The sequence below is a fragment of the Micromonospora sp. NBRC 101691 genome (genome assembly GCF_030269285.1).
Taxonomy (GTDB): Bacteria; Actinomycetota; Actinomycetes; order Mycobacteriales; family Micromonosporaceae; genus Micromonospora; species Micromonospora echinospora.
The window spans coordinates 167,152-279,893 of the sequence record NZ_BSTB01000005.1 but is presented as its reverse complement, the minus strand read 5'-3'; the positions used below and the strand labels follow the sequence as shown (position 1 = coordinate 279,893).

Here is a 112,742-nt window from a genome sequence, read left to right as displayed (position 1 = left end):
GGCCCGGGTTCCCATGCCGGACCTGGTGGGGCGGCCCCGGTCGGTGGCCGAGGCCACGCTGGACCGGTTGGGACTGGGGTACCGGTCGGAGTTGCGCCGATCGGACCGGCCGTCCGGGACGGTGATCGGGACCGAGCCGCGGGCGGGCGAACGCGTGCCGGTCGGTACGGACGTCACCCTGGTCGTCTCCGAGGGGGGCGGGCCGTCCCGTCCGTCGGGTGCCTCGCCGACGCCGGACCGGACGCCGACTCCCACACCGAGGGCCAGCCGCACTCCGACCGCCGGCGCGACCGGCCGGGCGGTCACCACATCCGGCGGCGCGACCCCACCATGACCAGGCCGGTCAGCGAGATGGTCAGCCCGAGCAGACCGGAGAGGACCAGGGAGCGGTGGAGGGTCTCCGCCGCGTCGCCCGGCGCGCCCGGTCCGGCGTCCCGTGCCCGAGCCAGGGGGCTGGGCCCGGTGGCCGGGCCGTCCGGCGGCTCCGAGCCGACGGCCGGGAAGGAGGCGTCCATCCGTTGCCCCCCACCCGTCCCGGGCCGACTGCCCTTCGGGTCGAGGTGTCCGCCGTCGACCGCCGGGGGTACGCCGTACGCGGACGGAACCGGCGGGGCGGTCGGTCGGGTGGTGGAGTGGGCCGGGACCCGGACCACGACCACGAGCGCGGTCACGGTGCCGATCAGGACGAGCAGGCCGACGGTGTAGCTGACGTGGGACAGGGAACGTCGACGGACAGCGGTGCGGTTCAGCATGGTCATCCCAGGGTCAGGGTCCGGGACGTGCGGGGTTCCACCTGCCGGGGTGGGCCCGTCCAGTCTATCGGCGCTGCCCATCCCGTACCCCGGAAACGCGCAGCTCAGCCCACCCGGACCGGGGTCCGGGCCGCTGGCCGTCGGGCGGTCCGGACGGTGTGCGGCCGGGGGTCGGGCGCGGCCTGCACCCGCACCAGGCCGGCGCGCTGCACGAAGATCGACCTTCGGCTGACCGCGTCCCCCGCCGCGTTCAGTTCGTAGCCGTCGAGCCAGAGCCAGCCGTCGAAGGCGGGCCAGTCCAACACACGGATCACGCGGAACAGAATCGACCGGCGAAACTGCACACTCGCCGCACGAGTCACGTGCAGTACGTCACCAGAGCGGGGAAGCACATCGGCTCCTGTGAGGGATCGGCCGGCGAACGGGCCGGCGGGGAGGCATGAACGGGAGGCCGGCCCGGACGCGGTGGTGCCGCTGGGGCGGACCGGCATGGTGAGGTGGGCTGGTCGGGCCGATTCGCGGTGGCGACTCGCGCCCGACCAACACCCGGGTGCTTCCGGTTACCGCTCCCGCCGCCGAAGCCGACAGGCGTCCAGCGGCGAGGTCCTAACCCCGGAGGCGGTTCTGTTTGTCCTGGTCGGGTGGGATCCGTCTCGTCCGTCCGCGACGCATCGACCGCGCTGCGGAGCCAGATCGAAACGGTGAGTAACCCGAGCCATGCGGACAGACTGCACCAGTGGCCGGAGACATGCAAGTTGCACGTCGACTTTTGCCAATACCTGAACGCTCGGACCGCCGGGGCGCCCTCGATCGTCGACGCTTGATGCCGTGGTCAGGGAACCGGCACACTGGACGCCGGTTTTTTGCCGCCGCGGCCGGCTGATGACCGCAACCATCCCCTGCCGCGAACGATCGCCCGCCGGTCGACGGTCGCGCCCTCGGCGGGCGAGCCAGTGCGGGCGCGATCGACCGGAGGTACCCCGGTGAGCGCGAGAAGTGCTTGCGAGCCCCGACGCCGTACGACGTGGACCGGGACACCGCGTCGACGGAGCGAGTCGGCGGGGCGTACGGCAGTGGGAGAGGGGGCGACCCGGTGAGTGAGCGCCGGAGTCCCACGATCCGGCGTCGGCGGCTCGGCGCGGAACTGCGCCGGTTGCGGGAGGGTGCGGGGATCACCATCGAGGCGGTGGCCGACCGGTTGGAGTGCTCGGCGTCGAAGGTCTCGCGCATCGAGACCGGCCACACCTCGGTCACCCCACGCGACGTGCGGGACATGCTCGCGATCTACGGGGTGTCGGAGGCCGAGAGCGAGGAACTGGTGCAGATCGCCCGGGAGGCGCGCCAGCGGGGCTGGTGGCACCCGTACAGTTCGGTGCTCTCCGGGGCGTACGTCGGGCTGGAGGACGCCGCCGGGTCCATGCGGGCGTACGAGCAGCAGGTGGTGCCGGGGCTGCTCCAGACCGCCGACTACGCCAAAGCCATGATCGAACTCGCCCGCCCGGACATGCCCGCCGAAGAGGTGGACCAACGGGTGCGTGTCCGTTCCAACCGCCAGTCGTTACTGACCCAGGACGTTCCGATCGATCTTTGGGTGGTGCTCGATGAGGCGGTGGTGAGCCGGCCGGTGGGCAGTGACGAGGTGATGCGTGCGCAGATGGCCCGGCTGGTGGAACTGGCCGAGCTGCCGAACGTCACCATCCAGGTGCTGCCCTTCCACGTCGGGGCTCATGCGGCCATGGACGGCTCGTTCACGATCCTCGACTTCCCCGAGCCCGGTGATCCGGATGTGGTGTACGCGGAGAACGCCACGGGCGGGCTCTTCCTCGAGAAGAGCGACGAGCTTCAGCGCTACAACTACATCTTCGACCAGATTCGAACCCAGGCCATGCGACCGGAGGCGTCCATCGCACACATCGCAGAACTGGCAGAGGAGCCGTTGTGGAAATGGCGACCAAGAGGGTCCTCGCGGACCTGACGCACGCATCGTGGTTCAAGAGCTCGCGCAGCGGGCCGAACTGCGACAACTGCGTGGAGGTGGCGTTCGTGACCGGGGCGGTCGGGGTCCGCGACTCGAAGGATCCGACCGGGCCTGCCCTGGTGTTCGCCCCCGGTGACTGGCTCGCCTTCGTCGGCGGCACCAGGCGTGAGGCGTTCGACCGCGGCTGAACGGCCTGGCGTGGCGGCGGTGGAGGACCGGCTCCGGTCGAGTCTCCACCGCCGCCCGGTGTGACAGTGCGGCGCGGTTCCCCGCACCGGCGACCGGCCGGGACGGGGGCCGCGCCCTCGTCATGTCCGCAGTGGATCCGGGTCCCGCGACGGTGTCCCGGAACCCGTCGCCACTTCCGTCCCACCTCGTTGTACCTCTCGTCATCGGCCGGCCGAGTGGTCGGCCAGGGCGGATCCGCAACCGAGCGAGGCAGGTGGACGGATGACGACGATCGGATCAGAGAACCTCACCAACGGGCCGGGCAAGCCGGAACGGTTCGGCGGCAAGTACCGTGGCGCCCGCCGGGACACCGTCCTGACCGAGGTGGTCTCCACCGAGCCCGACCTGGGGAGCCGGGAGAGCGGCAGCGCCGTCCCACCCGACCAGGCCGGGCCGCTGTCCCTGCCGTCGTTGGACACCAACCCGCTCACCGAGCCGTCGTTCCCGCCGACCGGGTGGCCGGTCGAGCCCAGCGAGGCGCTGGCGGATCACCCGCTCCTGCGCGGCCTGCTGCTGGAACTTCCGCCCCGGGGCAGCGTGCCGCCGCCCGGCTGGTTGGACCGCTGGTTCGAGGCGACCCGGGCGATCCTGGAGCTGCTATACGTGCAGGGTGGCGGTCGCGGGCGCTGAACCCGTAGCGGCCGGTGTGGCCGGTCCGCCGGTGCCGGGCAACGCCCGGGTGGCGAGTCGACTGTGCCGCAGCGCGTGCCGTACCCCGATCACCGCGATGCCGAGCAGGCCCAGGGCGAGGACCGGACCGGCGAGGGTGCCGGCGTCCGGTCCGGCACCGCCGGTGGCGACCACGGCCGGCACCATCGCCAGACCGGTGACCTGGAGGGGGAGCCCGACCAGTGGATGGGCCGCGTGGGCCCGCAGGCGGGGCGGCACGGGCACCCGGGGAGCGGTGGCGAACGCGCCGGCACCGGCCCGGAGCCGGTGCAGCCGGCGTACGGTGCTGCCGGCGACGACCAGCGCGGGCAGCACCGCCAGCGTGAGCCCGGCGGCGGCCCGGTCGGCCCGGGTGGGGCCGGCGGTGCCCAGGCCGACGAGCGCGACCGATGCCATCAGGCCGAGGCCGGACAGGCTCAGGACGATCAGCCACCCGGTACGCCGACGGAGGGTGTGGACCCGGTCCAGCCGGGGCAGCCCGTCGGCGACCAGGCCGGCGGCGACCCAGACCGCCGCGACGGGCAGGAGGGCGACGAGGTGGCTGTCCATACCGGACAGCCTTTCCCGTTCCGCGGTCCGCCGAATCCGGTTCGCCCCGGGTTTCGTCAGAAGGATTACCCGTAGGGGTCATCCGGTCACGGTATGGATACTTCGATATGTTTCATTGGGCGAGGGTGGCGGCCTAGCCTCAGCTTGATCGGCGATCTTCTATCTCCCCGAATGGGGGGACGGTGTGCCGATCGGAGGGGAGGTAGGGAGATGCGTCTCCCACGCAGGTCGATTCTGGTCGGGGTGGCTGCCGTGTCGATGGCGGCGACCGCCACGCCGGCCCTGGCAGCCGAGCCGGTCGGCAACATCCTGAAGGCCGGCGGGGCCACCGCCGTGGCCGACAGCTACATCGTCGTGTTCAAGGATGCGATGGTCGCGCAGACCACGGTGCGTGACACCGCCACGCGGCTGGTCGGCAAGCACGGCGGTCAGGTCGCCCGGACCTACAGCGCCGCGCTGCGCGGCTTCGAGGTCCGGGTCGACGCGAAGACCGCGGCGCGGATCGCGGCGGACCCCGCCGTCGCGTACGTCGAGCAGAACCACACGGTCAGCATCGCCGCCACCCAGGCGCCGACGCCGTCCTGGGGCCTGGACCGGTCCGACCAGCGGGCGCTGCCGCTGGACAACTCGTACACGTACCCCGGCACGGCGGACAACGTCACGGCGTACATCATCGACACCGGCATCCGGACCACCCACAGTGACTTCGGCGGCCGGGCGACCTGGGGCACCAACACGGTCGACAGCAACAACACCGACTGCAACGGGCACGGCACGCACGTCGCCGGCACCGTCGGCGGCACGGCGTACGGCATCGCCAAGGGTGTCGACCTGGTCGCCGTCAAGGTGCTCAACTGCCAGGGCAGCGGCACCAACGCCGGGGTCATCGGCGGCGTGGACTGGGTGACCGCGAACGCGCAGAAGCCGGCCGTGGCGAACATGAGCCTCGGTGGCGGCGCGAACGCGACGCTCGACACCGCGGTCCGCAACTCGATCGCCTCGGGCGTGACCTACGGTCTGGCCGCCGGCAACAGCAACAACGACGCCTGCACCGGCTCGCCGGGCCGTACCGCCGAGGGCATCACGGTCGGCTCGACGACCAACACCGACGCCCGGTCGTCGTTCTCGAGCTTCGGCACCTGCCTGGACATCTTCGCGCCGGGCTCGTCGATCGTCTCGGCCTGGAACACCAGCGACACCGCCACCAACAACATCAGCGGCACCTCGATGGCGACCCCGCACGTGGTCGGCGCGGCGGCCCTGGTGGTCGGGGCCAACCCGACCTGGAGCCCGCAGCAGGTCCGGGACAAGCTGGTCAACGACGCCACCAACGGCGTGGTGACCAACCCGGGCGCCGGCTCCCCGAACAAGCTGCTCTACGTCGGTGAGGGTGGCGGCGGCCCCGTCGACCCGCCCACCGGCTGCACCGTCACCAACGACACCGACGTGGCCATCCCGGACCCGGGCACGGCGACCAGCTCGATCACCATCGCCGGCTGCGACCGGGCCGCCTCGGCCAGCTCGACCGTCGCGGTGAACATCGCGCACACCTTCCGGGGTGACCTGATCATCGACCTGATCGCTCCGGACGGCACCGCGTACCGGCTGAAGAACAGCAGCTTCTTCGACGGGGCGGACAACGTCGTCGCCACCTACACCACGAACCTGTCGAGCGAGGCGGCGAACGGCACCTGGAAGCTCCAGGTGCGGGACGCCTTCCGCAACGACAGCGGCACCATCAACACCTGGACGCTGACCGTCTAGGCGTCACCACCGCAGGGGCCCCTCCGACCGGAGGGGCCCCTCGCGTGTGCGTCGGTCAGACCGCGAAGCTCGACGGGCGTTCGTTGGCCGGTGCCGGCGGCCGGGCCTTCCACAGGCCGGTCTTCTGGGCCGCGAGCCGACCCAGGTAGGCGGGGTTGAGGATGACGTACCGCTTCCAGAGCCGCTTCGGCTCCAGCCCCAGCCGCCAGAACCACTCCAGCCCGGCCCGCTGCATCCACGGCGGCGGCGTGCGCAGCAGCCCGGCGTGGTAGTCGAAGGCCGCGCCGACCGCCATCATCGGCATGTCCAGCAGCGGACGCATGGCGTACGTGAAGATCTCCTGACGCGGGCAGCCCAGCCCGACCAGGACGAGCCGGGCCCCGCTGGCCCGGATCCGGTCGGCGATCTCGACGTCCTCGCCCGGCTGCACCTGACGGAACTTCGACGGTTCCACCCCGGCGAGCTTCAGGTCGGGGAACATCCGTTCCAGCGCCGGGATGAGGCGGCCGAGGGTCTCCTCGGTCGAGCCGTACAGGTAGACCGGCAGCCCCTCGGCCGCGAAGCGGGCCAGCACGTGCAGGGTGAGCTGCGGGCCGTAGACCCGGTCGGTGAGGCCCGCGGAGTGCAGCAGGTTGAGCGCCCAGCGCACCGGCTGGCCGTCCGGGGTGACCACGTCGAAGGAGTTCAGCCGGGCGTTGTGCGCCGGGTCGAGGACGCCGGTCATCACGCCGTGCACGGCCAGCGCGGTGAGCGCCAGCGGCCGCCGCTCGTGGGCGGCCCGGACCACCTCCTCGGTGGCGGCGGCGTAGTCGGTGGCGTCCACCAGGACGCCGAGCACGTTGCGCTTGCGCGAGGTCATGACTGCGGCACCCACTTCTCGACGTTGGCCTCGTGGATCTCGCGGAGGATCATCGGTACGTCGTAGACCTGCTTCCAGTCCGGGTAGTCCCGCTGGAACGCCTCGTTCGACCCGATCCACCACTTGTGGTCGCCGACCCGGTTCTCCTCGACGTACTCGGTGATCATCTCCTGGCCGGTGATCTGCTCGGCCAGCGCGAACGCCTCCAGGTGCGAGGTGTTCGAGTGCCGGCCGCCGCCGAGGTTGTACACCGCCGCCGAGCGGGGGGCGCGGAAGAACGCCTCGAACGCCGAGACCACGTCCGAGCTGTGGATGGCGTCGCGCACCATCTTGCCCTGGTAGCCGAAGATCTTGTACGTCCGGCGTTCCATGTTGCAGCGCATCACGTACGCCAGGAAGCCGTGCAGCTCGGTGGCGGAGTGCGCCGGGCCGGTCAGCGTGCCGCCTCGGAAGCAGGCGGTCCTCATGTCGAAGTAGCGGCCGTACTCCTGCACCATCACGTCGGCGGCGACCTTGGACGCGCCGAAGATCGAGTGCAGGCAGGCGTCGATCGACATGTCCTCCCGGATGCCCTGCTCGTACGGGTGGCCCGGCTCGATCTCCCAGCGCGTCTCCCGCTCGACCAGGGGCAGGCTGTTCGGCCGGTCGCCGTAGACCTTGTTGGTCGAGCAGTGGATCACCGGGGCGTCGATGCAGTGTTCCCGGACGTTCTGCAGCACGTTGAGCGTGCCCGCCGCGTTGACGTCGAAGTCGGTGAACGGATCACGCACCGCCCAGTCGTGCGAGGGCTGCGCGGCGGTGTGGATCACCACGGCCACGTCGCGGCCGTACCGGCGGAACAGCGCCGCCAGCGCGTCCCGGTCCCGGATGTCGATGCCGTGGTGCGAGTACGCCGCGCCCAGCTCGTCGGCGAGCCGGCGGACGTTCCACGCGGTGGACGCCTCGGCGCCGAAGAACTCCTGCCGCATGTCGTTGTCGATGCCGACGACGTCGAGGCCGAGACCGGCGAAGTGCCGAACCGCCTCCGAGCCGATCAGACCGCCCGAACCGGTCACCACCGCGACACTCACACGCCACTCCACGGGTCATAAGGGGGCAGACAAACCACCGGAGCATAACGTGACAGTCTGTGCCGCCCCGTAGACGCGGCGAGGGCCCCGCTGCTGCGGAGCCCTCGACTTATGGTGGGGAAGGAGGGAGTTGAACCCTCACGCCCTTTCGGGCACACGGACCTGAACCGTGCGCGTCTGCCATTCCGCCACTTCCCCGTGGCATGACCCGGATCACTGTAATGCGTGCCGCCCTCGTTGTTGCCAGTGGGGGTGGCGCGAACATCGTACGTGCTCCCGGCCGTTGCCGCGATCGGTTACCGTTCGTGGCGGGAAGAAGAGTAGCACGACGATCAGGGCCCGTTCGAACGGGCCGACAGCAGGCGGCCGAGCGGCGTGTGAGCTGCGCGAGCGACGGCCGGATACCATCATGTCCTCGGGACCCGAGGAGGAGCCGGTGAGCGTGCTGCAACGCTTCGAGAAGCGTCTGGAAGGCCTGGTCGAGGGAGCCTTTGCCAAGGTCTTCAAGGGTGTAGTCCACCCCGTGGAGATCCTCAACGCCATGCAGCGGGAAGCTGAGGCGCACAAGGCGATCCTGGCTGGTGGGCGCACCCTGGTGCCCAACCGCTACGTGATCGATCTCTCGCCGTACGACCACAGCCGGCTGGCGCCGTACGCCGCCGCGCTCGCCCAGGAGTTGGCCCAGTCGCAGGCCGAGTTCATCGGTGAGCAGGCGTGGACGGTCTACGGCGACGTCATCGTCGAGATCGAGCGCGGCGAAGGGCTGGACACGGGGATGTTCCGGGTCACCGCCGAGGTGTACACCGGTGGCGAGGTGGCCCCGGTGTCGGCGCCCGGCTACGACGCCGGTCCGCCCGGATACCCGGCGTACGACCAGGGCGGCGGCTACGGCCCGCCCCCCGGCCACGGTGGCGCGCGCAACGTCCGGCTGGTCTCCGGCGACGGCCGCACCTACCCGCTCCAGATGGGCTCGACGGTGATCGGCCGGGGCGACCAGGCCAACCTGCGCCTGCCCGACGTCGGCATCTCCCGCCGGCACGCCCGGCTGGACTTCGACGGCGGCCAGGTCGTGCTCACCGACCTCGGCTCGACGAACGGCACGATGGTCAACGGCCAGCGGGTCTCCGCCGTCGCGCTGAACCCGGGCGACATGATCCAGCTCGGTACCACCACCCTGACCTTCCGCGTGGACGGCTGACCCGCCTTGCCCGAGCTCGTCATCACCGTCGCCCGGTTCGGGTTCCTCATCCTTCTGTGGATCTTCGTGTTCACGGTCGTGGGGGTGATCCGGCGGGACCTCTTCGCGGGTGCCCGCTCCGGCCGGCTGGTGGCCGCGCCCCGTGCGGTCGGCGCCGCCACCAACCAGGCAGCGGCGAAGCCGGCGAAGGTCAAGCGGGGGCGGGCCGCCCACCAGCTCGTGGTCACCGCCGGTCAACTCGCCGGCACCCGGATCACCCTGGGCGAAGCGCCGATCACCATCGGCCGGGCGGAGGACTCCACCCTGGTCATCACCGACGACTACGCCTCCGCACGCCACGCGCGGCTGCTGCCCCGCGACGGGCAGTGGTTCGTGGAGGACCTCGGCTCGACTAACGGCACCTATCTGGATCGCGCTAAGGTCACCGGACCAACCCCCGTCCCCCTCGGCGTGCCGATCCGGATCGGCCGCACTTCTCTCGAATTACGGCCATGACTCTGACCCTGCGCTATGCGGCCCACAGTGACCGCGGTCTGATCCGAGACGGTAACCAGGACTCCGTCTACGCCGGACCGCGGCTTCTCGCCGTCGCCGACGGCATGGGCGGCATGGCCGCCGGTGACGTCGCCAGCAACATCGTCATCGGTGCCATGGCACCGCTCGACGAGGACGTCCCCGGGGACGCGCTCGTCGACGCGCTGCGACAGGCCGTGGACACCGCCAACCAGCAGCTCCGCGACACCGTGGACGCCAATCCCCAGCTAGAGGGGATGGGCACGACACTCACCGCCATCCTCTTCTCCGGCACCAAGCTCGGCATGGTGCACATCGGTGACTCCCGGGCCTACCTCCTCCGTAACAACGAGTTCGCCCAGGTCACCAAGGACGACACCTACGTCCAGATGCTCGTCGACGAGGGTCGGATCAGCGCCGAGGAGGCGAGCAGCCACCCCCAGCGCTCGCTGCTCACCCGGGCCCTGGACGGCCGGGACATCGACCCGGAGTACAGCGTCCGGCAGGTCCTTCCCGGCGACCGGTACCTCATCTGCAGCGACGGCCTCTCCGGCGTGGTCAGCGCGGAGACCATCGCGGACACCATGCGCGAGTACACCGACCCGCAGCAGTGCGTCGAGCGGCTGGTGCAGTTGGCGCTCCGCGGCGGCGGGCCGGACAACATCACCGTGATCATCGCCGACGCCACCGACCACGACATCGTCGAGGCCAGCCCGATCGTCGGCGGTGCGGCGGCCCGCGACCGGGGCATGGCCACCTCGGCCGACGTCTCCACCCCGGCGGCCCGTGCCTCGGCCCTGAACGCGCCCCGACCGTCGGCTCCCGAGGAGCCCCCGGCGAACCGCGACGACGAGCCGGAGCGCCGCCGGCACCGGCCGGTACGTACGGCCCTGCTGCTGGTCGTCCTGCTCGCCATCCTCGGTGGCGGCCTCTTCGCCAGTTGGAGCTACACCCAGCGGCAGTACTACGTCGGCGCCACGGACAACGGGCAGCTCGCCGTCTTCCAGGGCGTGCCGGGGCAGATCGCCGGTCTGGACCTCTCCAACGTCCACCGCACCAGTGCCGCCGACCTGGAGGACCTCACCCCCGCCGCCCAGGAGCGGGTCAAGCAGGGCATCCAGGCCAAGAGCGAGTCGGACGCCACCCGGCGGTTGGCCGAGCTGACCGACGACGACCCGGCCAACCCGAACCTGAAGCCGATCTGTCCGCCGAGCCCCACCGCGACCCCCGGCCTGACCACGCCGGCACCCACGCCGACCCAGGCCAGCCCGGCGGCCGGCACCCAGGTCACCCCGACGCCCTCGGCCGTGCCGAGCGCCACCCCGACTCCGACCCCGGACGCCCTGCCCACCGATACGGTTCCGTCGGTCCCCGAACCGGCGGGATGTCGGTCGCCCGAGTGAGCGCCGGCCCGACCCCGAGGATCCGACCGTGACCGCCCAGGCCACCCCGGCAGTCTCGCCCGGCACGACGGGCGAGCAGCCCGGCGTACGCCTGGCCCGTGCCCGGCGTAACGCTGAGCTGTCCCTGCTCGCGGTGGCCATGGTGCTGGTCGCCGCGTACGGGGCCATGGTCGAGGCGAACGTGCTCGACGAGGTCACCGGCGACTTCTGGATCCCGGCGGTCGCGCTCAGCGTGGTCTTCCTCGGGCTGCACGTGGTCATCCGCTACCTCGCGCCCTTCGCCGACCCGGCCCTGCTGCCCGCCGTGGCCCTGCTCAACGGCCTCGGCGTGGGCTTCCTGCGCCGGCTGGACCTGGCCGACGCGCCGGCCGCCGAACGGGCCGACCTGGCGATCTTCGCCGGCACCGGCGGACGGCAGCTGGCCTGGACGCTCGTCTCGGTGATCCTCGCGGCGGCGCTGCTGGCGCTCATGCGCGACCACCGTTCGGTCTCCCGGTACGCGTACACGCTGGGGCTCGCCGGCATCGTGCTGGTGATGATCCCGGCCCTGCTGCCCGGCCGGTTCTCCGAGATCAACGGTGCCAAGCTCTGGATCCGGATCGGCAGCTTCTCCATCCAGCCCGGTGAGTTCGCCAAGCTCGCCCTGCTGGTCTTCTTCGCCTACTACCTGGTGCGCAAGCGGGAGGTCCTCTCGCTGGCCAGCCGGCGGTTCCTCGGCATCGACTTCCCCCGGGGACGGGACCTCGGCCCGGTGGTCGTGGTCTGGCTGATCAGCCTCCTCGTGCTCATCTTCGAGAAGGACCTGGGCACCTCGCTGCTCTACTTCGGCATGTTCGTGGTGACGCTCTACATCGCCACCGAACGGGTGAGCTGGCTGCTCATCGGCCTGCTGCTCTTCTTCGGCGGGGCGTACCTCGCCTACTTCCTGGGCAGCACGGTCGGTGGGCCGTTCGCCAACTTCTACCTTCGGGCCGAGATCTGGCTGGACCCGTTCGCCGACCCGCTCAACGACGGTTACCAACTGGTGCAGGGGCTGCTCGCCCTCGGCACCGGCGGCCTGTTCGGGGCCGGGCCGGGCGGCGGTGCCCCGGACGTGCTGCCCGAGGTGCAGAACGACTTCATCTTCGCCGGCATCGGTGAGGAGATCGGGCTCTTCGGCCTCTCCGCCCTGCTGGTCGTCTACCTGCTGATCGTCCAGCGCGGGCTGCGGGCCGCGCTCACCGTCCGGGACTCGTTCGGCAAGCTGCTCGCCGGCGGTCTCGCCTTCACCCTCGGCCTCCAGGTCTTCGTGATCCTCGGCGGGATCAGCGGGCTCATCCCGCTCACCGGCCAGACCACGCCGTTCCTCTCCGCCGGTGGTTCCTCGCTGATGGCGAACTGGCTTCTGATCGCCACCCTGTTGCGGATCTCGGACGCCGGTCGGCGTCCGGTCTCCGGTGGAGGGCCGGCCGCCCGACCGGGCAGCGGCAATCCGCCCGAGCAGCTCCACGGTGCCCCTACGGAGGTGATCCGCCCGTGAACGCACCACTCCGTCGGGTCGGCGTGGTCGTCATGATCCTGTTCGGTCTGCTCTTCCTCAACCTGAACTGGATCCAGGCGTACAAGGCCGACGAGTACCGCACCAGCGACTACAACGGCCGGGTCCAGGTCGCCGAGTACGACCGCAAGCGGGGCAACATCGAGGCCGGCGGCACCCCGGTGGCCACCAGCAAGGAGACCAACGGCAGCCTGAAGTACCTGCGCACCTACCCGGGCGGGGAGCAGTACGCGCACGTGCTCGGCTACAAGCCGGTCAACCTCGGGGACACCGGTATCGAGCGGGCCGAGGACGACTTCCTCGCCGGCACCAGCGACCAGCTCTTCGCCGACCGGTTCCGGGACATGCTCCGGATCACCGGCGAACCGTCCGGCGGCGGCAACGTGCTGCTCTCCGTCTCCAAGCGGGCGCAGGACACTGCGTTCACCCAACTGGCCGACAACCGGGTGGGCGCGACCAAGGGGGCGGCGATCGCGCTGGACCCGCGTACCGGCGCGGTCCAGGCCCTGGTCTCCATGCCGAGCTTCGACCCGAACCCGCTGGCCAGCCACAACGGTGGCGAGGCGTCGGCGGCGTACAACAAACTGGAAGGCGACCCGAACGGGCCGCTGAAGAACCGGGCGCTGGGCGAGACGTTGCCGCCCGGGTCGACCTTCAAGATCGTGGTGGCCGCCGCCGCGCTGGAGAACGGCGTCACCAAGGAGACCGCCATCCCGGCCGGCCCCAGCTACACCGCCCCGACCTCCGGTACGCCGATCCGCAACGCCGCCCCGTCGATCTGCCCCGAGGACGAGGTGACCCTGATGAACGCGGTCACCGAGTCGTGCAACACCGGCTTCGCCAAGCTCGGCGTCCGGCTCGGGGCCGACACGATCAAGGAGAAGGCCCGGCAGTTCGGGTTCGAGCAGGAGGACCTGACCATCGGCCACCTCGACGAGGCCGGACTGCCGGTCGCGGCCAGCCGCACCGGGGACATGAAGAACCCGGACGGCGGTGACGACCCGGCCGGGCTGGCGCAGTCGTCGATCGGTCAGTTCGACGTCCGGATGACCCCGTTGCAGGGTGCCCTGATCGCCGCCACGGTCGCGAACAACGGCAGCCAGATGCGGCCGTACCTGGTCCAGCAGCTGCTCGGCCCGGACCGGACGACCAACTACTACACCGCCGACCCGAAGCAGCTCCGGCAGCCGGTCAGCGGTCAGGTCGCCAACGACCTGCGGGACATGATGGTCAACGTGGTGCGCGAGGGCACCGGCCGCAACGCCCGGATCGACGGATACACCGTCGGTGGTAAGACCGGCACCGCGCAGGCCGGGGAGAACACCGACGACCACGGTTGGTTCATCGGCTTCGCCCTGGACAAGGACGGCAAGCCGGTGTCCGCCGTATGCGTCATGCTGGAGTCGGCGGGCGAGGGCGGCAGCGCCGAGGCGGCCCGGATCGCCGGCCAGATCATGCGGGCGGCCATCGCGGACCCCGGAGGGCGGTGACACATGCTCAGCCCCGGCGTCCAGCTCGGCAACCGCTACCGTCTCGACGAGCGGATCGCCAGCGGTGGCATGGGTGACGTCTGGCGCGGCACCGACCAGGTGCTCGGCCGGGTCGTCGCGGTCAAGAGCCTGCTTCCGGCGTTGCTGGACGAGCCGGGGTTCGCCGAGCGGTTCCGTGGCGAGGCGCGCACCATGGCGACCATCAACCACCCCGGCGTGGTCGACATCTACGACTTCGGCAGCGACCAGCAGATCGCCTTCCTGATCATGGAGTACGTCGAGGGGGACGCCCTCTCGGCGACCCTCAACCGGGTCGGTCGGCTCACCCCGGCCCGGACGATGGCGCTGGTGGCCCAGGCGGCGGACGCCCTGCACGCCGCACACGGCAAGGGCATCGTGCACCGCGACGTGAAGCCCGGCAACCTGCTGGTCCGGCCGAACGGCACGCTGGTGCTGACCGACTTCGGCATCGCCCGTTCCGAACTGGTCGGCCAGCTCACCGCCGCCGGGTCGGTGCTCGGCACCGCCTCGTACATCTCCCCGGAGCAGGCGGCGGGCGCGGTGGCCACCCCGGCCTCCGACGTCTACGCCCTCGGGGTGGTCGCCTACCAGTGCCTCGCCGGTCGCCGGCCGTTCGAGGGGGACAACCCCCTGGAGATCGCGATGCGGCACGTCCGGGAGACCCCGCGTCCGCTCCCGGCGGACATCCCCCCGTCGGTCCGCGCGCTCGTCGACCGGGCCATGGCCAAGGACCCGACGGCCCGCTGGCCGAGCGCCGCCGCCCTGGCCGGCGCGGCCCGGCAGGTCAAGGCCGCCCTCGCCCACCAGAACCGACCCGGCGGTCGGGCCCGGCCGGTCTCGGTGGCCCCCTCCTCGCCGGCCATCCCGCCGGGCACCCCGCCGGCCCGGGCGCAGGTCCCGCCGCCACAGCGGCAGCACCCCCGCCCGCCGGTCGCGCCGCCGCCGCAGGCCCGGCCGCCGGCAGCTGCTCGTCCGGCCGCCTCGGTGCCGGTGTCCCCGCCCCGCCCGGCGCCGCAGGTGGTGCACCGCCCGGTCGCCCCGCCGCCGGCCACCCCGTCGCATCCGTCGATGGCGCCTCCCGGCTATCCCCGGGGCGCGGCCCCCGTCCCGTCGGCTCCGCCGCGACCGGTCGGGTACGCCTACCAGCCCGGCCCACCCGTGACGGACAGCGGGCCGCGTGCCCGGACCGTCCTGGTGGTCATCGCGCTCGCCGTGCTGGTGCTGATCTGTTCCGGCGTGATCTCCTACCGGTTGCAGGCCGACGATTCGACGGCCAGCTCGGCCGGCCTGCTCCGGTCACCGAGCGTGATGTCCGAGGTGCCGACGGCCAGCGGAGATGACGACGGTGTCCCGTCGTCGTACCGTCGGATGGGACTGCCCGTGCCGGGTGGCGACGGGACGACGACGAGCGAAGGACGACAGACGCGATGACTGCGCAGGCCCGCCTGCTGGGTGGCAGGTACCAGGTCGGCGAGCTTCTCGGCTACGGCGGCATGGCCGAGGTGCACCGCGGTCGTGACCTGCGGCTCGGCCGGGATGTCGCGATCAAGATGCTCCGGGCCGACCTGGCCCGCGACGCGACCTTCCAGATGCGGTTCCGCCGCGAGGCGCAGAACGCGGCCTCGCTCAACCACCCCGCCATCGTCGCCGTCTACGACACCGGCGAGGAGACCGCCCCGACCGGCGAGACCCTGCCCTTCATCGTCATGGAGTTCGTCAACGGGCGCACCCTGAAGGAGGTGCTGGGCGCGGAGGGCCGTCTCCAGCCCCGCCGGGCCCTGGAGATCACCGCCGACATGTGCGCGGCGCTGGAGTTCAGCCACCGGCACGGCATCATCCACCGGGACATCAAGCCCGGCAACGTGATGCTCACCCTGACCGGCCAGGTCAAGGTGATGGACTTCGGCATCGCCCGGGCGCTGGCCAGCGGCGCGACCACGATGACGCAGACCAGCGCCGTGATCGGCACCGCCCAGTACCTCTCCCCCGAGCAGGCCCGGGGTGAGGCGGTGGACGCCCGGTCGGACGTCTACGCCGCTGGTTGTGTCCTGTTCGAGCTGCTCTGCGGCCATCCGCCGTTCGTCGGGGACAGCCCGGTCAGCGTCGCGTACCAGCACGTCCGGGAAGCACCGCCGACGCCGAGCGACATCAACCCGGACGTCACGCCGCCGCTCGACGCGATCGTGCTGAAGGCGCTGTCGAAGAACCCGCTCAACCGGTACCAGAGCGCCGGGGAGATGCGGGCCGACCTCCTCCGTGCCGCCGCCGGACGTCCGGTGGCCGCCACGCCGGTGCTCCGCGAGGACGAGACGGCGGCGATGGGACCGGCACCTGCGGCGGCTGCCTTCCCGGCTGCGGCGACCGCCGCGCAGACCCGGCAGATCCCCGCCCGGGTGGGCGACCCGCGTCGACGCCGCGCCTCGTCCTGGGTGATCGCCACGCTCGCCGGCCTCGGCGTGCTCGCGGTGATCGCACTGGTCGCCGGCCTGCTCCTGCTCCAGAACCGGGAGACCAGCGTTCCGGTGCCCGACCTGGCCGGCAAGACCCGGGAAGTGGCGACCGCCGACCTGGCCGGCGCCAAGTTGCGGGCCCAAATCGGCGAGCCGGTGCTCAGCAGCGACTGCAAGAAGGACACCGTCGTCCGGCAGGAGCCGCCGGCCGGCGAGGAGGTCGGCGAGAACCAGACGGTCACGCTGCACTTCTGCGGCGGCAAGCCGGTGGTCACCATCCCGGCCAACCTGATCGGTTCGAAGTTCGAGAACGTCGAGGCGCAGCTCAAGGCGCTGAAGCTCACCGTGGAACGCAAGGACGTCAACAGCGACGAGCCCGAGGGCCTGGTCGTCAAGCTGACCCCGACGTCCGGGAAGACCGTCGAGGAGGGCGGCAAGGTAGTCGTCGAGGTCTCCCGGGGCAACGTCCGCGAGGTGCCGAACGTGGTCGGCGAGAGCGAGGAGGACGCCCGGGAGGAGCTGGAGGACGCCGGCTACCGGGTGAGCGTCCGCAACGGCGCGGAGGTGCCGGAGGACGAGGCGGGCAAGGTCACCGGCCAGAACCCGCGCGGCGGGACCTCGCTGGCCCGGGGGCAGACGGTGACCATCACGGTCAGCCGGCCGGAGCCCGAGCCGGACCCGAGTGGCACGCCCCCGGCGACGCCCAACCCGACGCCGACGCCGACCGACGGCGGTGGCGGTGGCGGTGGCCTGCCGTTCCCGACCATGCCGCCCCGCGACGAGGCCTCCCGCCGGAACTGACGCCGCGACGCCTCCCGGCAGAGTCGACGCCGACGATGCCGGGAAGCGGTGGCTTCGCCGCGATCGCGGCCTACCGGCGCTGCTCCGTGCCAGCCGACCGGCGCCTCGGTGAGGTGTCGCCGCCGCTGGCGACGGAGGGTGAGGGCGGGGTGCCTGTCAGGCGGTGGCGAAGGCGGCCAGGCGGCGGGCGTCGACCTCGGCGGCCAGCTCGGGAGCCCGCTCCCGGGCCGCCGTGAAACCGCAGGTGGCGAGCCAGTTGGCCAGCATCAGGTGGCCACCTTCGGTGAGCACGGACTCCGGGTGGAACTGGACCCCCTCGACCGGCAGGGTGCGGTGACGCATCGCCATCACCACCCCGGAGCCGGTCCAGCCGGTCACCTCCAGCTCGTCGGGCAGGGTCTCGGGCAGCACCGCCAGCGAGTGGTAACGGGTCGCGGTGAACGGGTCGGGCAGCCCGGCCAGGACCCCGGTGGAGGAGTGCCGCACCAGCGATGTCTTGCCGTGCAGCAGCTCCGGGGCACGCGCCACGGTGGCCCCGAACGCCTCACCGATCGCCTGGTGGCCGAGACAGACGCCGAAGATCGGCAGCTCGCCGGCGTACCGGTGGACGACGTCGAGACAGATACCGGCCCGGTCCGGGCTGCCCGGCCCCGGGGAAAGCAGGATCCCGGCGGCACCGACCCGGCCCACCTCGTCGACGTCGATCTCGTCGTTGCGGCGTACCTCGCAGTCCACGCCGAGCTGGCCGAGGTACTGCACCAGGTTGAAGACGAACGAGTCGTAGTTGTCGATCACCAGTACACGCATCGACTCACCTGTCCGGAGAGGGGGGCGGGGTGTTGTTCTGCTCCGTGTCGTACGGCAGGTCGTGGTCGTCGCCGGAGGGCTCGTCGCCGGTCACCCCGGAGTCCCCGCCGGCCGGGCCACCGGGCACCTCGGCGTCCTGGGTGACCTGCACGTCGTCGAAGGGGAGCAGCGGCTCGGCCCAGGGGAAGACGACGTACCAGAGCAGCGCGACCGTAGCCGAGGCGAGCAGCACCGAGCCGATCAGCTTGCCGGCCAGCCCGAACGGCAGCTTCCGCCAGATCCACCCGTACACGACCTCAGCCCTCCAGCTCGGTCGGGCGTCCCGCCGACTTGTCCTGTGAGCGTTCCATCTTCGCGTGGATGATCAGCCGCTCGTAGTTGTCGAACTTCGGGTTGCACGTGGTGAGGGTCAGCATCCGCTCGGTCGGCTTGGCTCCGGGTCGGCCGGGAACCGGTGCGACCACCTCGACCTGCGAGGGCTTGACGATCCGCGACTGGGAGACGCGGTAGACGTACCACCTCTCCCTGGTCTCGACCACGATCGCGGCACCCTCGTCCAGCTCGTCCAGCCGCCAGAAGGTGGCTCGGTTGCGGTGTCCGGCGACGGAGAAGTTGCCCAGCTCACCGGGCATGGCGCTCGCCGGGTAGTGGCCCGGGGCGTACCGGATGTCCTTCTGGGTGACACCCTCGACCACGACCCAGTTCTTGTCGAGGCTGGGGATGTAGAGCCCGGCGATCGGCTTGCCGTTCACCGGCGGGGACGGCGTGGTGCGGGGACCCGGGGTCGCCGACGGCGCGACGGTCGGGTCGCCCTGCGGGCCCCACGCCTGTTCCAGTTGCTGGCTGAGGTCGCTCTGGTGGGCGCCGACGATGGCGGACTTGCCCCACACCTCGTACCCGGCGAAGAGGAGCACCACCAGGCCGAAGGTGATGAGGAGCTCGCCGCTGACCCGGACGCCGGTGCGCAGCCGGGACCAGACGGTGGGACGGGTCAGCTCGGAGTAGACGCTGCGGTAGCCCTCGTCGGTCTGCTCCGGGCGTAGCTGCACCACCCGCTCGCCCCGGCGGGGCTGGGGTGGTGGGCCGGCGGGCGCGGCGGCGGCCGGTTCGTCGTCCCGGGGCGGGAGGCGGGGGACGGCACCCATCAGGGCCGTCGTGTCGTGGGCCGGGGCGGGCGCGGTCGGCCGGACGGCCTGCAGGCCACCGGTCCCCGGTCCCCGGTCGGGCCGCCTCGGCGGGTTCCGGTCGTCGATCTGCCGGATGGGACCCCGCTCGGTGTCGTGCCGCGTCGTCGGCGGTACGGCCGGGATCTGCGCGGTGGGCTCCTCGCCACGCGGGCCGAGTGCCGCGACGACCACGGTCGGCCTCTCGGTCTCGCGGCCTGCCACCTGGCCGGCGACCGGTCCGGCGGGGCGGGTCGGCGGTGCCCACGGCGGGGGCACCGGCGCCGGTGCGGACCGGGGCGGGCCGGTCGGCGCAGCGGCGGCCGGAGGTGGCGGGCTGGGACGCGGTGGAACCGGGTCCGGCCAGCGCCGGGCGGCGGACTGTCGCGGCTCGCCCGAGCGGTCCACGCGGGGGATGACGGCGGTGGGTTCCTCCGGGGGACCGGCGTGGTGCCACCCCTGACCGTTCCCTCGGTGGTCCTCGGGCGTTCCGGTCACCGAGGCACCTTCGCCGAACGGAGCGCTGTCGAACCCTCGAACGCCGGCACGCCGACCGTGGAGACGGTCTCGCGGTAGCCGAGCTGGTAGTGGTCGACCGCGTCCTTGAACAACCGGACTCCCTCGGAGGCGGCGAGGGCCCGCTGGAGGGCAGCGGGGTCGCCGATCGCTACGATCTTGAACGGAGGGGAGTACACCCGGCCGTGCAGCAGCAGGGTGTTACCCACGCAGCGTACCGCGCTGGTGCTCAGGACGCGGACGTTCATGATTGACATGGCCTCCGCGCCCCCTGCCCAGAGCGCGTTCACGACCGCCTGGACGTCGCCCTGGTGAACGACCAGGTCGTCGTTGCTGGCCCCTTCGGGCAGGCTCTCGAGCCGTCGGGCGTCGTCGAGCTCGACGGTGACTCCCGAACCGGTGAGCGCGGTGAACCCGGCGGACTGTCGGCTGGCTGCCGCCCGGCCACGTTCCGCGGCGATCGGCTGGTCGGTGTCGGCGAGCGCCTCGGTCTGCTGCTCCACGTTCGCCCGGAGCCTCGCCGCCTCCGCCTCGCGCTCCGCCACCCGCTGCCGGGTGTCGTCGATGAGCTGGGTGAGCTGCGGCCGGCGGTCCTCGCGGAGGGCGGTGCCCCCGGCGGTGGTGGCGGTGGTGGTGAAGAGCAGGCCGGCTGCGGCGGCGATCAGTGGTACGCCGAGCGACCACCCCGGGCGTCGCTGACGCGGGCGTCGGGGCAGCAGTCCGGCTACTGCCCGCCGGAGCACCTTCTGCCAGGACGCCGCGCCGGATGTGTACTCCACCGAGCGCTCCTTTCCCTGGTGTCACCCGTCAGAACGGGCTCGGCACCCGATCAGTTCCGCTCTTTTCGGTCACTACCCGCATTCGATTGACCCCGTTCATGGCCTGAACGGGTCTCTCGGACTACGCTAGCTGTCGAAACATTATTGGCCATGGACCGTCGCCCTCGCGCCCGGTTGTCAGGCCGGACGAGGTCGTATCCCCTCTTGGAGAGCGTCGTGCCCAAGTCACAGGTCCGCAAGAAGAAGGTGTACACCCCGCCCACGGACGTGCGTCCGACGGCGACGGCGTCGACGCGCAAGCCCAGCCCGGTCTGGCTGCCGGTCCTGGCCGTGTCGTTGATCGTCTTCGGCATCGGCTGGCTGGTGGTCTACTACCTCTCCGAGCAGGCCTACCCGGTCGCCGCGTGGGGCTACTGGAACCTCGCCGTCGGCTTCGGGGCCATGGTCGCCTCGCTGGTCGTGCTCTCCCGCTGGCGCTGAGCGCCGGCAGCTGTCGTCGTCCCGGTCCGGCACGCCGTGCTGGCGTGGCCGGACTCCGGCATGCGCCGACCCGACGGTCGCCGCGGTGACCCGACCGATGGGCGTGTCGTGCCTGGGCGTCACCCGGCGGAACCCCTGATCGGCGCAGGTCGGCCCATCCTTCTAAGGTGTGCGCAGGGCGGCGTGGCCCGATGCGAGGTTCCTCACGTTACTACTGGGTAACCTTGCGCGTAGGCTGCACTGCATGACGGAGCGGAGCGACGTCATCGGCCGGTCAAGGTCAGGGATCGCGGTGGTCAGCCGGCGACGCGCCCCGACGCCGGTCGCCGAACCGCTCGCCAGGCAGTAGACCGGGGAGGCCAACGCTATGGGCAGCGTCCAGCTCGTCACAACGATCCTCGCCGCCGCCATCACCACACTGGCGGTGTGGCTGGCCGTGCAGGCGGTGCTGCGGATCGTCGCAGTCGTCCGGCTCGGACAGCCGGATCCGGCGCGGTTCGGCGACACGCTCACCCGGACCAGGACGATGCTGGCCGAGACGGCCGGGCACACCCGCATGCTGCGCTGGAGCGTGGTGGGTGCGGCCCACTGGTTCGTCATGGTCGCCTTCGTGGTGCTCTCGCTGCTGGTCCTTGAGGCGTACTTCGAGGTGGTCTCGCCCACCGGTGGCCTGCCGCTGATCGGGGGTTGGGCGGCCTACGGCCTGGTCACCGAGCTGATCGGCATCCTCGGGACGGTCGGCATCGTGGTGCTGATCGCCATCCGGATCCGCAACCGGCCCGGCCGGCCGGGCGGACGCTCCCGCTTCACCGGCTCGACCATGTGGCAGGGCTACTTCGTCGAGGCGGTGGTCCTCGCCGTTCTGGTCATGGGCTTCCTGATCCGGGGCTTCAAGGTCGCCACCGACCACTTCGAGTACCCGACCTGGGCCACCCCGGTCAGCCACGCGGTCGGCGCGGTGCTGCCGGACTGGGAGGCCGGGGTCAGTGTCGCCGCCCTCATCAAGATCATGATTTCGATGACCTGGCTCATCGTGATCGCGCTGAACGTGACCATGGGCGTGGCCTGGCACCGCTTCCTGGCCTTCTTCAACATCTACTTCAAGCGTGACCCGGGCCGGGCCGGCTCCGGTCTGGGCGCGCTCCGCCCGATGATGAGCAACGGCAAGCCGCTCGACTTCGAGGAGGCCGACCCGGAGTCCGACCAGTTCGGCGTCGCCCAGGTCGAGCAGTTCACCTGGAAGGGCCTGCTGGACTTCAGCACCTGCACCGAGTGCGGTCGCTGCCAGTCGCAGTGCCCGGCCTGGAACACCGGCAAGCCCCTCTCCCCGAAGCTGCTCGTGCTCAGCCTGCGCGACCACGCGTACGCGAAGGCCCCGTACCTGCTGGCCGGGGGCGGCAAGGACCTCACCGGCGAGGAGAAGGCCACCGCGGCCCAGCTCGCCCACGTGGACGTGCTCGCGCTCGCCGAGGCGGAGAAGCCGCTGATCGGTGGGGCCGAGGAAGGCGGGGTCATCGACCCGGACGTGCTCTGGTCCTGCACCACCTGCGGCGCCTGCGTCGAGCAGTGCCCGGTCGACATCGAGCACGTCGACCACATCGTCGACATGCGGCGCTACCAGGTGCTGATCGAGTCGAGCTTCCCCTCCGAGGCCGGCGTGATGCTGCGCAACCTGGAGAACAAGGGCAACCCGTGGGGCGCCCCGCAGAACACCCGGGAGGACTGGACCAAGGGCCTGGACTTCCAGGTGCCCCGGGTCGGTGAGGTGGAGGACTTCGAGTACCTCTTCTGGGTCGGCTGCGCCGGGGCGTTCGAGGACCGGGCCAAGAAGACCACCCGGGCCGTCGCCACGCTGCTGCACGAGGCCGGTGTGAGCTTCGCCATCCTCGGCGAGGGGGAGACCTGCACCGGTGACCCGGCCCGACGGATCGGCAACGAGTTCGTCTTCCAGATGCTCGCCCAGCAGAACGTGGAGACCCTGAACGAGGCGTTCGAGGGGCGGGAGAAGACCAAGCGCAAGATCGTCGCGACCTGCCCGCACTGCTTCAACACCCTGGGCAACGAGTACGGCCAGCTCGGCGGCGAGTTCGAGGTGGTCCACCATACGCAACTCCTGGCCCACCTGGTCTCGACCGGCAAGCTCACCCCGGTCCAGCCGGTCGACGGTGGGGTCACCTACCACGACCCCTGCTACCTGGGTCGGCACAACCGGATCTTCGCCCCGCCGCGCGAGGTGCTCGGCTCCTCCGTGCAGGAGGCCGTCACCGAGATGCCCCGCAACAGCGAGCGCTCCTTCTGCTGCGGCGCTGGCGGCGCCCGGATGTGGATGGAGGAGCGGATCGGCAAGCGGATCAACGTGGACCGCGTCGAGGAGGCGATGTCCACCGGCGCGAAGACCATCGCGGTCGGCTGCCCGTTCTGCTCGACGATGCTCAACGACGGGGTCAACGGCAAGGGCGCCGGCGAGCAGGTCGAGGTCGTCGACGTCGCCAGCGTGCTGCTCCGTTCGGTGAAGCCGGCGCAGGACCGCGACGGCCAGCCGGCCGAGCCGGTAACCGGCTGAGCCGACCCGCTCGGGCCCGTACCCGTCGGACCGGCTCGGGCGCGCGCCGGGGGACTCGCCCTTTCCGACGCTGTAGAGCTGCCCCGTCTGCGCTACCCGTGATCGCGGTGGCACGGACGGGGCAGCTCTACAAGCACGCCGTGATGCTCCCGGGACTCGCGGTGAGGTCCGACCGAGGTGCGTGGCGGCGATGCGCCGGCTCGGCGCGGGCGGAAGCTGCCGCCATCTCCGGCTGGGCCGGCACGGTGGGTGCCCACATGATTGCCGGAGCGTGATTTGAGGTCCCCTCGCCTTGATATCGTCCCGTTGCTTCCCTAATGTGGGGCACCGGCCGCTGTGGATCGTCTGCCCCGCCATCCTCTCCCTCGCGGGGCGCCCGGTGGTCTGGTCGCCAAAGGAGTTCGGTGCCGGTGGCAACCCTGCCCCCTCAGCGTCACGCACCGGATCGGCTCCCCACTCGTCCGGGTGGGTTGCGCCGGTTCGTTCGCACCCTCGTCACCCTGTCCGCCGCTGCCGTGGTCGGTGCCGGCCTGCTCGCTGCCCCCGCGTACGCCGCGCCCACTCCCGAGGAGATCGAGGCGCAGATCGACAAGCAGTGGGAGCAGTTGGAGCCCACGATCGAGAAGTACAACGAGGTCCGCAGCCAGCTCAAGGTCAACCAGAAGAAGTCGGCCGACCTGGAGAAGAAGATCGAGCCGCTCGCGTTGCAGAGCGACATGGCCATGAACCGGATCGGGGCCCTGGCCTCCCGGCACTACATGACCGGCCCGTCCCAGGAGATCGGCGCGCTGCTGGTCAGCGCCAAGCCGGGCACCCTGGCCGAGCAGATGGGCATGCTCGACCGACTCGCCGCCCACCAGCGCAAGGAACTCCAGGGGGTGGTGGAGATCCGGACCAAGTACGAGGTCGAGAAGCAGAAGCTGGACACCATCATCACCAGCCAGACCCAGCAGGAGAAGGACCTGGCGGCGAAGAAGACCACGATCGACGCCGAGATCAAGCGGCTGCGGGCATCCATGCCGAAGACCGCGGTCAGCGCCCCCGGCTGCCCGCTCATCAAGGGTGTGATCAGCAGCGCCGCCAACACCGCCATCAGGACGGCCTGCGCCCAGGTCGGTGACCCGTACGTCTGGGGCGCCACCGGGCCGAACTCCTTCGACTGCTCCGGGCTGACCCAGTACGCCTACAAGGCCGCAGGCATCCACCTGACCCACTTCACCGGCGCGCAGTGGCGCGAGACGAAGGTGATCAGCCGCGCCGAGGCCCGCCCCGGTGACCTGGTCTTCTTCTTCAGCGACCTGCACCACGTCGGGCTCTACCTGGGTAACGGCATCATGGTGCACGCCCCACGCGCCGGCAAGCCGGTGCAGGTGGCCAGCATCAGCCACATGCCGGTCGCAGGCTTCCGCCGCCCGTACTGACCGACTCTTCCGCGAAGGGCCCCGGCCATCGGCCGGGGCCCTTCGCGCTGGGCGAACGAACCGTGCCCACAGTGGTTACTGTCGGAAATCAGCAGGTGGCACTCCCGCGAACCGTGTTGCGGATCGACGACGGTCGTCTCTAACCTCGGCACTTGCCGAGCCGGTGACAGGTCCGCCAGTCCGAGGCGGCAACGGCTCGACACCGCCGAATCGCACGACGGCGGCCGTCTGCTGGAGAAGGAGCCGGCCGACCGGCACGTCGCCACAACGAGAAACGTCGCCACAGCACGAGCGAACCGGGGAACCACCAGCACCATCGGGGTGAATCCGTACCCAAGGTAGGGCGCTCCCTTCCCGCCCGAACCCGTCAGCTAACCCGGTAGGCGGTCAACGGAAGAAGGAGTCAGGAGCCCGGTGGCACACCATGCCCCGCGGCGATCGTCCGTCCGGACGGCCCCGGCTGCCCGGACGACGGCTGCGCCGCGTCCATGCTGGTCCCGCTTCACCACCGTCTTCACCGTCCTCGTCGGAGCCACCGTCCTCGTGACGGGCGGCACCGGCGTGGCCCACGCCGAACCCTCGGTCGCCGAGATCGAACGCCAGATCGACCGGGAGTGGAACGCCCTCGAACCGGTCATCGAACAGCACAACGCCACCCGCCAGGCGCTCACCGCCAAACGACGGGAGGCGGGGGCGCTCGCCGCCCGGATCGGGCCGCTGAGCCGTCAGGTCGACCAGGCGATGAGCAAGGTCGGCGGGCTCGCGGTACGGGCGTACAAGGGGGAGAACGCCTCCGCCCTCAACGCCATGCTGGCGGACCCGACACCGGCCACCGTCGTCCACCAACTCGAACTGCTCGACCAGTTCGCCCGTCGGCAGCAGGCCGACATCCGCCACGTGGTCGAACTGCGGGACCAGCTCGGCGCCCGCAAGGCTCCGCTGGACCGGCTGATCACACAGCTCAGCCAGGCCGAACGCCAGTTGGACGCGAAGCGGCGGCAGATCGACGCCGACATCGCCCGCCTTCAGAAGATGCGCCTGGCGGCGTACGGCAACGGCGCTGGCACCAGCCTGCGTCCCGCCCCCTGCCCGGCCGCCTACCCCGGCGGTGCCGCCGGAAAGGCCGTCACGTTCGCCTGCGCGCAGATCGGCAAGCCCTACGTCTGGGGCGCCGAGGGGCCGAACGCGTACGACTGCTCCGGGCTCACGCTCGCCGCCTGGGCCCGGGCCGGGGTCGCCCTGCCGCACAACGCCGCCCAGCAGCGACGGGTGACCGCCCGGGTGGGCCAAAGCGAGCTACGCCCCGGGGATCTCGTCTTCTACTACTCCGACCTGCACCACGTCGGCATGTACGTCGGCAACGGCTGGCTGGTGCACGCCTCCCGGGCCGGCGCGCCGGTGAAGATGAAGCGGGTCGACGACGGCCCGGTGCACAGTTACGGCCGCCCCGGCTGAGGTGGTAGCAGGGGTCCCCTGTTACCGCTTTTTGCGTAGCAGGGGACCCCTGCAGGCACCCGGCGAAGCCGCGCACACACCACCACCGGCACAACGACGGGTGTCGGGGCGGTGGGTGGCGGGACAGCGGTGGGGTCAGCGAGTGGGCCAGGTGCGCCAGTTCCGCCAGGCCCGACTCGGGGTGGGCCCGCGCTGCCCCTGGTAGCGGGAGCCGTAGACGGCGGAGCCGTACGGATGCTCGGCCGGCGAGGAGAGCCGGAAGATGCAGAGCTGGCCGATCTTCATACCGGGCCAGAGCGTGATCGGCAGGTTGGCCACGTTGGAGAGTTCCAACGTCACGTGCCCGGAGAAGCCAGGGTCGATGAAACCGGCGGTCGAGTGGGTGAGCAGGCCGAGCCGGCCCAGACTCGACTTGCCCTCCAGCCGGCCGGCGAGCTGGTCGCCCAGCGAGATGACCTCCAGCGTGGAGGCGAGCACGAACTCGCCGGGGTGCAGCACGAAGGGCTCCCCCTCGGGCACCTCCACCAACGAGGTGAGATCGTCCTGCTGCATCGCCGGGTCGATGTGCGTGTAGAGGTGGTTGTTGAAGACCCGGAAGAGCCGGTCCAGGCGTACGTCGATGCTGGAGGGCTGCACCAGACTCGCGTCGAACGGTTCCAGCGCCAGCGTGCCAGCCTTGATCTCGCTGACGAGGTCCCGGTCGGAGAGCAGCATCGCACCACCATATCCAGTGCCGTAGCCTCCCCGATCCGGCGGGTGACCAGCGCGTCGGACTGCTCTTTCGTACGCGTGTTCGATAGAATGTCGGTATGGCTTCCTGGTCCGAGTTCGCCACCGACGAGCCCCGCCTCGCCGACGCGATCCGCCTTCTCCTGCAGCAGTACGGCCCCGGCTTCGGCTACCTGGCCACGGTCCGGGCCGACGGTGGCCCCCGGGTCCACCCGGTCTCCCCGGTCATCACCGACGAGGGGCTCTTCTGCTTCGTCATCGACTCGCCGAAGCGCCGCGATCTGGAGCGCGACGGGCGGTACGCGCTGCACTCGTTCCCGCCGGAGGAGAGCGACGACGAGGCGTACGTGGCCGGGCACGCCCGGCCGGTCACCGACCAGGCCCGGGTGGCCCGGCTGGCGGAGTGTTTCCGGGCCGAGCCACGGGCGGACTGGCGGTTGTTCGAGTTCACCGTCGACGTGGCGATGCTCGCCCGGCGCGATCACGTCGGGCCGGAGGCTTCCGGCGTGGGGCAGGGCGGTCCGGCGGTTCAGGTCTGGCTGGACCCTCGGGCACGTGACTCACCGGGTGCCGGCCAGCCGTCGGCACCAGGACCACGGGTCGGGCGACGGCGGGCCGCGCATCGGGCCGCGGCCTGAGCCTGGACACGCCGATGCCGGCTCCGTCGGACGGAGCCGGCATCGGGCGGTACGTCAGCGCCGTCAGGCGGCGCGGTAGGCGTTCCACGCGGTCAGCATGCGGCTGGCCTGGCCTGCGGTGAACTGGTACATGCACGAGTCGTAGGTGTAGTCCATGAAGTTGGTGATCGGGTCCACGCCGGCAGTGGCGCAGGTGTCCCGACCGGTCGGGCACTCGAACGCCGGCGACGCCTCCGCCGGGGTGTCCGAGACGCCGTCGCCGGAGCCGGAGCAGCCGCCCTGGAAGGTGTGGTACAGGTTCAGCCAGTGGCCGACCTCGTGGGTGCCGGTGTCGCCCTGGTTGTAGTTGGTGGCGGTGCCGCCCGGCAGCGACTCGCTCAGCACGACGACGCCGTCCATGCTGTTGAGCCGGCGGGTCGGGAAGGTCGCCCAGCCGAGCAGGTCGTCGCTCAGTTCGCCGAGGTAGATGTTGAGCGTGCCCTTGCCGCCCTCACGCAGCGAGGTCTTCATCGAGCGCTCGGCCGAGGAACCCTGCACGATCGGGTACCACGCCGGGTTGGTGACCCGGTTGATCTTCTGAAGCTGGAAGGCGAACGCGGTGGCCGTGCCGCCGGTCGCACCGCTGAAGGACTGGTTCAGCACGCTGATCTGCGAATTGACCATCGAGTCCGGGATGTTGCCCCCGGCCCGGGTGCTGTCCCGCTGGATCACGTGCACCACGACCGGGATCGTGATCGAGGCGTTCGCCACCGGACCCTGCTTGAGGTCGGTCCGCTTGGCCCGAGCGGCCAGCACGGCGGCGAGGTCCGCCTCGCGCTCACGGACCTGCTGCGGGGTCAGCTCGTTCGGCTCGTGCTTGGCAATGCCGCCGACCTTGATCTTCGAGTGGGCATGGGTGTCGGCCGGCTCGACGCAGGCCTCGTCCGCGTGGTCCGCATGGGCCGCCGCAGGAGCGACACCGATTGCCGCCGTGCTGAGCAGCAGGGCGAGGGTCGTGGTGGCGACACCGGCCACACGCCGGGTCAACAGATTAGGACGAAGGCCCATGTGTCCACCTCTTTCTCTCGACGTGACAAGAGGCGTGTCACACCGAGGCTGAGAATCTTGGGGCAGAGGCTACATCTCATCGACACATTTGAAAATGGGCATGTGTTGCTGCGCTGTAACGGTTGGTCACGTCCGGGTCGACGAAGCTCGGGTGCTGTCTCCGGGGCCGCCCGTTCCGACCGGTCGAGGGCGGAGCACGGGTCTCCCCGGCGACGCGGGTCGCCGCAAAGGGGTACCTTGGTGCGGACGGCGAGCCGCTCAGGTACAGTGGTGCCGCCTGCGGGTGTAGTTCAATGGCAGAACATCAGCTTCCCAAGCTGACAGTGCGGGTTCGATTCCCGTCACCCGCTCCACCACGAAGGCCCTGGTCAGGACGCAAGTCCTGACCAGGGCCTTCGATGTTCCAAGGTCAACGATCACGCGGCGTGCTGTTGACGTGCCATTAGCTGTTGGCGCTTGTGGGCCTTACGCTGCTAGTAGGTCGGTCAGTGCTGCCATGTGGGCGACACGCTGGCGGTGTTGTCGGGCTTGTAGCACTAGGTTGGCGACGACCAGCGCGGGGTCAGAGTCGGCTATCTCAATCCGTAGGTTGTCGCGTACCCATGGAGCAACCTCGCTCCATCGGTAGAACACTGTGCCTTCCCGAGCGGGGTTGACGGGGGGTGGGAAGTTGCCTGGTCCTCGTTCGCCGCTCGCGTACCGTCGCACAGACTCTCGGCTCTGCCCGATACGCTCGGCGACATCAGCCAACGTAACAAGATCCTGATCGAGGATACGGAGCGCGACCAGGCCGACCTCGTCGAGGCTGTGTACAGCGGTAGCGATCGCGTCCGCCATGGTCTCCGCCTCCCGGTCGAACTCTGCGATCGGGAGATTGTTCTCAGTGCCGAAGGCTGCGTCGTCGCAGCCGGCAACGAACAGGGCGTCCAGCTCGGCATCGGTAGGCTGCCGATCGAGCACCACCGTAAAGATGTGTGTTGTCATGGCCTACCTCCTTCCAGCCTTACGTGGTGGCGGATGACCCCTCCGGCGGCAAGGGGTGGATGTGACTGCGCGTGAACCGTTCGATCTGTTTTGCATGGCTGCCCGCGTCGCGCGGCGTAGACCAGACGCCTCGGGTAGCGGAGCAACGTTCACAGATCACCTGTCCCCACCGATGGCCCCGGTGGATCTCATCAACGATGAGGCCAGCTTCAGCCGCCCGGCGAAGCGCATGCGCAATCTCCTTCTTGGGGTGGCGACCCGCCCTGACCATATTCCACTCCTAGGGGGATGGATGCCTTGATTTCGGACATGTTGGCTCCAAATCTGGTAGATCCTCCGCGCTCGGACTAATAGGGATGTTTTCCCAGCACGGAAGGGCCTGGTTGGGTGGCCAGCAGGAACGCGTGAAGGGGATGCAGGGCCTGCTGTCTGGTGCAATAGTACACCGCCCGGTGCAGTAGTGCACCAGGCTGGGTGTGCCTAGCCCACACCACACCGGGGCTGACCGCCTCAGCGCCGCCTACTCTGTCGCGGTGGGCGCGGGCAGGGTTTGGCGGCTGTACCACCGGGGCGAGCTGGTTGGCGAGATCGACGAGCAGAGTCACGACTTCCCGTGGACGTACGGCCGGTTCCGTCCGCTGTCGGGGTTCGAGCCGCTGCGTCCGCTCTTCGTCGCGTGGAACGCCGCCGTCGATGCCGAGGACGACGAGGCGATGGAGCGGGCCTACGACGCCGTGCGGGCCGCCGTCACGATGAGTCACCCGGACGGCCGCCAGGTGGCCGAGTTCCTGTTGAGCATCGAGGACGACGAGGCCGGGTTCCGGTGGCACGATGAGCCGTTCGAGGACGGGTAGGCCGGGCCATCCACGGGCCATAAGCCGGGGTAAAACCAGGCCAACCGAGGTCACCAGGGACCGTGCCGAACTGGGGAAACGCCGTACGACGGCCTGATCTTGTGCGATTCCCAGCTGACAGTGCGGGTTCGATTCCCGTCACCCGCTCCACTACAAAGGCCCTGTTCAGGACGCGAGTCCCGAGCCAGGGCCTTTGATGTCTCCGGTTCCCGTGATCCGATCGCGGGCACGCCCGAACACGTCAGATGCCGGCGGTTCCTCGCGTAGAGCGAACCATCACGGCTGTGGCCACTGCGGCTGCCGCATACGCCAACAGCACCGCCAGAGCCGTCCAGGCGATCCCCGCAGGTCGGACGCCGCAGCCCAGGACCGCACCAGCAGCTAGGCCGACGGCGGAAACGAGCCAAGGTCGCGGCAGCCGGCTCAGAAGCGCGACGACGAGGCCGGTCTGGTTGCAGAACGGCAGGCCACAGCCAAGGAGAACAATGCTCAGCACGCCGAGCGCGTCAGCGCTGTTGGTGTAGTTGCTGCTGTCCGCCCGCGCATACGCTTCGGCGAACCGGTACGCCAGATATGCCGCCGCCACAACAGCAGCACCAACGCCCGCCCCGCGGACCGCTAGGCCGAAGATCGCTCGGGTCGACATCCCGAGCATTGTCCCTCCCAGCCTGTCGCGCGTCTGCTTCAGTCGGACGGGTCATCCCGATTGTCGGCGGCTCACCGCTGATGCCGGACGCTGCCACCCCATGAGAGAACCGTTTGCCCTGCATCGCTCTGGCAACGGCGAGTGCCAACGCCCCGTGCGGCACCAGGCGCGTGAAGGTGAAGGACATCAGCGCTTCCCGTCAGCGACCGGCCGGTACGGCTGTCCCGTTCCGCCGCTGGTGGGTGACGTCGACGGCTCTGCTGCGCCTGTCCCGCACTCTTTCGTACTTTCGGAGGTGCCGGGCGGCGGATCGGCCGGAAATCCCAGGCCGTAGGGTGTGATCATGCGCATCGGCATCGTCATCCTCCCGGACCAGCGTTGGTCCGAGGCGCAGCGGCGCTGGCGGCAGACCGAGGAGTGGGGTTTCGACCACGCCTGGACCTATGACCACCTGGGCTGGCGCGACCTGGTCGACGGTCCCTGGTTCGATTCGATGTCGACGCTGACCGCCGCCGCGTTGGTGACCTCCCGGATCCGGCTCGGCACTCTGGTCGCCTCGCCCAACTTCCGGCACCCGGCGGCCTTCGCCCGACAGGTGACCACGCTGGACGACATCTCCGGCGGGCGGCTGCTGCTCGGCATCGGTGCGGGCGGCATCGGCTTCGACGCCACCGTGCTCGGCGGGGACACCCTGCCCCCGCGTCGCCGGGCGGACCGGTTCGGCGAGTTCACCGAACTGCTCGACCTGGTGCTCCGGCAGGACGGCGTGACCTGGCGTGGCGAGTGGTTCTCCGCGGTGGACGCCCGGAACAACCCGGGCTGTGTCCAGATGCCGAGGGTGCCCTTCGTGGTCGCCGCCAACGGGCCCCGCTCGATGCGGCTGGCCGCCCGCTTCGGTCAGGGCTGGGTCACCACCGGCACCGGCGGGAACGACCTGGAGGGCTGGTGGAAGTCGGTGGCGACGCTCGCCGCCCGGCTCGACGCCACTCTCGACGAGGCCGGTCGCGATCCGGCCACCCTCGACCGGTACCTGTTGCTGGATGCCGCCCCGGTCTTCTCGCTGACCAGCGCGGACTTCTTCGCCGACGCGGTCGCGCGCGCCGCGCGGCTCGGGTTCACCGACGTGGTGACCCACTGGCCACGGCTGAGCAGTTGGTACGCCGGGGACGAGAACGTGCTCTCCGAGGTCGCGGAGAACCTGCCCGAGCTGCGCCGCGTCTGAGCCGGTCGGCCGGAAGGCCGTCCGGTCCCTTGCCGTGCCGGTCCGGTCGGGGGCCGCTCAGGTGCCCAGGTCGCCGGTGGTGGTGCCACCCGCCCCGGCCGACTCGAGCCGCAGGCGGACACAGACGACGAGCGTGTCGTCGGTGACCGGGCTACCCTCGGTGGCCCAGAAGTTGCGGTGGCCGGTGCGCCACTCGTCGAGGTCCCGGTCGCCCTCTCCCTCAGAGCGGGCGAAGTCCCAGGTCACGTCCGCGAAGCGGACCACCTCGACGGCGGTGACCTCGACGACGCCGATCAGCGCGTCGTGGTCGTCGACCAGTGCCAGCCGTTCACCGACGTGCTCCAGCTCCTCGCCCTCCGTGGCGTACTCGCTGTGCAGTCCGGTCGTCGCGGTCTTCACCCCGGACAGCACGAGCGTGTTCAGCCGGTCCCGCATCGGGCCGGGCGTGCCGAGAGCGAGAGTGCGCAGGTCACCGATCCGTGGCCACATTCCGCCGAGGCTAACCGACCGGCTGCCCGACCGCCGCCGGATTTCGGGCCGGCTTGTGGGCGGGCCCGGCAGGCCTTGCGGGTGTCCGGCTGCGAAGGCGGGGCGGCGTCAGGGTTCGAGGCGGTCGGCCTGGAGCAGGGCGCGGACGCGCAGTTCGGCGCTGACCTGCGGTGGGCAGTCGGCGACCACCACGCTGGTTCCGACCGGCTCCGCGCCCCGAGCCGCGCAGAGCTGGTAGAGCGCCCGGACCTGCGCGCCGGTGGCGAGCCAGTCGTCGACCACCAGCACCCGGTCGCCCGGCCCGAGGTGCCGGTCCCGGACGCCGAGGGTGACGCGGCGGCCCCGGAAGTCGGGCGTGCTCTGCGCCCAGGTGGTCGGTCCGGGCGGCTGCCGTCCGTCTTCGGGTTTCTGCGCCGGGACGAAACCCACCCCCAGTGCGGTCGCAGCGAGCGGACCGAGGAGCAGACCGGTGACGGCGGGTGAGATCACAACGGTGGGCGCGGTGGCGCGGAACGGTGCCACCAGCGCCGGCCCGATCTCGGCCAGCACGTACGGGTCGCGCCACCAGCCGGAGACGTCGCTGACCAGATGGCTGCTCTCCGGGCCCGGATCCGACCAGCGGAACAACTCGACGAGGCGCTGACTCAGCTCGGTGGACACCACTCCATCCTGCCCGTCCGTTGCCAGGGCCCGGCGGTGTGACCCCGCCTCGGATGATCGGCTACACGTATGCCTGCAAATCACAACATATGACCATGATCAGGTTGACTTCCGAAGTGCTTCTCTCGTTACGGTCCGATCCGTTTTGCAGGTAACTGGAAGGACTGGTCGATGGCCGGCAGGCACGCTCGGAATCGAATGTTCTCCTCGCCCGCCGGGATCGCGGCCTCCGCTGCCGTCGCCGTCGCGGTGGCCGTCGGTGGCACGGTCGGTGCGGTGCACCTGACCTCGGCGGAACCGGAGGCCGTCCGGCCGGCGCCGGTGGTCCCGACGTCGGCTCCACCGTCGCTGGAGAGCCCGGTCCCGTCCCCGTCGACGGTCAGTCCCTCCCCGGAGGTCACCGGGTCGCCGAGCGCCACTCCGGCGCCCACCCGTTCGACGGCCGCCTCCCGGGGCAAGCCTCGGGCCCAGGTGACCTCGACGCCGTCGAAGCGGGCGACCACGAAGCCCGCCGCGCCGAAGCGGACCGCCCCGCCGGTGGTCGCGAGCGGCACCTGCGGTGCGTCCTTCTACGCCGAGGGACAGATGACCGCCAACGGCGAGACCTTCGACCCCTCGGCGATGACCGCCGCGCACCGGACGCTGCCGTTCGACACCCGGGTACGGGTGACCAACCCCGCCACCGGAGCCTCGGTGACCGTACGGATCAACGATCGGGGGCCGTTCATCGACGGTCGTTGCATCGACCTGTCCCGGGCGGCGTTCGGCGCGATCGCCTCGCTCGACCTCGGCCACCTCACCGTCTCCTACGAGGTGCTCGGCTGAGCCGGGTCGCGCGCATCGGCGGTTCAGGGAGGTCCGGCCGGTCAGAACCGGCTCGGACGACGGGTCAACGTCATGCGCTGATCAACCTTCATAGGGCATGCTGTGCTGCGTACGCACGCATCCCTTGCAGCGGTTCCGTAGTCCGCTGAGCCCCGGATCCCGCGCCGGTCTCGGCGCGGCCCTCGTCCTGCTCGGGTTCATCTCCGCAGTCGAGGCGGCCGACGGCAGTGGCGCCCACTACCTGGGCCTGATGGCCGCCGCGCCGGTGCTCGCCGCGGTCTTCGCCACCTGGCGGGTGGTGCTCGGGGTCGGTGCGGCGGCCACTTTCGCGGCGGTGGCGTTCGCGTTCTCCGAGCCGGGCGTCTCGCTGGACACCGCGGCCAGTGTCGCCGCGATCGTGGTGGTGACCGCGCTCGTGGCGGTGGTGGCCGGGGTGCGGCAGCGGCAGACCGAGCAGATCGCCGAGTTGTCGAAACTGGCGTCGGTCGCCCAGCAGGCGGTGCTGCGTCCGCTCGGCCCGCAGGTCGGGACGTTGGCGGTGGCGGCCCGCTACATCTCCTCCACGGCCACCGCCGAGATCGGCGGCGACCTGTACGAGGCCATCGACACCCCGTACGGCGTGCGAATGATCATCGGGGACGTGCGGGGTAAGGGCCTGGACGCCGTTCGGCTGGCCAGCATCGTGCTCGGCTCGTACCGGCACGTGGCCCACGAGCGGGCCGACCTGCGTGCCGTCGTGTCCGACCTGGACCGGGCGGTGGCGCGCAGCGTGGGCGACGAGGATTTCGTGACCGCCGCCGTGGTCGAGGAGCGGGGCGGGACGCTCACCATCGTGAACTGCGGACACCCGCCGCCGCTGCTGCTGCGCCGGGGTTGCGTGATCCCGCTCGAACCGCCCGCCCCCGCGCCCCCGCTCGGCTTCATGCCCGTGGTGCAGCCCCGGGTGGAACGGTTGGAACCGGGAGACCGGCTGCTGCTCTTCACCGACGGCCTGGGCGAAGCCCGCCGGGACGGTGAGTTCTTTCCCACCGCCGACCGGGCCTGGCGGCTGCTCGGCCACGGGACGGTGGCCGACGGCCTGGCCTCGCTGGAGACCGCCCTGGTCGAGTGGGTGTACGGCCGGCTCGACGACGACATCGCCCTGGTCCTGATGGAGTACGCGGGCCCGCGCAGCGACGCGACGGCGGCCGTACCGAGTTGGGAGGTCGGCGCCACCGAGGGCTGAATGCCCGGTGTGTGTCCGCTGTCACTTTCGTCAGTGGCTTGTCGCTGCCTACCCGCGAGTAATACAGTCGGGGTTACTGATCGGTAACACCTGTCCGGAAGCGGGGCCAGTGATCATGACCCACTACAAGAGCAACCTGCGGGACCTCGAGTTCAACCTGTTCGAGGTCTTCGGGGCGGACCAGGCGTTCAGCCAGGAGCCGTTCTCGGAACTCGACGTCGACACGGCGCGTGACATCCTCGCCGAGGTCGACCGTCTCGCCCGCGAGGATCTGGCCGCCAGCTACACCGACAGTGACCGCAACCCGCCGGTCTTCGACCCGGCCACCCACACCGCGCCCCTGCCCGAGTCGTTCAAGAAGTCGTACCAGGCGTTCATGGACTCCGAGTTCTGGCGGCTGGAGCTTCCGGCGGAACTGGACGGCAGCAACGCGCCCCGGGCGCTCGTGTGGTCCCTCGCCGAGCTGGTCCTCGGCGCCAACGCCGCCGTCTGGATGTACGCTTCCGGACCGTCCTTCGCGCACGTTCTGCACGTCGAGGGCACCGAGCAGCAGAAGAAGTGGGCCAAGCTCTTCGCCGACAAGCGGTGGGGCTCGACGATGGTGCTCACCGAGCCCGACGCCGGGTCGGACGTGGGCGCCGGTCGCGCCCGCGCCGTCCCGCAGCCGGACGGCTCCTGGCACATCGAGGGTGTCAAGCGCTTCATCACCTCGGCCGAACACGACCTGAGCGACAACATCATCCACTACGTGCTGGCCCGACCGGTCGGTGTCGAGGGTGTCGGCGGTCCGGGTACCAAGGGTCTCTCCCTCTTCGTGGTGCCCAACTACCACTTCGACGAGGAGACCGGTGAGCTGGGCGAGCGCAACGGCGTCTTCGCCACCAACGTCGAGCACAAGATGGGTCTGAAGGTCTCCAACACCTGCGAGGTGACCTTCGGCGAGCACGGCGTCCCGGCCAAGGGCTGGCTGCTGGGTGAGAAGCACGACGGCATCCGGCAGATGTTCATGATCATCGAGAACGCCCGGATGATGGTCGGCACCAAGGCCATCGCCACGCTCTCCACCGGTTACCTGAACGCCCTGGAGTACGCCAAGAGCCGGGTGCAGGGTGCCGACCTGCTCCAGATGGCCGACAAGACCGCCCCCCGGGTCACCATCACCCGGCACCCGGACGTCCGCCGTTCGCTGATGCTCCAGAAGGCGTACGCCGAGGGTCTGCGTGCCCTGGTCTGCTACACCGCCTCCTGGCAGGACAAGGTCGCGATCGCCGAGGCGGCCGGTGACGAGGCGGCGACCGAGATCGCGAAGCGGGTCAACGACCTGCTCCTGCCGCTGGTCAAGGGAGTCGGCTCGGAGCGGGCGTACGAACTGCTCGGGCACGAGTCGTTGCAGACCTTCGGCGGCTCCGGCTTCCTCCAGGACTACCCCCTGGAGCAGTACGTCCGGGACTCCAAGATCGACACCCTGTACGAGGGCACCACCGCCATCCAGAGCCTCGACCTCTTCTTCCGGAAGATCGTCCGGGACAACGGCAAGGCGCTGTTGACCGTCTCGGCCGAGATCCAGGAGTTCATCGCCAGCGAGGGCGGCAACGGTCAGCTCAAGGAGGAGCGTCTGGCTCTCGGCAAGGCGCTCGCCGAGGTGCAGAACATCCTCGGGGTGCTGACCGGGTGGCTGGGCGAGGCGCAGGCCGGTGAGCCCCGTGCCCTGTACAAGGTGGGTCTGAGCAGCCGACGGCTGTTGCTGGCGCTCGGCGACGTGGTGGTCGGCTGGCTGCTCCAGCGGCAGGCGGACGTGGCACTGCGCGCCCTGGGCGGTGAGGTCTCCGCCACCGACCAGGCGTTCTACACCGGCAAGGTGGCCGCGGCGAAGTTCTTCGCCCGTGAGGTGCTGCCCCGCATCGGGGCCGACCGGCGGATCATCGAGAACACCGACCTTGACCTGATGGACCTCCCGGAGGAGGCCTTCTGACCCCGATGTCCTGATTTCCCCCCCCCTCGACGGCCGGCGCGTCCCCCCGCGCCGGCCGTCGCCGCGCTCGGTCACGTCCCGCCGGGAGGTGACTCCCGCGAGAGCCGGTCAGCCACCACGGCCGCGCCCGGTGGGGTAGGGGCCGTCACGGTGGGTATGCGTGCCGGACCATCGTCGGAGGTACGCGGCGGTGTCCGGCAAGGCCCAGAGCCACCGCACGGGGGAGTGCAGCGCACATGGGCATTGGTAGCGGCATCTTTCTGATCACACTGGGGGCGATCCTGACGTTCGCCGTACGCGCCAACGTCTGGTGGGTCGACCTGCGTGCCGTCGGCTGGGTGTTCATCCTTGCCGGCCTGGCCGTCCTGCTCACCACACTCTGGTTCTGGCAGGACCGGCGGAAGCGGGCCCGGACCCTCATCGTGGAGGAGAACCGGTTGTCCCATCCGACCGCCATGATGCCCCCACCTCCCGACCCACCGCCGCCGACGGCCCCACCCTCGTGAGGTGACCGCCGGGTCCGGCGCTCAGAACCAGGCCGGGGGCCCGTCCTCACCGCGGGGCGGTTCCCCGGCGGTACGCATCGCCCGCGCTCAGGCGCGGGCGGTGTGTCGTGCGGCGACCGGTGCGGGCGCGGTGCCGAGGTCGGCCCAGTCCCCGGTCACCCGGTGCACCACGACACCGCTGGTCCGCAGTCCCTCCCGGTCGGCGCCGACCCGGTCGAGGACGATCGACACCAGGGAGATGCCCGGATTGTGGGCGACCAGCAGGACCGTGCCGGCGTCCGGGTCGGTGGCCCGGAGCAGGTCCAGCAGGTCGGCGGTCTCCGCCGCGTACACGGCTGGCTCGTAGCGGACCCGGGGCTTCGCCCCGTTCCCCGCCGTCCCGCTCTCGGCCGTCCCGCTCTCGGCCGTCCCGCTCTCGGCCGTCCCGCTCTCGGCCGTCCCGCTCTCGGCCGTCCCGCTCTCGGCCATTCCGCTCTCCGCCGCCTGCCAGGTCTGCCGGGTACGGCGCGCGGGTGAGCAGACCACCACGTCGGGCAGGAAACCGTGCCGGGCCAGCCACGTGCCGGCTGCGGCGGCGTCGGCGTGTCCGCGTTCCGTCAACGCCCGTTCCCGGTCGGCGATGCCCTCCGGGCGTTCCGCCTTCCCGTGCCGGAGCAGTACGAGCGTGCGTGCGGTGGCCCTACCGTCCGTCATGGTGTCAGCTTGCCTGATTGGCGATCTTCGCGCTCGGGTAAGTCGGTGTGTGCCGCAACCTCATCCAGTGGCCGCGGCGGTAACGGAACGCCAGCTGAACGCCAAGGAGGGCGACACGATGGGCATCGGCAGCAGTATCTTCCTCATCGCGCTGGGCGCGATCCTCGCATTCGCGGTCGACGCCAACCTGGGTTGGCTCAGCCTCAACACCGTCGGCTGGGTGCTGATGCTCGCCGGCCTGGTCGGTCTGATCATGACCGCCTACTTCTGGAACACCCGCCGTCGTACGGTCGTGGCCGAGCCGCGCGAGCGCGTCGTCCAGGAGCGGGTGGTGCCGGTGCGGGACGACCGCGTCGTCCAGGAGTACCGCGAGGTGCGCCACCCCGGTCGCCAGGTCTGACCTCCGCTCGATCGCCCGGGGCTCCGCGCCACGCCGTGGGGCCCCGGAAGCACGCCCGCCGGGGTGGTTGCGAGGTGGTTGCAGGGGACCCCTGCTCGGCAAAAAGCGGTAACAGGGGGCCCCTGCTACCACCTCAGGCGAACAGGGCGAAGTAGATCGCCACGTGGTGGCAGATCGCCGCGACGAGCGTGCAGGCGTGGAAGAACTCGTGGTGCCCGAAGACCGTCGGCCACGGGTTCGGTCGGCGCAGCGCGTAGAAGACCGCGCCGACGCTGTAGATCGCGCCGCCGACGGCCAGCAGCACCAGGGCGGCAACCCCGCCCCGGTGCAGGATGTCGGGCAGGATGGCCAGCGAGACCCAGCCGAGCGCCAGGTAGAGCGGGGCGGAGACCCAGCGCGGCGCGTGCGGCCAGACCACCTTCACCGCCACTCCGCCCAGGGCCCCGCCCCAGACCAGGGCGAGCATGGTCGTCGCCGCGCGGTCGTCGAGCAGCAGCAGGCAGAACGGCGTGTACGTGCCGGCGATGAACACGAAGATCATCGAGTGGTCCATCCGGCGCATGACCTGGAAACCCCGCTCCGACCAGACCCGCCGGTGGTAGAGCGCGCTGGTGCCGAAGAGCCCGCAGACGGTGAGGCTGTAGACCAGGCAGCTGACCAGCGGTGCCCATCCCGGCCGGGTGGCCGCGATCGAGCAGAGCACGATGCCGCAGACCAGTGCGACGAAGAAGGCGTACGTGTGCAACCAGCCGCGCATCCGCGGCTTGCCGATGTCGACCGGCCTGATCCGTACCTTGGTCGGGGTGGTCACGCACTCAGGTTACGGCACCGTAAGTTACTTGTAGGTAGTGCAATGCGTCACCCATGCGAGGACATTCCGCAGGGGCAGGGGCAGGGGCAGGGGCAGGGGCAGGGGCAGGGGCAGGGGCAGGCGGCGACGCGCGTCGGCTCGTGCGCGGTCGGCCTCGCGTCCGCCAGGATGGCGGCATGCGGATCCGTCCCGTCGGCGCGCACGCGTTGCTGATCGATTGCACCGAAGCCGAAGCCGAAGCCGAAGCCGAAGCCGAAGCCGGGGCCGAGGCCGGAGCCGGCTTCGACCCGGGCTCCGGCTCCACGGGGGTGGCGCGGTCGGGGGTGGACCCGGCCGGGCAGGTCGAGGCCTGGCGGGCGGAACTCTGGCGTCGCCGGGAGGCCGGTGAGCTGACCGCCGTCGAGATCGTGCCGGCCGCCACCACCGTGTTGCTCGACGGGGTGCCGGACCCGACGGCGACCGCCGCCCGGATCGCCACCTGGACCCCACGGGCGGCCGTCCGCAGCGGCAACGTCCGCACCGTCCGGGTTCCCGTCACCTACGACGGGGAGGACCTGCCCCGCGTCGCCGACCACTGGGGCGTGGACGTGCCCGAGGTGGTCCGCCGGCTCACCGGCACCGAGTTCCGGGTCGCCTTCTGCGGCTTCGCGCCCGGGTTCGCGTACCTCACCGGGCTGCCGGCGGAGTGGAACGTGCCCCGCCGGGACACCCCCCGTCCCCGGGTGCCCGCCGGATCGGTCGCCCTGGCCGGGCCGTACGCCGGGATCTACCCGACCGCCTCGCCCGGCGGGTGGCAACTGGTCGGCCGCACCGATCTTCCCCTGTTCGACGTGCGCGCCGACCCGCCCGCCACCCTCGTCCCGGGTAGCCGGGTCCGGCTGGAGGAACTGTGATCGAGATCCTCCGCGCCGGGGCGCTCACCACCGTTCAGGACCAGGGCCGACCCGGCTGGGCGCACCTCGGCGTACCCCGGTCGGGCGCCCTCGACGCAGTGGCGCTGCGCCTGGCCAACCGATTGGTCGGGAATCCGGAGTCCGCTGCCGGCCTGGAGATCACCCTCACCGGCTGTGTGCTGCGGTTGCATCGCGCCGCCACGGTCGCGGTCACCGGCGCGGAGGCCGACGTACGGGTCGGCCGGCGACCGGTGGACGCCGGCCGCCCGCTGTCGGTGCCTGCCTCGGCGGTGCTGACCATCGGCCCCGCCCGCCACGGGCTGCGTAGCTACCTCGCCGTCTCCGGCGGGATCGCGGTCGGACCGGTGCTCGGCAGCCGTGCCACCGACACTCTCTCCGGCCTCGGTCCGCCCCGGGTCCGGGACGGCGACCGGCTCCCCCTCGACCCGGATCCCGGCCCACCCGCACCGGTGGACTTCACCCCCACCCCGGCCCCGGCCACCGAACTTCGGCTGATGCTGCGCCCCGGCCCCCGGCACGACTGGTTCACCCCCGCCGCCCGAGACCGGCTGCTGCACACCCCGTACCAGGTCAGTCCGGTGAGCGACCGGATCGGCGCGCGACTGGTCGGCGCAGCCCTGCCCCGCGCGGTGGCCGGCGAGCTGCCCAGCGAGCCGATCGTGCTCGGGGCGGTGCAGGTGCCGGCCGACGGCCAGCCGTTGATCTTTCTCGCCGACCATCCCACCACCGGCGGATACCCCGTCATCGGAGTGGTGGACGACGTCACCCCGCTCGCACAGGCCCGTCCGGGGACTACCGTCAGGTTCCATGGACCTCAACGCTGACCTCGGGGAAGGCTTCGGTATCTGGCGGCTCGGCGACGACGAGGCGCTGTTGGAAGTGGTCACCTCCGCCAACGTGGCCTGCGGTTTCCACGGCGGCGACCCCTCCACCATGCGCCGCGTCTGCGCCGCCGCCGCCGAGCGCGGGGTCGCCGTCGGCGCGCAGGTCGGCTACCGGGACCTCGCCGGCTTCGGCCGCCGGCACATCGAGTACGCCTTCGACGAGCTACGCGACGACATCACGTACCAGCTCGGCGCGCTGGAGGCGTTCTGCCGGCCGTACCGGACCCGGGTCCGGTACCTCAAGCCGCACGGCGCGCTCTACCACGCCGCCGCCTGCCAGGAGTCGCAGGCCGCCGCGGTGGTCGCCGCGATCGGCGACCACGACCCGGACCTACCGGTCCTCTGTCCGCCCGGTTCGGTGCTCGCCCAACTCGCCACCGGAGCCGGGCTGCGGGTGGTCGCCGAGGGCTTCGCCGACCGGGGCTACCTCGCCAACGGGGCCCTGGTGCCCCGTTCCGCCCCCGGCGCCCTGGTCACCGACCCACAGGAGATCGCCGAGCGGGCCGTCCGGATGGCCACCGAGCGGACCGTGACCACCGTGGACGGCAGCGTCGTCCCCTGCCCGGTCGAGTCGATCTGCCTGCACGGCGACACCCCCGGCGCGGTGCACGCGGCGGCCCTGGTGCGCGCCGCCCTCATCGACGCCGGGGTGCCGCTGCGGCCGTTCACCGCGCCGTGACCGGCCGAGAAGCGCGACTGACCGGTCGGTGCCGGACGGATCCCGGTGAGCCGGAGGACCGTCGGCGCGCGACGGTTCAGTCGAGGCAGAACTCGTTGCCCTCAGGGTCGGCCATCACGATGTGACCGGTGCCGAGCGGTGGAGCGGGCTCGTGGCGGCTGAGCCGGGTGGCACCACGGGAGACGAGCCGCTCGGCTTCCGCCTCCAGGGCCGCCATCCGCGCGTCGCCCGCCAGCCCGGGGGCCGCGCGCACGTCGAGGTGCACACGGTTCTTGGCCTGCTTGCCCTCCGGCACCCGCTGGAAGAACAGGCGTGGGCCGGAGCCCTCGGGGTCGACCAGCGCCGAGGCGTCGTTGCGCCCCTCGGGCGGCACACCCATCGCCGCCAGGGCCTGCTCCCACGTCTCGAAGCCCCCGGGTGGGGCCTGCAACCGGTAGCCGAGGAGGTCGGCCCAGAACGCCGCCAACCCGGCCGGGTCGGCGCAGTCGAAAGTGATCTGGACGTCGCGGGCCATCTCAGCTCGCCTCCTGTCGGGTCTGCTGACCAGTGTGCAGGTAGAGGTCGCGGAGCAGGCACACCTCGGCCAGATGGTGGATCAGTTCGCGGTTGATGTGCAGCACCAGCGCTGCCATCGGATGCTCGGCGTACGGCCCCTCCGCCTCCCCGCACGGCCGGGCGAGGCCGGTCTCGCCGAGCGACTCGACCCCGGCCAGCCAGGTGGCGTACTCCGCGTCGAGTTGGGCCAGCGCCTCGGCCGCGGTCGCGGCGTACTCGAACGACTGGTAGTCGGTGGGCGCGCGACCGAAGTGCGCGGCGTTGCGTACCGCGAGCACGCCGACGATCACGTGCCCGAGTCGCCAGGCGATCGTGGTGAACGGGGTGGGATCGGGTTCCGGCATCGCGAAGTCGATGGTCATCGCGCCGGACCCGCCGAGTACCGGTGCGGTGCCGGTGCCGCGCGGGCGCACGTTCCAGCAGTCCGGCGTCGGCTCCCAGAGGTACTCGTCGTCGGTGAGTCCGTCGAGGCGTGCGCGCAGATGGTCGGTCCAGTGCCAGGTGATCTGGTGCTGGAGCAGAGAGTTCCAGTTCTGGTCGGTCATGCTGCCACCCTGCCGCGAATAGCGGACAGGATCGTTCCGCGATCTGTGCGACGATCGGCGCATGAGCGTCGAGGCGACGACCGAGCGGGTGCTGCGGCTGCTGGCGTTGCTGCAACGGCGACCGTCCTGGACCGCCGCCGAACTCGCCACCGAGCTGCGGGTCACCGACCGGTCGATACGCCGCGACGTGGAGCGGCTGCGCGCGCTCGGCTACCCCGTGCACGCGACGGCGGGCGTCGGCGGCGGCTACCAGCTCGGCGCGGGCACCCGGCTGCCGCCGCTGCTTCTCGACGACGAGGAGGCGATCGCCACGGCGGTCTCGCTGCGACTGGCGGCGGGGGGCACGGTCGCCGGGGCGGGCGAGGCGGCACTGCGGGCGCTGGCGAAGCTCGACCAGGTGATGCCGTCCCGGCTGCGCGCCGAGGTGCGCGCCGTGCACGGCGCTACCGAGACCCTGGTCGGCCCGGCGGTGGAGATCGACGCAGAGGTGCTGGTGACGCTCGCACGGGCCTGCCGTGACGCCGTGCGGGTGCGGTTCCGGTACGCCGGCCGCGACGGCGAGGAGCGCGAGCGCACGGTCGAGCCGGTGCGGATGGTCACCACCGGCCGACGCTGGTACCTGATGGCCCGGGACGTCGACCGCGACGACTGGCGCACCTTCCGGCTGGACCGGATGCGTGAGGTGGTGGCGACGACCTGGCGCTTCCGGGCGAGCGAACATCCGGACCCGGTCGCCTACGTGCAGCGCTCCGTGACCGGGGCACCGTACCGGTATCTCGCCCGGGTGCGGGTGCACGCCCGGCCCGAGCGGGTGCGGGAACTGGTGCCACCCCAGGTGGGGTGGGTCGAGGACGACCGCGACGGGTGGTGCGTGCTCGTCGTCGGCGGGGACGACCTGGACTGGCTCGCCGCGCACGTGGCCCGGCTGGGCTTCGAGTCGCAGGTGCTGGAGCCTCCGGAACTGCGGGAGGCCGCCGCCCTGCTCGCCCGCCGCCTCGCGGCGATGGCCGGGGCCGACTGACCGATCCGGTCCACGCACCCCCGGTGCCCAGTGACCGAGAGGGTTGCCGAGGACCTGGCCCGAGTCGGTCCGGGCGGTCCGCGCGGTCCGAGAAACTCTTCGCTGATTTTGTGTTGTCGGTCGGCCTGTGACGCGTCTGCCATACGACGGCCACGCGAGCCCCTCGTCATCTCGCCGGTACGCCCCGGGCGGCGACACCGGTAACGGCCCGTGCGGTGGGTGCTGCCTGGGCAGCGCACCCACCGTACGGCCACCACCTCTCCTGTGCGGTGGGTGCCGCCTGGGCAGCGCATCCACGCCACAGCCAGAGAGCGGTCATCGGAAGAGGACTGCGCACAGACAGGAGATCGACCACATGCGTCACAGATCCAGATGGCTCCGGCTGGCCGCGCTCGGCGCGGTGCCGGTCGTCGTCGCGGGCATCGTGAACCTCCCGGCGTCGGCGTCGTCGGCGGCGGTGCCGGTCAGCAATGGTGTCTACACGTTGGCCAGTGCGTCCAGCGGTAAGTGTGTGAACGTCGTCGGTGCGTCGACCGGTAACGGCGGGTTGTTGGCGCAGTTGGCCTGCGACACCTCTTCGGGGTCGCAGCAGTTCCGGGTCGTCGCGCAGAACGGTGCGTACGGTCTGGTCAACGTCAACAGCGGTAGGTGTGTCGACGTGCCGTATTCGTCGACGGCGTCGGGTGAGCAGTTGTGGCAGTGGGGTTGTCACGCGGAGCCCAACCAGAGGTGGACGTTCACCGCTTCGGCGGCTTCCACGGACCGGTACCTGATCCGGAGCGCGTCCAGCGGTTTGTGTATCAGCAACAAGGACGGTTCCACCGCCGGTGGTAACCCGGTCGTGCAGGAGCCCTGCTCGGACATCGCCCGGATGCAGTGGCGGTTCAATCCGACCGGTTCCACCCCACCCCCCACCACCCCGCCGCCGAGCGGCACCCCGACGGTGGCGGCGGACGGCAGCGGCCAGTACCGCACGGTGCAGGCCGCGATCGACGCCGTACCGACCAACAACGCCCAGCGGGTCACCATCACCATCAAGCCGGGCACCTACCGGCAGGTCGTCCGGGTGCCGGCGAACAAGCCGCACATCACCCTGCGGGGTCTGGGATCCGGCCCGTCGAACACCGTGCTGGTCTTCAACAACTCCGCCAACAGCCACGGCACCTCGGGCAGCGCGAGCATGTTCGTCGACGGCGCCAACTTCGTCGCCGAGAACCTGACCATCTCCAACGACTTCGACGAGAACTCGACCAGCAGTGGTCACCAGGCGGTCGCGCTGCACCTCAACGCGGACCGGGCGGTGCTGCGGAACGTCCGGCTCCTCGGTGACCAGGACACGTTCCTGGTCAACGACCGGACCCGGGCGTACATGGTCAACTCGTACGTCGAGGGCACGGTCGACTTCATCTTCGGCGGCGGCACCATCGTCATCGACCGGACCACCGTGCACGAGAAGCGGTCCAGCGGCGGCACCATCACCGCGGCCAGCACGCCCGCCGAGAAGGCGTACGGCTTCCTGTTCTACCGGTCGACGATCACCGGCACCGGAAGCAACAACACCAACCTCGGCCGGCCGTGGCGGCAGGGCGCCCAGGTCCTGTACCGCGAGTCGAGCCTGAGCGGGACGATCAAGAACTCCCAGCCGTGGACCAACATGGGCGACTCCACCTGGCAGAACGCCCGCTTCCTGGAGTACCGGAACACCGGGAGCGGAGCGACGGTCAACGGCAACCGGCCCCAGCTCAGCGACTCGCAGGCCGCCAACTACACCCCGCAGCGGTACCTGGCCGGCACCGACGGCTGGAACCCGATGTGACCACCCCCACCCACCACACCACCACCTCTCCCGGAGCCATGATGAGCATCAAGCAGAGCCCCAGGCGTTCCCGGCTGGCCGCGGCCGGCGCGGTCCTGACGGCGGTACCCGCCGCCCTCGTCGGCGTCGTCGTCATCGGCGCGTCGGCGTCGTCGGCGGCGGTGCCGGTCAGCAATGGTGTCTACACGTTGGCCAGTGCGTCCAGCGGTAAGTGTGTGAACGTTGTCGGTGCGTCGACCGGTAACGGCGGGTTGTTGGCGCAGTTGGCCTGCGACACCTCTTCGGGGTCGCAGCAGTTCCGGGTCGTCGCGCAGAACGGTGCGTACGGTCTGGTCAACGTCAACAGCGGTAGGTGTGTCGACGTGCCGTATTCGTCGACGGCGTCGGGTGAGCAGTTGTGGCAGTGGGGTTGTCACGCGGAGCCCAACCAGAGGTGGACGTTCACCGCTTCGGCGGCTTCCACGGACCGGTACCTGGTCCGGAGCGCGTCCAGCGGTTTGTGTATCAGCAACAAGGACGGTTCCACCGCCGGTGGTAACCCGGTCGTGCAGGAGCCCTGTTCGGACATCGCCCGGATGCAGTGGCGGTTCAATCCGACCGGTTCCACCCCACCCCCCACCACCCCGCCGACGCTGCCGTACCCGAACAGCCCGGACGGCTTCGCCGGCGCCGCCGGCACCACCGGTGGGACGGGCGGCACGACCGTCACCGTGACCACCCAGGCCGACCTGGAGCGGTACGCCTCCGCGAGCACCCCGCACGTCATCCGGGTCAACGGCACGATCAACGTCACGCCGTACGGCAAGGAGATCCCGATCAAGTCGAACAAGACGGTCGTCGGGGTCGGGAAGAACGGCCACATCGTCGGCGGTGGGTTCTTCCTGGGTGCCGGCACCAGCAACGTGATCATCCGGAACCTGACCATCCGGGACACCCGGGTGGCGTCCGACGACCCGGACGACAAGGACTTCGACTACGACGGCATCCAGATGGACACCGCCGACCGGATCTGGATCGACCACAACCACATCGCCCGGATGAACGACGGCCTCATCGACAGCCGCAAGGACACCACGAACCTCACCGTGTCGTGGAACATCCTCGCCGAGAACAACAAGACCTTCGGCATCGGCTGGACCGAGAACGTCACCGCCCGGATGACGATCCACCACAACTGGATCCGGGACAACCGGGTCCGGATGCCCAGCACCGACAACGTGGCCTACGCCCACCTCTACAACAACTACATGCAGAACACCGGGCAGGGTAACTACTCCCGGGGCGCGACCAGGATGGTCCTGGAGAACACCTACTTCGACCGGGTGACCGACCCGTACTACAAGGACTCCGCCGCCCAGCTGCGGCAGAGCGGCAGCATCGTGGTCAACAGCAGCGGCAAGCAGCAGACCGGCGGGTCGGCGTTCACCCCGTCGAGCTTCTACTCGTACCGGCTCGACCCGGCCTCGGAGGTGCCGAACCTGGTCCGCACCCACGCCGGACCGCAGGCCAACATCGGCCTCTGACCAGCGCCAGGGCGTGGCCCGTCCGACCGTGGGCGGGCCACGCCGCGTGGGCGTACCGGGAGACGGCGGGCCTGGCCACTGTTTTGTGGATCTTGGCTGTCCAGGGTACGGGCGGAGTTCCCCTTGGGACTACCGGGCGTCGCGCCGACGACGCGCGCGCTCGAACTCGGCGACATCCGACATCCAGGGACCGTGCTGTTCGAGTGCGGCGCAGCCGCCCCGGACGAAGGCGCTCACCAGTTTCCGGTACCCGCCGATTCCGTCGACCAGGCTGTACTCGACCTGGTACTGCGGATCCCACCCGGCCTCCCCGCGTCGCACCGTCGTGATCCGGGCGATGGAGTCCGCGTAGAAGTGCAGCTGGATCCCCTCGCCCATCTCCTCGTCCTCGATGGTGAACACTTCGTTGTCGGAGGCAGAGCGATCGGCGACGAAATCCCAGAACTCGGCGGAGGCAGTACGCGGACCGTCCCGTAGCCACTTCTTCTCGCCGCCCTTGTCGTCGGTGAACGACAGGGCCGTCTTTCTCGCACTGGCACCGACGGCGGCGTGCTCGTCGGCAGCCTCCTCGTCGTCTTCCACCGGCGTGCTCCTGGAGCGGTCCGCAGCCTCCGAGCACATCAGGAAACTCACCGTACGCACCGCGTCGTCGACGAGTTCGGGGTGTGCGCGGCGCACCGCCTCGTCGACCGCCGCCGCCATCCGATCCCAGTCGCGCTTGTCCGTGGCCCGCTTTCCCCGCCGCGGATCGAGGCCGATCTGCATCCCGGCGCACGCCTGCTCCGCAGTGGCGATCACCCGCATGACCTGGGGCAGCAGCGCGGGGTCAACGGCCTCGGGCATCCGCCTTGGAATCGTCGCGCCATGCAGATACTGGCCCGTGTACCGCAGAATCTCAGCGTCGAGGGGCCCGAGAACCGCTCCCCGCTCGGCACGACGGCGGTCCGCGTGATACTCCTGAGCACGTTTCTCGTTCGACCCCTCGGTCGCCGTGCGCATCGCCTCGCAGACCTGACCGCGCTCAAGTAGATCGATGTCGGCACCATGGGCGACGAGCCGGCTCCGGTCCCACCGGATGCGCCGGAAGAGCGCGTCGACGTCTGCGGGCGCGGCGAGCAGGACCGGGTCCAGGAGCGCGACGGCAGCGCTCTCGTCGAGCCGGCCCCGGGTTCCGGCGGCGTCGCACAGCGGAAGGACCGCACTCCACAGCAGCAGGTGTCTGGCCAGGTCCTCCCGGATCACCGCAAGATGGGCCTCCCCGATCGGGAACGTGAACGTGCGAGGCTCATGGTTGGCGTCGGCCCCGGCGGCGAGCATCAGCTTCAGCTCGCCGTCCTCGCGGACCACGTTCGGGATCCAGCCGCTGCCACGCGTGAAAACGACGTCTCTCACAACTCTGTTCACGACCACCGTGCGCATTCGGCGGCGAGGCGTGGATCGCTGCGCACCCAGACTTCGCCCCCGGCCGCCTCGGCCGGGGCGTCGACCCGTTCGAGACCGAGGAATTCGATCAACTGGAGCAGTTCGGCCCGTTCGGCCCGGTCATCGTCGACACCGTGCGAGTCGAAGAAGACGTAGTACTGGTCGCTCGGATCGACGATGCCGGAATCCGCCCAGATCCGGGCGACTTCTTCGATTGCCGCTGCTTCCGTCGTGAACGTGGCGGCCCGGGCGGCACCACGGGTCTCCGGTGACGCGTCGAGGTCGGAGAGATCGGAGAACCACTGGCCGAAGCGGTCGAGGCCGGCGTAACCGTTCTCGAAGAACAGCATCGCGCTCGGAAGATAGCGGTTGGCCCGGCCGGCCTTGAGGTGTTCCGACCTGGGTTGGTCCCCATCCTTGATCCGGGAGATCACCCCCAGCCGGGGCATGAGCACCAACCTCTGCCCCGCCGGTTCGTCCTTGATCGTGTAGGTGTCGGACTCTCGACCCCGGAAGAACGCAGAGAAGGCCATGTATGCCTCCTGAGGGTCGCCCACCGAGACCTGTTGATCGTTGCCGTCGTCGGCAGCGAAGACGAACTGCTTCGGTCCGGGCTTGTACGGGCGGGCCATGGGCGTCCTTCGTTCACGTGTGCTGGCTCCGCCAGCCTAGTTGATCAGGGCAGACACGCCTGCGGCCCTGGTCACAGGCATGCTGTGCGCCCGGTCCTGGCCAACTGCCGTACAGCGCTAGGCGTCCAGCCCACGCAGCACCAGCGGAAGTCGGGCCGGAGCGTCGTCGACCACCCGCACCGGCACCCCCCAGTCCTGCCGGGTCAGGTGGCACGCCCCGTGTTCGTCGGCCACGTCACAGGTGGCCGCCTGGGCGGTCACCTGGAGCACACCGGCCCGGACGCTCGGGTCCACCACCAGCCGACGGGACAGGTCGGTGCCGGCGCCGGCCCCCTCTCGCAGCAGCTCCGGCGGGGAGGCCGAGACCACCAGCCGGGTCGACGGGCCGAAGCTCTCGTCCATCTTCTGACCGGGCGGGGGCGTGAAGATCACGTCCAGGGTCACCTCACCGGCGGCGATCTCGGTGGGCGGACGCTCGGTCCGGTGCCGGGGGCCCTCCACCGTGCTCGCCCCGACCGCCGAGAGCGCACCCGGGGCGAGCCGGGTCAGCCGGTGCGCGGCCGACTCGACCACCAGGACGTCACCGGCCGGGGTCAGCACCACGTCGCTCGGCTCGGCCAGCCCGTCGGCGACCGTCGACACCATCCGGGTCGCCGGGTCGAACCGCCGCACCGCCCCGTTGTACGTGTCGGCGACCAGCACCGAGCCGTCGGGCAGCGCGCACACGCCGAGCGGGTGCTGGAGCAGCGCCTGGTCGGCCGGACCGTCGACGTGCCCGAAGTCGAAGAGGCCCTGACCCACCGCCGTGCCCAGGACGTCGTTCTCGACGTAGCGGAGGGCACTGGTCTCGCTGTCGGCCACCCAGAGCCGCCGGCCGTCGGCCGAGACGGAGAGCCCGGAGGGCTGGGCCATCCACGCCTCGGCCAGCAGGCCGTCCCGCAGCGCCTCGACCGTGGTGCCCGCGTACATGCCGGCGGTCCGCTTGACCGGTTCGAACCACCAGAGCTGGTGGATGCCGGCCATCGCGATCACGATCCGGTCCTCGTACCAGGCGAGGTCCCAGGGGGAGGAGAGGTCGATGGAACGGGCGTCGTGCGCATGGTCGTCGACCGTGGAACGCCATTGCCGGCCGGTGCCGGCGACGGTGCTCACCTCGCCGGTGTCGAGGCGTACGCCGCGCAGCAGGTGGTTGACGGTGTCGGCGACCACCAGGTCGTACCCGGCAACCTCGGCGACGTGGGCGGGCAGCAGGCAGAGACCCTGCGGCTCGGAGAAGGTGGCGCTGCCGGCCGGTCCGTCGGCGCTGCCCCGCTCGCCGGTGCCGATCCGGCGGACGACCGTCTCACCGTCGGGGGCCAGCTCCACCAGCGAGTGCCGGGCCGAGTCCGAGACCAGCAGATTCCCGCCGTCGAGCACCACGGCCTTGCCGGGAAAGCGCAGGGTGGTCTCCGGTTCCGCCGGCGGCACGTACGGCCCGTCGCCCCGGTGCAGCGTCCCCTTGGCCTCGTGTACGGCGATCAGCTCGTCGATCAACCGGGCCAGCCCTTCGGCGTGACCCTCGCCGGCCATGGTGGCGACCACGTAACCCTCGGGGTCGACGACCGACAGGGTCGGCCACGCCTTCGCCGCGTACTGCTGCCACATGTCCAGCTCGGGATCGTCCAGGACGGGGTGGTGCACGCCGTACCGCTCGACCGCCGCCGCCAGGGCGTCCGGGTCCTTCTCGTGCTCGAACTTCGGCGAGTGCACGCCGACGACGACCAGCACGTCGCCGTACTTCTCCTCCAGCGGGCGCAGCTCGTCCAGCACGTGGAGGCAGTTGATGCAGCAGAAGGTCCAGAAATCCAGCAGGAGAATGCGGCCCCGGAGGTCCCGCAGGGTCAGGTTCCGTCCGCCGGTGTTCAACCACTGGCGGCCCCGTAGCTCGGGTGCGCGGACCCGGGGCGACGTCGACATACCGCAACCCTGCCACGCCGGCACCGGGAACGACCGCAGGGGCCGGGAATGGTAACGATGGCAACGGACGTGAACGGCGACTGCCCGGGACGGCCGCACCCGCCCCGCCCCGGCGTGTTCGGGTCAGGCGGCCGGAGCGGGCACCCGCCCCCGGTCAGTCGACCCGGCGGCGGGGTGGGCGGGCCCAGCGGACGAAGCGGTCCAACTGGTTCTCGTCGCGGGGCAGGTCGGGTAGCGCCGCCGCCATGGCCATGCCGAGATCGACCATCAGGCCGAGCCGGTCGTCCGCGTACAGGTCCAGGAGCTGGAGCTTCGCGGGCTGGCACGGCCACGGGGCACCGCACACCCGGCACCGCCACGACGGGCGGACGGCGATGTGGTCACGCCTCGGTCGGTACGGCGTCACCCGGCCACACCCCTTCCGCGGACGTCGCGGGACGTGGCGCACAGCCGGGTGATCCGTGTTACCCCTGCCGACCGGGCGGACGGCGGTCGGCGTCGTGAAGGGCCCGATCGGACGGAAGGGCGGCCACGGGATCGTCGGCGGGACCGGTCGGGGCTTCGGCGCGGGTTTCGGCTTGGGCTTCGGCTTCTCCTTGGCACGGGCAAGGCCGGGATCAGGCAGCGCGGCGAGTGGGCCGGGTGGGGTCGGGTGCCGGCGGTCCGGGCAGCGCCACCACGACGGCAGCCCGCACGAGCAGGCGAGCCGCCAACGGCGGAGTACTGGACGGTGCCGTGGAGCGAACGGGACCGGTCGTGGCGATCGTGACATGCTGACAATCTGCTGTGGATCGGTTACCCACTGGAAGGGTGCGTGCATGTCTGGGCGGGAGTGGCCGGGTCAACGCTTAGCGGGCGCAACGATGAGTAGTTGATCTCTGATCTGAGGAGACCTGAGTGGCCGATGTGCCGAGTCCTCTCGCCGACTTCATCGTCGGCGAGATCCGCCGAGCCAGAGGTGCTGGCGGTATGACGCAGGAGACGTTCGGGCGCGGGGCAGGCTTCAGCGCTTCGCACGTGAGCGCGGTCGAGAGCGGAACGCGTGCCTTGACCATGGACTTCATCAAGGGTGCGGACCGCGCCTTCAGCAATGGCGGACTCTTCGAACGCATGGCGGCCAAGCTCGGCGCTCCGTCGTGGTTCCTCCCGTGGCTCGATGCGGAGCGCGCCGCCACACAGCTCCGCTACTTCGAGCCCAACCTGATCCCGGGGATTCTTCAGACCGAGAACTACGCCCGCGCAGTGATGCGTCTCAACGACCTCATGTCCGTCGCCGAGGTCGACCAGCAGGTCAGTGCTCGCGTCGCCCGACACAGAATCCTGACGGGTGACGCGCCTCCACAGCTGGTGGCCGTACTTGATGAAACCGCACTCCATCGAGCCGGCGACGACTTCCCGGGCATCATGGCCGAACAGATCGTTCACCTGACGGCCATGGCTGAACTTCCGCATGTCCACGTTCACGTCATCCCGGCGACCGCTGGCCTTCGCATTGGGCTCTCCGGCCCCTTTGCGCTGGCGCGATTGAACCAGGGCGGCTGGGTCGGGCATCTGGAGAACCAGCTAGGCGGGCTCGTCGTAGACGACGAGGAGGAGATAGCCACTCTCCAGGCGAGGTGGGAGAATGTCCGGAACGAAGCGCTCCCGCGCCGGCAGTCCATAGAACTGATGAAGGAGGCGCACAGCCATCATGGACCTGAGTAACGCCATCTGGCGCAAGTCCCGGCGTAGCGGTTCAAGCGGCGGCAACTGTGTTGAGGTCGCGGACAACCTCTTGAACGTCGTTGCGGTCCGCGATTCGAAGGACCCGGCCGGTCCGGCTTTGACCTTCAGTCCGGCTGCTTGGCGTACGTTCGTCACCCGGCTCGCCGAACCGGTCTGAATCAGCTGGTGAGCTTCAGAGCGCCCATCCCACCGGGAGGTGGGCGCTACTTCCTCTTACGCGCCGGCAACCTGTGCACCTCTGAAATCCGTCCTCGCTGCACTCGGCGGCCGGCTAGGGTTCGTAAAGGTGGCGGTCGCTGAGCCTCGACTCCTTCGTCCACCGGCGATCCTCATGCGCACCGATGGACTGGTTCTCCTGCACAACGGCATTGTTGACGGCCCACACGGACTGTGTTGATGGTGATCGACATCCTCGAAGACGACGGGCGCGGAGCACTCCGAACCGCAGACTGGATCGCCCCGGGTCTCACCTTGCCGCTGACGGTGACCGCTGCGGGGCCGGACGGTGGGCCGGTCCATCCCAAGGTTGTTACCCGCGACGGTGGGCCGGGCTACCGGCGCTTCGTCATCAGCTTCGGCTGCTATGGCAGGCCTGCGCGGATTTCGTCGCGGGATGCGCGGACACCGTTGTCCTCGATCCCCCTGGTCTGGTTGTCACCGTCGACCTTGCCGGTCCCTGACCGGTCTCCGGGGCGTGTGCCGATGATCGAATCAAATTGCGGCATGTCGGGGTGTCGGCGCTCGACTTTACGCCGAGATGCCGCAATCCGAGTCGATCAAGGGGACGTCACGAGGTCCTCGGCCGAGGCGTCGAGTGACTGGCCGGTTTCTGTGATACGGGAATCCCGTTGCGGCCTGCCGGCACTGGCAGCTGTCAGCAACGACGACGGCGATCTCGCCGCGTGGGGTGGGTCGGGTGGAACGCCAGCGCTGGCATCCGGGGTGTCGATGTGGGGCATGTCTCGAAGCGGGACTGCCATCGATATGTATCGACTAGCATCGACGCGCTGACAATCCTGCGGAAGTGACCCGCAGGATTTTTCGTGACGACTCCGATCGCTGCCGGTCCTCATTGTGGAGGAGTCGCCGGTGCCTGTCGGGGGCCACGGGGAGAGGACGCCGGATGAGACAGGCAAGAAGGTACGGACACCTGGCGGGGGTGCTCGCGGCGGCGATGACGGTGGCTGTCGGGCTGGCGGTCGCACCGACCGCGCCCGCCGCCGCCGTCCCCGGTGGAACGGCGGCGGCACCGCCCCTCCAGTGCGTCGACAACGGCACCAGCGGCCATCGGGTGCAGGTGCTCTACGCGTACGAACCGGGCAGCAGCCGGTTCGCCGAGCGTGAGCCGGCGATCCGGGCGGCGGCCTGGGTGGCGCAGCAGAACGTCAACGACAGCGCCAAGCGTGACGGCGCGCAGCGGTGGATCCGGTTCCTGACCGGCAGCACCGGGTGCCATCTCACCATCAACCAGGTGCAGGTGCCGGCGGGCACCGACGCCGCCGACAACCTGATCCCCCACCTCCGGTCGGTGGGGTACGACGCCGACGACCGGAACTATCTCATCCTGTTCGAGAACCACCGGGTGAACTGTGCCGGCGCGGGTTCGGAGCCGATCACGAATCCGAGCGCCCCGGGCACCGGCAACCAGCGCAACAGCGTGACGTCCTGGGTCGCCTTTCAGCCTTCCTGCTTCACCGGGCACACCTTCACCCACGAGCTGACCCACGCCCTGGGTGGTGTCCAGGCGGACGCGCCGCACTTCGACGGTGGCGGGCACTGCACCGACGGCAACGAGACGCTCTGCCAGAGCGACAGCCCGACGGTCTGCACCGACCCGCTCGCCGTGCGGCTGCTCGACTGCGGCCGGGACGACTACTTCGCGGTCAACCCGCAGGGCAGCTACCTGCCGACGCACTGGAACGCCGCGACCGACAGCCTCTACCTCCAGGCGGGCACCTCGGTGTCGCCGATGACCACGATCCCGGCCCTGCCTCCGCAGGTGCTGCGGGCCACGGACGTGGAGGGCACCTCGCTGGTGCTCAGCTACCTGCCGAGCATGAGGCCGGTCGGCTCCGGTTACACCGTCGACCACCAGGTGCTGCGTAACGGCACGGTGGTGGCCACGGTCCCCGGCTGGCGCACGTCCGTACGGCTCACCGGTCTCGCCACGAACACCACGGCCACCTACACCGTCCGGCAGCGGGTCACCCACGGTGGCGTCACCCGTACGTCGGTCGACTCGCAGCCGCTCAGCGTGACCACCAACAGCAGTACGGCGGCGGCCGGAGCGGCCGAGAACGGCGCAACGATGATCTTCGCGAACGACGTGGTGGACGGCTCGGGCGCCAACCTCGCCCTCGACGTGCTCGGTTTCAGCGAGGCGGAGAACGCCACCGTCATCCAGTGGCCGCAGAACGGCGAGGCCAACCAGCAGTGGAAGATGACCTCGGCCACCGGTGGCACCTACACCCTGACCAACAACCACAGCTTGAAGTGCCTCACCCCGTTGGGCGGCGTGACCACCGCCGGCACCCCGGTCGTGCAGGCGAGCTGTTCCGGTGCCGCCGCGCAGCGGTGGACCTTCACCGCGCTGACCGGGCTGACCTACCACATCAAGGCGTCGTCCGGCCTCTGCGTCCAGGCGGCGGGGGCGTCCACCGGCGCGCTCGTGGCGCTCGAACTGGCCACCTGCTCCACGACCGAGCCGACCCAGCGCTGGACCACCAACCGGACCGCCTGACCGCCGGATCCACCGTGCGGAGTTCCACCGGTGGGTGAAACGGAACGTGCGGCGGACCCCAGAGGTCCGCCGCACGTCGTCGTTCGGTCGTCAGGCGGCCGGTCCGAGGCAGAGCACCCGGGTGGGGGAGTTGCCGGGCAGTTCCACGCGCGGCTGGGTCGCGTCGGTGCACTTGGCCTTGTCGTCGACCCTTGAGACGATCTTGAACGCGCCCTGGTCGCCGCAGTCGGCGGCCACCGCACCCTCGCCGGCCTGCTTCACGCAGGAACCGACGGCCGGGTTGAAGGCGGGTTCGTCCGAGCCGCCGAGCTTGCCGAGCGCCCAGAGCGCGCCGAGCGGCACGACCAGGATGAGCACGGCCGCGGTGAGCACCGCCAGCAGCACCCGTCCGTTGCGGACCTTCGGGGTCGGCGGTTCGGCCGGCTTGCTCTCGGTCGCCTCCGGCTTGAAGGCGTCGAACCGACCCTGGTCGCCCTGGGGCGAGTCGCCCAGGTCCCAGAGCGGACGGTCGGGCTGGTCGCCCGGGGTCGGAAAGGCCGCCGGGAAGCCCCGGGTGGCGTCCGGCGAGCCGTGACCCGGGTCGTGGCCCATGGCACCGGGGCTGACCGGTGCCGCCGCCCCGCCGAACCGGTCACCGGAGCGGGCCGGCTCGCCGTGCGGCTTGGTGCCGTTCACCGGGCGCTGGTTGGTCATCGGGTCGTTGAACGTGGGCACACCGGGCGGGAAGGGCGGCAGCGCCGGCTGCGGGACCGGAGCGGACGCGGCGGAGGCCGGGGCGTCGCCGAAGCCGGGCCGGTCGTGCCGCTGGTCGTGCTCGTCGAACCGGGGAGCCGGTCCGGCGTCGAACCGCCCCGGACCGTCGAAACGGTCCCCTGGTCCAGCGTCGAAACGGTCCCCTGGTCCAGCGTCGAAACGATCGCCGTGGCCGCCGTCGAAACGATCTGCGGGGCCACCGTCGAAGCGGTCGCCGTGGCCGCCGTCGAACCGGGAGTTCTGACCACCGTCGAAGCGGGGGTCGGCAGCGCCGTCGAAGCGACCGGGGACGTCGAACCGGGCCTCGGGCTCACCGTCGAACCGGCCGCCGGTGTCGCCGTCCGGGCCGAAGCGGTGGGGCTCCGGCTGGCCGCCGTGGTCGACCTGGTCCGGGCCGTCGGCGGGCCGGGCCGGGCGGCCGTAGACCCGGGGCTGCGGGGCCGGCATGGAGGGCTGTTGCAGGGCCTGGTCGGCCGGGGGTGCCACCCGGTTGGAGACCGGTACGGAGGCGCTGGCCGAGACGCTGCCACCGGCCTCGCCCCCGCTGGCCTCGGGCGAGGTACGCGGGTGCGGAATGGCCTGCGCTCCGGCCTGGGCGGCCTCGGCCCCCCACCCGTCGCCCGGCTGCGCGTCGTACCCGCTCTCGCGTCCGGCCGGCTCGCCGTACGGCGGCTGGTCGGCGGGCGGGGCGAACGACGCCGGCGGGGCGTAGTCGGCCGGGGGCGACGCGGCGAGGCTGGCACCGGGAACCCGCGCCTCCTGAGGCGGCAGCGGTACGGCGTTGGCGGGCGAGATGCCCGGTCCCGGACCCGGCTGGTAGGCCGGCGGGTTCTCGGCGCGGGACGGCTCCCAGCCCGGCCCGGCGGACTCGGCCGGGGCCGGATCCGATCCGGCCTTGCCCCACACCTCGTCGGCCGACCACGGCTCCCCCTCCGGAACGACCGGACGGGCGGGGACGGCGTCGTCACCCGGACGGGCGACTCCGGCACCCCAGGCCGGGACGTCGGCGCGGCCCACCGAGGCGGTGGCGCGGGCCGGCGGGGCGGGCGGCTCGGCCGGCGGCCACGCCTCGGTCGGCCGGGGCTGGTCGCCCGGCGAGTCCCACCCGGACTGCTGCGGTTCCGCCTGCTGCTGCACCGAGGCGGTGCCCCAGGTGGCCGTCGGCGGCTGCTCGTCGGTGGGGCTCCAGGGCCGGGGCTGCTGGCCGCCCGGCTGCGGGGCGGGGGCCGCGCCCCAGGCCGGCTGAGGGTCGGCCGGTGGGCGGACCGACGCCGCTCCCCGGGCCGCCGGAGCCTGCTCGCCCGGCTGCGGGGCGGGGGCCCGGCCCCAGTCGTCCTGCTGCGGCTGGTCGCCCTGCGCGCCCCAGCCGGCCGGCTGGTCGTTCTGCGGGCCCCAGTTCGCCGGCGGCGGGGTGCCCTGCGGGCTCCACGCGGCTGGCGGCTGGTCGCCGGCCGACCCCCACGACGCGGGCTGCTGCGGGCCCCTGGCCGGCGGCTGCTCGTCAGGTGCCGGCCAGGACTGCTGCGGGGCACCCGCTCCCGGCCAGTTCTGCGGGGCGGACTCGCCCTGTGGACCCCAGCCCGGCTGGGCGCCACCCTGCTGCGGGGACTCGCCCCGGCCCGGCGTCTGCGGTACGGCGGCCCACGCGGTGGTCGGCTGCTGCTGGTCGGCCTGGGGGTTCCAGGTGCCCGGCTGCGGCTGCCCGGTCGGGCCACCCCACGGCTGACCCGGTCCGGCCGGCGGCCCCCACGGGCCGGGCTGGGCTTCGCCGGGTGCCTTCCAACCCACGGTCGGGGGCGCCTCACCGGGCGCGCTCCACGCCGGGGCGGGGGAGTTCGGTCGCGCGGCCGGCGGTGGCGGTGCCCAGCCCAGGTCGGGGGCGGCTGTGCCGTACCCGTTCTCCTGCTGCGCTGACCGGTCGCCGTACGGCGCCGATCCACCGGCGCCCGGCGACACCTGGTCCGGCTCCTGGCCGGGGTGGTGCGGGCCCTCGGACGTCATGGCTGCGCCTCCTCCATCACATGTCGGCCGCCGACGCCGATCGGGTGCCGTCGGCTTGCTCGCCGGCATAGCCGGCTGGCCGGCCGTGCCGCGCTCCCCCGCACCGTATCCGGTGGCCGCCCGTGGCACTCGGGGAGCACCGGCCGTCACTCCGCGTCGCCGTATGGTGTCGAGCGGTGTCTATCCGCCTGACGTCCTCCGGCAGCGGGCGGGAACGACCGTGCCCCACCGTACCGGGCGCTCGTACGAGGGCGGAATCCCGGTGCCGAAGGGTCTGAAAGCCGACGACCCGCCCGGGGTCCGGGCGGGTCGTCGATGGGGAGGAGGTGAGAAAGTCGTAGCCGTCAGCCCATGGTCATGTGACGCTGGGCGATGGCGAGGATCTCGTCGCGGACCGCGGGCGAGTTGGCGGAACGCAGCGCGTGCTCGATGGCACGGGCGCGGCGGTTGGCGTCGCGGCGGTTGCGGATTCGCTCGATCATGCTCATGGGTCTCTCCTCCTGGCTATTCGGTTGTCAGCCCGTCGTGCCTCCATTGAAGCGCATATCCGCGTTGAACTCCAACGATTCTAAGGTGAGCTGAGACACCAGCCGAACGATCGAAGGTTGACGGCGGGTTGAGCCGAGGTTTCTTATGTCCATACGGTGACGGCCGGTGTGCCGGGAGTAACCCCGGCGCACCGGCCGTCGTAGCCGTGGAACGTGTCAGGTCCAGGCGAGCAGCGCCGCCTCCGGATCGGTCAGGAAGTCACCGATGTCCCGCAGGAACTTCGACCCGAGCTCGCCGTCGATGATCCGGTGGTCGAAGGAGAGCCCCAGCGTCGTCACCTGACGCGGCTTGACCTTGCCCTTGTGCACCCAGGGCATCTCCCGCACCGCGCCGAACGCCAGGATGGCCGACTCGCCCGGGGGCAGGATCGGCGTACCGGTGTCCACCCCGAACACACCGACGTTGGTGATGGTCAGCGTGCCACCGGACATGTCCGCCGGGGAGGTCTTCCCGGTCTTCGCCGTCTGCACCAGAGCGGTCATCGCGTCGGCCAGCTCCCGCAGCGAGAGCCGCCCGGCGTCCTTGATGTTCGGCACGATCAGGCCGCGCTCGGTGGCCGCCGCGATGCCCAGGTTGACGTACTCCTTGACCACGATCTCGTCGCCGGCCCAGGTCGAGTTGACCATCGGGTGCCGCTGCACCGCCAGCAGCACCGCCTTGGCGACCAGCAGCAGCGGCGAGACCCGGACGTCCCGCCACTCCCGCCGGGCCCGGAGCCGGTCCAGCGCCTTCATCGCCCGGGTCACGTCCACGGTCAGGAACTCCGTGACGTGCGGGGCGGTGAACGCCGAGGCGGACATGTTCTCGGCGGTGAGCTTGCGCACGCCCTTGACCGGGATCCGCCGTTCGCGGTCCGCGCCGAAGGCCGCCGACGTGGTCGCCGGAGTCGCCGCCACGGTCGCCGTCGAGGCCCCGTCCGCCGCCTGGTGGACGTCCTCCCGGGTGATCGAGCCGAGCGGACCCGACCCGGTCAGCGTGGTGAGGTCGACCCCGAGGTCCCGGGCGAGCTTGCGTACCGGCGGCTTGGCCAGCACCAGCGCACCGGCGCCGTGCCCGTTGGCCGCCGGAGCGGTGCGGGGCGCGACCGGGGCGGTACGGGCGACCGGCACCGCCGGCGCGGCGGCCACGGGCTGCGCCGCCGGTGCCGGCGTGGCCTGTGCCGGGACCGGGCCGGTCGCCTTGCGCGGGCGGCGCTTGGCGGCCGTGCTGCGCGGCCCGTAACCGACCAGCACCGCCGTCCGGCCACCCGGGGCGGGGCCGCCGATCAGGCCGGGCTCGACCGCGCCCTCGCTCGGGGCCACGTCCACCGCCGCCAGCGCCGCCGCCGACGGGGTGGGGGTGACCTCCTCCTCCAGCGGCCCGGCGCCCGGGTCGGTGTCGATCGCGATGATCGGCGTACCGACCTCGACCGTGGAGCCCTCCGGGTGGAAGATCGACTTCACCTGCCCGGCCCACTTGGCCGGGATCTCCACCGCCGCCTTGGCCGTCTCGACCTCGACGATCGGCTGGTTCAGCTCGATGACGTCCCCGACCTTGACCAGCCAGGCCAGGATTTCGCCCTCGGTCAGCCCCTCGCCCAGGTCGGGCAGGTTGAACTCCTTGATCCGCGACATGCCGCTCACCAGCCGAAGGTGCGGTCGACGCCGTCGAGCACCCGGTCGAGGTCGGGCAGGTACTCCTCCTCGACCCGGGCCGCCGGGTAGGGGGTGTCGTAGCCGGTCACCCGCAGCACCGGGGACTCCAGGGAGTAGAAGCACTCCTCGGTGACCCGGGCCGCGATCTCCGCGCCCAGACCCAGGTTGCCCGGGGCCTCGTGCACGACCACGCAGCGGCCGGTGCGGCGCACCGACTCGTACACCGGTGCCAGGTCCAGCGGGGAGAGCGTGCGCAGGTCGACGACCTCCAGCTCCCGGCCGTCCTCGGCGGCGGCCGTCGCCGCGTCCAGGCAGGTCCGCACCATCGGGCCGTACGCCAGCACGGTGACGTCCGTGCCGGGTCGCACCACCCGGGCCGCGTGCAGCGGGTACGCCTCCGACAGCGGGGCGTCCAGCTCCACCGGACCCTTCTCCCAGTAGCGCCGCTTCGGTTCCAGGAAGACGACCGGGTCGTCCGAGGCGATGGCCTGCTGGATCATCACGTACGCGTCCTGCGGGCTGGCGCAGGAGACGACCTTGAGGCCGGCGGTGTGCGAGAAGTACGCCTCCGGCGACTCGGAGTGGTGCTCCACCGCGCCGATGCCGCCGCCGAACGGGATGCGGATCACCATGGGGATGTTCAGCTTGCCGCGCGAGCGGTAGTGCATCTTCGCCACCTGCGACACGATCTGGTCGTATGCGGGGTAGACGAAGCCGTCGAACTGGATCTCGCAGACCGGGCGGTACCCCCGGATGGCCAGGCCGACCGCCGTGCCGATGATCCCGGACTCGGCCAGCGGGGTGTCGATCACCCGCTGGTCGCCGAAGTCCTTCTGGAGCCCGTCGGTGACCCGGAAGACGCCGCCGAGCTTGCCGACGTCCTCGCCCATGACGACGACCTTGGAGTCCTGCTCCAGGGCCCGGCGCAGGCCGATGTTGAGGGCCTTGCCGATGGAGAGCGTCTCCGTGGCCATCAGTGGGCACCCCCCTCGAACGACGCCTGGTACTTCGTGAACTGCGCCCGCTGCTCGTCGAGCTCGGGGGACCCGTTCGGGTAGACGTGGTCGAACATCGTCACCGGTTCCGGGTCCGGCATGGCGAGCACCCGCTCCCGCAGGTGCACCGACTCCTGGCGGGCCTGCTCGTCGACCTCGGCGAAGAAGGCGGCGTCGACGATCTTCTGCTTCTCCAGGAACGCCTTCATCCGGGCGATCGGGTCCTTGGCCTGCCAGGCCTCGACCTCGCTGGCGATCCGGTACCGGGTCGGGTCGTCGGAGGTGGTGTGCGCGCCCATCCGGTAGGTGTACGCCTCGATCAGGCTGGGGCCCTGTCCGTTCCGGGCGTTGTCCAGCGCGTGCCGGGTCACCGCGTACGAGGCGAGCACGTCGTTGCCGTCCACCCGTACGCCGGGGAAGCCGAAGCCGGCGGCGCGGCGGTAGAGCGGCACGCGGGTCTGCCGCTCCAGCGGCTCGGAGATCGCGTACTGGTTGTTCTGGCAGAAGAAGACCAGCGGCGCGTTGAACACGCTGGCCCAGACGAACGCCTCGTTGACGTCGCCCTGGCTGGTCGCCCCGTCGCCGAAGTAGGCGATCACCGCCTCGCCGTCGTCGCCGCCGGTCCTGCCGTCCATGGCGACGCCCATGGCGTACCCGGTCGCGTGCAGGGTCTGCGCCCCGATCACGATCGTGTACATGTTGAACTTGAACTCGTTCGGGTCCCAGCCGCCCTGGTCGACACCACGGAAGAGACCGAGCGGCATGATCGGGTCGATGCCCCGGCAGTAGAGGACGCCGTGTTCCCGGTAGGTGGGGAAGGCCATGTCCTGCGAGCGCAGCGCCCGCCCGGAGCCGACCTGGGCCGCCTCCTGGCCGAGCAGGCTGGCCCAGAGGCCCAGCTCGCCCTGCCGTTGCAGGGCGGTCGCCTCGGCGTCCAGCTTCCGCACCAGCACCAGGTCCCGGTAGAGGCTGCGGTACTCCTCGTCGGTGAAGTCGACGCGGTACTCGACACCGTCCGGGCCGGTGACGCTCTCGATCCGCTCACCCTCGGGGGTGAGCAACTGCACCAGCTCGGGGTCGGCGCCCTTCGCCGCGGCCCGCTTGGATCTGGGTGCCGCCCGTCTGCTGCGGGTGGTGACCCCGGGGTCGCCCTTTGCCATCCGTCTCTCCCTGTCGTGTCTGCGCCGGCACCGGGGATTGCCCGACCGCGCAACTCGTGCGTCCGCCCGGCAGGTGCCGGGGGGTCTCCTGGCAGCCGCCCCTGGCCCCTTTGTGGGGGTTGCCGTGCGGCGTGAGCCGGATTCTGGCCGAACCCGGTTCGGGAGCGACGGCAGCCGGCCGAGCCTTCGCGGGTGTGCGAGGGCCACGGCTGCGTCGCCGTCGTGTGGGTCCATATTCGCAGAATGAGGTGAGCGGGCCCACACTACGCCTGCCTTGATCGACGACGGGCTGTCCGATCGCCCGGTCCGCGAGGCTCCGACGCGGGGGCCGGCACGGCGTCGGACGAAAGGGTGTGTCGACACGCTGTGCAGGGTGGCGGACGGAGGGTGACTGGTCCAGGCTGGTCCGAGGGGGAGATGACCGCCGGAGAGCGGCTCGTCCCGTTTCCCTGCGCCCCGACCAGGAGGAGGGCCCGGTGTTCGACAACGACGGTCCCGGTCCTCCGCTGCTCGGTCGGCACCGCGCCGCCGGGTCGGCCGGCTACCGGCGTGTCGTCGGTGCGCACCGGGCCCCGGGTTCTGCCGGCCCGACACGCGGCTACCTGTTCACCGTCGCCCTGCTCGCCGGCACCGCCTCCATGCCGATCCTCGCCGCGATCAGCGCCGGCTCGGCCACCGTGGGGGGCACCGCGCTGCCGAAAGCCGACACTCCGTTCATCCCGACGCCCTCGCGGGGGCCGGTGGTGGTCGGGCCGCCCCGCCCGGCGTCCCCGGGCCTCGCCGCCCCGATCCACTCGCCGGTCGGTGGCGCCCCGTCCGCCGTCCCGGTCGGGGGCCCGTCACCGACAGCGCACCCGCGAACGGAGCCGCCGGCCCGGCCGCCGGCTCCGTCGAAGCCCGTACCGACCCGGACGCCCCGCCCCACGGCGGCCCCCACGCCGACGACCCCGGCCCCGACCGGCTCCCCGGATCCGGGTCAGGAGCCCACGCCGGCCCCGGAGCCCACTCCGACACCGAGCGGCACGTGCGCCGAGCCGACCGGGGTGACCTGCGCTCCCTCGCCGGCCGTACCCTCGCCGTCCCCTGTGCCACCGCCGTCGCCCGCCCCGGGCGCGATCCGGTGACCAGACCCTGAGCACGTCAGACGACCGGACCGCGACACCGGACGGTACGCCCCGACCCGGCGCGGGCGGGCGGCTGGCGCGGGTCGTCACCGAGGCCACCGCCCCGGCGGTGCTGGTCACCGTCCTGCTCGTCGCGGTCGGTTGGCACAGCGCCCGCGGTGGTGTGGGTGGTCTGGGTTGGGGTCTGCTCGCCACCGTCTTCGCCAGCGGCATCCCGATCGCCTACATCCTCGGCGGGGTACGCCGGGGCCGGCTCACCGACCACCATGTGCGGATCCGCGAACAGCGCCGGATCCCGCTGCTGGTCGGGATCGCGTCGGCGGCCGGCGGACTCGCCCTGCTCGCCGCCCTCGGCGCACCCCGGCCGGTGCTCGCCCTGGTCACCGCCGGGGTGGTGGGACTGGTGGTGGCGGTGTCGGTGAGCCACTGGTGGAAGATGTCGATCCACACGGCGGTGGCGGCAGGAGCGCTGGTCGTCCTGGCGTCGACCTTGGGAGCGGGGCTGCTGGCCGGGTCGCCCCTGCTCGTCCTGGTGGGCTGGTCGCGGGTGCGCCTGGGTGATCACACCGTCGGTCAGGTGCTGGCCGGTGCCGCCCTCGGCGCCCTCGTCGCGGTCACCGTCTACACGCCCCTGCATTGAGGGGTCGGGCGAGATCCTGGGCGGACGGGCGGAGCATCGGCGGGTGCAACAGGGTGGCCGGGCCACGCCGGAAGAGTTGGGCCGGACGGCCCCGCTCACCCTCGGTGCTCCGACCCGTCGATTCGACGAACCCCGGGGTGCCGGTGACCTTGCGATGGAAGTTGCGCGGGTCGAGCGTGGTGTCCCAGACCGTCTCGTACACCGCGCGCAGTTGGGCGACGGTGAACTCGGGCGGGCAGAACGCCGCCGCCAGCGGGGTGTACTCCAGCTTGGCCCGGGCCCGTTCCAGCCCGTCGGTCAGGATCCGTCCGTGGTCGAAGGCGAGCTGTGCCCGGTCGAGCCGGTTGACCGGCACCCAGTCGGCGGCGGCCGCGTCCGACCCGGCGACCGGGGACGGCAGGTCCGGCAGGAGGGCGAGCCAGGCGACGGTCACCACCCGGCGGCGCGGGTCCCGGGTCGGGTGGCCGTACGTGCCGAGCTGCTCCAGGTGCCCGGCCGGTTCGAGTAGGCCGGTCTCCTCGGTCAGCTCGCGGACGGCCGCGTCGGGCAGGTCCTCGTCGATGCCGACGAAACCACCGGGCAGCGCCCAGCAGCCCTCGAACGGCGGCACTCCCCGCCGGACCAACAGCACGTGCAGCTCGTCGGTGCGGACGGTCAGGACCACCAGGTCGGCGGTCACCGCGAACGGCGGGTAATCGGTCACGTGTTTATCACCACCTTGACGATAATCTACCAGAGGCTTTATCGTCGTGGGGACGAAAAAGGGGAGGACGATCATGGCTGACGTCTCGCGGCGGCTCTTCCTGCGGCACCTGCGCGGCACCCCGACGAGTTGGGTCCGGCACTCCACCGGTGGCCGGGTCCGTCGGGAGGGCACCGGGCTGTCCTTCTGGTACCGGCCGCTGCACGCCGTGCTCAGCGAGGTGCCGGTCGACGACCGGGAACTGCCCCTGCTCTTCCACGCCCGTACCGGGGACTTCGCGGACGTCACCGTGCAGGCCACCGTGACCTACCGGGTGGCCGACCCGGCGCTCGCCGCCACCCGGCTCGACTTCTCCGTCGACCCGCGCACCGGCGTGGCGCGGGCCCGACCGCTGGACCAGGTCGCCACGCTCCTCGCCGAACTGGCCCAGCAACCCGCCCTCGACCTGCTCGCCCGGGTCCCGCTGGCCGAGGCGCTCACCACCATCGCGCCGGTGCGGGAGGCGGTCTCGGCCGCCCTCGGCACCGAACCCAGGCTCGCCGACGTCGGGGTCGCCGTGGTCAGCGCCCGGGTGGTCGCCATCCGCCCCGAACCGGAACTGGAACGGGCACTTCAGACCCCCACCCGCGAGGCGGTGCAGGTCGAGGCCGACCGGGCCACCTACGCCCGCCGGGCCCAGGCCGTCGAGCAGGAGCGCTCGATCGCGGAGAACGAACTCCAGAACAAGATCGAGCTGGCCCGCCGGGAACAGCAGCTCGTGGAGCAGCACGGCGCGAACACCCGCCGTCGGGCCGAACTGGACGCCGCCGCCGAACTCGCCGCCGCCCAGGGCAAGGCGGAACGCGAGAAGGTCGCCGACGCGGCCGCCGCCGAACGTGCCCGGGTGCTCTCCACCGCCGAGGCCGAGAAGGAGCGTGTCCTCGCCGCCGCGAAGGCCGACGGGGTACGCGCGCTCGGCCACGCCGAGGCGGAGGCCGAGGCGGCCCGGCTGGCGGCGTACGCCCAGCTTCCGGTCGAGGTGCTGCACGCCCTCGCGCTGCGCGAGCTGGCCGGTCAGCTGCCGCAGATCGGTCAGCTCACCGTCACCCCGGACCTGCTCTCCGGCCTGCTGACCCGACTCGGCGGAAGCGACCTGACCCGGCTCGGCGGGAGCGACCGGTGAGCGCCACCCTGGCCCCCCGGGTCGTGGTCGTCAGCCGGCGCAGCGAGCTGGACGAACTGCTCGCGCGGCACGGCACCCGCGCTGCGGCGGCGTGGTACCTGAAGGCCCGTGGCGGTGACCTGGCCGAGGTGGTCCACCGGCACGAGCTGCTCCAGGCGGCGCTGACCACGGTCGGCGCGGCCGTACCGGCCGACTGGCGACGCGGCTCGGTCGACCGGGACGACCTGCCCCGCTTCCTCTTCGCCCCGGAGGACGTCGTGGTCGCGGTCGGCCCGGACGGACTGGTCGCCAACGTCGCCAAGTACCTCGACCGGCAGCCGGTCGTCGGGGTCGACCCCGACCCGGGTCGCAACGCCGGCATCCTGGTCCGCTCCACACCCGGCCAGGTGGCCGACCTGCTCCGGGCGGTCGTCGCCGGCCGGGCCGCCATCGAACGGCGGACCATGGCACGCGCCGTCCTCGACGACGGACAGGAGCTGGTCGGCCTCAACGAGGTGTACGTCGGTCACGTGTCCCACCAGTCCGCCCGGTACCTGCTCGCCGAGAACGCCGACGGGCGGACCCGACGGGAGCGCCAGTCCTCCTCCGGCCTGGTGGTGAGCAGCGGAACCGGGGCGACCGGCTGGTGCGCGTCGATCGCCCGGGACCGTCCGGACCCGCCCCGGCTGCCCACCCCGGACGAGCCGGCGCTCTGCTGGTTCGTCCGGGAGGCCTGGCCGTCTCCGGTGACCGGGGCCAGCCTCACCGCCGGTCGGCTGGGCACCGACGGCACCCTGGAGCTGACCGCCGAGTCCGACGGCCTGGTCGCCTTCGCCGACGGTCTGGAGTCGGACCGGCTCACCCTGGCCTGGGGCCAGCGGATCACCCTCTCCGTCGCCGCCCGTCACCTGGCACTGGTGACCGGAGCCCACTAGCCGACTGTTCTGGTTGCCGGCTTGCTGGCTGGCTTGGTTGGTTGGTTGGTTGGTTGCAGGGGACCCTTCCTCGGCAAAAAACGGTAGGAAGGGGCCCCTGCAGGCACCTGAGGCCCCGGCGGGAAGGGGCAGAGCGGGTCAGTCGTCGGTGAGGTGGTGGCGGTTGGCCTCGATCCAGGCGTGCAGGGCCGCCGGGTCGTCGGGGTCGACGCCGTCGGCCATCAGCTGGGCCACCGCCGCCGTGGCGGGACTGCGCCGCTCGCCGGTGCTGTAGAGGCGGGCGAACTCCGGCACCATCTCCTCGATCGCGCTGTCCGTCTGGCTGGCCGCGGACTCGGGCAGGCCGCGCCGCCGTGCGGCGTACCCGGCCCAGCCACGCAGCACCCGGGGAAGCAGGGCGGCGTCGTCCATGTCCAGTACGGCCCGCCGGTGCACCCAGTCGAGCAGGAACAGCTCGGCCACCGTCGGGCTCCACCGCAGCGGGTCGGCGTCCGGGAAGCTCGCCGCGTGGTCCAGCAGCAGGCTCAGGCAGAAGTGCAGGGACGCCAGCTCCGGGCCGTCCATGGTGTCGAGGCCGAACCGGGCGGCCTCCGGCGCGGCGAGGAACTGGCGTACCAGCGCGGTGCGCTCGGCCGGGGTGAGCGGTTCCGGGTCCACCGGGGTCCGGACGGGGCGGGGCAGCAGGGCCAGCCGGGCCCCGGCGATCGTCCGGTCGGTGGCGAGGGAGCCCTCGCCGGGCAGGTCGCCGAGGTCGTCGGTGATCGCCAGGTGGCGGGACACCTCGCTGTGCAGCCGGGCCGGGTCCTCCGTCCGGAACCAGGTCAGCTCGTCGGTGGCGCACATCTGCCGGACCTGCTCCAGGATCCGTTCGGCCGGTCCGCCGACGAAGATGTCCTTGGTGATGCCGATGTTGTGGTCGACCAGGGCGACCATGGCGTGCTCCGGCCCGCCGGCCGCCTCGTCGTAGGCGAAGGTGGCGAGGTAGGAGGTCTGGTCGCCGTACACGTCGCCGTAGGCCCAGCAGCCGGTGAGGTGTACCCGGCCGAGCTGGTCGGACCAGGACGGGGCCTGGGCGCCGGGCTTGACCCGGTCGGCGCCCTCGGCGTCCGGCACGAGTCGGGCGAACACCCGCCGGATGGTGGTGGCCGAGGCGGTCCGCCGACGGGACGTGGCGGCGAGGAAGCCGCCCACGAACTCCCGTACGGCCGTGCTGCGGTCGGACTCCGCGACCGCGTAGACGCTGCCGAGCAGCGCGGTGCCGAGCATCTCGGCGTCGAGGGCGCAGTCGAGCCGGCTCACGTCGCGGGCTGCGTGCAGTACCGCGTCGTAGGGGGTGTGAGGCGTGGCCATGGATCGACCCTACGCCGCCGGAACCCCGGCGGGAGGAAGGCCGGGATCACTTCTTTCCGGCCGCCACCCGCAGCGCGTCCCGGGCTTCGGTGTACGAGGTGAGGACCGCGCGGACCGGGGTCAGCACGTGCTCCTCGCCGACCCCGGCCACGGCGGCGGTGAGTCGTCGCTCCGCGCGGAGCCGGGTGCGCCGGGCCGCCCAGCGGACGACCGGCCGGGTCACCGCCGCGACCAGTAGTCCGGCGAGCAGCCCACCGAGCAGCAGCAGCGTCGGCAGCGGCACCTCGCCGACCATCGGCTCGTCCGGATCGGGCAGGCCGAGGGCGTTCAACGCGTACCCGAGCACCAGCCAGGCCAGCCCGGCGACGGCGGTGAGTGTCACCAACCACTGGAGCGCGCCGACCAGTCGCCACCACAGGGGCCGCTCGGGCACGTCGAGGTCGGTGCCGGCGACCGCCCGGTCCAGCGCGTCCGGCACGTCGCCGAGGCGGGACCGGGCCGCGCCGGTGACCGCCGCCGGCCACGGCCCCGGCAGGTCGCCGCCGGCCCGCTCGGCCACCGTCCGGACGGCCAGCCCCAACGCCGAGCGTTGGGCGGCGGTCGGGTCGGGTACGGAGGTCGCGGCGACCGGCTTCGCGGGCTCGTCGGCCGACCCGTCGGCCGAGCCCGAGCCGGGCAGGTGCAACCGCCGCAGCGGGTCCGGCCGCAGGCGACGCCAGCCACGGACCAGCGGCCAGCCGGTGGCACCCGTCGCCCGGTGCCGGTACGCCTGTTCGACCGCCGTGGTCACCGCCGGCACCCCGGCCGCTCCGGCCAGCGCGCCGGTCAGGGCACGGGTGCCGGCGGCGTCCGGCCCGGTGCCGGCGGGTTCCGGGCCGACCAGGTCGGCGAAGCGCTCCACGACGGTGTCGATGTCGCCGGCCAGCCGTCGCAGGGACGCCTGCCGCTCGGCGACCGTCGACTCCAGGCTGGCCCGCAGTTCGGTGGTGCCGGAGGGGTCGACGGCGGTGGTGGCGAGCAGCGGCACCCCGGTCAGGCCGTCGGCGTCGAGCAGCCGGCGCAGGTCGTCGAGGACCCGGGGCACCTCGGCCGGGGGCAGCCGGTCGGCCTGGTTGAGCACGACCAGGGTGACGTCCCGGTGCCGGTGGAACTCGCGCAGGTAGGCGGTGTGCACCAGCCGGTCGGCGTACTTCTGCGGGTCGACCACCCAGATGACCAGGTCGACCAGGCCGAGCAGCCGGTCGACCTCCAGCCGGTGGGCGTGCTGCACCGAGTCGAAGTCGGGCAGGTCGAGCAGGACCAGCCCGTGCAGGGCGGACTCGTCGTCGCCGTCCAGGGCGCTCTCCCGGATGAACCGGTGCCGGGGCAGCACGCCGATCCAGTCGAGCAGCCGGGTCGCGCCGTCGAGCGGTCCCCACACGCAGGCGTGCGCCACACCGGTGGTGGGTCGGCGTACCCCGACCGGGGAGAGGTCCAGCCGGGCGAGCGCGTTGAACAGGCTGGACTTGCCGCTGCCGGTCGCCCCGGCCAGGGCGACCACGGTGTGGTCGCGGGAGAGGGCGAGTCGGGTGCCGGCCCGTTCGACCAGGGTGTGCGCCGGGACGAGCCGTTCGTCGGGCAGGTGGCCGTCGACGGCGGTGAGGAACCGGCGGACCGCGTCGAGGCGGGTGATCAGGTCGTCCGGGTCGACCCGGGTTCCGCCCCGGAGCGCCTCCCGCATCCGGCCGACGAATCCGGTCACCGGGTCACGTCCAGGTCGGCGCGCTCCCGGGCCTCGGCCACCCGCTCGGCGGCGGCCCGCAGGTCGGCGGCGGTGTCCGCCTCCGGCCGGGCGCTCGCGGTACGGGCCAGGAACCGGGCGGCCTCCTCGTCGAGCAGCGTGTCGATCCGTTCCAGCAGGTCGCCCCGGGCCTGGCGGGCGAGGTTGCGGACCGCCTGGTCGCCGAAGATCGCCTGGAGGACGGCCTGCGCGGCGACCGTGGTGCCCGCTCCGGTGGCCACCTCCAGACCGGTCGGCACGAAGGCGGTCGAGGCGAACACCGCGATCATCACGGCGAGGCCGGTGGCGTTGACCGCGTACGCCGCCGTGCGGGCGACGAAGCGTTTGTCGCCGCCCTCGGTGCGGACCAGGTCCAGCACGCCCCGCTGCCAGTCGCGGACCAGCCGCTCGGCGCGTTCCGGCAGGTCGGCGGAGGGATGCGCCAGGTCCGGTTCGAGCAGCGCCGCGCCGGCCGGGTGGGCCCGCCACCCGGTGTACGCGTTCTCGGCCGCCTCGGCGGCCACCCCGCGCAGCAGGGTGACCAGCTGGGACTCGATGGCGTCGCGCAGCTCGTTGGCGGGGGCCGGTCGCCCGGTGACGGCGGCGACGACGCGGTCGCGGAGCCGACCGATCCGCGCCTCCAGGGTGCGGAAGAACTCGCCGGTGCCGACGAACTCCTGCCAGCGGGCCAGCACCTCGCCCCGGAGCAGCCGACCGTCGGAGAGGCCCTGCTCGACGGTGCGCTGGGCACCGCGGTACGCGCCGCGTACCCGGTCGTCGAGCGCGTCGGCGGCGGTGGTCTGCTCGTCGGCGGCCTCGGCGAGGGTTTCGGTGATCGGGCCGAGCGCGGCGAGCGCGCCGTCGAGGGTCTGTCGGACCACGGCGGCGCGGGCCTCGGCGTCGGCGGCGAGTCGGGCGAACCACTCACCCAGTGGCGCCGTCACCCGTTCCGGCAGCAGCCCCTGCCCGTCGACCTGGGTCTCCGGCAGGACGAAGAGGGGTGCCGCGCCCAGGTCGTGGGTGGCGAGCATCTCGGCGAGGTGGGCGGAGACCTCCTCGGTGGCCTCCGGCGGAACCCGGTCCAGGACGAGGGCGATGGCCGCTCCCCGGGCCCGCGCGTTGTGCAGCAGTTCCCAGGGGACCGCGTCGGCGTACCGGGCGGCGGTGGTGACGAAGAGCCAGAGGTCGGCGGCGGCGAGGAGTTGCCCGGCCAGCGCCCGGTTGGCGTCGACCACCGAGTCGATGTCCGGCGCGTCGAGGAAGGCCAGCCCGGGTGGGAGCGCGGGCGCGGTGACCAGTTGCAGGGTGCGCGGGTCCTCGCTGGGCTCGCTGGTCCGGGTCAGCCCGGGCAGCAGTTCGCCCTGCCGGAACCAGCCCGAGTCGGCCGGGTTGCAGACCAGCACCGGTGACCGGGTGGTGGGCCGGAGCACCCCGGCGGCGCTTACCCGGGCCTGGACCAGGCTGTTGACCAGGGTCGACTTGCCCGCGCCGGTGGAGCCGCCGACCACCACCAGCAGCGGGGCGTCGAGTCGGGCGAGCCGGGGCAGGAGGTAGTCGTCGAGCTGGTCGGTGAGGGCGGCGGCGTTGCGCCGGGCCGGTTCGGCGGAGGGCAGGTCGAGCGGGAAGCGGGCGGCCGTGGCCGCGGCGCGTAGGCCGGCGAGGGCGGTGGACAGGTCGTCCCCGGGTGTCCCGGTCGGGTCCTCTGCGGCGGTGGCTGCTCCGCTGTGGGTGGCGGCGACGGCGGGCGCGCCGGAGTGGGTGGCGGATTCCCCGTGCGTCGTCACCGCTAAAGCGTGCCCGACCGGTGCAAGGGAAGACAACAGCGGGGTCCGGTGTTAAGGGTTGCGTCGGGTCGGCTCAACCCCGACTTGACGATCGCGGCAGGCGTGGCACTATTGAGTCAAGTCCACTCAACTTGCGGTGGGTGTTCTTCGGGCGGTGCCCGTCACCTGCTCAACGTAACGAAGCGAGGAAGCGAAGATGGCACGTGCGGTCGGTATCGACCTCGGCACGACGAACTCCTGCGTCAGCGTTCTCGAGGGCGGTGAGCCCACCGTCATCGCCAACGCTGAGGGCTCGCGTACGACCCCGTCGATCGTCGCGTTCGCCCGTAACGGCGAGGTGCTCGTCGGTGAGGTCGCCAAGCGTCAGGCGGTGACCAACCCGGACCGGACCATCCGGTCGGTCAAGCGGGAGATCGGCACCAACTGGACCGTCGACATCGACGGCAAGAAGTACACCCCGCAGGAGATCTCGGCCCGGACGCTGATGAAGCTCAAGCGGGACGCCGAGGCGTACCTGGGCGAGCAGATCACCGACGCGGTGATCACCGTCCCGGCGTACTTCAACGACGGCCAGCGTCAGGCCACCAAGGAGGCCGGCGAGATCGCCGGCTTCAACGTGCTGCGGATCGTGAACGAGCCGACCGCCGCCGCCCTGGCGTACGGGCTGGACAAGGGCTCCAAGGAGCAGACCGTCCTGGTCTTCGACCTCGGTGGTGGCACCTTCGACGTCTCCCTGCTGGAGCTGGCCGAGGGCGTCGTCGAGGTCAAGTCCACCAGCGGTGACAACCAGCTCGGTGGCGACGACTGGGACCAGCGGATCATCGACCACCTGGTGAAGACCTTCCGGGGCGAGCACGGCATCGACCTCTCCCAGGACAAGATGGCCCTCCAGCGGCTCCGCGAGGCCGCCGAGAAGGCCAAGATCGAGCTGTCCGCCGCCACCAACACCAACATCAACCTGCCGTACATCACCGCCGGTTCGGCCGGCCCGCTGCACCTGGACGTGACGCTCAGCCGCGCCGAGTTCCAGCGGATGACGCAGGACCTGCTGGACCGCTGCAAGGGTCCGTTCGAGCAGGCCGTCAAGGACGCCGGGATCAAGGTCGCCGACGTCGACCACGTCATCCTGGTCGGTGGCTCGACCCGGATGCCGGCCGTGACCGACCTGGTCAAGCAGCTCACCGGCCGCGACCCCAACAAGGGCGTCAACCCGGACGAGGTCGTCGCGGTCGGCGCGGCGCTCCAGGCCGGCGTGCTCAAGGGCGAGGTCAAGGACGTCCTGCTGCTCGACGTGACCCCGCTGAGCCTGGGCATCGAGACCAAGGGCGGCATCTTCACCAAGCTGATCGAGCGGAACACCACCATCCCGACCAAGCGGTCCGAGGTGTTCACCACCGCCGACGACAACCAGCCGTCCGTGCTGATCCAGGTCTTCCAGGGCGAGCGGGAGATCGCCGCCTACAACAAGAAGCTCGGCACCTTCGAGCTGACCGGCCTCCCGCCCGCGCCGCGTGGCGTGCCGCAGATCGAGGTCACCTTCGACATCGACGCCAACGGCATCGTCAACGTGCACGCCAAGGACCTGGGCACCGGCAAGGAACAGAAGATGACGATCACCGGCGGCTCCTCGCTGCCGAAGGACGACATCGAGCGGATGCGCCGGGACGCCGAGGACCACGCGGAGGAGGACAAGCGCCGCCGCGAGGACGCCGAGACCCGCAACGTGGCCGAGGCGCTCCAGTGGCAGACCGAGAAGTTCCTCGCCGAGAGCGGCGACAAGCTGCCGGGCGAGAACCGCGACCAGATCAACGAGGCGCTCGGCGAGCTGCGCGGTGCGCTCGGTGGCCAGGACATCGAGAAGATCAAGTCGGCCCACGAGCGGCTCGCGCAGGTCTCCCAGCAGGCCGGCTCGCTGCTCTACGCCCAGCAGCAGGGTGAGCAGGGCGAGCAGCCGGGCGCGGCCGGGGCCGCCGGTGGCGCGCCGGGCGGCGCCAAGGGCGGTGCCGACGACGTGGTCGACGCCGAGATCGTCGACGAGGACGGGAAGAAGTGACGTCCCACCCCGTCACGAACCCACGGCAGAGGGATTGAGGTAGCCGCATGACGGACAAGCCACGCGCCACCGACCCGGAGGAGACCCCCGGTTCGGTGCCGGGTGACTCCGCGACGCCGGCCGGCGGGGACGAAGCCGAATCCGCGGCGGGACTGGTCGAGGAGGCCGAGGTGGTGGTCGACGAGGTCTCCTCGACCGTCGACGAGACGGCCTCGGACGGCGCGCCGGTGGTCGACGCCCCGGCACGGCCGGCCGACGGAGCCCCGGCCGCCCCGCTCGGGGCCGAGCTGGAGGCGCTCCGGGCGGAGCTGGAGGAACGCACCCGGGACCTGCAACGGGTCTCGGCCGAGTACGCCAACTACCGCAAGCGGGTCGATCGGGACCGGGCTCTGGTCGGCGAACAGGCGACCGGCGCGGTGCTCACCGCGCTGCTGCCGATCCTCGACGACCTCGACCGGGCCCGTGAGCACGGCGACCTGGTGGGCCCGTTCGGCACGGTGGCCGAGCAGCTCACCACGGCACTGGGCAAGTTCGGCCTCACCGTCTTCGGTGAGCAGGGCGACCCCTTCGACCCGACCCGGCACGAGGCGGTCGCGCACCAGACCTCGGCCGAGGTCAGCGAGCCGACCTGCGTCCAGGTGATGCGCCGGGGCTACCAGCTCGGCGAGCGCCTGCTGCGGCCCGCGATGGTCGCGGTCGCCGATCCGGAGTAGTACGAGACCGTGACCGGGTCCTCCCGTCCACCGGCACCGGGTGGACGGGAGGCCCGGTGCACGTCGGGTGGAAGGGGGTGGACCGGTGAGTTCCAAGGACTGGCTGGAGAAGGACTTCTACGCCGTGCTCGGCGTGGACAAGTCCGCCTCCTCGGACGACATCAAGAAGGCGTACCGGAAACTGGCCCGGGAGTCCCACCCGGACCACAACCCGGACGACCCGCAGGCCGAGGAGCGGTTCAAGGCCGCCTCCGAGGCGTACAACGTGCTCTCCGACGACAAGCGGCGTCGGGAGTACGACGAGATGCGTACGCTCTTCGGCTCGGGCGCGTTCCGGCGCAACGCCCGGGGCGCGGGCGGTGGCGTACCGTTCGACGTCTCCGACCTGTTCGGCGGCGGCGGCGCGGGTGGCGGTGACCGCCGGTTCGGTGGGTTCAACCCCTCCGACCTGTTCGGGTCGATGTTCTCCGGCGGAGGTGGGGGCGGCCCGGCCCGGCCGCGTGGTCCGGCCCGGGGCCGGGACGTCGAGGCCGAGGTCGCGTTGGACTTCCCCGACGCGGTACGCGGCGTGACCCTCCCGTTGACGCTGCGCGCGCCGGGGGTCTGCGACACCTGCCACGGGGACGGGGCCAAGCCCGGCACCCGACCGGTGACCTGTGCCCAGTGCCACGGCTCCGGGATGGTGAACCGCAACCAGGGGTCGTTCAGCTTCGCCGAGCCCTGCCGCAACTGCCAGGGTGTCGGCACGATCGTCGAGGAGAAGTGCCCCGAGTGCCGGGGCACCGGCGGGGTCACCAAGACCCGCACCCTCAACGTCCGGTTCCCCGCCGGGGTGGCCGACGGGCAGAAGATCCGGCTGGCCGGCCGGGGCGAGCCGGGCGAGCGCGGCGGCCCGGCGGGCGACCTCTTCGTGCACGTGAAGGTTCGTCCCGACGACCTGTTCGGGCGGAGCGGGGACGATCTGACCCTGACCGTGCCGATCACCTTCGCGGAGGCGACGCTCGGCACCGACCTGCGGGTGCCCACGCTGGACGGGGCGGTGACCCTGCGGGTGCCGCCGGGCACGCCCGGCGGCCGGGTCCTGCGGGCCCGGGGCAAGGGCGTGGTCCGCCGTGACGGACAGGCCGGTGACCTGCTGGTCACCCTGGACGTGGTGGTCCCGGCCCGCCTCTCCGACGAGGCGCGCGCCGCGTTGGAGGAGTTCGCCGCGCACACCCCGGCGGCGGCCCGGGAACATCTCGACGCGCGGGTGCGTCGCATCAGTTAGCAACACGTTGCTTCAGGCAACGCGTCGGTTCGGTGGGCAGCGCGTCGGTTCGGTCGGCACGGTGGAGCACACGCGGAGGTGAGCGGGATGGCGGACGGGTTCGTCGGCTCGGGTGACCCTGCCTACGACGCCAAGGTACTCATGATCTCGGTCGCGGCACGGATGGCGGGCATGCACCCGCAGACGCTGCGGCAGTACGACCGGCTCGGGTTGGTGCAGGCGGGGCGGGCGGCCGGTGGTGGTCGCCGCTACAGCGTCCGGGACGTGGTGCTGCTGCGTGAGGTGCAGCGGCTCAGCCAGGACGACGGGGTCAACCTGGCCGGCATCAAGCGGATCATCGGCCTGGAGCAGCTCCTGGAGCAGGCCCAGGCCCGGCTCGCCGAGATGGAGACGGAGCTGAACGCCGCGTACCGGCGGATCGCCGAGCTGGAGGCGATGGCCCGCTTCCCCGGCCGGGAGATCGTCCCCACCACCCGCACCTCCACCGCACTGGTGGTGTGGCGGCCCCGCCGCCCCAACGACCGCTGACTCCCGCCTCTGCTGCGGTGGTGGTGGTAGCAGGGGTCCCCTGTTACCGCTTTTTGATGAGCAGGGGTCCCCTGCTACCACCCTCACCACCGCTGACCACCCTGCACCGTCCTCCTGGTGCAGGGTGGTGCCCTGTTCCGGGAACCGCCGGCCCGGCCGGCTCCGCCCGACTAGCCTCGGAACCAGGTCGAGTCCGCACCAGCCGGGCCCACCGTCGTGGCCGAGCGGAGCCAGGGGCGGGTGACGGCAAGGGGGAGGCGCATGACGGAGCCGGCGAAGAAGGTGGCACAGCAGGCCGAGGAGCGCCTGGACCGGGTCGCCGAGACGGTGCGGGAGAAGTTCGACGCCATCACCGGGAGTCGGTTCGCCGGCAAGCCCGGCCGGGCCGTCGAGCGTCGGAGCACCGCCGAGGGCGACCGGGCCGGGCCGGACCGGACGGCACCGCGACCGGGGCCGGGCGGGAAGGGCCGGAAGCACGGCGCAGGCACCTGAGGCACGGGCCGGGATCCACGGGGGGTCCCGGCCCGTTTCCCGTGCATCCCGGCCTGTGCCTCAGCAGCCCGGCCGGTTTGCCGGGCGGACGGGCCCTGGCGGGGAGTCGCGCCCCGGCTGTCGTTGCCGCCGGGGTGACGCCCGTTCCCCGCTCAGCCGAGCCGGCGGTTCTCCCGGACCAGGCCGCCCTCGCACCAGTCGTGGTAGTCGAAGAGGTCGGGCCGTTCCATGAGCACCCGGGCGTTGTAGGCCCAGGTGCGGACCAGGTGGTCGCCGGTCAGTTCGGCCTGCTCGACCAGCTTGCGCAGACGACGCTTCGGGTGGGCGCGGAACTGGGTGCGGATGCCGTCGGCGGCGTAGATGTAGAGGCAGTGCAGCGCGAACCGCCGGGCCGGGCAGGCGGGGTCCATGGCGAGCTCGAAGAGGGTCGGGACCAGGTGGTCACCGGCGACGAGCAGGTCCCAGTCCGGCGGCATCGATGCCAGCGGCACCGAGTCCGGCTGGTACGCCCACGTCCGCAGCTCCGCCGGAGACGGGTCGACGGGATTGGCGAAGCCGGGGAACGTCGACTCGGGCACGTACCGGCAGCCTTCCGCTCGTGCCCGCGGGGCGTACCGGGTGTCCGCGGGAACCTGGTGTGCTGGGGCGAAACGGTAGCGCGGCCCGGCGCGGCGGCGGAAGACCTCGGCGGGACGGATTCAGCGACCGTCGGCCGGGCCGGTTCCCCCTTCCGGGCGACCCGGCCGGCCGACGTCGCGTCAGTCCGGGGTCGGGACCGGTTCCACCGGTCGGGCCGCCGCCCGACGCCGCAGCCACTGCTTGAACCAGGCGAAATCCGGCAGGCGGGCGAGCATCGGGCCGGTCACCACGGTGATCAGCACGTACGCGGTGGCGAGCGCGGCCAGCCCGGCGGGGACCTCGCCGCTGGCCACCGCCAGTCCGGCGATGACGATGGAGAACTCGCCCCGGGGCACCAGGGCGAGCCCGGCTCGCCATCGCCCGGGTTCGGCGATGCCGGCCCGGCGGGCGGCCAGGTATCCGGTGATCGTCTTCGTGCCCATGGTCACCAGGGCCAGGGCGAGCGCCGGCAGCAGCACGGGCGGGATGTCCCGGGGGTCGGTGACCAGGCCGAAGAAGACGAAGAAGACTGCGGCGAAGAGGTCCCGCAGCGGGGTGAGCAACTCGGTCGCGTGGTGTGCCACCGGACCGGAGAGCGCGATGCCGACCAGGAACGCGCCGACTGCGGCCGACACCTGGAGCTTCGCCGCGATGCCGGCGACCAGCAGGGTCATCCCGAGCACCCCGAGCAGCAGCGCCTCCGGGTCCTTCGCGGACATCGCGGTGGAGATGAGGTCGCCGTACCGGATCGCCACGACCAGCACCAGCAGCACCGTCCCGACCGCGATGGCCAGGGCGATCCCGCCGCCGAGCAGCCCGACGCCGGCCAGCAGCGCGGTGACCAACGGCAGGTAGAGCGCCATGGCCAGGTCCTCGATCACCAGCACCGAGAGGACCACCGGTGTCTCCCGGTTACCGACCCGACCCAGGTCGGCGAGGACCTTGGCGATCACCCCGGACGAGGAGACCCAGGTGATGCCGGCGAGCACCACGGCGGCGATCCAGTCCCAGCCGAGCAGCAGCGCGAACGCCGCGCCGGGCAGAGCGTTGAGGACGGCGTCGATCAGGCCTGCCGGGGCCGCCGAGCGCAGGTTGCCGACCAGCTCGTTCGCCGAGTACTCCAGGCCGAGCATGACCAGCAGGAGGATGACGCCGATCTCCGCGCCGACGGCGAAGAACTCCTCGCTGGCGTGCATCTCCAGGATGCCGCCGTGCCCGACGGCGAGCCCGGCGAGGAGGTAGAGCGGGATGGGGGAGAGACCGATCCGGCGGCTGAGCCGGCCGAGGAGACCGAGGAGGAAGAGCAGCGCCCCGACCTCGATGAGCAGCGTCGTGAAGTCGTGCATCCGCGCCTCAGCCGTCCGGGTCGCTGTCGGCGAGGATGGCTGTGACCCCGTCGAGCCCCTTGCGGTTGCCGACCACGACCACCACGTCACCGGCCTCGAAGCGGAAGGTGGGGCCGGGCGAGACGATCACCTCGCCGCCGCGCAGCACCGCCACGATGGAGGCGCTGGTGCGGGTCCGGGCCTTGGTGTCGCCGAGCCGGCGGTTGACGTACTTCGAGCCGGCCGGGATGGCGATCTGCTCGGTGAGCAGCCCGGCGGCCTGCTCCCGCAGCCCGGTGAGCTGACCGAGCATCAGCGACGCGCCGAGGATGTCGGCCAGCGCCTCCGCCTCGTCGTCGGTCAGGGGTATGTCGTGCTGGCAGGAATCGGGATCATCAGGGTCGTAGAGGACAAGATCACGTCGGCCGTTGCGGTGGGACACCACGCCGAGCCGGCGTCCGGACTCCGTCAACAGGTCGTGACGTACACCGATTCCCGGTAGGGCAGTCTGTTCGACACGTACTCGCACGGCGGTCACGGTACGGTACCGGCGCGAAGGAGGGCCATGACCGAGCGGCGTTGTCGGTGGCTGGTCACACTGCTGCTCGTACCAGCTCTGGCGGGCTGCGCGATCGGGGACGTCCGGCGCCGACCGCCGGCTCCTCCGACCCCACCGGTTCCGTCGACACCGGCGACGACGCTGCCGCCGGCCTCCTTCGACGAGGTACGCCAGGTGCGGGTCGCCGTGCCCGAACGGTACGACCGGCCGTACGTCGAGTTCAGCGACGCGCGGAACGGTTACGCCCTCTTCGCCACGTGCGACGGGACGCCGCCGGGTCCCGCCTGTCCGGCCCTGCTCTACGGCACCGCCGACGGTGGTCGGTCCTGGCGGGAGCTGCGGCATCCCCGCCCGATCGCCGACAACCAGCAGCTCTACACGGCCTCCAATCTGCTCGTGCTGCTCAGCGAACCGCACGGCTGGTACACCTCGACCGACGGCGGCGCCACGTTCACGTACTCCCGGTCCGTCCCTCCGGTCTGGGTCGGGGCGCAGGGGCGGTTCCAGGTCGTCGAGGCCACCGGGAAGCTCGCCGAGTGGGACGGCCGCCGGTTGCGTCCGCTGGACACCCAGCCGGACGTACCCGGGATCAACACGGTCGCCTCGCGGGACGACCGGATCGTCGTGGCCGGGGTGCACGACGGCCGGCCGTCCGCCGCGATGTCGCCCGACGGCGGCCGGCGCTGGCTGCGGCTGGCGGTGTCCCCGCCGGACGGCGAGGTGTCCGTGCTCCGCGCGGTGATCGACGCGACGGACACGGCGTGGCTGGTCGGGGAGCGCCCGGACCGGACGTCCTTCCCGGCGCTGTGGCGGCAGGGCGGCCCGGGTTGGGAACTGGTGGACCCCGAGGACCGCCCGGAGCGGATCCGGTCGATGGTTCCGGTCGGTGGCGGCATGGTGGTGGTGACCGGGCCGGGCGGGGCCGGGATGGTGACCAACGACCGGTACCACCGGATGGCCTGGCCGCTCACCCCGGAGCACCACCTCACGGTGCTCGCCGACGGCACGCTCTGCGCCCGTGGGCCGGGCGACGTCGTCCTGGCCGGCGGCGGCTTCTCCGTCGGGCAGCACTGGGTGCGGGTGGTTCTCGACCACCGCTGACACCGCCGTGTGACTCGGCTCACACCGCTGAAGTTGAGTGGAATAGGCTCAACTCTGGTTGTGTCTCTCTCAGTGGACACGCCGATTCCGGGGGAGCCCATGAACACGGAACGCCTCACCACCAAGAGCCGCGAGGTCATCACCGGTGCCGTCGCCGTCGCCAACCAGCGCGGGCACGCCACCGTGGAACCCTGGCACCTGCTGCTGGCCCTGCTCGACACCGCTGGGTCCACCGCTGCCGGCCTGCTGCGCGCCGCCGGCTCCGACCCGGTCGAGCTGCGCCGGGTCGCCGTACGCGCGACCGACACGCTGCCCGCCGCGCGTGGCTCCAGCATCGCCGAACCCACCCTGTCCCGGGAGTTCGTGAACGCCATCGGCGCGGCCGAGCAGATCGCCCGCCCGCTCGGTGACGAGTACACCTCCACCGAGCACCTCCTCGCCGGCCTGGCCCGGGTCGGGGGCGCGGTCGCCGGCGCGCTCCGGAGCGCCGGAGCCACCGAGGAGAACCTGGTCGCCGCCTTCCCGAGTATCCGGGGCGGGGACCGGCGGGTCACCACCGCCGACCCCGAGCAGAGCTACCAGGCCCTGGAGAAGTACGGCGTCGACCTGACCGCCAGCGCCCGCGACGGCAAGATCGATCCAGTCATCGGCCGGGACTCGGAGATCCGCCGGGTCATCCAGGTGCTGTCGCGGCGGACCAAGAACAACCCGGTGCTGATCGGCGAGCCGGGTGTCGGCAAGACCGCCATCGTCGAGGGGCTGGCCCAGCGGATCGTCGCCGGGGACGTGCCCGAGTCGCTGCGGGACAAGAAGCTCGTCTCGCTCGACCTCGGTGCGATGGTCGCCGGAGCCCAGTACCGCGGCCAGTTCGAGGAGCGGCTCAAGTCCGTCCTTGAGGAGATCAAGAACTCCAACGGCCAGGTCATCACGTTCCTCGACGAGTTGCACACCGTGGTCGGCGCGGGCAAGGGCGAGGGCTCGATGGACGCCGGCAACATGCTCAAGCCGATGCTGGCCCGGGGCGAGCTGCGCATGGTCGGCGCGACCACCCTGGACGAGTACCGCGAGCACATCGAGAAGGACCCGGCCCTGGAGCGCCGCTTCCAGCCGGTGGTGGTCGGCGAGCCGACCATCGAGGACACCATCGGCATCCTGCGCGGTCTGAAGGAGCGCTACGAGGTGCACCACGGCGTGCGGATCACCGACGCCGCCCTGGTCGCCGCCGCCGCCCTGTCGGACCGCTACATCACCGACCGCTTCCTGCCCGACAAGGCCATCGACCTGGTCGACGAGTCCGCGTCCCGGCTGCGCATGGAGATCGACTCCCGGCCGGTCGAGGTGGACGAGATCGAGCGGGCGGTCCGCCGGCTGGAGATCGAGGAGATGGCGCTGGCCAAGGAGCCGGACGCCGCCTCCGCCGAGCGCCTCGAACGGCTGCGCAAGGAGTTGGCCGACAAGCGCGAGCAGCTCACCGCGCTCTCCGACCGCTGGCAACTGGAGAAGAGCCACATCACCAAGCTCTCCACCGCCAAGGAGGAGCTGGAACGGCTCGGCGGCGAGGCCGAGCGGGCCGAGCGGGACGGCGAACTGGAACGTGCCGCCGAGCTGCGGTACGGCCGCATCCCCGCGCTCAAGGCCGACCTGGCGACGGCGGAGGAGGAACTGGCCCGGCTCCAGGCCGACGGCGCGATGCTCAAGGAGGAGGTCGGCGCGGACGACATCGCCGCCGTGGTCGCCTCCTGGACCGGCATCCCCGCCGGCCGCCTCCTCGAAGGCGAGACCGCCAAGCTGCTCCGGATGGAGGAGTCGCTGCGTGAGCGGGTGGTCGGCCAGCCCGAGGCGGTCGCCGCCGTCTCCGACGCGGTCCGGCGGGCCCGCGCCGGGGTCGCCGACCCGGACCGTCCGACCGGCAGCTTCCTCTTCCTCGGCCCGACCGGCGTCGGCAAGACCGAGCTGGCCAAGGCGCTCGCCGAGTTCCTCTTCGACGACGAGCGGGCCATGGTCCGCATCGACATGAGCGAGTACGGCGAGAAGCACTCCGTCGCCCGGCTCGTCGGTGCCCCGCCCGGCTACGTCGGGTACGAGGAGGGCGGGCAGCTGACCGAGGCGGTGCGCCGCCGGCCGTACTCGGTGATCCTGCTGGACGAGGTGGAGAAGGCCCACCCGGACGTCTTCGACATCCTGCTCCAGGTGCTCGACGACGGCCGGCTCACCGACGGCCAGGGCCGCACCGTCGACTTCCGCAACGCCATCCTGATCCTCACCTCCAACCTCGGCTCGTCGGTGATCAGCGACCTGACGCTCGCCGAGGAGCAGCGCCGGGAGGGCGTGCTCGCGGTGGTCCGGTCGCACTTCAAGCCGGAGTTCCTCAACCGGCTGGACGACATCGTGGTCTTCGCCGCCCTGCACGGCGACGACCTGCGGGCCATCGTGGACATCCAGCTGGCGCGGATGCGCCGACGGCTCGCCGACCGCCGCCTCGGCCTGGAGATCACCGAACCGGCCCGCGTCTGGCTCGCCGAGCACGGGTACGACCCGATCTACGGTGCCCGTCCACTGCGCCGCCTGGTCCAGTCCGCCATCGGCGACCAGCTCGCGCGGGCCCTGCTGGCCGGCCAGATCCGGGACGGCGACACGGTCCGGGTCGACCTCGCCGACAGCAAGGAGGCACTCACCGTCACCTCCGCCGGCTGAACGGTGGTGCCCGGGGAGGGAGGGAACCCGTACCCTCCCCGGGCATGATCCCCTCTCCGGCCGAGCCGGTCCGAGCAGCTCGGCCGACCGCCGTCACCGTCGCCTTCTGGCTCCAACTGGCCACCGTGGTCGTCCTGCTCGTGGCGGTGGGCCTGACCGTGGCCGCAGCCGTGCAGTTCGACGGCCAGATCGACCGGGCGGCGGCGAAGGTGCCCGACGCCGACCCGGACGAGGTGAGCGGCGAACGCTTCGGCAACCTCTTCATGACGGTGCTGTTCTGCCTGCCGGCCCTGGTGCTGGCGGGATGGCTCGCCGCCACCGCCCGGCCGGTGTTCCAGGGTGGCGGCACGGCCCGGGTCCTGGTCTTCGTGGCCGGTGGGGCGCAACTGCTCTGCTGCTTCGGGCAGGGCTGTCTCGGCTTCGCCTTCCTGCCGTTCTTCCTGGTCGGCGAGGAGTGGACGGAGCCGACCACCGGTCCGGACGGGGAGCCGCTGTGGGAGGAGTCCGAGTTCCTCGACACGCTCTACGGCGACGCCGGTGTCGGCGGTGACCTGCTCACCGCCGCCGGTGGCCTCGGCGTGGGAATCGCCCTGCTGCTCACCCTGGCGGTGGTACTGCTGCTGGCCCTGCCGCCCGGCAGCCGCTACTTCCGCACCGACGACGGGGACCGGCCCCCGACCCCGCCCGGATGGCCCTGGCCGGGTGCGTCGGGGCCGTACGCCGGCCCGCATCTGCCCGTCCTGCCGTCGGGGTACCCGACGCCTCCGGTGTACGCCCTGCCACCGGGGTACCTGATCTGTCCGGACCCGTCCGTCCACCTGCCCCCGCAACCCCGTCCCGAGCAGCCGCAGAGCCCCTCGCCGGACACGCCCGGTAGCTGACCGATCGCTCAATCGCGCTGCTGTTTGCGCAGGTGCGTGTGGTTGTTACCGTCAGGCGCCGACGCGGACGAAAGGCGGGCGATGGTGAACGGGACACTGGCGTACCTGGTGACGGCGGTCGGCTGTCTGTTCGGGGTGGCCGGCCTGGTCGTCGCCCTCGTCGCGCTGCGCCGGTCGAAGCAGCGCCCGTCCGCGCCGCCGCCGGTCGCCGATCCGTTCCGTGACCACGACGCCGACGCCCTGCGCGGCGACCCGCGCCGGCTGCGTCCCGGCGACCTCGTCGAGATCCGGCAGGTGACCTACGCGGTGCGCGGCTCGCTGCACCTCACCGAGGGTGGCTGGAGCTGGGCCGAGCACCTGCTGGACACTGCGGACGGCACCAAGCGCTGGCTCTCGGTCGAGGAGGACCCGGACCTGGAGCTGGTGCTCTGGACCGCCGAGCCGACCGCAACGGTCACCCCCGGCCCGGCCACCGTCCAGTTCGACGGTCGCTGGTACCGCAGCGACGAGTCGGGCCAGGCCCGCTGGACCGCCACCGGCACCACCGGCCTCGCCCCCACCGGCAGCGTCCGGTACCACGACTACACGGCCTCCGCCGAGGCCCGGCTCTCCTTCGAGAAGTACGGCGACGCCGACTGGGAGGTCGCCCGGGGCGAGCTGCTGCGCCGGCCCGAGGTGATGGTCTACCCGCAGGCCGGCCCGGAGAAGATGGGCTGAACATGCTGGTCAGCCTGGACGCGCCGTACGTCGACACCAGCGCCGCCGACCTCAGCCTGGCACTCGGCGGCCCGGAACTGCCCGCCCTGTACGTGCTCGACCTCGACCTGTCCGGCGGGCGGCGGATCCGGCTACGCCTGCTCGGCGCGTCCCACCAGGTGCTCCTGGGCGGGTCCGCGCCGGACGGCTCGTCCGGTCCGGTGGTGCTGGCCGAGACGGTCGCCTGTCTGCCGGGGCGGCGACCGGACCTGCCGAGCGCGGTGCACCAACCGGCGGACGGCTACTCGTTCACCGCGACCGTGCTCCGGCCGGAGCCGGGCGGGTTGAGCAGCCGGGTCGCCGCTCTCCGTGCCGACCTGGCCGACGACCCACACGCCCTGGTCGGTGTCTTCCCCGGTGACCCGGACGCGGTGACCGCCCTGGCGGTCGTCCCCGATCCGGCTTCGAACACGGTGCGCTGGCGCACCTGGCACGCGTATCCGCAGACCAATGAGCTGGTCCTGACCAATACGGTGGTGACACTGTGACGTATCGACGGTGGTTCGTGGTCGGCGCGGCGTTCGCCGTGATCGGCGCGCTGGTCGCCGCCTTCGCGATCTTCTACGGCAACTTCTCCCCCCGGGGCTACGTGGAGGACCGGTACACCCGGGCCACCGGCCAGGACATCGGCCGGGACGCGATCGCGTACACCTCCACCAAGCGTCCGAGCCAGGTGGCGGACGAGGTGACCGACGCCTGGAAGCCGGCCGACCAGTACGTCGACGGCAGCGGCGTCTACCTGCGCTACGACGACGACTCGGTGGTCATCCTGCCGGTGGCGACCGGGTCGGTGATCCTGCTGGAACGCCTCTCCACCGCCTACCCCCGCTACCACTCGACGGTGGGCAACAGCTGGGGCTGGGGGCGCGGCAGCACGGTCCGTGGCGGCGGCCCCGGCAGCGGCAAGTGACCCCGCTCCCGGGCCACCCGCCCGGGTGACCATCGCCGCCGGTGTGCCGGCGGTCCACGATCCCACCGTCGTCGCCCCGGCAGCGGCGGTGACCGACGACAAACCCCTCATCCTCGGAGTCCCACCGTGCAGACCCTCGTCACCGATCTGCTGGTCACCCTCGCCTACGGGGTGGTCGGCGTCGTCCTCATGGGCATCGGCTACGTCCTCGTCGACGTGGCCACCCCCGGCCGGCTCAACGAACTGATCTGGACCCAGCGCAACCGGAACGCCGCGCTGCTGCTCGCCTCCAACCTGGCCGGCGTCGGCATCACCGTGGTCGCCGCCATCGTCGCCAGCGAGGACGACTTCGTCCTCGGTATCGTCGGCGCCGCCTCGTACGGGATTCTCGGCCTGGTCATCATGGCCGCCGCGTTCGTCCTGCTGGACGTGGCGACGCCCGGCAAGCTCGGCGAGATCCTGGTCGACCCGCAGCCGCACCCCGCCGTCTGGGTCAGCTCCGTCATCCACCTCGCCACCGGCGCGATCATCGCCGCCGCGATCAGCTGATGGCCGCCCCGACGCCTGCGAAGAAGGAGACCTCCACCGCGGCGGTCGTCTGGATCGTGGTGATCACCGTGGTGGCGGTCGGTGCCTGCGTGCTGCCGGCCGTCCTCAACGGGAACTCCAGTAGCGTCGTCCCACCGCCCACCGCCACCGAGCGCACCGAGACCGTGGCGGTGCTCCAGCGTTCCGCCGAGGCGCAGGACGTCTGCTACGGCTGGGTGCTGGAGGAGGGCAGCCGCACGATCAGCGTGGGGTCGAACCTCGGCGAGGGCACCCCGGTCGACGACCCCCGGTGCCCCCGCTGGGTCCAGGTCGTGGCGAACGTGAACTGGACGCCGGAGAGCAGCGAGTCCAACGACTTCGCCTCCATCGACGTCGAGGGGTCCAGCGACTTCGACCGCACCGACCTCTTCCTCATCGAGGGCGGCCTGGACCGGTTCGGTCTGAACGACGAGACGTTCATCGACGACCCCGGCTGGGCCACCACCCGGGCCGCGGTCGCCCTGCCGCTGCTGCTGGCCGAGCGGGGCCTGACCGATCCAGCCCCGGTCACCACCGCGGCCCCGGAGGCGGCCCCGTCGCCGTTGCCGGACACCAGCTTCGACCTGTGGCGGGACCGGTGGGGCTACTTCGTCGGGGTCGCCGGCCTGCTGCTGATCACCGCGCTCCTGTTCACCGTCGGCTTCGTGCAGCGCCGCAAGGAGCGGCGGGCAGCTGCGGAGGCCATGGCGGCCCCGGGCGTCCGGCACAACCGGAAGAGGCCGTGAGTACCGAGGCACCGGAACGGCCGCGCTGGCGACTGGCCCGCACGGCCGTCCTGGTCGCGGTCTTCGTCTGCGCGGCCTGCGGGCTGGTGTACGAGCTGGCCCTGGTCGCGCTGGGCAGCTACCTGATCGGCGACACCGTCGGTCAGGCGTCCATCGTGCTCGGCGTGATGGTGTTCGCGATGGGCGTGGGCGCGCTGGCCGCGAAGCCGCTCCAGTCCCGGGCCGCCGCCGCGTTCGCCCTGGTCGAACTGGTCCTGGCGCTGCTCGGTGGGCTCTCGGTGCTCGGCCTCTACGCGGCCTTCGCCTGGCTGGACCTGTACGGTCCGGCCCTGGTCGGCACCGCGTTCGTGCTCGGGCTGCTGATCGGCGCGGAGATCCCGCTGCTGATGGTGCTGCTGCAACGCATCCGGGAGCAGTCCGCCGGCAGCGCGGTGGCCGACCTGTTCGCCGCCGACTACGTCGGCGCGCTGCTCGGCGGCCTCGCCTTCCCGTTCCTGCTGATCCCGGTCTTCGGGCAGCTCAAGGGGGCGCTCGTGGTGGGCGCGGTGAACGCCGTCGCCGGTGTGGCCCTGGTGGTCACCGTCTTCCGGCGGGAGCTGAGCCGCCGGGCGTACGTCGCGGTCGCCGCCGGGTCGGTCGTGGTCGCGCTCTGCCTCTCCTACGCCTGGATCACCGCCCGGGACTTCGAACTGACCGCCCGGCAGCAGCTCTACCGGGACCCGGTGGTGCACGCCGAGCGCAGCCGCTACCAGGAGATCGTGCTGACCCGGTCGGTGACCGAGGTCGGCCGCGAGAACTCCGACCTGCGTCTGTACCTCAACGGCGACCTCCAGTTCAGCTCGGTGGACGAGCACCGCTACCACGAGGCGCTGGTGCATCCCGCGCTGGACGGTCCACGCGGCGAGGTGCTGGTGCTCGGCGCCGGGGACGGGCTGGCCGTCCGGGAACTGCTGCGCTACCCGGACGTACGCCGGGTGACCGTGGTCGACCTGGACCCGGCCGTGGTGGCGCTGGCCCGTACCGAGCCGCAGCTGCGCCGGCTCAACGACGACGCCTTCACCGACCCCCGGGTACGCGTGGTGCACGCCGACGCGTTCGGCTGGCTGCGGACCGCCGGGGACCGCTTCGACGTGGTGGTGGCGGACCTGCCCGACCCGGACGAGACGGCCACCGCGAAGCTCTACACCGTCGAGTTCTACTCGCTGGTGCGTTCGGTGCTCGTCGACACGGGTCGGCTGGTGGTGCAGTCCGGCTCGCCGTACTTCGCGCCCCGGTCGTACTGGTCGATCGAGGCGTCCGTACGGGCGGCCGGCTTCACCACCCGGCCGTACCACGTGGACGTGCCGTCCTTCGGTGACTGGGGTTTCGTGCTGGCCGCCCCCGGCCCGAACCCGCCCCCGCTGGAGTTGCCCGACGACGTCCCGTCGCTGCGCTTCCTGGACGCCGGCACGCTCGCCGCCGCCGGGAACTTCCCCGCCGACCGCCGCCGGGTCGACGTGCCCGCCTCGACCCTGCTCGATCCGAAGGTGCTGGAGTACGCCCGCGTGGAGTGGCGCGGCTACTGACCGGGTTGGCGTCGAGCGCGACTGGGTACGGCACGTCGAGCGTCGCCCGGCGGGTCCGTCCCGTCCGTCCCGTACGGCTGGCGGAATGCCGTTACGGTGTGGTGGCGATCCAAGGGAAGGAGAGTCGTGGCCGAAACCCACAGCACCCCGGCCCGGGTGCGCCCGGGCAGCGTGACGATATCCAGCTACCTGCTGATCCTGGTGGCCGTCATCCAGGTGATCAACCTGATCCTCACCCTCGCCACCCTCGGCGACACCCGTCGGGTGCTGGAGGACGCGTACCGCGACAGCTCGGTCAACGGGATGGACGCGATCGCCGACTTCACCACCGTCGTCACCGTCGGCGCGGGCATCGTCACCCTGCTCCTGGCGGTGGGGCTGGTGGTGCTGGCCGTGCTCAACAACCGGGGGAAGAACGGCGCCCGGATCACCACCTGGGTGGTCGGCGGGATCCTGCTCTGCTGCAGCGGCGGCACTCTGATCAGCGGTGCGGCCGGGTCGATCAGCGGCCCGGTCGGCGGCTCCAGCGCCGACATGCCCAGCCAGGAGGAGATCGCCCGCCGGCTGGAGGAGGCCCTGCCGTCCTGGTACTACCCGGTCAGCACGCTGGCCAACGTGGTCGCGGTGCTCGCGCTGATCGCCGCCCTGGTGCTGCTGGCCCTGCCCGCGTCGAACCAGTTCTTCCGCAAGCAGCAGCCGGCCTGGGAGCCCCCGGTTCCCGGCGCCTACCCCGGCTACCCGTCGTCGGGGACGCCGGGCTACCCGCCCCAGGGCCAGCCGGGCTACCCGCCCGCCCCGGGCTACCCGGGTCAGACCCCCTCGGGGCAGCCGGGCTACCCGTCGACCCCGGGCCACCCGGGTCAGACCCCGTCCGGCGAGCCGGGTTACCCGCCCGCACCGGGCTACTCTCCGCCCTCCGGCACCGGCCAGCCGGAGCAGCCGCCGGCCGGCGAGCCCGGCGGCCCCTCCGGCGACCACAACCCGCCGGGTGACCGGCCGCCGTCGGCTAGCTGACCGCCGATAAGCGGGACGTACGACGATCCCTCCGAGTAGGTTGCAACGCGACGCCTACCCGGAGGGATCGTCTCGTGTCGGAACAGCCACCCCGGCGACCGCCCGTGGTCGGGTTCGCCGCCGGGCTGCTCGTCACCATGGCGACCGTCGGGGTCGCGTACGCGGTCGCCGGTCTGTTGACCGTGGACGGCACCGTCGCGCGGTTCCGCTCCGCCACCATGGACGCCCCCGACCGGGGCGCGGTCGACGGCGTGGTGACGCTGGTGCGGACGACCACGGTGCTGACCGCGGTGCTCGCGGTGGCGGTCGGGGCGCTGCTCGTCGCGCTCGCCCTCGGCCTGCTCGCCGGGCGTGCCGGGACGCGGGTGGCGACCTGGGTCGTCTGCGGGCTCGGCCTGCTCGCCGGCTGCGGTGCGCTGGCCCTCGTGATCGCGCAGCGGTTCACCCCGTTCCGGTTGGGTGCCGACGAACGCACCGCCGCCGTGCTGCTGAACGCTCTCACCGAGGCCTATCCGAACGGCTGGGTCCCGCTCAACGCGGGGCTTTCGATCGGTCAGGTGCTCGGTTACCTTGTGGTAGCCGTGCTGCTGGCCCTGCCGTCGGTGAACGCCCACCACCGGCAACGGCCGGCTTCCCGGCCCGCGCCACGACAGTTCGCCGCCCCCGTTCCGCCCAGGTGAGGATCCGCCCGTGCCCGCGACGCCCGACCCGGTTGCCTCCGGCCGTACCGACCCGCTCGCGGTGGTCACCGGGGCGACAGCCGGCATCGGTGCGGCGTTCGCCCGGCGGCTGGCCCGGGACGGGTACGACCTCGTCCTGGTCGCCCGGGACGCGACCCGACTCGACGGGTTCGCCACCGAGCTGACCGAGCGGCACGGCCGGTCGGTGGAGACCCTGCCGGCCGACCTCTCCACTGAGGACGGTTGCGTCGCCGTGGAGCGGCGACTGACCGAGGGCCGCCCGGTCGACCTGCTGGTCAACAACGCCGGGATCGCGCTCACCCGGTCCTTCCTACGGACCATGGTCGAGGACGAGGCCCGCCTGCTGCGGCTGAACGTCTCTGCGGTGATGCGGCTGACCCACGCGGTGCTCCCGACGATGACGGAGCGACGCGCTGGCGCAGTGATTAATGTCTCTTCCGTCGCGGGGTTCGGTGCGCTCGAAGCCGGCTCGACCTACTCCGCCACGAAGGCCTGGGTGACCAACTTCAGCGAGTCGGTGGGGCAGGCCGCGCGGCCCTACGGCGTACGGGTGATGGCCCTCTGCCCGGGTTTCACGCGCACCGAGTTCCACCAGCGGGCCGGCATCAACACCTCGTCGATGCCGGGCTGGATCTGGCTCGACGCCGACGCGGTCATCGACGATGGCCTACGCGACCTGCGAAAAGGTCGACTGGTGAGCGTGCCCGACTGGAAGTACAAGCTTGCGGTGGTGGCGTTGCGACACACCCCGCAGCGACTGCTGCACCGACTCACCCGGAGCACCAAGGTCCTCGTCGGACGCGGCGGTCGCTGACCGCAGGCGACCCGGACGGACCAGGCGCGATCCCCCGACGGTCACCCGGAACCGCGAGGCCGTCGCGCAGAGTAAGTGAACATCGCCACTCGTCGTCGCCCGCAGGGCTGACCGGGGGTGGACCCGACCCACGGCTCCCAGACTTGAGCAGTACCCTTGTGCGCCATGGGGGACCGCGACGACCTGCGTAAATTCATCTCCGACCTGGCCGTGGTCCATGGGCGGGTGGTGCTCTCCTCGGGACGCGAGGCGGATTGGTACGTCGATCTGCGTCGCGTCACGCTCCATCACCAGGCCGCTCCGCTGGTGGGGCGCGTCCTGCTGGATCTCACCGCCGACTGGGAGTTCGACGCGGTCGGTGGCCTGACCCTGGGCGCCGACCCGGTCGCTCTGTCGATGCTGCACGCCGCAGCGGCGAGGGAACGACCGCTCGACGCCTTCGTGGTGCGCAAGGAAGGTAAGGCGCACGGGCTGCAACGCCGCATCGAAGGGCCTGAAGTATCCGGGCGTCGGGTATTGGCGGTGGAAGATACCTCAACGACCGGTGGGAGTGTACTCACCGCAGTTGAAGCGTTACGTGAGGCGGGGGCTGAGGTCGTCGGAGTAGCGGTTATTGTTGATCGAGGCGCCGGTGACGCCGTGCAAGCAGCCGGACTGGCCTACCGGGCGGCCTATACGTTGGCTGACCTCGGCCTTGTGGCCTAAAAGTTTGCCGATTCGGATTGCGGATATGCAGGCGTTTCGATGCTGCTGGTGGAAGGATGGAAAACGTGGGAACTGCGTTGGCTGAAATGACTATGCCTCAGATCTCGCCGCTTGCCGGCGAGCCGATCGAACGTGCCGATGCCGAGCGGCTCGCGGGGGTCCTCAAGGCCCTCGCCGACCCCGCGCGGCTGCGGCTGCTCAGCCTGATCCAGTCGGCTCCCGAGGGCGAGGCGTGCGTCTGCGACCTGACCGCGCCCCTCGGCCTCTCGCAGCCGACGGTCAGCCACCACCTGCGTATCCTCACCGAGGCCGGCTTGCTGGAGCGGGAGAAGCGCGGCGTGTGGGCGTACTACCGGCTGGTGCCGACCGCGATCGCCACGATCGCCGACCTGCTGACCCCGCCCCGTAAGCGCGCCACCAAGAAGGCTCGCTGACCGTCCCGGTCGTCTGGTGTCGCTCCTGAGGGGGAGGCACCAGGCAACTGGGAGGGTTCGACCGGTGCGGTACCGACCGGCCGTCGGAACCCGGCGGCCGTCGTCGGAATGCCCGCCGCCGGTCGGGACGGTCCCCGGCCACCTGTGACGAACGGGTGTGCCCGACGGGCCGATGTCCCGACCGGCTCGCGGTCTGCTCCTGTGCGCCGTCGCGGGTGAGCCCCTGACCGGCCCCGTGCGGCGCGCGTGATGTTCCCGTGCGGTGCACACATACCGGCGCAACGGGTCCGGAGTTCGGGGCGTCGTCCAGGCGGGTGGCGTCGACTCACGTCGACCACGGCGCCTCGCCGTGCGCCCCAGGGTTGACGGCAGCCGCCGGAGAGGACCCGGCAAACCGGGCCTCACCGGTGGCCGTTCCCGGTGCCGGCCGGTAGGGCCCGACTCCGGGAACGGCCGGTACGGCGCTCAGTGGCGGCCGTACTGCTGACCGCCCTGGTGAGGCTGGCCGCCGTAGGGCGGCGGTGCCGGCCGCTCCTCGTACGGCTGCCCGTGGCCCTGGTGCTGCTCGTCGCGGTAGGACTGCTCGCCGCCGTAGGGCTGACCGGTCCACCGGGTCTGCTCGTCGCCGTAGGGCTGGCGGGTCTGCGCGTCGCCGTAGGACCGGGAGGCGTCGTACGCCTGCGGACTCCCGCCGTATCCCGGCTGCCCGCCCCCGTACGGCTGCTGTGCGCCGTATCCGGACGGGGCGCTGTCATATCCCGATGGGGCGTTGTCGTATCCGGACTGCGGGCCGCCGTGGTACTGCCCCTGCCCACCGTACGACGTGTCGCCGTAGGACTGCTGCTGACCGCCACCCTGGTACGGCTGCTCGCTCTGGTACTGCCCGCCCCGGTACGGCTCGCCACCCTGGTGCGGCTGGCCCCCGTAGGGCTGCGGGTCCTCCCGGTACGGCTGTCCGCCGTACTGCTGGCCGCCTCCGTAGACCTGGCCGCCCCGGTGCTGCTGGGTGCCTCCGTAGACCTGACCGCCGCCGGGCTGGGACCGGTCACCGTACGGCTGCCCGCCCTCGGCCGGGTACGACTGCCCGCCGTACGGCGACTGCTGGTCGGCGTAGTGCTCGCGGGTCTCCCGGACGGCCTCCTCGGCGGCGGCCTTCTCCTCCGGGGTGGTGCCACGCTTCGCCGCCATCCGCGCCCGGAGCAGCTCGATGACGATCGGGACCACCGAGAGCACCACGATGCCGATCAGGATCATCTCGATGTTCGCCTTGACGAACGGGATCTGCCCGAGGAAGTAGCCGAGCACGGTGACCCCGGTGCCCCAGAGGATGCCGCCGACCACGTTGTAGATCACGAAGGTGCGGTAGTCCATCCGGCTGACCCCGGCCACGATCGGGGTGAAGGTCCGCACGATCGGCACGAACCGGGCCAGCACGATCGAGCGGGCGCCGTACTTCTCGAAGAACTCGTGTGCCTTGAGGACGTTCTCCTGCTTGAACAGCCTGGAGTTGGGCCGACGGAACAGCGCCGGTCCGACCTTGCGCCCGAAGGCGTAGCCGACCTGGTCACCGGCGATCGCCGAGAGGGTGATCAACAGGCAGACCAGCCACAGTGGGTAGGTGATGTACTTGCCGTCGGCGGTGAGCAGGCCGGCGGTGAACAGCAGCGAGTCACCCGGCAGGAAGAACCCGATCAGCAGGCCGGACTCGGCGAAGACGATGGCCAGGATGCCGAGCAACCCGAACGTCGAAATCAACCACTCCGGGTCGAGCCATTCCGGCCCCAGGGCCAGGGTGGTGGTGGGCGTCGGCACGAGGTGACCTCCGGGATCTGCCAGTTGGGGGTGGCGGGAACGCCACCGGCGACGGCACCCGGTAAGTCTAGGTGGCATCGAACGGCCCCGACGCTGGACGCCGCCGGCCGACTGTCGGCACCACCACCGGTGGTGCCGGCGCGGCGACCGGACCTCGACCGGACGGCGTCCCGCCGACGTCCGGCGGGCGGGGCACTGTTCCGTACCGTCCGAGGCGGGAAGACGTCCCGGCCCGGACGGGGGCGGGTCAGGCGGAGGTCATCCGGTACGACTCAGCGGTAGTCGTCCGCGCCTCAGCGGTAGTCGTCCTCGTCGACCGCGACCACCCGCGCCTGTTCCACCGCGTCCCAGTCGGCGACCTCCAGACCCCGGTGCGGTTCGGTGTCGCCGTCGTCCGGGACGACCGTCGTCGCCTGCTCCACCGCGTCGGCGGGCGACGCCTCCGGATCCCGCTCGTCGGGGGTGAGGTGATCACCAGGGGTGAACTCCTCGTCGGGCTGACCCATCGTCCCTCCTTCGCATCGCGCCGGCTCTTCTAGAGAACACCGTACGGGCTGACACTCCTGCCCACCCGCGAGCGGCCTCAAACGGTCCGTGCCGATCTCCCACCGATCCGCGCCGGTCGAGCGGAGCGGCGGTCCGGGCCGAACCGGTCGGCGGCGGCCGGCGGCGGCTCCGGCGGCGGTCCGGGCCGGGGCCGGTCGGACGGCCGGTCGGGGCGAGTCGGCGGATTGGTCCACCGGCCGTCCTCGCCGGTGCCAGGATGAGGCCGTGGGCTTCCTGATCCGCCTCGTCACCAGCGCGGTGGCGCTCTGGGTCGCCACCCTGATCGTGCCCGGCGTCGAGGTGGGCGGCCGGTCCGGTGTGAACACCGCGCTGACCCTGCTCGTGGTGGCGCTGATCTTCGGTGTGGTCAACGCGGTGCTCAAACCGGTGATCCAGGTCGTGGGCTGCGTGTTCTACCTGTTGACCCTGGGCCTGTTCGCGCTGGTGGTCAACGCGTTGCTCTTCCTGCTGACGGACTGGATCGCCAGCGGACTCGACCTGCCGTTCCAGGTGGACGGCTTCTGGCCGGCCTTCTGGGGAGCGATCGTGGTGGCGGTGGTGAGCTGGCTGATCAGCGTCGTCGTCCGGGAACGGTGATCCGGTGCTGCCCGGCCGCTGCCCGGCCGCTGCCCGGCCGCTGCCCGGCCGCTGCCCGGCGGCCGTCCGGTGGCCGTCGCCTGGTGCCGCCGTTCTGCGTGCCGTCCTACTGTGCTGCCGCTGGTGCCGGGGCGGCCGGGGAACCGGGCCACAGGACGGGACAGGTCCGACGATCCGGGCGGCTTCCGGGTCGGTTGTGTCCGCACCGGCCGGCTACGGGATACTTTCCGCGGAGGACAGCGCGGTCTCGCAGCCATGGAAGACAGTCGGCCGGCACGGCCGAGAGCGGTAGTTAAGGAGCGTTTGACATGCCCATCGCTTCCCCTGAGGTCTACGCGGAGATGCTGGACCGTGCCAAGGCCGGTCGGTACGCGTACCCCGCCATCAACGTGACGTCCTCACAGACCCTCAACGCCGCGCTGAAGGGCTTCGCCGACGCGGAGAGCGACGGCATCATCCAGGTCTCGACCGGTGGCGCCGAGTACCTCTCCGGCCCGACCGTCAAGGACATGGTCACCGGTGCCGCCGCGTTCGCCGCGTACGCCCGCGAGGTGGCCAAGAACTACCCGGTCAACATCGCCCTGCACACCGACCACTGCCCCAAGGAGAAGCTGGACAAGTTCGTCCGGCCGCTCATGGCCATCTCCAAGGAGCGGGTGGCCCGGGGCGAGGAGCCGCTGTTCCAGTCGCACATGTGGGACGGCTCGGCCGTGCCGGTCGCGGAGAACCTGGAGATCGCCGAGCAGCTGCTCACCGAGGCCGCCCAGGGCAAGATCGTCCTGGAGATCGAGGTCGGCGTGGTCGGCGGCGAGGAGGACGGCGTCGAGAACGCCATCAACGACAAGCTCTACACCACCGTCGAGGACGGCCTGGCCATGGTCGAGGCGCTCGGCCTCGGCGAGAAGGGCCGCTACATGGCGGCGCTGACCTTCGGCAACGTGCACGGCGTCTACAAGCCGGGCAACGTCAAGCTCCGTCCCGAGGTGCTGAAGAACATCCAGGAGGCGGTCGGCGCGAAGTACGGCAAGGAGAAGCCGCTCAGCCTGGTGTTCCACGGTGGCTCCGGCTCGCTGCTCTCGGAGATCCGTGAGGCGCTCGACTACGGCGTGGTCAAGATGAACATCGACACCGACACGCAGTACACCTTCACCCGCCCGGTCGCCGACCACATGTTCCGCAACTACGACGGCGTGCTGAAGGTCGACGGCGAGGTCGGCAACAAGAAGCTGTACGACCCGCGGGTCTGGGGCAAGGCCGCCGAGGCCGGCATGGCCGCCCGGGTCGTCGAGGCCTGCGAGCACCTCCGCTCGACGGGCACCACGCTCGCCAAGTAGTCGCACCGGGATCGCCCGGCGTCTGGTGGTAGCAGGGGTCCCCTGTTACTCGTTTCCGAGTAACAGGGGACCCCTGCTCGCACCTCAGGCGGGAGCGCCGATCAGGGCGCGAGCCGCCTCGGCGACGTCGTCGGTGAGGTGGATCGTGCCGGAGAGGTCCCCGAACGGCGACGCCGCCAGCAGCGGGCGCAGCAACGATTCCACCGGCAGCTCCCGGGTCCAGTACTCCCGGTCCAGGAAGACGTACGCCCCGCTGGCGCCGTCGGTGCCGTAGAACGTCTTCGTCGCCGCCTGGAAGACCTCCTGCACGGTGCCGGCCCGACCCGGCGCGAAGACGATTCCGCCCCGCGCGAGCCGCAGGATGGTGTCCTCCCGGATCGCGTTCGAGAAGTACTTCGCGATCTTCCCGGCGAAGAGGTTCGCCGGCTCGTGCCCGTAGAGCCAGGTGGGGATGGCCAACCCGCCGGTGCGGGCCCAGTCCAGGCTGGACAGTTCCCCCGGCGAGCAGGGCAGACCCTCGGTCGGGGCGTAGCGCCGGCGCACGTCCAGAGCCACCGCGGTGTACCGGTCGTGGTCGGTGAAGTCCGGTGCGGTGGCGAGCAGGTCGATCGCCGTCGCCAACGCCTCCGCCGGGTGGGAGGAGAGGTACGCGCCGAGGTTCGCCGCCTCCATCACCCCCGGGCCACCACCGGTGACGACCAGCCGGTCGGCCCGCGCCAGTTCCCAGCCGAGCATCGCCGCCATCCGGTACGGCACGCTGCCCCGTGCCACCGCGTGTCCGCCCATGACGCCCACCACCGACTGCGGCCCGTGCGTGGCGAGCCAGGCCCGGGTGGCGTCGGCGAGCGCGTTGTCCACGCCGTGGTCGTGCAGCCGCTGGCCGAGTGCCTCCTTCACGTCCGGCAGCGCACCGCCGTGCGCCCGGAAGTGCTCGTACACCCGGGTGTCGTACATCGTGGCGAAGCCGCCCTCGACGAAGCCGGCAGCCAGTTCCTCCGGGGTGTAGAGGTGCGACGGCTGGGTCGGATAGGGCAGCCCGGAGAAGGGCGGCACCACGTTGGCACCCCGTCGGACCAGGTCCGCGCCGACCTCGCGGGAGGCGAACCGGCAGCCGACGAAGAGTGTTCCGGCGACGTCCGTGCCGGTCAGATCGGGTACGGGATCCAGGTCGAGACGGAGTCCCTGCACGGTCAGCCCGGCCAGACTGCCGGTGACGAGCCGTCGGTCGAAGGCGGTGCGGGTCTCGATCTCGTCGGGGGCGGTGTGCGGCTCGATGACGTCCGCGGGCGGTGGGGTCGGCACGAGATCATCGTGCCCAGCCCGGTCAACCGGTCAAACCAACCGCCGTCGCCACCCGCACGGCGAGAGCCCGGCGACCAGGGTCACCGGGCTCTCGTGAAACCGGTTCCTGGGGAGGCTCCGGAACATCATTTGTAGTCGAGGTGAACAGTGGTCGACATGGGCCACAGGCGTGGCCGGACCTCAGCCGTTCAGCCGACGACCTGGCCGGACCCGCTCGCGGCCCGGCCGACGAAGCGGGTTGAATGAGACGATGCAGAACCTCTTGCCTGAGCCACCGGCCACCCTCCTGCCCGTCAACGACGAGGCCGAGGCAACGCTGGCCGCCGCCCACGAGGCGGACACCGACGAGGCGTACGCCAAGGTGGCGGCCCGCTTCCCGACCTTCAGCGCGGGCTGGGCCGTGCTGGCCACCCGGGCACTCGCGCAGGGCCAGGTCGTCCCGGCGTACGCGTTCGCGCGGACCGGCTACCACCGGGGCCTGGACCAGCTCCGGCGTAACGGATGGCGCGGGCACGGTCCGGTGCCGTGGTCGCACGAGCCGAACCGGGGCTTCCTCCGTTGCCTGTACGTGCTCTCCAGGGCGGCCGACGAGATCGGCGAGGCGGACGAGGCCGCTCGCTGCGCCCAGTTCCTCCGCGACTGCGACCCGGCTGCCGGCGACGCCCTCGCCAGCGACTGAGGTGGTAGCAGGGGACCCCTGTTACCGCTTTTCGAGTAGCAGGGGTCCCCTGCAGGCACCCGCTCAGAGCCCTTCGGCGACCGCGGCTGCGATCTTCAACCAGGCGTCCCGGGTCGCCGAGGAGAGCTGCCCGTACCGGATCGGCTCACCGGTGTCGATCAACCGCTCGTATGGCGCGAGCAGCACCGCCCTGGTCCGGGCCGCGAAGTGTTCCTGGATCGCCGGCAGGTCGATCTCCTTCCGGGACGGTGGCATCGACACCACCGTCACCGCCTGCCGTACCAGTCGCTGCCGCCCGCTCTGCTCCAGGTGGTCGAGCATCCGCGCGGCGGTCTCCGCCGAGTCGTTCCGGGCGGACATCGTGACCACCAGTTGGTCGGTCGCGTCCATCGCGGCCTGCCAGTTCTGTGCCCGGACGTTGTTCCCGGTGTCCACGAAGATCAGCTTGTAGAACCGGCTCACCACGTCCCGGATCTCGGCGAACGCCGAGGCGGTCAGCATCTCGCCGCCGGTCGCCGACTCGTCCGAGGCCAGTACGTCGAACATCCCCTCGCCCTGGGACCGTACGTACTGTGACAGGTCGCCGACCCGCCCGTGCGCGCCCTGGAACTGGGCGAGGTCACGCAGCATGTCCCGGACCGTCCGGGCGTGGAAGTCCTGCTGGGCCCGCATCCCCAGGGTCCCCTGGGTCTCGTTGTTGTCCCAGGCCAGCACGTAGCCACCGCGCTTCTGGCCGAAGGTCATGGCGAGCAGCAGGATCGCCACCGTCTTGCCGGCGCCGCCCTTCGGGTTGACCACCGTCACCTGACGGAGGCCGCCGAAGTTGCGGCGGACCATCTCGATGTCGTGCTTGACCTCCTGCTCGTGCCGCCCGGGTGGAAGTTTGACCAGACCCAGGGTCGTACGGTTCAGCACGGCCCGTACGCCCATGGTCGCCACCGGGTCGGCCGGGCGGGCCTGCCGCCGTCGGGCGAAGTCCTCGGCGGTCGGCGTCGCTCCGTCCGACCAGAGCGGTTCCGAGTAGCTCGCGGGTGTCGTCGGTACCCGGGACGGGACGGGCTCCGCCGTCAACCCGTCCGGCTGGGCGGGAGCCGGATAGTGCTGGCCGGCCGGTGGGTTCGAGGCGACCGGACCCGGGGCGGCGGCGGTGGCCCAGCCGCCGCTCACCGGCCAGCCGGGCGGCGTAGCCGCCGGTAGCGGCGCCCAGCCGGACGGGGGCGGGCCGTCGGCCGGCGCGAAGGTGGGGTCACCGTTGCCCGGGTACGCTCCGCCCGGCGGGCCGACCTGCCCGTTCGTCCAGGTCGCGTCGCCCGGCTCGGCCGGCTGCTCGTCGACGTGGTACGCCCCACCGTGGAACTGGTGCACGTGCGGCGGAAGGTTCGGCGGCTCGGGTCCGAATCTGTTGGCTGGTCCGCCCGCGCCTGCTGGTCCGCCCGCGCCTGCTGGTCCGCCCACATCCGTCGGCCCGCCTGCGTCCGCTGGTCCAGATTGGTCCGTCGGCGCGAGGCGGTCGGCCGGAACCCCGGTGCCCGCCGGCGCTGCCTCCGCTGTCGGCACCGCGTGGTCAGTCGGCAGTCCGGCGTGCGGCCGAGTGTGACCGAGCGGCGGAGGAGCGGTGGTGCCCGGCGCGGTGCCAACGGTCGGTTTAGTGCCAGCCGTGTCCGCGAGGCCGGCCGGCGCAGCGCCAGCGGCATCCGCGAGGCCGGTCGGCGTCGGGTCGGCTGTCGTGCTGCCACCGTCGGCCGGCGGCACGTCGGCTGGCCTGGCCGGGTGGCTGCCGGGCGGCAGCGGACCACCGCTCACCGGGGGCGCCGGCAACGGGTACCAGCCGGGGACGCCGCCGCCGTCGGACTGCTGTTGACGGGGCACCGGCGGCTGGTCGGCATCGACCGGCGCGTTGTGCGACCGCTGCGGCGGGTACGCCCACGGCGAGTCCGCCTGGGGTCGTGGCCCGGCCGCCGGGCGGGTCGGGTCGGGGCGTCCGCCGCCGGGCACCGCTCCACCGTCCGAGCCGTCGCGCGCCGGATCGCCGGCTGCCGCCGCACCGCCCGGGCGGCCGCTCGACGCGCGGCCGGGCGGAGTGCCGTCGGTGCCGCGGGTGGGGGCGCCGCCCGCGCGGCCGGGCGGAGCGTCGTCGGCGCCGCGGGTGGGCGTGGCGTCCGCCGGGCGGGGCGGAGCGTCGTCCGTGCCGTCGACCGGGACGCGGTCGACCGGAGCGCCCTCCACTGCTGCGCCGTTCGGGCCGCCGTCGGGCGGGGCCGCGCCGAGCGGGGTTCCGGTCGACGGTGGTACCGGATGCCAGCCGGGATGTCCGTCCGGTGCCCACACCGTCGGGTCGTCCGCTGTCGCGGCCTCGCCGGTCGTCGGAGGTGTCGCCCGGGACGTCGGTCGGGCAACTGCTCCACCGGCCGCCGGGATCGGGCCAGCCGGAGTTTCGGTCGGCGTCCAGCGCCGGGCGGGAGTCCGGCTCTCCGGGTCGGTGTCGGGCCGGGCCGGATCCGGTGGCCAGAGCGGCTCGATGTCCCGTTCGGGGACCGGTCCCCCCTGCTGGCCCGGCAGACGGACCCGGTTGGCGTTCTCGTGCACCACGGTTCCTCCCCCTGTCCCCTCGTGCCGAGGATAGGCCCTGGAAGTCGCCCATCCAGTGCGGAACAGGGCGATCAGGCCGTGTAGACCGCCCACGCTCCCGGTTCGATCCACCAGGACCGCTTCCGGTTCAGCTCGCCCTCGACGCCGTCGTCGAGGTACGGCACCCGTTCGTCCCGGGGCACGACGGCAACCGCCCGGCCCCGGGCCCGGCGTACCTCGAACCGGACCCGCTTCCTGCCCAACCGGGTACGGGCCACCACGGGAACGGCCACCGCCACCTCGACCACGCCGTCGGTCGGGTCCGGGTCGGTGAGCAGGGGGAGACCGTCGAGTCGCGCGTACCCACCGGCGTTGCCGATCGCGCAGGCCAACAGGGGATCGTCCCCGGAGGTCAGGATGGCGTCGTCGACCTCCACCCGTCCCCGCCAGTAGAGCGGCCGACCGGACTCGTCCGAGGCGCCCAGCAGCGCCCCGTCCAGGGTCACCGAGCCGCCGTCGTTGCGCAGCAGGTCGAGGCGGCGCACCGGACCGTCCAGCACCGCGGCGGCCACCGCAGCCGGGTCCCGGGGCAGCCCGAGTCGCGCCGCGAGGTCACGCTGTGTCGTGGCCCGCGCCGGGTCGAGCGGCAGGACACCGACCGGGGGCAGGTCCGGCACCGTACGGTTTCCGGCCAGGTCGGCGGGGCGACGGCTGGGCGGCGGAGCGTACCGGCGGACGAGTCGGCGCACGACGGCGCGCAACTGTGCGTCACTGGCCGTGGCGACGATCAGCCGGGTCTTGGAGTCCGGGTCGGGCCAGGTGAGGCCGTCGGGACGGGCCGGGGCGTCGAGCCGGGCCAGCACCTCGTCGATCTCGGCGTCCGACCGGGCGGTGACCGCCTCCGTCCGGGCACCCCGTTCGGTAAGCGCGTCCGCGCAGGCCAGCACCGGTACGCGCGGTGTGTCACAGCGCCCGGCGGCCTCCGGCGCGCAGTGGTCGGCCGGTTCGGCACCGGTCTTCCCGCCGGCACCGGTCTCGCCGGTACCGCAGCAGCCGCCACCGCTACCGCACGCCCCGGCGGCGTCACGCTCCGAGCCGAGGGTGAGCAGCACCACGTCGTACACGGAAGAGGGCCTCCTGCCTCGTCACGCAGCCCCTGCCGGCTGCGCCTCCACCACTTGTTAGCCTGACACCTCGGGCTCGCCACGCGGTCGCCACCTGGCACCCGAGCCCCCTGGAGGCGGTGAAGATGCCAGCGATCGTGCTCCTCGGTGCTCAGTGGGGCGACGAGGGCAAGGGCAAGGTTACCGACCTGCTGGGTGAGCGGGTCGACTACGTCGTGCGCTACTCGGGCGGCAACAACGCCGGCCACACGGTGATCACGCCCGACGGCCAGAAGTACGCCCTGCACCTGATGCCCTCCGGCGCGCTGTCGCCCAGTGCGATGATCGTGATCGGCAACGGCGTGGTGGTCGACCCGAAGGTGCTGCTCGGTGAGATCGACGGCCTGGCCGAGCGGGGTGTCGACGTCTCCCGCCTGCGGATCTCCGGCGACGCACACCTGATCATGCCGCACCACCGGGCGCTGGACCGGGTGGTCGAGCGGTACCTCGGCTCGTCCCGGATCGGCACCACCGGCCGGGGCATCGGCCCGGCGTACGGCGACAAGGTCGCCCGGATGGGCATCCGTCTCCAGGACCTGCTCGACCCGGGCATCCTGCGCAAGAAGCTCGAACTGGCGCTGCGCGAGAAGAACCAGATCCTGTTCAAGGTCTACAACCGCAAGGCGATCGACGTCGAGGCCACCGTCGAGGAGTACCTCGCGTACGCCGAGCGGCTGCGGCCGTACATCGCCGAGACCCGGGTGATGCTCTGGGACGCCCTGGACCGGGGCGAGACGGTGCTGCTGGAGGGTGCCCAGGCCACCATGCTGGACATGGACCACGGCACGTACCCCTTCGTGACCTCGTCGAACCCGACGGCCGGCGGGGCGTGTGTCGGGGCCGGCATCCCGCCCACCGCCATCAACAAGGTGATCGCGGTGAGCAAGGCGTACACCACCCGGGTCGGCTCCGGTCCGTTCCCCACCGAGCTCTTCGACGACAACGGCCAGCACCTGCGCAAGGTCGGTCACGAGTACGGCACCACGACCGGCCGGGAGCGCCGGTGCGGCTGGTTCGACGCGGTGGTCGCCCGGTACGCCTGCCGTCTCAACGGCGTCACCGACCTGGTCGTCACCAAGCTGGACGTGCTCACCGGCCTGCCGAAGGTGCCGATCTGCGTCGGGTACGAGATCAACGGCAAGCGGTTCGACGACATGCCGATGACGCAGACCGACTTCCACCACGCGACTCCGATCTACGAGGAGCTCGACGGCTGGTGGGAGGACATCACCAAGGCCCGGACCGAGGACGAGCTGCCGGAGAACGCCCGCCGCTACATCGCCCGCATCGAGGAGATCTGCGGCACCCGGGTCAGCGTGGTCGGCGTCGGTCCCGGTCGTGAGGAGAACGTCCACCGCCACCCGCTGCTGCCCTGAATCCCGGCCCCGCCGGACCTCTCCGTCGATCAGGAGGTGGCGGCACCGGACCAGCAGATCCGGACCGCTGCTCTTGATCAACTAGGGCGGCAGGTGGGATGGGTAGGATCGGGGCCCGTGCGGGTACTTCTTGTGGGATCAGGTGGGCGGGAACACGCGCTGGCGCTCGGGCTGGCGGCTGATCCGTCCGTCGAACGACTGATCGCGGCACCGGGTAATCCGGGGATCGCTGGTGTGGCGGAGCTTCGGCAGGTCGACACCGCGGATCCGGCGGCCGTGGCCGGGTTGGCCGTCGAGGAGGGCGTCGACCTGGTGGTGATCGGGCCGGAGGCGCCCCTGGTCGCCGGGGTCGCCGACGCGGTCCGCGCCAAGGGCGTCGCCTGCTTCGGGCCGTCCGCCGAGGCCGCCCGGCTGGAGGGGTCGAAGGCGTTCGCCAAGGACGTGATGATCGCCGCCGGGGTGCCGACCGCCCGCGCGTACACCTGCGCCGACGAGGCGGGCACCGCCCGCGCGCTGGACGAGTTCGGCGCGCCGTACGTGGTCAAGAACGACGGGCTGGCCGCCGGCAAGGGCGTGGTGGTCACCGACGACCGGGCCGCCGCGCTGGCCCACGCCGCCGAGTGCGGGCGGGTGGTGGTCGAGGAGTACCTCGCCGGGCCCGAGGTGTCCCTCTTCGTGGTGACCGACGGCGAGGCGGCGGTGCCGCTGCTGCCGGCGCAGGACTTCAAGCGGGTCGGCGACGGCGACACCGGCCCGAACACCGGCGGTATGGGGGCGTACGCGCCGCTGCCGTGGGCTCCGCCCGGCCTGGTCGAGCAGGTGATGCGGGAGGTGGTGCACCCGACCCTGGCGGAGATGCGCCGCCGGGGCACCCCGTTCGCCGGGCTGCTCTACGTCGGCCTGGCGATCACCGCCGCCGGCCCCCGCGTGATCGAGTTCAACGCCCGGTTCGGCGACCCGGAGACCCAGGTCGTGCTCGCCCTGCTGGAGTCGCCACTCGGCGGGCTGCTGCACGCGGCGGCCACCGGCACGCTCGCCGCGCACCCGCCGCTGCGCTGGCGGGACGGTGCGGCGGTGACCGTGGTGCTGGCCGCCGCCAACTACCCCGGCACGCCCCGCACCGGCGACGTGATCACCGGTGCGGAGCGACCGGGCGTCATCCACGCCGGCACGCGCCGGGCCGACGACGGCGCGTTGCTCTCGGCCGGGGGCCGGGTCCTCTGCGGTACGGCCACCGGCCCGGACCTCGCCGCCGCCCGGGACGCGGCGTACGCGCTGGTCGCCGGGGTGGAGTTGCCCGGCTCGCACCACCGGAGCGACATCGCCGACGCGGCGGTACGCGGCGAGGTGCGCCTACCGGGCTGAGGTCGGGACGACGCGACCGGAGAGGGCTGACCGGGGCTGGGACGGCTGACCGGGGCGGGGGCGGACCGCCCTCCGGCCGGGTCAGCTGCGGATCATGCGGTCCAGCAGGTTGGCGGTGGCCCGCTCCACCCGCTCGTCGCGGTGTCCGTTCCGGTGCAGGGCCATCGTCCAGAAGAGCGTCCCGGCGGCGAAGACCACGCCACCCTGGGGCGTCTCGTACAGATGGGTCCTCTGCGTCCGCTGCTGCCGGTACCGGTTCTGGTAGGAGGCGGTGCCGAGAGTGACCCCGGTGACCCCGGCGGGACGCGGGTTCCGCGCGACGGTGCCGTCGGCCTCACCACCGACCAGACCGGGGATGCGGTCCCCGTCGGCCACGCCGCAGCCGGCCCAGAACCAGTGCTCCGCGGCGGCGACCACCAGCGGCTGCGGGGTCGCCACGATGCCGTTGTACTGGATTCCGAGCAGGCGCTGTTCGGCGTCGCTGCCGTCCGGGGCGACCGCCCGCCACTGCGTCGTCGCGCCGGCCGCGTCCGTGCCCGGATCCGGTGACGTCTTGTAACAGGTGACCAGCCGCTCGGGTCGCCCGTCGGCGGAGGGGCTCAGCCGGACGTGCCAGTAGACGCTGTTCGCGGCGAGGAAGGCCAGACTGGTTCCGGCCGCCACCGCGCGTTCCGCCGCGATCCGCATCGCCCTGGACCAGTACTCGTCGTGGCCGCAGAACACCAGACCCCGGTGCCGGGCCGGGGCGAGCCGACCGTTGTGCAGGTCCTCGGTGGTGGCGTACGTCAGGTCATAGCCCCGCTTCTCCGCCCAGCGGACGAAGTCGTGGTCGCGGTCCAGGTGCTTGGGCCAGCCCTCGCCCGCGTACGGGCGGTCGTACGAGACGTCGAAGGAGCGCCGTTCGTAGTCGAGCACCCCGTGCCGGTAGCCGTAGTAGAGGCTCCGCCCGACGGTGCCGTCCATCGGCCACTGGTTGTACGCCTGGTACGTGGTGAACGGCAGCACCACGCAGAGCGCGGCGGCCCGGCGGTCGTCACGCACCACGAAAGGGGTGTATGCCCGCCAGCCCTCGGCCGAGGTGAAGATCGCCTGGTAGAGCCCGGAGGTCCAGTCGTCGGGGATGCGCAGCGTCCAGGAGACCGGCCAGCGGCAGACCAGCGCCCCGGTCTCCGGGTGGGGCACGGGCAGCGGCTGCGGCCCGCCGGGCAACTCGGGGCTGGTCAACAGTTCCCGGGCACCCGCCCCGGCGTACCAGCCGAGTCGGACGACCGTGATCCGGTACGGCCCGGCCGGGTCGACCGCGACATGGAAGTCGATGGTCTCGCCGTGGGCGACGCTGGTCGCCGAGGCGTACCCCTGGATCTGCCGACGGCGGTCGTCGGCGCCCGGACGCCGGCCGTCGGTGGGCGGCCAGGTGATGCCGGGCGCCTGGTTCTCCCGGACGACCGGGACGGGGCCGGCGGGCGCGGCGGACCGGGTGGAGCCGGTGGAGTTCCGGCCGGGCTGGCCGAGTCGTCCCGCGACGACCCGACGGTCGTCGGACGCCGTGGGCCAGAGGGCGCCGGCGGTCGCCGCGGACGCACCGAGGGCGAGCAGGCCGAGGGCACGACGGCGACGAACTCCGGCCATGGCAGCTCCTGGACGTTCCCGGACGGGGGAGAAGGCGACCGAAAATACCACTGTGGACGGAGCGTGCCGACGGTCAGTCGAGAAGACGACGAAGCTCCCTGGTCACGACCTTGCCGGTGGCGTTCCGGGGCAGGGCCGCGACGAACGTCACGTCCCGGGGGACGGAGAACCGGGCGAGGTGGTGGCGGACGTACCCGCGTACCGCCTCCGGGTCGAGGGTCTCGCCGGGGTGCAGGCTGACGAAGGCGGCGAGACGCTGGCCGTATTCGTCGTCGGGGACACCGATCACCGCGACCTCGCGGACCTGGGGAAGACGGGCGAGCAGGTCCTCCACCTCGGACGGAAAGACGTTCTCCCCACCCGAGACGATCATGTCGTCGGCGCGGCCGTCGACGAAGAGCCGCCCGTCGGTGTCGAGCCGTCCCAGGTCACCGGTGTCGAGCAGGCCGTCGTGGCGCTCGCGTCCGGCACCGGAGGTGTACCCGTCGAAGAGCATCTCGTTACCGACGAGGATCCGCCCGACCCGGCCCGGCGGCACCGGCCGCCCGGCCCCGTCGACGATCGCCACCCGGGTGCCGTGCGGCGGACGGCCCGCCGTGTTCGGGTGGGCACGCAGGTCGGCGGGGGTGGCGATGGAGGCCCAGGAGACCTCGGTGGAGCCGTACAGGTTGTAGAGGACGTCGCCGTAGCTGTCCATGAACGAGTGGGACAGCGCGCCGGGCAACGCCGACCCGCTCACCGCCACCACCCGCAGCGGCGGGCGGGGCCGGGGCGGCGGGACCTCCAGCAGCCGTTGGAGCATCACCGGTACGGCGAACAGCGCGTCGCAGCGCTGGCCGGCGAGGGCGTCCACCGTCGCGGCCGGATCGAACCGGCGGTGCAGCACGATGGTGGCGCGCAGCGCGAAGCACACCTGGAGGGCGGCGTACCCCCAGGTGTGGAAGAGCGGCGCGGCGATCAGGACGCGGTCGTGGACCCGCAGCGGGATCCGGTCGACGATCGACACCAGCGGCCCGAAGCCGTTCGGGGTGGGCCGCCGGGCACCCTTCGGCGTGCCGGTGGTGCCGGAGGTCAGCACGATGGTCCGACCGCCCCGGGCCGGCGGGACGAGGGTGCCCGGCATCGCCCCGGCGACCAGGTCCGCGTGCGTCCGCTCGTCGATCCGCTGCACCCCGGCGGGAAGACCGAGGATCCGGTCGGCGAACTCGTCGTCGTGCACCAGTACGCGTAACCGCTGCTCCTCGGCGACGGTGACCAGTTGACCGGTGGAGAGCCCGGTGTTGACCAGGACGGCGTCCGCGCCGAGCAGGGTGGTCGCCACCATCGTCTCGATCAGTCCGGCATGGTTGCGGCAGAGCACGCCCACCCGGTCGCCGCCGCGCACCCCGAATCCCGACCGCAGTCCCCGGGCCAGCCGTTCGGAGCGGTCGAGCAGGGTCGCGTAGCTGGTGCCGGTGCCGTGTTCGTCGACGACCGCGATCCGGTGCGGGTCCCGGGCAGCGGCCTGGCGTAGCTCGCCGGCGAGGCTGAAACCCCACCGGCGCAGCGCGTTGAGCTGGGCGGCGACCCGGACCGGCCCCCCGGGGGCGAGCAGCCCCCGCCGGGCCAGCGTGGCGATGACGAACGGCAGACCCATCCCCGGCTCCCTTCCCGCGTTGCTCCGCCCCCGCTGTTTCCGCTCCGCCCCTCGCTGTTCCGCCGCACTTCGGCTGGGTTGGTAGCAGGGGACCCCTGTTACCGGATTTTGATGAGGAGGGGTCCCCTGCTACCACCGGACAGACCGCCTCCGGAAAACGCCGAGGTGGTCAGCGCACCTGGATGCCGGAGATGGCGCGGGCGATCACCAGCCGCTGGATCTCCGACGTCCCCTCGAAGATGGTGTAGATCTTGGCGTCCCGGTACCAGCGCTCGACCGGATGGTCGCGGAGGAACCCCGCGCCGCCGAGCAACTGCACCGCCTTCTCGGTGACCGCGACGGCCACCTCGCCCGCCTTGAGCTTGGACATCGAGCCCTCACCGGCGGCGAACGGCTTGTCGTTGCGACCCATCCAGGAGGCCCGCCACACCAGCAGACGGGCCGCGTCGATCTCCATCTTCATGTCGGCCAGCGCGAAGGCCACCGCCTGGTTCTCGATGATCGGTCGGCCGAACTGGACCCGGGTCTTCGCGTACTCCAGGGCGTACTCGTAGGCGGCCCGGGCCACCCCGATCGCCTGCGCGCCGACGGTGGGACGGGAGAGCTCGAAGGTGCGCATCGCGGCCTGTCCGGAGGCACGCTGGCCGGAGCGGGCCCGGTCGAGGCGTTCCCGCAGGGCCTCCCGCCCGCCGAGCAGGCAGCGGCCGGGCACGCGTACCTCGTCGAGGAAGACGTCGGCGGTGTGCGACGCGCGCAGGCCAAGCTTGCGCAGCTTCCGGGTGGCGTGCAGTCCCGGCGTGTCCGGCGGTACGACGAACGCGGCCTGCCCGCGCGAGCCCAGCTCGGGGGCGACCGACGCGGTGACCACGTGCACCCCGGCGATCCCGCCGTTGGTGGCGTACGCCTTCTGCCCGCGCAGCACCCACTCGTCGCGGGCCTCGTCGTAGGTCGCCCGGGTGCGCATCGCGCCGACGTCGGAGCCGGCCTCGGGTTCGCTGGAGCAGAACGCGGCGACGGCCGGGGACTCCGGGTCACCGAAGCACTGGGGCACCCACTCGACGAGCTGGTCGGGGGTGCCGGAGCCGTAGATGGCGGCGACGGCGAGGGAGGTGCCGAAGATGCTCAGCCCGATGCCGGCGTCACCCCAGAAGAGTTCCTCGCTGGCGATCGGGAGGGAGAGGCCGGTGGGGTCGCCGAAGCAGGTGACGAGGAACTCGAAGCCGTAGAGGCCGACCTTCGCCGCCTCCTGGATGACCGGCCACGGGGTTTCCTCCCGCTCGTCCCACTCGGCTGCGGCCGGGCGCACGACCTCGGCGGCGAAGCCGTGCACCCAGTCGCGGAGATCCCGCTGTTCCTCGTTCAGGTCGAGCGAGAACTCGGACATGTCAGCCCTTGGGGATGTCGAACAGGTTCGGGATGTTGGCGGCCAGGCCCAGGTCGCCCTTGGCCTTCAGCTTGCCGGTCATGAACATCATGGCGGGGTTGGCCGCGCCCGCGACGATCTTGAGGAACTCGACCGGGCCGAGGGTCAGGGTCAGCTTCGGCTCCCGCTCCGGGGTGGAGTTGACCGTGCAGGTGCCGTTCTCGATGACGACCTCGTAGGTGTCGGAGCCGCCGTCCGGCCGCCCGGTGATGTTCCAGTGCAGCACCGCGTTGGTGGAGCCGGCCTTCTCGGCGCGGAACAGCGACGGCATCCGGCTGAACACCTCGTCGAGGACCTTGCCCCGCAGATCGCCCGACATCACCTCGGCGATCTTCTTGTCCGGCGTGGACTTGACGAGCTTGGCGAACTCCTTGGGGCCGTACGAGGAGAAGGTGGCCGGATCGAAGTCAGTCATGGGAAACCTTCCGGACGTCGTGACGCCGTCGTGCCGCGCGGGTTCCGCGTCGGTTCGGGCGCACGGGTAGATTTGCCTACTCTGGCGTAACCTTACGCACGAGTAGGTATGCTCGCAAGGTGTCCAGCCCTCCCGCGTTCCGTCGTCTCCCGCGGGCCGTCCGCGAGCAGCAGATGCTCGACGCGGCCGTCCGCGCCTTCTCCCGCCGGGGTTTCCACGCCGCGAGCATGGACGAGATCGCCGAGGATGCCGGCATCTCGAAGCCGATGGTCTACGCGTATCTCGGGACCAAGGAGGAACTCTTCGTCGCCTGCCTGCACCGGGAGGGCACCCGCATGGTGGAGGCCATCGCCGGGGCCGCCGCCCCGGACCTGCCGGCCGACGAGCGGCTCTGGCGGGGGCTGCGGGCGTTCTTCGGATTCGTCGGCGCGCACCGGGACGGCTGGGTCGTGCTCTACCGGCAGGCGCGGGGCGAACAGCCGTTCGCCGGGGAACTGGCGGTGATGCGCAGCCGGATGGTCGAGGTGGTCGCCGGCATGCTCGACCACGCCCTGCGCGCGCAGGGCCGCGAGGTCCGCGAGACCGACCTGGAGGTGATCGCGTACGCCCTGGTCGGCGCGACCGAGTCGCTCGCCGACTGGCTCGCCGACCACCCCGAGGCCGACCCGGCGAAGACCGCCACCCGGATGATGAACATCGCCTGGCTCGGCGCGGACCAACTGCTGCGCGGCGAGACCTGGCACCCGGCCGCGGAGTGACGACGCTCCCGCGGAGTGACGACGCCCTCCGGGCCGCCCGGAAGTAGGCGGCCCGGGGCTGTCGGTGGGGTACGCGAGGATGGGCGGATGCTCGACCGGATCGACGACATCGACTGGCGGAAGCTCGGCCATGCCTACGGGTCGGCCGGGGACGTCCCCGACCAGCTTCGCGCGCTGTGCTCACCGGACCAGACGGAGCGCGAAGGCGCCTTCGGTGACCTCTACAGCAACATCTTCCACCAGGGCAGCCGGTACGAGGCGAGCGCGTACGCGGTGCCGTTCCTGCTCGACATGGTCGCCGACCCGGCCACGCCGGACCGGGAGCTGGTGCTCTACCTGCTGACCTGCCTGGCGATGGGCTACGACGAGAGCTGGCTGCCGGACGGCTTCCCGGTGGCGGAGTACCGCCGGGTGTCCGAGGGGGGCCGGGAGCTGCTCGCGGCCAAGCCGCCCAGCTCGGCGGAGAACGACGACCCCGAGGCGCTGTACCTGCGGGCGCTGGACAGCGACGACCAGAACCGGCTGTACGCCTACTACGAGCTGGCCACGTACGACGCGGTGCGGGCCGGGGTGCCGATGTTGCGTACCC

At 71.9% G+C, this 112,742-nt stretch carries 106 protein-coding genes, 2 tRNA genes, 2 pseudogenes and 1 riboswitch (2 of these 111 only partly in view); of the genes and pseudogenes, 65 read left to right on the top strand and 45 right to left on the bottom strand.

Annotated elements, in window-relative coordinates:
* Window positions 1-334, top strand: the 3' end of a protein-coding gene (locus QSK20_RS11910) for a PASTA domain-containing protein (protein ID WP_285788640.1). Its footprint begins 458 nt before the window's first position; 334 of the gene's 792 nt are visible here — the last part of the coding sequence; its start codon lies off the left edge, out of view; the stop codon is at window positions 332-334.
* Here the strand turns inward: QSK20_RS11910 and QSK20_RS11905 are convergent.
* Together QSK20_RS11905 and QSK20_RS11900 are read right to left on the bottom strand one after the other, a co-directional pair.
* The gene (locus QSK20_RS11905) at window positions 303-758 is read right to left on the bottom strand and encodes a hypothetical protein (RefSeq protein WP_285788639.1); all 456 of its coding nucleotides are present in this window, start codon (window positions 756-758) and stop codon (window positions 303-305) included. The two genes, QSK20_RS11910 and QSK20_RS11905, sit on opposite strands and share 32 nt — an antisense overlap.
* Window positions 759-856: 98 nt before the next feature.
* Window positions 857-1,144, bottom strand: coding sequence for a hypothetical protein (locus QSK20_RS11900; protein ID WP_285788638.1), 288 nt, complete (start codon window positions 1,142-1,144; stop codon window positions 857-859).
* A gap of 701 nt (window positions 1,145-1,845) precedes the next feature.
* Here QSK20_RS11900 and QSK20_RS11895 point away from each other — a divergent pair.
* The 3 genes from QSK20_RS11895 to QSK20_RS11885 all read left to right on the top strand — a co-directional run bounded on the left by QSK20_RS11895 (window position 1,846) and on the right by QSK20_RS11885 (window position 3,588).
* Window positions 1,846-2,727 carry a helix-turn-helix domain-containing protein gene (locus QSK20_RS11895; protein WP_285788637.1) on the top strand — a complete coding sequence of 294 codons (882 nt, stop codon included), beginning with the start codon at window positions 1,846-1,848 and terminating at the stop codon, window positions 2,725-2,727.
* The gene (locus tag QSK20_RS11890) at window positions 2,697-2,918 is read left to right on the top strand and encodes a DUF397 domain-containing protein (protein ID WP_285788636.1); all 222 of its coding nucleotides are present in this window, start codon (window positions 2,697-2,699) and stop codon (window positions 2,916-2,918) included. Before QSK20_RS11895 ends, QSK20_RS11890 begins: the two co-directional genes overlap by 31 nt.
* A 262-nt stretch (window positions 2,919-3,180) precedes the next feature.
* Complete coding sequence (locus QSK20_RS11885; RefSeq protein ID WP_285788635.1) at window positions 3,181-3,588, top strand: hypothetical protein; 408 nt, start codon at window positions 3,181-3,183, stop codon at window positions 3,586-3,588.
* Here QSK20_RS11885 and QSK20_RS11880 read toward each other — a convergent pair.
* The gene (locus QSK20_RS11880; RefSeq protein ID WP_285788634.1) at window positions 3,556-4,176 is read right to left on the bottom strand and encodes a hypothetical protein; all 621 of its coding nucleotides are present in this window, start codon (window positions 4,174-4,176) and stop codon (window positions 3,556-3,558) included. The two genes, QSK20_RS11885 and QSK20_RS11880, sit on opposite strands and share 33 nt — an antisense overlap.
* A 210-nt stretch (window positions 4,177-4,386) precedes the next feature.
* Between QSK20_RS11880 and QSK20_RS11875 the strand changes: the two genes are divergently transcribed.
* Window positions 4,387-5,940 carry a S8 family peptidase gene (locus QSK20_RS11875; protein ID WP_285788633.1) on the top strand — a complete coding sequence of 518 codons (1,554 nt, stop codon included), beginning with the start codon at window positions 4,387-4,389 and terminating at the stop codon, window positions 5,938-5,940.
* 55 nt (window positions 5,941-5,995) lie between these two features.
* Here the strand turns inward: QSK20_RS11875 and QSK20_RS11870 are convergent, their stop codons facing one another.
* The 3 genes from QSK20_RS11870 to QSK20_RS11860 form a co-directional block, all read right to left on the bottom strand.
* Window positions 5,996-6,799, bottom strand: coding sequence for a WecB/TagA/CpsF family glycosyltransferase (locus QSK20_RS11870; RefSeq protein WP_285788632.1), 804 nt, complete (start codon window positions 6,797-6,799; stop codon window positions 5,996-5,998).
* Window positions 6,796-7,869 carry an NAD-dependent epimerase/dehydratase family protein gene (locus QSK20_RS11865; protein ID WP_285788631.1) on the bottom strand — a complete coding sequence of 358 codons (1,074 nt, stop codon included), beginning with the start codon at window positions 7,867-7,869 and terminating at the stop codon, window positions 6,796-6,798. The genes QSK20_RS11870 and QSK20_RS11865 overlap by 4 nt, the downstream gene beginning before the upstream one ends.
* A gap of 112 nt (window positions 7,870-7,981) precedes the next feature.
* Window positions 7,982-8,067 (bottom strand) — tRNA-Leu (locus QSK20_RS11860).
* 211 nt (window positions 8,068-8,278) lie between these two features.
* On the opposite strand from QSK20_RS11860, the gene QSK20_RS11855 reads away from it, so the two are divergent.
* Genes QSK20_RS11855 through pknB form a run of 7 tightly spaced genes read left to right on the top strand, consistent with a single transcriptional unit; the run spans window position 8,279 to window position 17,282 of the window.
* Window positions 8,279-9,067, top strand: a complete 789-nt coding sequence (locus tag QSK20_RS11855) for an FHA domain-containing protein (protein ID WP_088981323.1) — start codon at window positions 8,279-8,281, stop codon at window positions 9,065-9,067.
* 6 nt (window positions 9,068-9,073) lie between these two features.
* Window positions 9,074-9,562, top strand: coding sequence for an FHA domain-containing protein FhaB/FipA (locus tag QSK20_RS11850; RefSeq protein ID WP_088981322.1), 489 nt, complete (start codon window positions 9,074-9,076; stop codon window positions 9,560-9,562).
* Complete coding sequence (locus QSK20_RS11845) at window positions 9,559-10,983, top strand: PP2C family protein-serine/threonine phosphatase (protein WP_285788630.1); 1,425 nt, start codon at window positions 9,559-9,561, stop codon at window positions 10,981-10,983. The genes QSK20_RS11850 and QSK20_RS11845 overlap by 4 nt, the downstream gene beginning before the upstream one ends.
* A 28-nt stretch (window positions 10,984-11,011) precedes the next feature.
* Window positions 11,012-12,502, top strand: a complete 1,491-nt coding sequence (locus QSK20_RS11840) for an FtsW/RodA/SpoVE family cell cycle protein (RefSeq protein ID WP_502888883.1) — start codon at window positions 11,012-11,014, stop codon at window positions 12,500-12,502.
* Window positions 12,499-14,010 carry a peptidoglycan D,D-transpeptidase FtsI family protein gene (locus QSK20_RS11835; protein WP_285788629.1) on the top strand — a complete coding sequence of 504 codons (1,512 nt, stop codon included), beginning with the start codon at window positions 12,499-12,501 and terminating at the stop codon, window positions 14,008-14,010. Before QSK20_RS11840 ends, QSK20_RS11835 begins: the two co-directional genes overlap by 4 nt.
* 3 nt (window positions 14,011-14,013) lie before the next feature.
* Window positions 14,014-15,462 (top strand): serine/threonine-protein kinase, encoded by a 1,449-nt coding sequence (locus QSK20_RS11830; RefSeq protein ID WP_285788628.1) that lies wholly within the window; start codon window positions 14,014-14,016, stop codon window positions 15,460-15,462.
* Window positions 15,459-17,282 carry a Stk1 family PASTA domain-containing Ser/Thr kinase gene (pknB, locus tag QSK20_RS11825; RefSeq protein ID WP_285788627.1) on the top strand — a complete coding sequence of 608 codons (1,824 nt, stop codon included), beginning with the start codon at window positions 15,459-15,461 and terminating at the stop codon, window positions 17,280-17,282. Before QSK20_RS11830 ends, pknB begins: the two co-directional genes overlap by 4 nt.
* Window positions 17,283-17,438: 156 nt before the next feature.
* Here the strand turns inward: pknB and QSK20_RS11820 are convergent, their stop codons facing one another.
* From QSK20_RS11820 to QSK20_RS11805, 4 genes are all read right to left on the bottom strand, one after another.
* A complete protein-coding gene (locus QSK20_RS11820) occupies window positions 17,439-18,089 on the bottom strand; it encodes an aminodeoxychorismate/anthranilate synthase component II (RefSeq protein WP_285788626.1) in 651 nt (216 codons plus the stop codon).
* A gap of 4 nt (window positions 18,090-18,093) precedes the next feature.
* Entirely contained in the window at window positions 18,094-18,381 is a 288-nt protein-coding gene (locus QSK20_RS11815) for a hypothetical protein (RefSeq protein ID WP_285788625.1), read from the bottom strand.
* A gap of 4 nt (window positions 18,382-18,385) precedes the next feature.
* The gene (locus QSK20_RS11810; protein WP_502888882.1) at window positions 18,386-19,447 is read right to left on the bottom strand and encodes a class E sortase; all 1,062 of its coding nucleotides are present in this window, start codon (window positions 19,445-19,447) and stop codon (window positions 18,386-18,388) included.
* A gap of 299 nt (window positions 19,448-19,746) precedes the next feature.
* On the bottom strand, window positions 19,747-20,547 hold the full coding sequence (locus QSK20_RS11805) for a DUF881 domain-containing protein (protein ID WP_285788624.1): 801 nt from the start codon (window positions 20,545-20,547) through the stop codon (window positions 19,747-19,749).
* Window positions 20,548-20,763: 216 nt separating this feature from the next.
* On the opposite strand from QSK20_RS11805, the gene QSK20_RS11800 reads away from it, so the two are divergent.
* The 4 genes from QSK20_RS11800 to QSK20_RS11785 all read left to right on the top strand — a co-directional run bounded on the left by QSK20_RS11800 (window position 20,764) and on the right by QSK20_RS11785 (window position 26,466).
* Entirely contained in the window at window positions 20,764-21,027 is a 264-nt protein-coding gene (locus QSK20_RS11800; protein WP_088985406.1) for a cell division protein CrgA, read from the top strand.
* Between the two features lie 367 nt (window positions 21,028-21,394).
* Window positions 21,395-23,590 (top strand): (Fe-S)-binding protein, encoded by a 2,196-nt coding sequence (locus tag QSK20_RS11795; protein WP_285788623.1) that lies wholly within the window; start codon window positions 21,395-21,397, stop codon window positions 23,588-23,590.
* A gap of 404 nt (window positions 23,591-23,994) precedes the next feature.
* The gene (locus QSK20_RS11790; RefSeq protein ID WP_285788622.1) at window positions 23,995-25,011 is read left to right on the top strand and encodes a C40 family peptidase; all 1,017 of its coding nucleotides are present in this window, start codon (window positions 23,995-23,997) and stop codon (window positions 25,009-25,011) included.
* Window positions 25,012-25,279: 268 nt separating this feature from the next.
* A riboswitch (cyclic di-AMP (ydaO/yuaA leader) is annotated at window positions 25,280-25,412 on the top strand.
* Between the two features lie 142 nt (window positions 25,413-25,554).
* Window positions 25,555-26,466: a C40 family peptidase gene (locus QSK20_RS11785; protein WP_285788621.1), complete on the top strand. Its 912-nt coding sequence runs from the start codon at window positions 25,555-25,557 to the stop codon at window positions 26,464-26,466.
* Window positions 26,467-26,601: 135 nt separating this feature from the next.
* Here the strand turns inward: QSK20_RS11785 and dcd are convergent, their stop codons facing one another.
* On the bottom strand, window positions 26,602-27,180 hold the full coding sequence (gene dcd / locus QSK20_RS11780; protein WP_088981310.1) for a dCTP deaminase: 579 nt from the start codon (window positions 27,178-27,180) through the stop codon (window positions 26,602-26,604).
* Between the two features lie 95 nt (window positions 27,181-27,275).
* On the opposite strand from dcd, the gene QSK20_RS11775 reads away from it, so the two are divergent.
* The gene (locus QSK20_RS11775; protein WP_285788620.1) at window positions 27,276-27,833 is read left to right on the top strand and encodes a pyridoxamine 5'-phosphate oxidase family protein; all 558 of its coding nucleotides are present in this window, start codon (window positions 27,276-27,278) and stop codon (window positions 27,831-27,833) included.
* Between the two features lie 63 nt (window positions 27,834-27,896).
* Here QSK20_RS11775 and QSK20_RS11770 read toward each other — a convergent pair whose 3' ends face one another.
* On the bottom strand, window positions 27,897-28,880 hold the full coding sequence (locus QSK20_RS11770) for a zinc metalloprotease (protein ID WP_285788619.1): 984 nt from the start codon (window positions 28,878-28,880) through the stop codon (window positions 27,897-27,899).
* 279 nt (window positions 28,881-29,159) lie between these two features.
* On the opposite strand from QSK20_RS11770, the gene QSK20_RS11765 reads away from it, so the two are divergent.
* Window positions 29,160-29,233 (top strand) — tRNA-Gly (locus QSK20_RS11765).
* A 112-nt stretch (window positions 29,234-29,345) separates the two neighbouring features.
* On the opposite strand, the gene QSK20_RS11760 is transcribed toward QSK20_RS11765, so the two are convergent.
* Window positions 29,346-29,864, bottom strand: a complete 519-nt coding sequence (locus tag QSK20_RS11760) for a helix-turn-helix domain-containing protein (RefSeq protein WP_285788618.1) — start codon at window positions 29,862-29,864, stop codon at window positions 29,346-29,348.
* Window positions 29,865-30,397: 533 nt separating this feature from the next.
* Here QSK20_RS11760 and QSK20_RS11755 point away from each other — a divergent pair.
* Complete coding sequence (locus tag QSK20_RS11755) at window positions 30,398-30,718, top strand: hypothetical protein (protein WP_285788617.1); 321 nt, start codon at window positions 30,398-30,400, stop codon at window positions 30,716-30,718.
* 241 nt (window positions 30,719-30,959) lie between these two features.
* Here the strand turns inward: QSK20_RS11755 and QSK20_RS11750 are convergent, their stop codons facing one another.
* Entirely contained in the window at window positions 30,960-31,364 is a 405-nt protein-coding gene (locus tag QSK20_RS11750) for a hypothetical protein (protein WP_285788616.1), read from the bottom strand.
* 337 nt (window positions 31,365-31,701) lie between these two features.
* On the opposite strand from QSK20_RS11750, the gene QSK20_RS11745 reads away from it, so the two are divergent.
* A complete protein-coding gene (locus tag QSK20_RS11745) occupies window positions 31,702-32,586 on the top strand; it encodes an LLM class flavin-dependent oxidoreductase (RefSeq protein WP_285788615.1) in 885 nt (294 codons plus the stop codon).
* A gap of 57 nt (window positions 32,587-32,643) precedes the next feature.
* Here the strand turns inward: QSK20_RS11745 and QSK20_RS11740 are convergent, their stop codons facing one another.
* Window positions 32,644-33,075, bottom strand: coding sequence for an ASCH domain-containing protein (locus QSK20_RS11740; protein ID WP_285788614.1), 432 nt, complete (start codon window positions 33,073-33,075; stop codon window positions 32,644-32,646).
* A gap of 108 nt (window positions 33,076-33,183) precedes the next feature.
* Window positions 33,184-33,735, bottom strand: coding sequence for a phosphoribosyltransferase family protein (locus QSK20_RS11735; RefSeq protein WP_285788613.1), 552 nt, complete (start codon window positions 33,733-33,735; stop codon window positions 33,184-33,186).
* 171 nt (window positions 33,736-33,906) lie between these two features.
* Between QSK20_RS11735 and QSK20_RS11730 the strand changes: the two genes are divergently transcribed.
* The 4 genes from QSK20_RS11730 to QSK20_RS11715 all read left to right on the top strand — a co-directional run bounded on the left by QSK20_RS11730 (window position 33,907) and on the right by QSK20_RS11715 (window position 38,263).
* Window positions 33,907-34,560 (top strand): septal ring lytic transglycosylase RlpA family protein, encoded by a 654-nt coding sequence (locus QSK20_RS11730; RefSeq protein WP_285788612.1) that lies wholly within the window; start codon window positions 33,907-33,909, stop codon window positions 34,558-34,560.
* Between the two features lie 97 nt (window positions 34,561-34,657).
* Window positions 34,658-35,785, top strand: a complete 1,128-nt coding sequence (locus QSK20_RS11725; protein WP_285788611.1) for a PP2C family protein-serine/threonine phosphatase — start codon at window positions 34,658-34,660, stop codon at window positions 35,783-35,785.
* A gap of 115 nt (window positions 35,786-35,900) precedes the next feature.
* Window positions 35,901-37,757, top strand: a complete 1,857-nt coding sequence (locus tag QSK20_RS11720; RefSeq protein ID WP_285788610.1) for an acyl-CoA dehydrogenase — start codon at window positions 35,901-35,903, stop codon at window positions 37,755-37,757.
* Window positions 37,758-37,993: 236 nt separating this feature from the next.
* Window positions 37,994-38,263 carry a DUF6458 family protein gene (locus QSK20_RS11715; RefSeq protein WP_088981302.1) on the top strand — a complete coding sequence of 90 codons (270 nt, stop codon included), beginning with the start codon at window positions 37,994-37,996 and terminating at the stop codon, window positions 38,261-38,263.
* Between the two features lie 87 nt (window positions 38,264-38,350).
* Here QSK20_RS11715 and QSK20_RS11710 read toward each other — a convergent pair whose 3' ends face one another.
* On the bottom strand, window positions 38,351-38,956 hold the full coding sequence (locus QSK20_RS11710; RefSeq protein WP_285788609.1) for a SixA phosphatase family protein: 606 nt from the start codon (window positions 38,954-38,956) through the stop codon (window positions 38,351-38,353).
* A gap of 118 nt (window positions 38,957-39,074) precedes the next feature.
* Between QSK20_RS11710 and QSK20_RS11705 the strand changes: the two genes are divergently transcribed.
* Window positions 39,075-39,356, top strand: a complete 282-nt coding sequence (locus QSK20_RS11705; RefSeq protein ID WP_285788696.1) for a DUF6458 family protein — start codon at window positions 39,075-39,077, stop codon at window positions 39,354-39,356.
* A gap of 133 nt (window positions 39,357-39,489) precedes the next feature.
* Here QSK20_RS11705 and trhA read toward each other — a convergent pair whose 3' ends face one another.
* Window positions 39,490-40,113: a PAQR family membrane homeostasis protein TrhA gene (gene trhA, locus QSK20_RS11700; RefSeq protein ID WP_285788695.1), complete on the bottom strand. Its 624-nt coding sequence runs from the start codon at window positions 40,111-40,113 to the stop codon at window positions 39,490-39,492.
* 230 nt (window positions 40,114-40,343) lie between these two features.
* Here trhA and QSK20_RS11695 point away from each other — a divergent pair, with 230 nt between their 5' ends.
* The 3 genes from QSK20_RS11695 to QSK20_RS11685 are packed head-to-tail and all read left to right on the top strand — an operon-like array spanning window position 40,344 to window position 42,644.
* Window positions 40,344-41,060 carry a 5-oxoprolinase subunit B family protein gene (locus tag QSK20_RS11695; RefSeq protein ID WP_285788608.1) on the top strand — a complete coding sequence of 239 codons (717 nt, stop codon included), beginning with the start codon at window positions 40,344-40,346 and terminating at the stop codon, window positions 41,058-41,060.
* On the top strand, window positions 41,057-41,905 hold the full coding sequence (locus QSK20_RS11690; protein ID WP_285788607.1) for a 5-oxoprolinase subunit C family protein: 849 nt from the start codon (window positions 41,057-41,059) through the stop codon (window positions 41,903-41,905). The genes QSK20_RS11695 and QSK20_RS11690 overlap by 4 nt, the downstream gene beginning before the upstream one ends.
* Window positions 41,889-42,644 carry a LamB/YcsF family protein gene (locus QSK20_RS11685; RefSeq protein WP_285788606.1) on the top strand — a complete coding sequence of 252 codons (756 nt, stop codon included), beginning with the start codon at window positions 41,889-41,891 and terminating at the stop codon, window positions 42,642-42,644. Before QSK20_RS11690 ends, QSK20_RS11685 begins: the two co-directional genes overlap by 17 nt.
* A 76-nt stretch (window positions 42,645-42,720) precedes the next feature.
* On the opposite strand, the gene QSK20_RS11680 is transcribed toward QSK20_RS11685, so the two are convergent.
* A complete protein-coding gene (locus tag QSK20_RS11680) occupies window positions 42,721-43,158 on the bottom strand; it encodes a VOC family protein (RefSeq protein ID WP_285788605.1) in 438 nt (145 codons plus the stop codon).
* Between the two features lies 1 nt (window position 43,159).
* On the bottom strand, window positions 43,160-43,744 hold the full coding sequence (locus QSK20_RS11675) for a DinB family protein (protein ID WP_285788604.1): 585 nt from the start codon (window positions 43,742-43,744) through the stop codon (window positions 43,160-43,162).
* Between the two features lie 61 nt (window positions 43,745-43,805).
* Here QSK20_RS11675 and QSK20_RS11670 point away from each other — a divergent pair, with 61 nt between their 5' ends.
* From QSK20_RS11670 to QSK20_RS11660, 3 genes are all read left to right on the top strand, one after another.
* Window positions 43,806-44,765 carry a helix-turn-helix transcriptional regulator gene (locus tag QSK20_RS11670; RefSeq protein WP_285788603.1) on the top strand — a complete coding sequence of 320 codons (960 nt, stop codon included), beginning with the start codon at window positions 43,806-43,808 and terminating at the stop codon, window positions 44,763-44,765.
* Between the two features lie 355 nt (window positions 44,766-45,120).
* On the top strand, window positions 45,121-46,581 hold the full coding sequence (locus QSK20_RS11665) for a pectinesterase family protein (protein ID WP_285788602.1): 1,461 nt from the start codon (window positions 45,121-45,123) through the stop codon (window positions 46,579-46,581).
* The gene (locus QSK20_RS11660) at window positions 46,578-48,104 is read left to right on the top strand and encodes an RICIN domain-containing protein (protein ID WP_285788601.1); all 1,527 of its coding nucleotides are present in this window, start codon (window positions 46,578-46,580) and stop codon (window positions 48,102-48,104) included. Before QSK20_RS11665 ends, QSK20_RS11660 begins: the two co-directional genes overlap by 4 nt.
* 129 nt (window positions 48,105-48,233) lie before the next feature.
* Here QSK20_RS11660 and QSK20_RS11655 read toward each other — a convergent pair whose 3' ends face one another.
* The 4 genes from QSK20_RS11655 to QSK20_RS11640 all read right to left on the bottom strand — a co-directional run bounded on the left by QSK20_RS11655 (window position 48,234) and on the right by QSK20_RS11640 (window position 52,520).
* A complete protein-coding gene (locus QSK20_RS11655; RefSeq protein WP_285788600.1) occupies window positions 48,234-49,508 on the bottom strand; it encodes a DUF6357 family protein in 1,275 nt (424 codons plus the stop codon).
* Window positions 49,505-50,158 (bottom strand): hypothetical protein, encoded by a 654-nt coding sequence (locus QSK20_RS11650; protein ID WP_285788599.1) that lies wholly within the window; start codon window positions 50,156-50,158, stop codon window positions 49,505-49,507. Before QSK20_RS11650 ends, QSK20_RS11655 begins: the two co-directional genes overlap by 4 nt.
* Before the next feature lie 117 nt (window positions 50,159-50,275).
* Window positions 50,276-52,114 carry an NHL domain-containing thioredoxin family protein gene (locus QSK20_RS11645; protein ID WP_285788598.1) on the bottom strand — a complete coding sequence of 613 codons (1,839 nt, stop codon included), beginning with the start codon at window positions 52,112-52,114 and terminating at the stop codon, window positions 50,276-50,278.
* 154 nt (window positions 52,115-52,268) lie between these two features.
* Window positions 52,269-52,520 (bottom strand): flavin reductase, encoded by a 252-nt coding sequence (locus tag QSK20_RS11640; RefSeq protein ID WP_285788597.1) that lies wholly within the window; start codon window positions 52,518-52,520, stop codon window positions 52,269-52,271.
* Window positions 52,521-53,011: 491 nt separating this feature from the next.
* On the opposite strand from QSK20_RS11640, the gene QSK20_RS11635 reads away from it, so the two are divergent.
* The 4 genes from QSK20_RS11635 (at window position 53,012) to QSK20_RS11620 (ending at window position 56,579) form a co-directional block, all read left to right on the top strand.
* The gene (locus tag QSK20_RS11635; protein WP_285788596.1) at window positions 53,012-53,818 is read left to right on the top strand and encodes a helix-turn-helix domain-containing protein; all 807 of its coding nucleotides are present in this window, start codon (window positions 53,012-53,014) and stop codon (window positions 53,816-53,818) included.
* Window positions 53,805-53,996, top strand: a complete 192-nt coding sequence (locus tag QSK20_RS11630) for a DUF397 domain-containing protein (protein ID WP_285788595.1) — start codon at window positions 53,805-53,807, stop codon at window positions 53,994-53,996. The genes QSK20_RS11635 and QSK20_RS11630 overlap by 14 nt, the downstream gene beginning before the upstream one ends.
* Before the next feature lie 239 nt (window positions 53,997-54,235).
* Window positions 54,236-54,850 (top strand): hypothetical protein, encoded by a 615-nt coding sequence (locus QSK20_RS11625; protein WP_285788594.1) that lies wholly within the window; start codon window positions 54,236-54,238, stop codon window positions 54,848-54,850.
* 112 nt (window positions 54,851-54,962) lie between these two features.
* Window positions 54,963-56,579 carry an RICIN domain-containing protein gene (locus QSK20_RS11620; protein ID WP_285788593.1) on the top strand — a complete coding sequence of 539 codons (1,617 nt, stop codon included), beginning with the start codon at window positions 54,963-54,965 and terminating at the stop codon, window positions 56,577-56,579.
* 90 nt (window positions 56,580-56,669) lie between these two features.
* On the opposite strand, the gene QSK20_RS11615 is transcribed toward QSK20_RS11620, so the two are convergent.
* From QSK20_RS11615 to pdhA, 5 genes are all read right to left on the bottom strand, one after another.
* Window positions 56,670-59,333 carry an LppU/SCO3897 family protein gene (locus QSK20_RS11615; protein WP_285788592.1) on the bottom strand — a complete coding sequence of 888 codons (2,664 nt, stop codon included), beginning with the start codon at window positions 59,331-59,333 and terminating at the stop codon, window positions 56,670-56,672.
* A gap of 344 nt (window positions 59,334-59,677) precedes the next feature.
* On the bottom strand, window positions 59,678-59,821 hold the full coding sequence (locus QSK20_RS11610; protein ID WP_285788591.1) for a hypothetical protein: 144 nt from the start codon (window positions 59,819-59,821) through the stop codon (window positions 59,678-59,680).
* Window positions 59,822-60,037: 216 nt separating this feature from the next.
* Window positions 60,038-61,495 carry a dihydrolipoamide acetyltransferase family protein gene (locus QSK20_RS11605; RefSeq protein ID WP_285788694.1) on the bottom strand — a complete coding sequence of 486 codons (1,458 nt, stop codon included), beginning with the start codon at window positions 61,493-61,495 and terminating at the stop codon, window positions 60,038-60,040.
* Between the two features lie 5 nt (window positions 61,496-61,500).
* Window positions 61,501-62,490, bottom strand: a complete 990-nt coding sequence (locus tag QSK20_RS11600) for an alpha-ketoacid dehydrogenase subunit beta (RefSeq protein WP_285788590.1) — start codon at window positions 62,488-62,490, stop codon at window positions 61,501-61,503.
* Entirely contained in the window at window positions 62,490-63,671 is a 1,182-nt protein-coding gene (pdhA, locus tag QSK20_RS11595; RefSeq protein ID WP_285788589.1) for a pyruvate dehydrogenase (acetyl-transferring) E1 component subunit alpha, read from the bottom strand. Before pdhA ends, QSK20_RS11600 begins: the two co-directional genes overlap by 1 nt.
* 476 nt (window positions 63,672-64,147) lie before the next feature.
* On the opposite strand from pdhA, the gene QSK20_RS11590 reads away from it, so the two are divergent.
* Window positions 64,148-64,795 (top strand): hypothetical protein, encoded by a 648-nt coding sequence (locus tag QSK20_RS11590; protein ID WP_285788588.1) that lies wholly within the window; start codon window positions 64,148-64,150, stop codon window positions 64,793-64,795.
* A 109-nt stretch (window positions 64,796-64,904) separates the two neighbouring features.
* On the top strand, window positions 64,905-65,435 hold the full coding sequence (locus QSK20_RS11585; protein ID WP_285788587.1) for a phosphatase PAP2 family protein: 531 nt from the start codon (window positions 64,905-64,907) through the stop codon (window positions 65,433-65,435).
* Here the strand turns inward: QSK20_RS11585 and QSK20_RS11580 are convergent.
* Entirely contained in the window at window positions 65,410-66,138 is a 729-nt protein-coding gene (locus QSK20_RS11580; RefSeq protein WP_285788586.1) for an NUDIX hydrolase, read from the bottom strand. The genes QSK20_RS11585 and QSK20_RS11580 overlap by 26 nt on opposite strands.
* Before the next feature lie 73 nt (window positions 66,139-66,211).
* Between QSK20_RS11580 and QSK20_RS11575 the strand changes: the two genes are divergently transcribed.
* Window positions 66,212-67,300 (top strand): SPFH domain-containing protein, encoded by a 1,089-nt coding sequence (locus QSK20_RS11575; protein WP_285788585.1) that lies wholly within the window; start codon window positions 66,212-66,214, stop codon window positions 67,298-67,300.
* Window positions 67,297-68,214, top strand: coding sequence for an NAD(+)/NADH kinase (locus QSK20_RS11570; protein WP_285788584.1), 918 nt, complete (start codon window positions 67,297-67,299; stop codon window positions 68,212-68,214). The genes QSK20_RS11575 and QSK20_RS11570 overlap by 4 nt, the downstream gene beginning before the upstream one ends.
* A 138-nt stretch (window positions 68,215-68,352) precedes the next feature.
* Here the strand turns inward: QSK20_RS11570 and QSK20_RS11565 are convergent, their stop codons facing one another.
* The 3 genes from QSK20_RS11565 to QSK20_RS11555 are packed head-to-tail and all read right to left on the bottom strand — an operon-like array spanning window position 68,353 to window position 73,107.
* On the bottom strand, window positions 68,353-69,564 hold the full coding sequence (locus QSK20_RS11565) for a hypothetical protein (RefSeq protein ID WP_285788583.1): 1,212 nt from the start codon (window positions 69,562-69,564) through the stop codon (window positions 68,353-68,355).
* A gap of 46 nt (window positions 69,565-69,610) precedes the next feature.
* The gene (locus QSK20_RS11560) at window positions 69,611-71,284 is read right to left on the bottom strand and encodes a GTPase (RefSeq protein WP_285788693.1); all 1,674 of its coding nucleotides are present in this window, start codon (window positions 71,282-71,284) and stop codon (window positions 69,611-69,613) included.
* Between the two features lie 17 nt (window positions 71,285-71,301).
* Window positions 71,302-73,107 carry an ABC transporter gene (locus QSK20_RS11555; protein WP_285788582.1) on the bottom strand — a complete coding sequence of 602 codons (1,806 nt, stop codon included), beginning with the start codon at window positions 73,105-73,107 and terminating at the stop codon, window positions 71,302-71,304.
* Window positions 73,108-73,303: 196 nt separating this feature from the next.
* Between QSK20_RS11555 and dnaK the strand changes: the two genes are divergently transcribed.
* From dnaK to QSK20_RS11530, 5 genes are all read left to right on the top strand, one after another.
* Entirely contained in the window at window positions 73,304-75,160 is a 1,857-nt protein-coding gene (gene dnaK / locus QSK20_RS11550; protein WP_285788581.1) for a molecular chaperone DnaK, read from the top strand.
* Between the two features lie 47 nt (window positions 75,161-75,207).
* The gene (gene grpE / locus QSK20_RS11545) at window positions 75,208-75,873 is read left to right on the top strand and encodes a nucleotide exchange factor GrpE (RefSeq protein WP_285788580.1); all 666 of its coding nucleotides are present in this window, start codon (window positions 75,208-75,210) and stop codon (window positions 75,871-75,873) included.
* 85 nt (window positions 75,874-75,958) lie between these two features.
* Window positions 75,959-77,140, top strand: coding sequence for a molecular chaperone DnaJ (gene dnaJ, locus QSK20_RS11540; RefSeq protein ID WP_285788579.1), 1,182 nt, complete (start codon window positions 75,959-75,961; stop codon window positions 77,138-77,140).
* Between the two features lie 87 nt (window positions 77,141-77,227).
* On the top strand, window positions 77,228-77,668 hold the full coding sequence (locus tag QSK20_RS11535; protein ID WP_285788578.1) for a heat shock protein transcriptional repressor HspR: 441 nt from the start codon (window positions 77,228-77,230) through the stop codon (window positions 77,666-77,668).
* 261 nt (window positions 77,669-77,929) lie between these two features.
* Window positions 77,930-78,160, top strand: coding sequence for a hypothetical protein (locus tag QSK20_RS11530; RefSeq protein WP_285788577.1), 231 nt, complete (start codon window positions 77,930-77,932; stop codon window positions 78,158-78,160).
* Window positions 78,161-78,312: 152 nt separating this feature from the next.
* Here the strand turns inward: QSK20_RS11530 and QSK20_RS11525 are convergent, their stop codons facing one another.
* The 3 genes from QSK20_RS11525 to QSK20_RS11515 form a co-directional block, all read right to left on the bottom strand.
* Window positions 78,313-78,738 carry a hypothetical protein gene (locus tag QSK20_RS11525; RefSeq protein ID WP_285788576.1) on the bottom strand — a complete coding sequence of 142 codons (426 nt, stop codon included), beginning with the start codon at window positions 78,736-78,738 and terminating at the stop codon, window positions 78,313-78,315.
* A gap of 180 nt (window positions 78,739-78,918) precedes the next feature.
* Entirely contained in the window at window positions 78,919-80,124 is a 1,206-nt protein-coding gene (locus tag QSK20_RS11520) for a cation:proton antiporter (RefSeq protein WP_285788575.1), read from the bottom strand.
* Window positions 80,125-80,131: 7 nt separating this feature from the next.
* Complete coding sequence (locus QSK20_RS11515; RefSeq protein WP_285788574.1) at window positions 80,132-80,632, bottom strand: cation:proton antiporter regulatory subunit; 501 nt, start codon at window positions 80,630-80,632, stop codon at window positions 80,132-80,134.
* Window positions 80,633-80,668: 36 nt separating this feature from the next.
* On the opposite strand from QSK20_RS11515, the gene QSK20_RS11510 reads away from it, so the two are divergent.
* From QSK20_RS11510 to QSK20_RS11445, 14 genes are all read left to right on the top strand, one after another.
* The gene (locus QSK20_RS11510) at window positions 80,669-81,763 is read left to right on the top strand and encodes a beta propeller repeat protein (RefSeq protein ID WP_285788573.1); all 1,095 of its coding nucleotides are present in this window, start codon (window positions 80,669-80,671) and stop codon (window positions 81,761-81,763) included.
* Between the two features lie 99 nt (window positions 81,764-81,862).
* Window positions 81,863-84,457, top strand: a complete 2,595-nt coding sequence (clpB, locus tag QSK20_RS11505; protein WP_285788572.1) for an ATP-dependent chaperone ClpB — start codon at window positions 81,863-81,865, stop codon at window positions 84,455-84,457.
* Between the two features lie 44 nt (window positions 84,458-84,501).
* The gene (locus tag QSK20_RS11500; protein ID WP_285788571.1) at window positions 84,502-85,338 is read left to right on the top strand and encodes a hypothetical protein; all 837 of its coding nucleotides are present in this window, start codon (window positions 84,502-84,504) and stop codon (window positions 85,336-85,338) included.
* Between the two features lie 84 nt (window positions 85,339-85,422).
* Window positions 85,423-86,055: a DUF4178 domain-containing protein gene (locus tag QSK20_RS11495; RefSeq protein ID WP_285788692.1), complete on the top strand. Its 633-nt coding sequence runs from the start codon at window positions 85,423-85,425 to the stop codon at window positions 86,053-86,055.
* Between the two features lie 2 nt (window positions 86,056-86,057).
* The gene (locus QSK20_RS11490) at window positions 86,058-86,582 is read left to right on the top strand and encodes a DUF2617 family protein (protein WP_285788570.1); all 525 of its coding nucleotides are present in this window, start codon (window positions 86,058-86,060) and stop codon (window positions 86,580-86,582) included.
* Complete coding sequence (locus QSK20_RS11485) at window positions 86,579-87,004, top strand: DUF4247 domain-containing protein (protein ID WP_285788569.1); 426 nt, start codon at window positions 86,579-86,581, stop codon at window positions 87,002-87,004. The genes QSK20_RS11490 and QSK20_RS11485 overlap by 4 nt, the downstream gene beginning before the upstream one ends.
* Window positions 87,005-87,130: 126 nt before the next feature.
* Window positions 87,131-87,553 (top strand): DUF350 domain-containing protein, encoded by a 423-nt coding sequence (locus QSK20_RS11480; protein ID WP_088981265.1) that lies wholly within the window; start codon window positions 87,131-87,133, stop codon window positions 87,551-87,553.
* Window positions 87,553-88,317, top strand: coding sequence for a hypothetical protein (locus QSK20_RS11475; protein WP_285788568.1), 765 nt, complete (start codon window positions 87,553-87,555; stop codon window positions 88,315-88,317). Before QSK20_RS11480 ends, QSK20_RS11475 begins: the two co-directional genes overlap by 1 nt.
* On the top strand, window positions 88,314-89,882 hold the full coding sequence (locus QSK20_RS11470) for a polyamine aminopropyltransferase (RefSeq protein WP_285788567.1): 1,569 nt from the start codon (window positions 88,314-88,316) through the stop codon (window positions 89,880-89,882). The genes QSK20_RS11475 and QSK20_RS11470 overlap by 4 nt, the downstream gene beginning before the upstream one ends.
* 126 nt (window positions 89,883-90,008) lie before the next feature.
* On the top strand, window positions 90,009-90,896 hold the full coding sequence (locus tag QSK20_RS11465) for a hypothetical protein (protein WP_285788566.1): 888 nt from the start codon (window positions 90,009-90,011) through the stop codon (window positions 90,894-90,896).
* A gap of 74 nt (window positions 90,897-90,970) precedes the next feature.
* Window positions 90,971-91,576: a hypothetical protein gene (locus QSK20_RS11460; RefSeq protein ID WP_285788565.1), complete on the top strand. Its 606-nt coding sequence runs from the start codon at window positions 90,971-90,973 to the stop codon at window positions 91,574-91,576.
* Window positions 91,577-91,586: 10 nt separating this feature from the next.
* On the top strand, window positions 91,587-92,411 hold the full coding sequence (locus QSK20_RS11455; RefSeq protein ID WP_285788564.1) for an SDR family NAD(P)-dependent oxidoreductase: 825 nt from the start codon (window positions 91,587-91,589) through the stop codon (window positions 92,409-92,411).
* A gap of 165 nt (window positions 92,412-92,576) precedes the next feature.
* Complete coding sequence (gene pyrE, locus QSK20_RS11450) at window positions 92,577-93,116, top strand: orotate phosphoribosyltransferase (protein WP_088981259.1); 540 nt, start codon at window positions 92,577-92,579, stop codon at window positions 93,114-93,116.
* A 56-nt stretch (window positions 93,117-93,172) separates the two neighbouring features.
* Window positions 93,173-93,550, top strand: coding sequence for an ArsR/SmtB family transcription factor (locus QSK20_RS11445; protein ID WP_076468717.1), 378 nt, complete (start codon window positions 93,173-93,175; stop codon window positions 93,548-93,550).
* Between the two features lie 1,110 nt (window positions 93,551-94,660).
* Here the strand turns inward: QSK20_RS11445 and QSK20_RS11440 are convergent.
* Both QSK20_RS11440 and QSK20_RS11435 read right to left on the bottom strand, forming a co-directional pair.
* Window positions 94,661-95,362 (bottom strand): annotated as a pseudogene (locus tag QSK20_RS11440) (DedA family protein); the annotation flags it as partial.
* A 293-nt stretch (window positions 95,363-95,655) separates the two neighbouring features.
* Window positions 95,656-95,868 carry a hypothetical protein gene (locus tag QSK20_RS11435; protein ID WP_285788563.1) on the bottom strand — a complete coding sequence of 71 codons (213 nt, stop codon included), beginning with the start codon at window positions 95,866-95,868 and terminating at the stop codon, window positions 95,656-95,658.
* A gap of 265 nt (window positions 95,869-96,133) precedes the next feature.
* Between QSK20_RS11435 and QSK20_RS11430 the strand changes: the two genes are divergently transcribed.
* Together QSK20_RS11430 and fbaA are read left to right on the top strand one after the other, a co-directional pair.
* Complete coding sequence (locus QSK20_RS11430; RefSeq protein ID WP_285788562.1) at window positions 96,134-96,505, top strand: phage holin family protein; 372 nt, start codon at window positions 96,134-96,136, stop codon at window positions 96,503-96,505.
* 308 nt (window positions 96,506-96,813) lie between these two features.
* A complete protein-coding gene (fbaA, locus tag QSK20_RS11425) occupies window positions 96,814-97,839 on the top strand; it encodes a class II fructose-bisphosphate aldolase (protein ID WP_285788561.1) in 1,026 nt (341 codons plus the stop codon).
* A gap of 84 nt (window positions 97,840-97,923) precedes the next feature.
* Here fbaA and QSK20_RS11420 read toward each other — a convergent pair whose 3' ends face one another.
* Window positions 97,924-99,141 carry an LOG family protein gene (locus tag QSK20_RS11420; RefSeq protein WP_285788560.1) on the bottom strand — a complete coding sequence of 406 codons (1,218 nt, stop codon included), beginning with the start codon at window positions 99,139-99,141 and terminating at the stop codon, window positions 97,924-97,926.
* Window positions 99,142-99,391: 250 nt separating this feature from the next.
* Between QSK20_RS11420 and QSK20_RS11415 the strand changes: the two genes are divergently transcribed.
* The gene (locus tag QSK20_RS11415) at window positions 99,392-99,820 is read left to right on the top strand and encodes a DUF3151 domain-containing protein (protein WP_285788559.1); all 429 of its coding nucleotides are present in this window, start codon (window positions 99,392-99,394) and stop codon (window positions 99,818-99,820) included.
* Between the two features lie 63 nt (window positions 99,821-99,883).
* On the opposite strand, the pseudogene QSK20_RS32245 reads toward QSK20_RS11415, so the two are convergent.
* Both QSK20_RS32245 and QSK20_RS11405 read right to left on the bottom strand, forming a co-directional pair.
* A pseudogene (locus QSK20_RS32245) lies at window positions 99,884-101,284 on the bottom strand (MinD/ParA family ATP-binding protein); the annotation flags it as partial.
* 1,196 nt (window positions 101,285-102,480) lie between these two features.
* Window positions 102,481-103,512 (bottom strand): diacylglycerol kinase family protein, encoded by a 1,032-nt coding sequence (locus QSK20_RS11405; RefSeq protein WP_285788558.1) that lies wholly within the window; start codon window positions 103,510-103,512, stop codon window positions 102,481-102,483.
* A 125-nt stretch (window positions 103,513-103,637) separates the two neighbouring features.
* Between QSK20_RS11405 and QSK20_RS11400 the strand changes: the two genes are divergently transcribed.
* Both QSK20_RS11400 and purD read left to right on the top strand, forming a co-directional pair.
* Window positions 103,638-104,927, top strand: a complete 1,290-nt coding sequence (locus QSK20_RS11400) for an adenylosuccinate synthase (protein ID WP_285788690.1) — start codon at window positions 103,638-103,640, stop codon at window positions 104,925-104,927.
* 117 nt (window positions 104,928-105,044) lie between these two features.
* Window positions 105,045-106,292 carry a phosphoribosylamine--glycine ligase gene (gene purD / locus QSK20_RS11395; protein ID WP_285788557.1) on the top strand — a complete coding sequence of 416 codons (1,248 nt, stop codon included), beginning with the start codon at window positions 105,045-105,047 and terminating at the stop codon, window positions 106,290-106,292.
* Window positions 106,293-106,373: 81 nt separating this feature from the next.
* Here purD and QSK20_RS11390 read toward each other — a convergent pair whose 3' ends face one another.
* The 4 genes from QSK20_RS11390 to QSK20_RS11375 form a co-directional block, all read right to left on the bottom strand.
* On the bottom strand, window positions 106,374-107,921 hold the full coding sequence (locus QSK20_RS11390; RefSeq protein ID WP_285788556.1) for a N,N-dimethylformamidase beta subunit family domain-containing protein: 1,548 nt from the start codon (window positions 107,919-107,921) through the stop codon (window positions 106,374-106,376).
* A gap of 73 nt (window positions 107,922-107,994) precedes the next feature.
* Window positions 107,995-109,557, bottom strand: coding sequence for an AMP-binding protein (locus QSK20_RS11385; RefSeq protein ID WP_285788555.1), 1,563 nt, complete (start codon window positions 109,555-109,557; stop codon window positions 107,995-107,997).
* A gap of 169 nt (window positions 109,558-109,726) precedes the next feature.
* Complete coding sequence (locus QSK20_RS11380; RefSeq protein WP_285788554.1) at window positions 109,727-110,941, bottom strand: acyl-CoA dehydrogenase family protein; 1,215 nt, start codon at window positions 110,939-110,941, stop codon at window positions 109,727-109,729.
* Window position 110,942: 1 nt separating this feature from the next.
* Complete coding sequence (locus QSK20_RS11375; RefSeq protein ID WP_285788553.1) at window positions 110,943-111,395, bottom strand: SCP2 sterol-binding domain-containing protein; 453 nt, start codon at window positions 111,393-111,395, stop codon at window positions 110,943-110,945.
* 119 nt (window positions 111,396-111,514) lie between these two features.
* Here QSK20_RS11375 and QSK20_RS11370 point away from each other — a divergent pair, with 119 nt between their 5' ends.
* Together QSK20_RS11370 and QSK20_RS11365 are read left to right on the top strand one after the other, a co-directional pair.
* Window positions 111,515-112,153, top strand: a complete 639-nt coding sequence (locus tag QSK20_RS11370) for a TetR/AcrR family transcriptional regulator (protein ID WP_285788552.1) — start codon at window positions 111,515-111,517, stop codon at window positions 112,151-112,153.
* An 87-nt stretch (window positions 112,154-112,240) separates the two neighbouring features.
* Window positions 112,241-112,742: the start of a HEAT repeat domain-containing protein gene (locus QSK20_RS11365; RefSeq protein ID WP_285788551.1), read on the top strand. 866 nt of this gene lie beyond the right edge of the window; 502 of the gene's 1,368 nt are visible here — the first part of the coding sequence; the start codon lies at window positions 112,241-112,243; its stop codon lies beyond the right edge, outside the window.

Bases quoted from the DNA above. Each gene is read 5' to 3' on its own strand.
- QSK20_RS11905 (WP_285788639.1), bottom strand. From the start codon at position 758: ATGACCATGCTGAACCGCACCGCTGTCCGTCGACGTTCCCTGTCCCAC.
- QSK20_RS11890 (WP_285788636.1), top strand. From the start codon at position 2,697: ATGGCGACCAAGAGGGTCCTCGCGGACCTGACGCACGCATCGTGGTTC.
- QSK20_RS11885 (WP_285788635.1), top strand. From the start codon at position 3,181: ATGACGACGATCGGATCAGAGAACCTCACCAACGGGCCGGGCAAGCCG.
- QSK20_RS11880 (WP_285788634.1), bottom strand. From the start codon at position 4,176: ATGGACAGCCACCTCGTCGCCCTCCTGCCCGTCGCGGCGGTCTGGGTC.
- QSK20_RS11875 (WP_285788633.1), top strand. From the start codon at position 4,387: ATGCGTCTCCCACGCAGGTCGATTCTGGTCGGGGTGGCTGCCGTGTCG.
- QSK20_RS11870 (WP_285788632.1), bottom strand. From the start codon at position 6,799: ATGACCTCGCGCAAGCGCAACGTGCTCGGCGTCCTGGTGGACGCCACC.
- QSK20_RS11855 (WP_088981323.1), top strand. From the start codon at position 8,279: ATGTCCTCGGGACCCGAGGAGGAGCCGGTGAGCGTGCTGCAACGCTTC.
- QSK20_RS11845 (WP_285788630.1), top strand. From the start codon at position 9,559: ATGACTCTGACCCTGCGCTATGCGGCCCACAGTGACCGCGGTCTGATC.
- QSK20_RS11830 (WP_285788628.1), top strand. From the start codon at position 14,014: ATGCTCAGCCCCGGCGTCCAGCTCGGCAACCGCTACCGTCTCGACGAG.
- pknB (WP_285788627.1), top strand. From the start codon at position 15,459: ATGACTGCGCAGGCCCGCCTGCTGGGTGGCAGGTACCAGGTCGGCGAG.
- QSK20_RS11820 (WP_285788626.1), bottom strand. From the start codon at position 18,089: ATGCGTGTACTGGTGATCGACAACTACGACTCGTTCGTCTTCAACCTG.
- QSK20_RS11795 (WP_285788623.1), top strand. From the start codon at position 21,395: ATGGGCAGCGTCCAGCTCGTCACAACGATCCTCGCCGCCGCCATCACC.
- dcd (WP_088981310.1), bottom strand. From the start codon at position 27,180: ATGCTGCTCTCCGACCGGGACCTCGTCAGCGAGATCAAGGCTGGCACG.
- QSK20_RS11775 (WP_285788620.1), top strand. From the start codon at position 27,276: ATGGCTTCCTGGTCCGAGTTCGCCACCGACGAGCCCCGCCTCGCCGAC.
- QSK20_RS11770 (WP_285788619.1), bottom strand. From the start codon at position 28,880: ATGGGCCTTCGTCCTAATCTGTTGACCCGGCGTGTGGCCGGTGTCGCC.
- QSK20_RS11760 (WP_285788618.1), bottom strand. From the start codon at position 29,864: ATGACAACACACATCTTTACGGTGGTGCTCGATCGGCAGCCTACCGAT.
- QSK20_RS11750 (WP_285788616.1), bottom strand. From the start codon at position 31,364: ATGTCGACCCGAGCGATCTTCGGCCTAGCGGTCCGCGGGGCGGGCGTT.
- QSK20_RS11740 (WP_285788614.1), bottom strand. From the start codon at position 33,075: ATGTGGCCACGGATCGGTGACCTGCGCACTCTCGCTCTCGGCACGCCC.
- QSK20_RS11730 (WP_285788612.1), top strand. From the start codon at position 33,907: ATGGCCGGCAGGCACGCTCGGAATCGAATGTTCTCCTCGCCCGCCGGG.
- QSK20_RS11725 (WP_285788611.1), top strand. From the start codon at position 34,658: ATGCTGTGCTGCGTACGCACGCATCCCTTGCAGCGGTTCCGTAGTCCG.
- QSK20_RS11720 (WP_285788610.1), top strand. From the start codon at position 35,901: ATGACCCACTACAAGAGCAACCTGCGGGACCTCGAGTTCAACCTGTTC.
- QSK20_RS11715 (WP_088981302.1), top strand. From the start codon at position 37,994: ATGGGCATTGGTAGCGGCATCTTTCTGATCACACTGGGGGCGATCCTG.
- QSK20_RS11710 (WP_285788609.1), bottom strand. From the start codon at position 38,956: ATGACGGACGGTAGGGCCACCGCACGCACGCTCGTACTGCTCCGGCAC.
- QSK20_RS11705 (WP_285788696.1), top strand. From the start codon at position 39,075: ATGGGCATCGGCAGCAGTATCTTCCTCATCGCGCTGGGCGCGATCCTC.
- trhA (WP_285788695.1), bottom strand. From the start codon at position 40,113: ATGCGCGGCTGGTTGCACACGTACGCCTTCTTCGTCGCACTGGTCTGC.
- QSK20_RS11695 (WP_285788608.1), top strand. From the start codon at position 40,344: ATGCGGATCCGTCCCGTCGGCGCGCACGCGTTGCTGATCGATTGCACC.
- QSK20_RS11685 (WP_285788606.1), top strand. From the start codon at position 41,889: ATGGACCTCAACGCTGACCTCGGGGAAGGCTTCGGTATCTGGCGGCTC.
- QSK20_RS11680 (WP_285788605.1), bottom strand. From the start codon at position 43,158: ATGGCCCGCGACGTCCAGATCACTTTCGACTGCGCCGACCCGGCCGGG.
- QSK20_RS11675 (WP_285788604.1), bottom strand. From the start codon at position 43,744: ATGACCGACCAGAACTGGAACTCTCTGCTCCAGCACCAGATCACCTGG.
- QSK20_RS11670 (WP_285788603.1), top strand. From the start codon at position 43,806: ATGAGCGTCGAGGCGACGACCGAGCGGGTGCTGCGGCTGCTGGCGTTG.
- QSK20_RS11665 (WP_285788602.1), top strand. From the start codon at position 45,121: ATGCGTCACAGATCCAGATGGCTCCGGCTGGCCGCGCTCGGCGCGGTG.
- QSK20_RS11650 (WP_285788599.1), bottom strand. From the start codon at position 50,158: ATGGCCCGCCCGTACAAGCCCGGACCGAAGCAGTTCGTCTTCGCTGCC.
- QSK20_RS11645 (WP_285788598.1), bottom strand. From the start codon at position 52,114: ATGTCGACGTCGCCCCGGGTCCGCGCACCCGAGCTACGGGGCCGCCAG.
- QSK20_RS11630 (WP_285788595.1), top strand. From the start codon at position 53,805: ATGGACCTGAGTAACGCCATCTGGCGCAAGTCCCGGCGTAGCGGTTCA.
- QSK20_RS11625 (WP_285788594.1), top strand. From the start codon at position 54,236: ATGGTGATCGACATCCTCGAAGACGACGGGCGCGGAGCACTCCGAACC.
- QSK20_RS11620 (WP_285788593.1), top strand. From the start codon at position 54,963: ATGAGACAGGCAAGAAGGTACGGACACCTGGCGGGGGTGCTCGCGGCG.
- QSK20_RS11615 (WP_285788592.1), bottom strand. From the start codon at position 59,333: ATGACGTCCGAGGGCCCGCACCACCCCGGCCAGGAGCCGGACCAGGTG.
- QSK20_RS11610 (WP_285788591.1), bottom strand. From the start codon at position 59,821: ATGAGCATGATCGAGCGAATCCGCAACCGCCGCGACGCCAACCGCCGC.
- QSK20_RS11605 (WP_285788694.1), bottom strand. From the start codon at position 61,495: ATGTCGCGGATCAAGGAGTTCAACCTGCCCGACCTGGGCGAGGGGCTG.
- QSK20_RS11600 (WP_285788590.1), bottom strand. From the start codon at position 62,490: ATGGCCACGGAGACGCTCTCCATCGGCAAGGCCCTCAACATCGGCCTG.
- pdhA (WP_285788589.1), bottom strand. From the start codon at position 63,671: ATGGCAAAGGGCGACCCCGGGGTCACCACCCGCAGCAGACGGGCGGCA.
- QSK20_RS11575 (WP_285788585.1), top strand. From the start codon at position 66,212: ATGGCTGACGTCTCGCGGCGGCTCTTCCTGCGGCACCTGCGCGGCACC.
- QSK20_RS11565 (WP_285788583.1), bottom strand. From the start codon at position 69,564: ATGGCCACGCCTCACACCCCCTACGACGCGGTACTGCACGCAGCCCGC.
- QSK20_RS11560 (WP_285788693.1), bottom strand. From the start codon at position 71,284: ATGCGGGAGGCGCTCCGGGGCGGAACCCGGGTCGACCCGGACGACCTG.
- dnaK (WP_285788581.1), top strand. From the start codon at position 73,304: ATGGCACGTGCGGTCGGTATCGACCTCGGCACGACGAACTCCTGCGTC.
- grpE (WP_285788580.1), top strand. From the start codon at position 75,208: ATGACGGACAAGCCACGCGCCACCGACCCGGAGGAGACCCCCGGTTCG.
- QSK20_RS11535 (WP_285788578.1), top strand. From the start codon at position 77,228: ATGGCGGACGGGTTCGTCGGCTCGGGTGACCCTGCCTACGACGCCAAG.
- QSK20_RS11530 (WP_285788577.1), top strand. From the start codon at position 77,930: ATGACGGAGCCGGCGAAGAAGGTGGCACAGCAGGCCGAGGAGCGCCTG.
- QSK20_RS11520 (WP_285788575.1), bottom strand. From the start codon at position 80,124: ATGCACGACTTCACGACGCTGCTCATCGAGGTCGGGGCGCTGCTCTTC.
- QSK20_RS11510 (WP_285788573.1), top strand. From the start codon at position 80,669: ATGACCGAGCGGCGTTGTCGGTGGCTGGTCACACTGCTGCTCGTACCA.
- clpB (WP_285788572.1), top strand. From the start codon at position 81,863: ATGAACACGGAACGCCTCACCACCAAGAGCCGCGAGGTCATCACCGGT.
- QSK20_RS11500 (WP_285788571.1), top strand. From the start codon at position 84,502: ATGATCCCCTCTCCGGCCGAGCCGGTCCGAGCAGCTCGGCCGACCGCC.
- QSK20_RS11490 (WP_285788570.1), top strand. From the start codon at position 86,058: ATGCTGGTCAGCCTGGACGCGCCGTACGTCGACACCAGCGCCGCCGAC.
- QSK20_RS11475 (WP_285788568.1), top strand. From the start codon at position 87,553: ATGGCCGCCCCGACGCCTGCGAAGAAGGAGACCTCCACCGCGGCGGTC.
- pyrE (WP_088981259.1), top strand. From the start codon at position 92,577: ATGGGGGACCGCGACGACCTGCGTAAATTCATCTCCGACCTGGCCGTG.
- QSK20_RS11445 (WP_076468717.1), top strand. From the start codon at position 93,173: ATGGAAAACGTGGGAACTGCGTTGGCTGAAATGACTATGCCTCAGATC.
- QSK20_RS11435 (WP_285788563.1), bottom strand. From the start codon at position 95,868: ATGGGTCAGCCCGACGAGGAGTTCACCCCTGGTGATCACCTCACCCCC.
- fbaA (WP_285788561.1), top strand. From the start codon at position 96,814: ATGCCCATCGCTTCCCCTGAGGTCTACGCGGAGATGCTGGACCGTGCC.
- QSK20_RS11415 (WP_285788559.1), top strand. From the start codon at position 99,392: ATGCAGAACCTCTTGCCTGAGCCACCGGCCACCCTCCTGCCCGTCAAC.
- QSK20_RS11400 (WP_285788690.1), top strand. From the start codon at position 103,638: ATGCCAGCGATCGTGCTCCTCGGTGCTCAGTGGGGCGACGAGGGCAAG.
- QSK20_RS11390 (WP_285788556.1), bottom strand. From the start codon at position 107,921: ATGGCCGGAGTTCGTCGCCGTCGTGCCCTCGGCCTGCTCGCCCTCGGT.
- QSK20_RS11385 (WP_285788555.1), bottom strand. From the start codon at position 109,557: ATGGGTCTGCCGTTCGTCATCGCCACGCTGGCCCGGCGGGGGCTGCTC.
- QSK20_RS11380 (WP_285788554.1), bottom strand. From the start codon at position 110,941: ATGTCCGAGTTCTCGCTCGACCTGAACGAGGAACAGCGGGATCTCCGC.
- QSK20_RS11375 (WP_285788553.1), bottom strand. From the start codon at position 111,395: ATGACTGACTTCGATCCGGCCACCTTCTCCTCGTACGGCCCCAAGGAG.